Genomic DNA, 82202 nt, shown 5'->3' with positions numbered 1-82202 from the left:
GGCTCTGATTTGGGTTTTTCTTTCTTAGTAAACAGTCTACCAAATTAACCCACGACTTTACGATTAAGGAGCCAGTTTTGTTCATAGTAGCTATTCACCCTTTTCAGCCACATTTTTCATTGTTATTGGGTAAATAACGGAACCAGGAACCGTTTCAACCTTACATGAAGGTTTTTTCCTTTATTTAACGGAACCACGATTCACCTCACTGGTTTGTGTGATCCTCATTCCGCTCACACCATAAATCACATCCACTACACTCTTGTGAATTAGCCTTGATATAGCAATAAAAATACACACGGGATTTCACAAGCGAAATCTCGTGTGTATTTTTATTGTGTTTTTACCTTTGAAGTCAATCCGCAGTTTTTTTGTAGTACCTCTCAACTAAGTTATAAACGGAAACGAGTTCATACAAGATGATTAACTCGGGAGGAAAAGTAGTAGGGTGGTTATCATTGTTTTTAGTTATATCCTCATTGTCATCCCAAAAAATCTCGGTTAATTGCTTAAGTTGCTGCTGATGTTTTGCAGATGTATAGTTGGTTTTATTTTGCAATGAATAAGCTAACTCTGACACAGCTTTTAATATGATTGTTCGCTCTTCCTTTGACCAAGAGATAGTTTTTAGCGGTGTATTAATAAGATTATCGATATGGTAATGAATAAGTTTTAATTTGAATAAATGATCTTGTGCAGATTGGAATTGATCCTTTTCCGTTCCGACCAGTGGATGGTATTTTGTTTCATCTTTTTGAAAGCGAATTAGTGTTTCTGTTTGATGAATTGTTTTTTCCAGTTGATCGACCAGATTCTGCTCTGTAGTTTCTAATTCTTTATCATTTTCCTGCAATATGTCCTGAAATACTTTTTCTATAACAATTCCTGTTCTTTTTCTAATCCCTTGTATCTTCTGGATAATGTCCTTGGTATAGTCTGGTGGCAGAACAAACATGTTAACGGCAGTCGAGACGATTAATCCAGTAGTTGTAGTACCCAATCGAATAAAAAATGATATTAAATAATTGCTGTGAATTACTTCAACCATTGCAACAGCGGTAAGCGTTGCAACTAGCAAACCTGCATGCAATTTAAATTTGAAGCATGTTGCAATCGTAAAAACTGCGGCAAGTGAGTAGGTAAGTGGTGAATTACCAAAAATAGATATAAAAAGGACTGCATATGCCGATCCAATTGCTGATGCCGGAAAACGAATAAGTCCTTTTCTTATTGAATCCGAAACAGTTGGCTCAATCGTAACTATTGCTGTAATAACGGCAAACACAGGTGGCCATTCTAATAATACACATATCCAGGCAGTTATGAAAATCGCTACACCTGTTTTGACAACTCGGCTTCCAGGAAAATTAAAATGCTTCATATTCTGATTCACTCCAAATAATGACTCATATCATATTCTTCCATAGATTATCCAATTTGCAAATCTTTTTTTAAAAAAGGGTTGCATTTTATAAGAAAAACACATAGACTGTATTATAACAATTAAATAGTTATTAATACTGTTATATAAAAGAGGGGAGGGAAGTACATTGAATAATGCAATCTGCCCGGAATGTGGAAAGCAAATTGACGATCGCAGCTATACATTAGAATGTGATTATTGTCTATCGAAAAGGGAAGAGTAAATTTTTTTAGGTATATTGTTATATAACAATATATAATTTTAGTTATTGTGTTATAACAAGAAAGGTGTGAATTTGATGCTGATGAAAAGTGAAAAAGTACAAATAAATAATCATTGGGGTGATAAATTTGATGAAGTCTTAACAGATGATGCTCTGAACTTTATTGCAAAACTTCATATTCATTTTGAGGAACGTAGAAAAAGGCTGTTGGAACTTCGGAATGAGTTACAGAAAGGTGAACATGATCTTGATTTTTTATCTGATACACGTGAAATTCGTGAAAGCAATTGGACAATTGAGCCAATGCCAACAGATTTACAGGATCGTCGGGTTGAAGTCACCGGACCGGTTGATCGAAAAATGGTCATTAATGCACTAAATTCAGGTGCAAAGACTTTCATGGCAGACTTTGAAGACGCAACATCTCCATCATGGGAAAATGTCATAAATGGTCAAATAAATTTAAAGGATGCCATTCGAAAAGAAATCGATTTTCAGGGAGATAATGGCAAAGAATACAAATTAAATGATAGTACAGCAGTTTTAATTGTTCGTCCACGTGGTTGGCACCTTGAAGAGCAGAATCTAACAATCAATGGAAAACCTATTTCTGCTAGTTTAGTAGACTTTGGACTCTATTTTTTTCACAATGCAAAAGAATTGCTAAGGCGTGGATCTGGTCCCTATTTTTATTTGCCGAAACTTGAAAATCACCTGGAGGCACGGCTGTGGAATGATGTATTTATCTTCGCGCAAAATGAGTTGGTTATACCACAAGGTTCGATAAGGGCAACTGTACTAATAGAAACGATTACTGCGGCGTTTGAGATGGATGAAATCTTATATGAGTTACGTGAGCACTCAGCAGGGCTCAATTGCGGCAGGTGGGATTACATTTTCAGCTTTATTAAGAAATTCCAAAGGCATCCTGAGGTTCTCTTTCCAGATCGTTCTACTGTAACAATGGATGTTCCATTTATGCGTGCCTATTCATTACTTGCGATTAAGACTTGTCACAGGCGGAACGCACCGGCAATAGGTGGAATGGCAGCACAGATTCCAGTGAAAAATGATCCACAAGCAAATGAAGCATCATTTCAGAAAGTTCGTGCTGATAAAGAACGTGAAGTAACGGATGGACATGATGGAACATGGGTTGCACATCCGGGAATGGTTCAGTTTGTAAAAGATATATTTGATAAAGGAATGCCGGAGCCCAATCAAATTTCAAGGAAACGTGCTGATGTAGATGTTTCACGCGAAGACTTGCTGGAAGTATCACAAGGAAAAATAACGGAACAAGGAGTACGAACAAACATAACCGTAGGTATTCAATATATAGCAGCTTGGCTTCAAGGACGTGGTGCAGTTCCAATCAATAATTTAATGGAGGATGCTGCCACAGCAGAAATTTCACGTGCACAATTATGGCAATGGATTCGTCATCCGAAGGGAGTCCTTGAAGATCAGCGGAAAGTTACATTGAAAATGATAGACGAAATATTACAAGGGGAATTTGAAGACGAGAATTATAAAGAAGCCTCCAGTTTATTCAGGGATCTTATTGCGCAAGATGATTTCGTGGATTTTTTAACTATACCAGCATATAGACGATTAACGAAAGGAGAAATTTAATAATGGAAAGTAACCGGGTGGAGCAAATTAAAAATGAGTGGGACCAGAATATACGGTGGGTGAATGTAGAACGACCATATGAGGCAGAGGATGTTATTCGGCTACGTGGATCTATAGACATTGAACATACACTAGCAAAAAAAGGTTCAGAGAAATTATGGAATTTGGTTAATAGTGATAATGGCTATGTGAATGCATTAGGTGCACTAACAGGTAATCAAGCGGTGCAGCAAGTTAAAGCAGGATTGAATGCTATATACTTGAGCGGCTGGCAGGTAGCAGCAGATGCCAATATGTCCGGCCAGATGTATCCAGATCAAAGTTTATACCCAGTCAATAGTGTTCCGAATGTTGTGCAGCGAATTAACCAGGCATTACAACGTGCAGATCAAATCCACCATGCTGAAGGTAATGATTCAATTGATTGGTTTGCACCAATTGTCGCTGATGCGGAAGCGGGTTTTGGCGGGCAGTTAAATGTTTTTGAATTGATGAAGTCCATGATTGAAGCAGGTGCGTCAGCTGTGCATTTTGAGGACCAACTATCATCGGAAAAGAAATGTGGTCATTTGGGTGGGAAAGTGTTATTACCAACTCAGACAGCAGTGCGGAATCTAATTTCAGCTAGGTTAGCAGCTGATGTAATGGGAACACCAACATTAATTATTGCCCGGACAGATGCAAATGCGGCAGACTTAATCACAAGTGATGTCGACCCATATGATGCTTCCTTCTTAACTGGTGAACGGACATCGGAAGGATTTTTCAAAACAACAGCAGGAATCGATCAGGCGATTGCCCGTGGGATTGCTTATGCACCATATGCAGATTTAATATGGTGTGAAACATCGGAACCTAACCTGCAGGAGGCACAAAAATTTGCCGATGCTATTCATGAAAAATATCCTGGGAAACTATTAGCCTATAATTGTTCACCATCCTTTAACTGGAAGCGCAAACTTTCGGATCAGGAAATGGCCAGTTTCCAAGATGAACTTGCTCAGATGGGCTATAAATTTCAATTTGTTACGTTGGCTGGGTTTCATGCGCTAAACCATAGCATGTTCGAGCTTGCCAGAAAGTATAAAGATAATGGAATGGCAGCATATTCTGAACTGCAGCAAGCGGAATTTTCCAGTGAAGAATTTGGATATAGTGCAACACGTCATCAGAGGGAAGTAGGAACGGGATATTTTGATGAAGTGGCTCAGGTAATATCTGGTGGAAAGTCGTCTACTGCAGCGTTAAAGGGGTCAACGGAAGAAGAACAATTTACAAAATAATACAGGAAGGGACACTTTCTTAGGAGAGTGTCCTTTTTAATTGTGCAGGAAATTATAACAGGGCGAAAGAAGGATAAACGAATTAAAGAAAATGTACCGAGGAAATTTTCTTATATATGTCAGAATTAGATGGAAAGTATGGGTATTTTGCAGTATGGCTTGTCATGACTGGTTTCGTATCTGTAATGTTTTTTAGGTTTAAGTAAAGTAATGGTCTGACTGAATATCACCGGTTTATCTACCTTTATAAAGGATACTCTCATAAATTGAAATACAATTGTAATCTTTCTATTACATTCATGTCATTTTTAGATGATATAATACGAATTACCTAAAAAGATAGATACATAATTTTGAGTATTTTTTCATATTACTGCAAATTACTCACAAAATCGAGAAAGAATTTACATAAAGATAAGGGGAAGCGGGGGAATAGAAAGATGAAAAAAACGATAAGTATAATAGCCACAACAAGTGTGGTTATTTTGGGAAGTGCGTTTTTAACTGATTCTGTTCATGCAGAGACACCAAGTAACTCACAATCAGAACGTTCAACAATAAATGCCAATCTATCAGAAGCAGAGAAGAAGATAGCTGATGTAATGATAGATTTGGAAGACTTAAACGAAAAAATAGACAGTGTCAACGATGCCCTGCAACAAAATAAGGATAAAATGAATGAAACCACTAGTGAAATTAAAGATACAAAAAAAGAAATAAATACAATTGAAAATGATGTTAATGATCTGGAAGAAGATATTGAGGTACGTAATGAGATTTTGAAAAATCGTATTGTTTCCTACCAGAAAAGCGGTGGAAATGTTAACTATCTAGAGGTGATTTTCGGATCAAAAAGTTTTAGCGACTTAATCGGTCGAGTTTCTGCAGTTACTAAAATAGCTGAATCAGACAATAAGCTTATGGAACAACAAAAGGAAGATATTGCTAAATTAGAAGATAAAAAGGCTTCTGTCCAAGAAAAACTTGATGGTTTAAATGATATGAAAGTGGAACTGGAAGGCATGAAGGAAACCATCTTGGTCCAAAAGGAACAAAATGAGGCTGACAAGAAAGAATTAAAAGAAAAAGAGCAGAAACTTAGAGCATTAAAGTCTAGTTTGCAGGATAAGAAAAGAAGTCTTGTGACAATCAATCGAGAAGTTGAGCAGCGTTCAGGAAATGTACATAGCAATTCAGGCTCATCATCAAGTTCTGATGGGGGTAATCTCACAACTCTAAGTAAAAAAGAAGAGAAAGCTCCTAGCGGGAGTCTTAGTGAAGTGATGAATGCCGGAATGCCATATCTTGGAACTCCTTATGTTTGGGGTGGAGGCTCACCAAGCGGTTTTGATTGCTCTGGATTTATATCATGGGCATTCTCGCAGGCTGGAATTTCAGTACCTTCCAGTACTGCTCAATTGCAATATACTGGCAGTAAAGTTTCCTATAGTAACATTCAGCCAGGCGACCTCGTATTCTTTAATACTTATAAAACTAATGGCCATATCGGTATATATTTAGGAAATGGTAAATTTATTGGTTCACAAAATAGTACTGGGCTGGCAATCGCAAGCATGAACAACAGCTATTGGAAAAGTCATTTTGCCGGACATGTACGCCGTATAAAATAATTTAAAATTAAAAGATCTATCCTTCGAGGGTAGATTTTTTTTAAGTATAAATTTAAGTGCTATGGATAACTGGATTTCCAAATTAACCACGTCCAGTTCTTATTGTATAAGAATGCGAGCATATTAGTTACAAAAAGTAAGTATGGATTGTATAATGGTTTTCGGAACTATTACATTAACAACAGATATAGAACAGAGGAGGCACACATACCAATGTATGAATTAAAAGAGTTTCGGAAAGCATCCCACGATATAGACCCCATTTTCATCAAGAGGTGGTCACCAAGGTCATTTTTAAATAAGGAAGTGCCAAAAGAAGTATTGCAAACAGTCTTTGAAGCAGCACGATGGGCACCATCAGCAGCAAATGTTCAACCATGGCGGTTTGTAGTAGCAAATACAGAAGCAGATCGGGAAAGATTTCATTCGTTTATCTATGATGGCAATGTAGCATGGTGTGAAAATGTACCGGTATTGATAGCTATCGTTTCCAAAACCGATGCAGAATTTATGGGAGGGGAAAATCCTTCACATGCTTTTGACACTGGTGCTGCATGGGGATATCTAGCCTTAGAAGCAGCTCGAAATGGCTTGGCAACACATGCTATGGGTGGATTTGATAAATCAAAAGCGAAAGAAGTATTAAATATACCAGAAAATTATAAGGTTCATGCTATTGTTGCAGTTGGTTATCAGGGTGAAAAAGAAGACTTGCAGCAACAATTCCAGGAACGAGAAAAACCTTCCGACCGTAATGAGGTTGATGCATTCATTTCGGAGGGAATTTTTGCAGAAAAGTTATAACACACAAAGATGGTCTCCAATATGCGGAGGCCATTTTTACGTATGAACAGTTATGAAATGGGAAGTTTTCTAAACTTCCATTACGCTTGTAAAAAATGTTATTATCTTAAAAAGGAGTTGCTGTATTTAAAATAAGGTGTTTAGAGTTATCCTTTTCAGGTTAAATTACAATTGATATCCTCTCTTATTTATTATCAACCCAATGTTAACAAAATACTTCGTGAGAAAGGAACAATTATGGAAAAACATACATATAAAAATCCTGTATTTTTCGTTTCAGCAATTATCGTAACACTATTAGTGATTTTGGGTGCTACAATGCCAGTTAAGTTTGGAGAAGTAGCAGGTAAACTTTTTAACTTTACGACCATCAATTTTGGATGGTTTTATTCATTGGCTGTATTTATCTTTGTAATATTTTTAGTTGGACTTTCACTCAGTAAATATGGGAGAGTTCGCCTTGGTACTCAGGATTCTCGTCCTGAATATCCATTTTTCACCTGGATTGGGATGCTGTTTTCAGCAGGATTCGGTGCAGGTCTTGTATTTTGGGGCGTAGCTGAGCCAATGAGCCACTTTTTTTCCACCCCTTTTCCAGAGCTTCAAGCTCAATCGGAGGAAGCTGCTAGAGTTGCAATGGGTTACGCCTTTTTCCACTGGGGAGTTAGTCAATGGTCCGTTTTCGCTATAGTAGGTTTGGTAATTGCATTTTTGCAGTTTAAGAAGGAAAAGAAAGGTCTGATTTCTACTGCAATTCAACCGGTTGTTGGTAAGAATAAAGGGCTAAGCGGTACCATCGATTCGTTAGCAGTTATTGCAACGGTTATGGGTGTAGCGACATCTCTTGGGCTCGGTATAATGCAGATGAATGGTGGTTTGAAGAGTGTATTTGATGTCCCAAATTCAATATGGGTTCAAATGGCTATTGCTGGAGTCATGCTTGTAACATACTTAATTTCGTCCAGTACTGGGTTAAATAAGGGGATAAAATGGCTGAGTAATTTAAATTTGGCTTTATGTTTAGTATTATTAGCATTTGTATTTGCTGTTGGACCGACAGTTTTCATCTTAAATACATTTGTATTAGGTTTAGGTGATTACATTACAAGTTTTGTCCAATATAGTTTACGATTAACACCATATTCAGGTGAAACCTGGATACGTGATTGGACGATTTTTTATTGGGCATGGTCAACGGCATGGTCACCATTTGTCGGTGCATTCGTTGCACGAGTCTCGAAAGGCAGAACAATTCGTGAATTTGTATTCGGAGTATTAGTAGTTCCGCCGTTAATTGCTTGTCTATGGATAGCAGCTCTTGGAGGTACCGCAATCCACAGTGATTTATTTAATGGCACCAAAATAGCTGAAGCTGTAGATGCTGATTTAGCTGTGGCATTATTTGAATCTTTTGGTGATTTACCATTTGCGACCGTATTATCATTGCTATCAATATTTCTAATCTTTACGTTCCTAGTTACATCAGCAGACTCAGCAACTTATATTCTTGGTAGTATGACATCGAAAGGCAGCTTGAACCCTGCATTAACAGTAAAAGTGATCTGGGGAGTACTAATAACTGCCATAGCGGTTGTGCTTTTACTTGCAGGTGGAGGTGGATTGGATGCTTTACAGACTGCATCGCTGGTATCCGCACTGCCATTCACAATTATATTGCTGATAATTGTTGTATCCTTTATAAAAATGATTAAGAAGGAACCGTTACCTAAAGAAAACGATAAATAGAAACAAGTAGCTAAAAGATTTCTTTTAGCTACTAATCTTTATTCAGCATAATACTTTGTAATCGTAAATGTTGTTAATCCAATCATGATTACCATTAAACTTGAAAAAATAATAGTTGTTTCCTGAATGATTGTCCAGCCAAACAGTATAACGATGGAATCAATAATAAAGATAATGATCCCTACGTTAAGTGTGGTAGATTTAGCAATCATTAATGCTAAAAGGTCAACACCTCCAGTACTGGTTTTGGTTAATAACATTATTCCGATACCAGTACCAATCATAAATCCACCAGTAATTGCACTAATTAGTATTGGTGCTGTATCCCATGATGATAATGGATGAAAATAATCGATAAGAAGCGAGGTTACCAATAAACCATGTAATCCATTATAGAAATAGGATCGGAAATGAAACCATGCATAAATATATAATGGCAGACTTAAAACAATGATTGTAAGTCCTGGTTTAAACCCAAAGGTATATTTAGCAATAAGCCCTAACCCAATAATCCCACCGTCTACTAAATGATGGGGAATAGCAAAATAATTAATACCGATTGCTATGAAAACACTTCCAACTAAAATAGATATTATTTTTTTAAACATATTCAAAATTTCACCACATATCTTGTCCATAATTTATCCTTATGAAAAGATATGTAGTAATAGAGTAATTTATCCTAAATCGTGAGGGGATTCTCAATGACAATTGTAAATTTATTATTAGTAGCTATTTTAATAATGATGACTGCGTTTTTCGTAGCAACAGAATTTGCTATTGTAAAAGTTCGGACAACACGTATTGATCACCTTATTGAAGAAGGAAATAAGAATGCAGTACATGCAAGGAAACTGATTAATAATCTGGATGCCTATTTATCAGCATGTCAATTAGGGATAACTGTTACAGCGTTAGGTATAGGTTGGCTTGGTGAACCTGCTGTAGCTAGTCTGTTGCAGCCGATTTTAGACGAATTTGAAATAAATGCGGCGGTTTCACATGGTGTATCAATTGCAATTGCCTTTTTTATCATCACTTTTTTACATGTAGTTGTTGGAGAATTGGCACCTAAGACTATCGCTATACAAAAAGCCGAGGCTGTGACATTATCCTTAGCAAGGCCACTTATTTTCTTTTATAAAATTATGTATCCATTTATTTGGCTATTAAATGGCGCAGCAAGGTATCTTACAAAAATGATTGGCTTTAAATCAATGAATGAACAAGAGGTTGCTCATTCTGAGGAAGAGTTACGATTAATTTTGTCCGAAAGCTATAAGAGTGGTGAAATTAATCAATCAGAAATGAGGTATGTGAATAATATTTTTGAATTTGATGAACGTGTTGCTAAAGAAATTATGATCCCCCGTACCGAAATGATTTGTTTCTTTAAAGAGGATAGTTTTGATGAAAATATTAAGGTAATACAGGAGGGGCAATTCACGAGATATCCAGTTGCGGATGGAGACAAGGATCACATTGTCGGCCTGGTAAACTTGAAGGAGATTTTTACTGGTCATATAAATCAGAGTTATGACTCAATTGAAAAGTTCGTTCGGCCTATAATTCATGTATCTGAAATCACGCCAATTAAACAAGTATTGGTTAAAATGCAAAAAGAACGTATTCATATGGCGATTGTAATTGATGAATATGGAGGGACAGCTGGACTTGTAACAGTTGAGGATATACTTGAAGAAATCGTCGGTGAAATTCGTGATGAGTTTGATGTGAACGAAAAACCAATGATTGAAAGAATAAGTGATGATACAGCAATTGTTGCAGGAAAAGTTCTGTTGGATGAAATTAATACGTATTTTGGAACAGAACTGGAGGACGATGAGGTTGACACAATTGGTGGCTGGATTATAACTCATAACGTAGATGCTGAAAAAGGAACAGTTGTTGAAGATGAAGGGTATCAATTTATTGTTGAGGAAATTGATGGTTATCAGATTAAAAAAGTTAAAATAATAAAGTATTAGCTTACGTATTTATTTATCATTAGGTAATAACTTGTTATAATACTTACTAATAAAAGTTTTCTAGGGTTCCGCAACAATTGGACTGGTCCGAGAGAAAACGCACGAACGTGTACACGGAGGGATAAAAGCCCGGGAGGATATCTTATCGATGGATATTTTCCTGGGCTTTTTTAATTGGAGGCGTTGAGTAAAATGAAACGAAGCTGGAATATTGTATTATTGGCTGGACTCTTTGAGATAGGATGGGTGATTGGCTTAAAGCATGCGTCGAGTGTGGGAACATGGCTGCTGACTGCATTTGCCATTTATTTGAGTATGCATTTATTAATTATTGCTTCGAGAAAGCTTTCGGTAGGTACTTCATATGCAGTTTTCACTGGAATGGGTACTGCAGGGACAGTTATTTTAGAAATTGTGTTGTTTGGTGAGTCATTTAATTTAGTTAAAATCATATTGATTCTGCTGTTACTAACTGGTGTTATCGGACTTAAAACAATTACCACTGAGCAAGAAGGAGAGCGTTCATAATGAGTTGGATTTTTTTAATAATTGCTGGATTCGGTGAAGTGGCAGGAGTTATGGGTATTAATAAGGTGAATAAAAAGAAGAGTGCTTCTTCATTTGGGTGGTTGTTTGGTGGATTTGTGACAAGCTTTATCTTTTTGACAATTGCAATGGATTCTATTCCAATGAGTACTGCATATGCAATTTGGACCGGAATCGGGACGGTTGGAAGTGCTTTAATCGGAATGATTGTATATGGCGAATCTAGAGATTGGCGCCGGCTTTTATTTATAAGCATGGTTCTTTCGGCGGCAGTTGGATTGAAGCTGACTTCATAGTATGTTTAACTTTGGCAGATATCGGAAACACGTTAATTAAGGAATTGAAAGGAGTGCCGATATCTAATGAATCTAAATGAGCAAATTAAACAACTGGAGAATGTTAGAAAAGACGGTGCGAACAAAGTGTTTTCCATGTACCTTAATACTGACCCTTCAGACCCGGAGCAACAGGCAGGAGAGTGGAAGATACATCTGAAAAATGGGCTGCGGAATTTTGAAAGCTATTTGGAAGAAGATGATAACAAGGAAGAACTTAAGAATTTTCAACTGATAAAACAAAAGGTTGAAAAGTACGTGCATGCTAATGAACAGCATTTTCGAAAGGGCATTGTACTATTTGCAACTGCTGATGAAGATGTCTGGTATGCAGCTCGAGTTCAAATGCGATTAAAAACAGAATTTTTCTGGGAAGAAACAGCGAAAGTTGATCAACTTAAAGCACTAAAGGATAACTTTCCGAAATCCGGAATTATCCTTGTACAGCAAGATCAAATAAAAGTAATGGAAACGCACCTTAATGAAATAGAGGATACAATCTACTACGAACTTGATATTAATACAGATGATTGGCGTCAATTTTCAGGTCCACATAAAGCAGATGCGTCCATGGGATCTGGTGGTAAAAGTCTGCAGCAAGATAATTTCAAGGATCGATATGAAGCAAATAAACAACGTTGGTATAAAAGTATTGCACCAAAATTAGACAAGAAAGCCAAAGACCGTAAATGGGAGAAAATTTATGTAGTAGGTGAATCTGACGCATCACACGAACTGGAAGACCAGATGAACAAATCAGCCGATCAAGTTATTCATAAAAATATGCTTGACCATGATGAAGAAAAGGTTCTGGAAGAAGTATTTGGCTGAGTATGATAGTAGAGCAAAATTACAGAGTGAGTTTGGCTGGGTGGTAACATCGACAGAAGAGCGTGAATATCAACAGAAGAGCGCGAATATCGACAGAAGAATGGGTAACATCGGCAGAAGAGCGCGAACATCAACAGAAGAATGTAAACATCGACAGAACAGCGTGAACATCAACAGAAGAATGGAAACATCGACAGAACAGCGCGAATATCAACAGAAGAGCGCGGAACAACGGCAGAAGAGCGCGAACATCAACAGTTAATCCGAAATCAATCGTAACTACCTAATTTCCTGATTATTCAGGGCTAAAATCGCGTTCATATATAAAAAAGCTGTACCACATATTTAGCGTGGTACAGCTTTTTTAATAGTTTCCTAAATATGTGTTAGATTAACAAATAAACAAACAATACCGATACTGTAAGTGAGCTAAGTACATACGCTATTGCCAGCCAATATCTTTTCTCTAATATGAGCTTTATTGTTTCATTTCCAAACGTAGAGAATGTGGTGTACGCCCCGCAAAAGCCAACTCCTAAAAACACCCATAGCCATTCTGAAATGCTATTATCCAAGTAATATCGAAAAAGTAATGCCAGAAGAATGGAACCAGTTATGTTAGCAGTCCAAGTTCCAATCAGGCGTTTATTTGCTTTTAATGAAATATAATAACGGGCTATGCTTCCAAGAAAACCGCCGAGTGCAACAAGGATAATATTCATGCTGTCACCCGCTTTTTAAATGCCATCTTGAACCCAAGATAACAAAATAGAAGCCCGCCAATAACACTAAGTACGATATAGCTACCAGCTAAAAGGATGCTACTATCAAACAGCTCAACTGTTTCGACTGCGAAAGTTGAAAAGGTAGTAAACGAACCAATCATTCCGGTCCCAAGTGCTGCAAACACTTCTGGACTCAACTTTCGTTTAATGGAATCATGATGAAGTAAGAAACTGAGCAGAAAACATCCAAGCAAATTAGCAATTAAAGTAGCGTAGGGGAAACTTGTATTTGTCCAAAATAAAATAGATATCCCATATCTCCCTGAGGCGCCGACCATACCACCGATACCGACAGCTAAATAGATCTTCATCAATTAGGCGTCCTGACACACCGGACATAAACCATAAATCTCAAACTTATGTCCCTCGATTGCATAGTTTCCAAGTGAATTCTGTACCTCATTCATTGGACATACATCGATTTCTTTTGTTTTGCCGCAATCTTTACATATAAAGTGGTGGTGGTGATGATGGGTACATGTAATTCTGAAATGTTTTTCCCCATTCAGTTCAGTAGTTTCCAGAATGCCGACCTCGTCAAATAAATGCAAGTTACGGTAAAGGGTGTCAAAGCTTATTCCTTTATATGTGGGTTCCATATGCTGAAGCAAATCTTTTGCAGTACGATAACCATCAGCTTCATCAAAATAAGCTAAGATGTCATTACGTTTTGCAGTAGTTTTATAGCCTTGGCTTTTTAGTTTTTCAAGTGCTTCCTGTAACTTCATTTGACTTCCCTCTCTTTTTTAGGAGTATAGTTAAAGCGTTTCAATCCAATTGAAAGCAGTAAAATAACAATCGACACAAGGACAATTGTACCCCCTGGCGGAATACTGAAATAATAGCCGGATATTAAACCTATGATAACAGCTAGTTCACCGAAGACAATGGAAAATATAATCATTTGTTTAAAACCACGAGCAATTCGCATGCTTGCTGCAACAGGCAATGTCATTAATGCTGATACGAGTAAAACCCCAACAATACGTATCGATGCAGCGATTACTAATGCAGTTAATACAATAAAAAGTAAATGAATTCGTTTGGAGTGAATACCTGAAACGATTGCATGTTCTTCATCAAATGATAGGGTGACAAGTTCTTTATAAAATAACCGAATCACTAGAATGATAACAATCGAAATTGCCAGGATAGAATAAAAATCATTTTGACTTACTGCAGATACAGACCCAAATAAATAATTGAAAAGCTCTGTATTAAAACCATCTGCAAGTGAAATAAATATAACACTTAGTCCGACACCACCAGATAGAATAATTGGAATTGCCAGTTCTTGATATGCTTGATACACGCCTCGTAGCTTTTCAATAAAAATTGAACCAAGTACGGAAAATGCCATCCCACTGTATAGAGGGGTGATGAGACCAGCTGCGAACTTTTTTTCTATCAATAGTCCAAATGCAATCCCGGCTAGAGTTACATGTGATAACGCATCAGCGATAAGGGAAAGACGACGGACTACAATGAAAGTCCCAAGCAGTGGTGCGATGATCCCAATAAGCAGTCCGGTTAAAAATGTGTTACGTAAAAAATCATATTGTATAAAATCTGCTAGCATAATCTATTCTCCCAACGCTAATGGTCATGTGTAACGATATTTACAGGGTGACCGTAAAATTGTGATAAATCTTTTTCTGATAACGATAAATATTCCTTAGGATTTCCATGAAAATGCAGTGTTTTATTCAAGCAAACAATATCTGTCGCATGCTCAGTCATTGTTCCAGTGTCATGCGTGACAAGGAGTAATGTAATGTTCTGTTCGTTATTTAACTGATGCAATAGCTCGTAAAAACGCTGCACATTTTCATAATCGACACCAACAGTAGGTTCGTCAAGAATGAGTAACTCCGGGTCACTAACTAATGATCGGGCAATAAAGATGCGCTGTTGCTGACCACCTGAGAGATTACCTATATTCTCATAAGCGTATTCCCCCATACCCACTTGGTCAATGGTATGCAAGATTTTCTTTTTATGTTTTGAAGTGAAAAACTTCAAATAACCGACTTTTGCAGTCAGTCCCATTGAGACAACTTCAAAAACAGTTGCTGGAAACCCCTTGTTGAATGAATTGGATTTTTGAGATACAAAGCCAATTTTATCCCATGCTTTAAACTTATCAACCGGCTGGCCGAAAAGGTCAATGGAGCCACTATCCGGTTTTAGTAGTCCAAGAATGAGCTTAATTAACGTAGTTTTTCCCCCGCCATTTGGTCCTACTAACCCCATAAAAGAGCCTTGCGGAATTTCAAAGTTTATATTACTCAGGACACTTTTATTTTCATATGCATATTCAATATTTTTCATAGAAATGATTGGTTCATTCATAGGGGAATCCTCCTAATTTGTAGCTTTATCAAGTACTTCAAGGTTTTTGTTCATTAAGGATAGATAATCTGCTCCATTTTCAATATCCTCTTCGTTTAATACAGAAAGGTTATGGATGTACAATGCTTCTGCACCTATTTGATCCTGAATAATTTTGGAAACTTTATCAGAGCCACTTTGTTCAAAAATAACATAATTTAACTTTTTCTCTTCTGCCAGGTCAATAATTTCGGTTAATTCTTTTTGTGATGGTTCGTCGCTAGATGACAACCCACTTATAGCAATTTGCTCGATGTCATAACGCTCTTCCCAATATCCGTATGCTGCGTGTGATACGAGGATTTCCTTTTTGGCTTTTGGTTGTAGTGTTTCTTCAAAACGTTTATCTAATGCTAATAGATCTTTTTTTAGATCGTTAAAGTTTTTTGTATATGCCTGTTTATTTTCAGGATCCATTTCGATAAGCTTGCCTTTAATATAACTGGACATTTTAAGCATACGCTTTGGATCTAACCAAATGTGAGGATTACGATCGCTGTGGTCATGTTCAGTGTTATTATTTACATCTTGATGAAATAATTCTTCTTGTGATCCTATTTCAATCAATTTAATATCCTGGGAATCGAGTGCAGCTGCAGCAGTTTCAGCAAATCCTTCCATCCCTGCACCGAGGTAAATGAATGCATCTCCGTCTGCTATAGTCGTCATTTCTTTGGAGGTAGGTTCATATGTGTGCGCATCAACACCTGGAGGGTAAACCGATTTTATATTTACCGATTCACTGCCAATTCTTTCGGCGGCATACTGTATTGGATAAATTGATGTGTATAGTGTTAAATCATTGTTATTTTTAGAATCAGAGGAGGATGAGCATCCTGATGCAATGATTCCTATAATAGTAATTAAGATGAATGCGTAATGTGTTCTTCTCATGAGTTTAATCCTCTCAATTTTAGTTTGTTATATTATATTATCGTAATGATTACGATTTGTAAATAGGAATGATTTCGATTAGTCATGAGAGCATTAATTAATTGTAAGAAAAGAAAATACAAGTTATTATATCTATATAGGACAATAATCCTATGCTAAATTTTCATTTATGGATACTATTTTAATTTGCTCAATAATTAGGAGGTTATTTATATGCAGACTACGTTTGATGTAAAAGGAATGACGTGTGGACACTGTGAAAGCTCAGTAAAAAGTGCTTTAAAAGAATTAGATGGTATTACTGGTGTGGACGTTAACCTTGGATCTGGGAAAGTCGACGTAACTTACGATGATGCAAAAATGAACGTAGCAGTTATGCGAGAAGCAATAGAAGAACAAGGCTATGATGTGGTAGCATGAGCTATGGGCTGTTTTCCTTTAAATGGAATTCAGCTTTTCTTATATAATTGCTTATAATATAGCGGAAACTGGATTTACTATCCATAAAAGCGAGAAGAAAAGACATAAATCGATTAATTTCGCCAAAAAAGGCTGAAATCACTCATAAAACGTAAAAAATGATACTCTTTTCAAGAAATACATGATATGATATTAATTGTGCACAGAATATGTAATATAGAAAATTTTTTTAGTTGGGGGTAATCAGCGTGGAACAACTTATGCGTAACTTCTTCTTATTTTTATCAAAAAATAAAACGCTTACAAAATTGGCGAAAAAGTACGGGTTCAAATTTGGTGCATCCCGTTTTGTTGCAGGTGTTGATATAGAACATGCAGCAAGAAAAATCAAGGAAATAAATAATGATGGATTTGTCGTTACGATTGATCATCTCGGAGAGTTTGTCGATAATGAGCAAGAGGCTAAAGAATCTGCTGATGAGTGTATTAATGCAATTAAGAAGATAGCAGATAAAGGTTTGGATTCTGAGTTGTCTCTAAAACTGACATCACTGGGACTTGATATATCGGAAGAATTAGTAATGGATAGTTTGCGAAAAATTCTTGATGCAGGTAAGCAGCATAATGTAACTGTGACGATTGATATGGAAGACTACGAACGCTGTGGCAAAACATTGGATATCTTCAAAGAATTGCGAAGTGAGTATGAAAATGTTGGTACTGTTTTACAGGCGTACTTATATCGCACAGAAGAGGATTTACAGGATCTTAACGATTATGATCCGTATCTTCGTATTGTGAAAGGGGCATACAAAGAGTCACCTGAAGTCGCTTTCCCTGATAAGAAAGACGTTGATGAGAATTATAAAAAACTAATTAAAATGAATTTATTAAATGGTAATTATACTGCTGTTGGAACACATGATGATGCAATTATAGATTATGTAAAAGAACTGGAAAAAGAACATAATATTCCTCGTGATCAATTTGAATTTCAAATGTTATTTGGTATTCGGATTGAATTACAGAACAGGCTGAGAAAAGAAGGATATAAAATGCGTGTTTATGTACCGTATGGTAATGACTGGTACGGTTACAACATGCGTCGTCTGGCAGAACGTCCGGCTAACGTTATGTTTGTCCTAAAGGGAATCTTTAAAAAATAATAGTTCAGTTAAATCCCTCGTATCAAATTGGATACGGGGGATTTGCTTTGCCATTACTAAAACTTCTGCCCATAATATTTATCCAGCGAGAATCCTCGTCCCAGTACCTCTGACGCATCAAGGAATATGACAAAGGATGTTGGCTCTTCTTTTTGCAATGTTTTCTTCAGTTGAACTGCTTCCTGTTGTTCAGTTACACAAAGAATCATTGTTTTATTTTCATTTGAATAGCCACCTATAGTTCGGACTTTAGTTAACCCGCGATCTATCCGCTTTCCAATAAGATCTTGAATTTTGTCTTCATCTTCAGTGATAATCAGAATTAATTTGGATGCTGATGTACGTAATTGAACGATATCAATTGTTTTACTTGTTACATAAATACACATTAAAGCAAATAATGTAAGTTCAAGATTAAATACGATAATAGAAGAAACAACTACAAAACCGTCTACAATTAACTGAGAGTAACCACTTGATAGTCCAGTAAATTTCTTTACAACTTGAGCAATTGCGGCGGTACCGCCAGTTGATCCATTTCCTTTATAAACGGTGCCAAGTCCAGCGCCTAAGACAATACCACCATAGATTGCACCTAAAAGCGGATTGGTTACTGTGTAGGGGAAATCTGCACTTAGAAAAATAACTAGTGGGACCCAAAATGTTCCTAATAATGTCTTCCAGCTAAAATCTTTACCCAATGCAAGCCAGCCGATTATAAAAATGGGAAGATTAATTAAAAATTGCGTGAATGCAGGACTTAATTCGTATAGTTCAAAAAGAATTGTGCTTATCCCGGAAATACCACCAGCTGCAAGTTTTGAAGGTAATAGGAATATATTATATGAAAGCGCGACAAGTGATGCACCAATAATAATTTGTAAGTATTCGGTTACAAGTTTTTTGTTCATAACTGTCAAGTCCTTTCTGTATATGAAGCCTATAATAGTTTAACGCAGTTTCCCTGGTCATTAAAGCCCAAATAGAAAAAATTATACTCTTTTTTTATTGCGAAATATCAGAATATAATTTATACTAATAAACAGATGGATAGGTGACTATCTTTTATTTTTACAGTTAAAAATGAATGAGTATTCATTCAAATGAAGATAGGGGGACAAAACATGAAGCAAACAATCAAGCGTGCTGCAGTGTTAGGCTCAGGTGTTATGGGGTCTGGAATTGCTGCCCACTTGGCCAACGTAGGAATACCGACAATTATGCTCGATATTGCACCAAAAGAGTTAACAAAAGATGAAGAAAAGAAGGGCTTAACACTAGAGGATCGCGCTGTACGAAATCGTATTGCTGCACAAAGCAAAAAAGCCTTGCGTAAGCAAAATCCATCACCAATTACCTCAACAAAAAGTCTTGACTTAATTGAAGTTGGTAATATGGATGATGATATGGAAAAACTAGGAGAAGTTGATTGGGTTATTGAGGTTGTTGTAGAGAACCTGGATATTAAAAAGAAAGTATTCGCAAATGTTGATAAATATCGTAAAGAGGGAAGCATTATTACTTCCAATACTTCAGGGATTTCGGTAGAGGATATGGCTGCGGATTGCTCAGAGGACTTTCAAAAGCATTTTCTCGGGACACACTTTTTCAATCCGCCACGCTATTTGAAATTGCTTGAAGTTATTCCAACAAAATATACAGATCCAGAAGTACTGAAATTTATGAAAACGTTTGGCGAAAATGTGCTGGGCAAAGGTGTAGTTGAAGCAAAAGACACACCAAACTTCATTGCCAATCGTATCGGTACATATGGATTGCTTGTGACGGTACAGGAAATGTTAAAAGGCGGGTACAGTGTTGGTGAAGTAGATTCTGTTACCGGGCCAATGATTGGACGTCCAAAAAGTGCTACATTCCGTACCTTGGATGTTGTCGGTTTAGATACATTTATTCACGTTGCTAAAAATGTTTACGATCAGGTTGAAGGTGCAGAAAAAGAAGTATTCGATGTTCCTGATTTTATTTTGAAAATGCAGGATAACGGCTGGCTTGGTGCCAAGAGTGGTCAAGGGTTTTTCCTTAAGAAAAAAGGGAAAGACGGAAGTACAATCTATGAATTGAATCCGGAAACACTAGAATATGAGGATCGTAAAAAACTAAAAACTGCTGCTACGGAAATGGCTAAGCAGGAAAAAGGATCCCGTCGTAAATTGAAAGCGCTTGTATCAGCTAAAGGCGACAGAGCAAGTGACTTGGTATGGTCAATAATGAAGCCAGTTTTAATTTATTCTGCACAGCTTACAGGTGAAATTGCTGATGATATCGTATCCATTGACCAGGCAATGAAATGGGGATTCGGCTGGGAAATTGGTCCTTTTGAAACATGGGATGCAATTGGTTTGCGTAAATCTGTTGAACGGATGCAGGAAGAAGGTGAAACAGTACCTGAATGGGTGCTTGAGCTACTGGAAAATGGAAACGAGACCTTTTATAAAACCGAAAATGGCAATGTATATTACTATGATAAAGGTGAATACAAGCAACAGAGCTTTAATGAAAAAGAAATTAATTTAAAGCGTTTAAAAGATGTTAATGGGGTCATCAAAAAGAATACGGGAGCAAGTTTAATAGATTTAGGTGATGGTGTTGCAGGACTGGAGTTCCATTCACAAAGTAATGCAATCGGTCTTGATATCATCCAAATGGTAAACTTTGCAATTGAAGAAGTAGGAAGAAATTATAAAGGACTAGTAATCGGAAATCAAGGTAAGAACTTCTGTGTTGGTGCGAACCTTGGTATGATGCTAATGGAAGCACAAGATGATAATTTCTTTGAATTGGATATGGTTGTCAGTCAATTCCAAAAGATGGCGATGAATATTAAGTATTCAGAGAAGCCAGTTGTAACTGCACCATTCAATATGGCACTTGGCGGAGGTGCTGAAGTTTCATTGCCAGCAGCTTCTATCCAGGCATCTCCTGAAACCTATATGGGTCTTGTTGAGTTTGGTGTCGGATTAATCCCAGGTGGCGGCGGAACGAAAGAACTTTATCTAAAAGAACTTCGTAATTTGCCACAGGGCGTAGATTTAGACCTGACAAAAGTAGCAAACGATGTTTTTGAAAAAGTAGCGATGGCAAAAGTATCAACCTCAGCCGCTGAAGCTCGTGAAAATGGATTTTTGAATAGTAACGATGCTATTAGTGTAAATCCGGATCACTTGTTACATGATGCAAAGGAAAAAGTATTGGCGCTAGCTAGTGCTGGCTATCAAGCACCGAAACGCGAAAAGATCCCTGTAGTAGGCGAAGCTGGATATGCGGCAATGCTGTTAGGTGCGAAGACACTTCGGTTTGGCGGATATGCATCAGATCATGATGTGAAAATTGCTGAAAAACTTGCCTACGTTTTATCAGGTGGACGTATTAAAGAAGGAACATTAATTGACGAACAGGTAATGCTCGATTTAGAGCGTGAAGCTTTCTTAAGTTTAATTGCTGAACCAAAAACGCAACAGCGTATGCAACACATGTTATTAAAAGGAAAACCACTACGTAACTAGAAAAGCGGAGGCGTACGGTTAGCGGCGTATGGTCTGGACTGAGTCGTAGGAGATAAAGGAAACCTGCCCCTGCAACAGGGGTATGCCGACGTTGGCCGCAAAGGCCGTAATTAGTCGGCCATCCTTTACCCAGCGAGCCGATGTTGACTTATCGTACGTAGGTAAAGGAAGTCCACTAGCCGTTGGACGCCGGAGTTAGACAATAAGAAGAGGGGGAAGAAATGTGAAGGAAGCAGTAATTGTTGCAGGTGCAAGAACCCCTGTAGGAAGAGCAAATAAAGGATCACTAGCAAATTCAAGGCCAGATGATTTAGCAGCATTAACAATAAAAGAAACATTGAAGCGTGCAGGAAATTACGACGGAAATATTGATGATGTGATTATTGGATGTGCAATGCCAGAAGCAGAACAGGGTATGAACATGGCACGTAACATCGCCGGTTTGGCAGGACTAAGAAATGATGTGCCAGGAATTACAATCAACCGCTATTGTTCATCAGGTTTACAAAGTATTGCATATGCAGCAGAACGTATTATGGTTGGTGCAAGTGACTCTATCATTGCTGGTGGTGCAGAATCAATGAGCCTGATTCCAATGGGTGGTCATGTTATTAAGCCAAATACAAAGCTTGTCCAGGATGCACCAGGATATTATATGGGAATGGGTCACACAGCAGAAGAAGTAGCAAATCGCTTTGGTATTTCCCGTGAAGACCAGGATGCCTTTGCTGTACAAAGTCATGAACGAGCTGGTAAGGCAATACAAGAAGGTAAATTTAAGGATGAAATTGTCCCGGTAGAAGTGACAAATCGAGTTGTTGGCGAGAAAAATAAAATAGAAGAAAAGAAATTTATGTTTGAAATGGATGAGGGCGTACGTCCAGGAACAACGAAGGAAGTATTGGGAAAACTTCGCCCAGCGTTTAACGTAACAGGTTCTGTTACAGCGGGTAACTCTTCGCAAATGAGTGATGGGGCTGGTTCCGTACTTTTAATGGACCGTGATAAAGCAGATTCAGAAGGGCTTAAGCCGCTAGCTAAGTTCCGTTCATTCGCGGTAGCCGGAGTAGAACCGGAAATTATGGGTGTTGGTCCTGTTGAAGCAGTACCAAAAGCATTGAAAATAGCTGGACTAGAACTATCTGATATCGGATTATTCGAGTTAAACGAAGCATTCGCATCACAATCTGTTCGAGTAATCCAGGCACTTGATCTAGACCCGAACATTGTTAATGTAAACGGTGGTGCGATTGCACTTGGTCACCCACTTGGTATGACAGGTACAAAATTAACGTTAAGCCTTATTCATGAAATGAAACGCCGTAACGTACAATATGGAGTCGTGACAATGTGTATCGGTGGCGGCATGGGTGCTGCTGGAGTGTTTGAACTCTTATAAAGTTGAGTGCCAAATGCCGTAGTTTACTGCAGATTCGCCGAAGTACACAACTAACTTGCTCGAAGTTCACAACTCACAAGTGCTGAAGTTCACAAGTTCATCAACTGGAAGAAAGAAATAAGGGCGCCAAAATTATGGCGCCCATCCAATAATGGAAAGGAACGATTTAAATGAGCGAAACAAAAGAGAAAATTTTTAAAGGTGGAGCATTTTTAACAGAAGATTTAACAGGTGAAGATGTCATCACACCAGAAGATTTTACTGAAGAACATAAAATGATTGCAAAGACAACAGAAGACTTTGTATTAGGTGAAGTCGTACCAAAAATTGATAATCTGGAAAACCATGAATTTGAACATTCAGTAGACTTATTGAAAAAGGCTGGGGAACTAGGATTGCTTGGTTCTGATGTTCCAGAGGAATATGGAGGTCTTGCACTCGATAAAATCAGTTCATCACTAATTACGGAGAAGTTTTCACGTGCTGGTGGATTCTCGGTAACACACGGAGCTCATGTTGGTATCGGTTCATTACCAATTGTATTCTTCGGTAATGATGAGCAAAAAGAAAAATACTTGCCAAAACTTGCCACAGGTGAATTATTGGCTGCATATGCATTAACCGAACCAAGCTCAGGGTCAGATGCAATGGGAGCAAAAACAACCGCAAAATTAAACGACGCAGGTACACACTTTATTTTAAATGGTGAGAAACAGTGGATCACTAACTCAGCATTTGCGGATGTTTTTATTGTTTATGCAAAAATTGACGGCGAACATTTCTCAGCGTTTATTGTTGAGCGTGAATTCCCTGGTGTCTCAACAGGACCGGAAGAAAAGAAAATGGGTATTAAGAGCTCGTCAACTCGTACATTAATTCTGGAAGATGCAGAAGTACCAGTTGAAAATCTATTAGGTGAAAAAGGCCGTGGTCATGTTATTGCATTTAACATCCTTAACGTTGGCCGTTATAAGCTGGCAATTGGCGGTGTAGGTGGATCAAAACGTGCACTTGAAGTGGCAACAAAATATGTGAATGAACGTAAGCAATTTAATACGCCAATTTCAAGTTTCAGCCTAACACAGGAAAAATTAGCAACAATGGCAACAAGAACCTATGCGAACGAAAGTGCTGTATATCGTACAGTAGGATTGTTTGAACAACGTATGGGTGCTTTGTCCGATGAGGAATTAAAAGATGGCCGTGAAGTTGCTAAGGCAATTGCAGAATATCAAATCGAGTGCTCCATGAATAAATACACTGCAACCGAATGTCTTGATTATGTAACAGATGAAGCTGTTCAGCTGCACGGTGGGTATGGCTTTATGGAAGAATATGAAGTTGCGCGTGCATATCGTGACTCACGAATTAACCGTATTTTTGAAGGAACAAATGAAATTAACCGATTAATCGTTCCTGGAACATTGCTGAAAAAAGCAATGAAAGGTGAACTGCCATTACTTCAACAAGCACAGAGTCTTCAGGAAGAACTAATGATGATGATGCCTGAGGAAGTGGGCGATGAAACATTAGAACAGGAAAAATATCTATTGAAAAATGCGAAGAAAATGGTATTGCTTGGTGCTGGTCTAGCAGCACAGAAATATGGGAAAAAGCTTGAAAATGAACAGGAGATCCTTGTAAATCTTGCTGATATGACAGCTGAAGTCTATAACATGGAATCTGCAATTCTTCGTACAGAAAAAGCAGTTACTAAGTCTGGAGAAGAAAAGAATAAACAAAAACTTCTTTATACACAAGTATATGTGCAAGAAGCATTTAATCGCATTGAGGCAGATGCAAAAGAAACTCTAATTGCAGTTGAATCAGGCGATACTCTCCGTATGATGCTTTCATCATTACGTAAGCTGACTCGTCACACGCCAACAGATGTGATTGGGAAAAAACGCGAAATTGCTGCTAAGATAATTGAGGAAGAAAAATATCTAGTCTAAGAACTAAAGCGCAAGCGCCTGTTCAGCGCCGTATGGACTGGACTGACCCGTGTGAGATAAAGGATACACGAAGAGCGTAAGCGATTCGATGTTGACTTATCGTAGACACGGGGAGGGAAGTCCACTAGGCGCTAGGCGCTGGAGCTGGACGTGGCAGATTCGGAAGTCCAGTTATCCACAGCATTTAAATTTTATAGTACGCTAGACAATAAAATAACCACCCTCCACTTTAGAGTGGGGGGTGGTTTTCCATTTGGCAGTTTTCAAGAGATTGTTGCTGTTGATATACAATGAGTGGTTAGGCAGCGCTCCGCACCTTAGAGCATCTGGCAATTCTCCTCGAGCTGCGTACTTGATATGCATATCGTTTGCTTCGATTTTCTCACTTCATCCTAAAAACTAACAAATGCAATTATAACTTTTTCTTTTTAATAAAAAACATTCCAATTTTCATTATTGCGAACCCTATAATAACGCCGGTTGTGTTTAATATAACATCATCAACGTCAAAACTTCTTGAAAGGACATTGAGTGAAGAAAGAACAAGTTGCGTTAATTCAATAACAAATGATGTTCCAATACCTATTAGAAACATCTTTTTAAAACTGATCTTGCTATTTATTAATACAAGTAATATTCCCATTGGAACAAATACAGCAGTATTTCCTAATAGATTAACAGAAGCGACGGATATCCCACCTTGGGAGAATAAAAATAAGTAATTTTCGATTGTGTTAAATGGTATTAGATTTATGCCTACCCAATCGCTTCGAGTGGCATCTGTGGAAGGAAATACTGTCAGATAAAGTAAACTTTCCATATAAATAATCCACAAACTGTAGATGAATTCCTGTAATAAGATAATTTTTTGGCCAGTTTTCTTTAAAACTATGAACCTTATAGATATGAAAATGACAAGGGACAGGAGGATAAAGTATACCGGTAAAGCGTTTATATAATGCATCAATCATTCCCACCTATTAACTAATCTGCCTGTATTATAGCACAAGAGGTGAACATATAAATCTTTTGCAGGAAGTCTTTGAAAGTTCACAATTCCATCGACCGATCTTCATTATTTTTGCTATAATAAAAACAACATCTGAAATTGTTAGGAGGGGTGAAATGGGATTATCGTTTTACTGGTATCCAAATTGCGGCACTTGTAAAAAGGCGAAGAAATGGTTAGACGATCATCAAATCGACTATACTAGCATACATATTGTGAACGCTCCACCATCGAGTGATCAGCTTAAGAGCCTAATTGCAAAAAGTGGATTACCACCTAAAAAGTTTTTTAATACGAGCGGCAAGAAATACCGTGAATTAAATATTAAGGATAAAATTAAAGATGCGACTACTGAAGAAATGGCTGATATTTTGGCATCTGATGGTATGCTAATTAAGCGGCCACTTACAACAGACGGAAAAAAAGCAACTGTTGGATTCAAGGAAGAAACCTTCAATGAAAATTGGCTATAATAGAAGTAAAAATGCTAGAAAAAAGTCCATATACCTAGTATAGTAATATTGCAATTAATTAACGGAGGGATTTAGATGAGCTTACCTAAAGATTTATTATATTCAGAAGAACACGAATGGGTAAAAGAAGAAGATGGAAATGTACGTATTGGTATTACAGAATTTGCACAATCCGAATTAGGGGATATTGTATTTGTTGAACTTCCCGAAGTAGGTGAAGAGGTTGAAGTAGATGAACCATTCGGCAGCGTTGAATCTGTTAAAACGGTTTCCGAATTGTACGCCCCAATCAGCGGAAAAGTTGTAGAAATCAATGAAGAATTAGAGGATAGTCCTGAATTTGTTAATGAATCACCATATGAAAAAGCATGGATGGTAGTTTTGGAACCATCTGACGATTCAGAACTAAATAATTTACTATCTGCTGAGCAATATCAGGAAATAATCGAGGAAGATTAATCCTATTAATAAGGCTGACTGCACACTGTAATCTTGTGAAGTCGGTCTTTTTTATTGCTATAATGTAATTCACAACGAAATTTTAGTGTATGTGATTTTATAGTGATTATAGGTGTGAACTCAGCGGAGTGTGGAACACAAAAACAGTTAAGTGAATCGTGGTTCCGCTAAATGGGTGAAAAAGCCGTCTTAGAAGGTTGAAACGGTTCCTGGTTCCGTTATTTACCTAATAACAATGAAAAATGTGGCTGAAAAGGGTGAATAGCGGAATGAGGATTACATAACATGATCAAAATAGGCGTTTTTAAGGAAATAACGGAATGAGGATCCGCCAAATCCGTGGACACCAGCCTGTCTAGTGAAAACTATGAGATTATTGCTGAGATTTAACTTGAGATTTACTGTTTAGCACCTCACAAGTGAACCCGTTACTTTTTTGGCTGTTTTCAGAAATAGTTGTTTTTCCATATGTGCTAGATATGTTCACAATACCCTGGAAAGATGGATAAACGTCTGCACTAGTACTTCCTTTGCATCGTAGGCTCTTGGTTTTTGTGTCGCACTTTATATCTTTAAAAAATTCATATTCATACTTAATAATTCAGTTTAAGCATAAACTATCTAATATAATTTGTAATGCAATAATATTATTTATTGGATGTGGATTCAAAAAAGTAGTAAAATATATGATTAATGCATTCAGTAATTTAATGTAAGGAGTGCATGTAATGATGACAAATGAAGCAGAAAAAGTTATCATTGTTGAGGGACTAACTGATAAAAAGCAGGTCAAGCGAGTAATAGCCGATGATGTTGAAGTAATATGCACGAATGGGACACTCGGTGTTGAACGATTTGATGAGCTTTTGGAAACGTATGATTTGGATAATAGGGATGTTTTTATTTTAGTTGATGAAGATAGTTCAGGGATAAAACTGCGTAAACAGTTAACTCGTGAGCTTCCACATGCTGAACACATTTATGTGAGCAGTGAGTTTCGTGAAGTAGCAACGACCCCTGATAATATTCTTGCAACGGCATTAGTAGCCAAGCGAATCGAGGTTAATCCCATATTCTTGATTTAGGGTGGTAGTATTGCAACAGATTAGTGAGGAACAATTAGAAAAAGAACATTATTTACTATATATTTATACACCATTTTGTGGTACATGCGCGTTGGCAAAATCAATGCTCGATAAGATTGAATCGGTTCATAAACAGGATATTTTTTATGACATGAATGCCTCATTGTATCCAGAGTTTATGCAGAATAATCAAATTGAAAGTGTACCATGTCTATTAATTAAGGATGGTAACGAAATCAAGGAAAAAATATATGCATTCAAATCGATTGCTAATATTTACAGCTATTTAATGGAATATGAGCCATCGTTATTTTCTGATAACTAATCTTTATTGACACATTAATTTAGGCGTGCTAATATCTAGATTATCGATTTTAAATTAAATACTTTTTTAATCTCTTATCTTGAGCGGTGGAGGGGCTGGCCCTATGAAACCGCGGCAACCTCAAATGTTTTTTTAATTTGAAAGGTGCCAACTCCTGCAAAGTAGCTGCTTTGACAGATAAGGGAACGTAAAGACTACATATATTACGTCTTTCTGTTCTCTTACAGAAAGACGTTTTTTTATGTTTTAGGACACAATAATGAATGTTAAGGAGGAAAACTTGTGATTTCAATAGAGGGTTTAAATAAAATCTTTAAATCGAATAAAAGCAGCATTACAGCAGTGGATGAATTGACCCTTGATATAAATGAAGGTGAAATCTTTGGTGTCATTGGATACAGTGGTGCGGGTAAAAGTACATTTGTACGATTGCTCAATCGGCTGGAGGAACCTACTGGCGGGAAAATTGTTATTGACCAGCAGGAAATCACTGCATTAAATTCAAAACAACTTCGAGTGGCACGTCAGGAAATAGGCATGATTTTTCAACATTTTAATTTATTATGGTCGCGGACTGTAAAAGATAACATTGCATTCCCATTGGAAATTGCAGGCATATCAAAAATTGAACGTGAAGAGCGTGTTCAAGAGTTAATCGAATTAGTTGGACTTGCAGGTAGAGAAAGTGCTTATCCCTCTCAGTTAAGTGGTGGGCAGAAGCAGCGTGTTGGGATAGCGAGAGCACTTGCAAATAATCCAAAAGTATTGCTATGTGATGAAGCAACTTCAGCACTTGATCCGGAAACGACCAACGCGATATTAGATTTGTTAGTTGATATTAATAAAAAGCTTGGTTTAACGGTTATTCTAATTACTCATGAAATGCATGTAATTCGCAAAATATGTAATCAAGTCGCAGTAATGGAAGAAGGAAGAATCGTTGAGCAAGGCGATGTTCTGGATGTTTTTTTACGCCCGAAAAAGACTGTTACAAAAAAATTCGTTGAGCAGGTGATGGGAACCAACGATGAAGATGACGGAGTAGCTCATTTAATTGATACTTATGACAGCGGTAAGCTTATCCGCCTCCATTTCATTGGTGAGACAACAAACCAGGCATTGATTAGTCAAGTTGCTAAAAAATTTGCAATTGATATTAACATTCTGCAGGGCAAGATCACACAAACGCAGCGTGGTGCCTATGGAACACTTTTTGTGCAGGCTGATGGCGAGTTGAGTGAAATCAATAAAGCTATAGACTTTATAACAAATGAGACCTCAGTGGAAGTGGAGGTGGTTCGCGATGCTAACTAATCTTTTCCCGAATTTGAATATGGAGGATTTATGGGTTGCCACTTACGAAACCTTTTACATGACTATCCTTTCATTATTTGGAACATTTATTTTTGGAATACTATTAGGGTTGCTACTTTACCTGACAATGAAAGGGGGTATTTGGCAGAATAAATTTCTGAACCTAATCGTGGCATCTATCGTAAACGTTTTTCGAGCGATTCCATTTATAATCTTAATATTACTTTTGTTCCCGTTTACTGACTTTCTGATTGGAACTATACGCGGACCAAATGCAGCATTACCAGCTTTAATCATTGGTGCGGCTCCTTTCTACGGAAGACTTGTAGAGATTGGACTGAAGGAAGTTGATAAGGGTGTGATCGAAGCAGCGAAATCTATGGGGGCAAAGACTCGCACAATAATATTTCGTGTATTGCTTCCAGAGTCAATGCCCGCACTTGTATCAGGGCTTACTGTATCTGCAATTGCTTTGATTGGCTATACTGCAATGGCAGGTGTTATAGGGGCTGGTGGTCTAGGAAATTATGCATACTTTTTCGGATTCCAGCGACGTATGTTTGATGTCGTATTTGTTTGTACCGTATTAATCGTAATCATTGTATTTATTTTTCAATTCATTGGAGATTTTATTACTAACCAATTAGATAAAAGATAAGGGAGAGAGATAAAATGAAAAAGATTTTGGCATTCGTATCTATATTTTTTGTGCTAGTATTAGCAGCTTGTGGCGGGAGTAATTCCGGTACAGGTGATAATGTAATTAAGGTTGGTGCATCCAGTACTCCACACGCACAAATTTTAGAGAAAGCTAAACCAATTCTTGAGGAAAAAGGAATCACTTTAAAAATTGAAGAGTACACTGACTATGTTTTACCAAATGAAGACCTTTCAAGTGGTGAACTTGACGCAAATTATTTTCAGCATATTCCTTATTTAAACAAGCAAATTGCAGATATTGGCTATGATTTCACACACATTGGTGGAATTCACATTGAGCCAATTGGGATATATTCGAAAACAATTAATAGTGTTGACGAAATTACTAAAGGAACCGAAGTGCTTATGAGCCGTTCTGTCGCTGACCACGGACGAGTACTATCCTTGTTAGAAAAAGAAGGGCTTATTAAACTTTCTGAAAAAGTGGACAAGGTAGATGCTACTACAGAAGATATTGTTGAGAATCCGAAAAACTTAAAGTTCTCCTATGATTATGACGCAGCATTCTTACCAGAGCTATATGAGTCAGAAGAAAACACTTTAGTGGCGATCAATACCAATTATGCAATTGGCGCAGATTTGAATCCATTGGAAGACGCCTTGATTCTAGAAGGTGAAGAATCTCCATATGTAAATGTTGTTGCAGTTAAAACAGAAAATAAAGGTAATGATTCGTTAAACACATTAGTTGATGTACTGCACTCTGAGGAGGTCCAAAACTTTATTTTAGAAGAATTTGATGGTGCAGTAGTTCCAGTAAATGGAGAAGCGAAGTAATTTTATAGCGAATTTTGAGTAATTCATAGTAAATAGCAGTAATTAGCTCTATGTGTAAAGTAAAAGTTGCTATCCATTTTCAATACTTCCATATATTATTAATTACGATTTTAAACGTTTAAATGCACATTGTGTAGGGTATCGTCCTTGTGATATTCTTAATATTGTAATCAAATCGAAAGGATGATTCACTATTTATAGTGGGATTAAGATGAATTACACTCCAGAGATGGAGAAGGGAATGCAGCAAACGCATAAGATGTGTTATGCGGAGTATGAAAGAAAGTTAGAAAATCGCATTGCTGTTGAAAAAAGACGACAAAAAGAGTATGAACAATGTAAACATATGGTAGCTGAAATTGATAGTCACATTCATAATTAATAAATATTAATTGTGCTGGTATCCTAGATGGGGTACCAGCATTTTTTCTTGGCAGTTAAGAAAGTATAAATACTTTCTTACTGCATAAGTGCAACTAAGGCTTATCTATATTAAGGCTTGCACTCCAGAGTATAAGGGGTTCTAAGAAAGCAAAATACGCTTTCATAAGAACCCCTTTAACGAATGCCAAGTTTTCTAAAAAAAATAATTATAGTAAAATCAGAAAGTACATTCTCAGTTATTGCATACAATATAGTAAAGAAATTCATAACTTTTCTCAAAACAAAACATAATTAATCAGCTAGATATCCACGTTTTTATTAGTATGAATGAGTTGATAATAAATTCGAAATGCTTTAAGATTATAATGAGAATAAATTGAGAATGGATGTAATAGCCATTTGAAAAGAAATAAGCACAAAATAGTAATTGGAGGTATCGACATGGCAGGATCAACACTAGAAATTAAAAATCTTCATGTTTCAATTGAAGGTAACCAAATATTAAAAGGTGTAAACCTTACGATAAAGGGTGGCGAGTTCCATGCAGTTATGGGACCAAATGGTACTGGGAAATCAACACTTGCATCAGCTATCATGGGTCATCCAAAATTCGAAATCACTGAAGGAAGTGTATACTTAGACGGTGAGGACGTATTGGAAATGGAAGTAGATGAGCGCGCACGTGCAGGTCTTTTCCTTGGAATGCAATATCCTAGTGAAATTAGTGGTGTAACAACATCTGATTTCCTTCGTTCATCTATAAATGCTCGCCGTGAAGAAGGCGATGAAATTTCATTAATGAAGTTTATTAAAGAAATGGATGCTGCATTAGATCATCTTGAAATTGACAAAAACATGGCACAGCGCTATTTAAATGAAGGATTCTCAGGCGGTGAGAAAAAGCGTAATGAAATTCTTCAATTAATGCTTATTAAGCCGGAAATTGCAATTTTAGATGAAATTGATTCAGGTTTGGATATTGATGCATTAAAAGTAGTGTCCAAAGGAATTAATAAACTACGAGATGATAATTTTGGTTGCTTAATCATTACACACTATCAGCGTTTACTTAATTACATCACGCCAGACAAAGTTCATGTTATGATGCAGGGTCGTGTTGTTAAATCAGGTGGACCTGAACTGGCAAAACGTCTTGAAGCTGAAGGTTATGACTGGATCAAAGAAGAACTAGGCATCGAAGACGAATCTCTTGAGCAAAAAGCGTAAAAGTTAGGAGGGGTAATATGACTGTTGAGACAAAGCTACCATACGATAAAGATTATATCAGCCAGTTTTCACAAGATAATAATGAACCGGAATGGATGAAATCATTACGCCTTCAAGCTTTAGAACAAGCTGATACACTAGAAATGCCTAAGCCTGATAAAACGAAAATAGGCAGATGGAATTTCAGTAAATTCAAACATGATGCAGCTAAAGGTGAAGAGATTTCGTCATTAGATGATTTACCAGCAGATATACAGGATTTCCTTGATAAAGAAAATAAGCAGGAAAACCTTGTAATACAGCGCAATCATACAGTTGCATATGCTTCATTGAATGAGGAGCTGAAAAGTAAAGGCGTTATTTTCACTGATATCTTTACAGCACTTCGTGAGCATGAAGATTTGGTTAAACGTTACTATATGAAGGATGCTGTTTCTGTTGATGAACATCGTTTGACTGCACTTCATACAGCATTGATGAACGGTGGCGTATTCGTGTATGTTCCTAAAAATGTACAACTGGAAGAACCATTGCAAGTGATTTTTTGGCAGGAAGACCCTGAAGCGGCAATGTTTAATCATGTATTGGTTGTTGCTGATGATAATAGTTCATTAACATATGTTGAGAATTATGTATCACAAAATAAAGAAGAAGAAACTGTAGCAAACATCGTTACAGAAGTTATCGCGCATAACAATGCGCAGGTTTCATTTGGAGCGGTTGATAATTTTGCTGCTGGAACAACTTCTTATATTAACCGTCGTGGTGTCACGTATCGTGATGCAAAAATTGACTGGGCTTTAGGTCAAATGAATGATGGAAATACTGTTTCGGAAAACGTTACACATCTAGTTGGTGACAATTCTGAATCAAATGCGAAAACTGTTTCAGTTGGTCGCGGAAAACAAATACAGAACTTCACAGCAAAAATCGTTCACTTTGGTAAAGAAACCGAGGGACATATTTTACAACATGGTGTAATGAAAGACAGTGCAACATCTATATTTAACGGTATTGGAAAAATTGAACATGGTGCTTCAAAGTCAAATGCTGAGCAGGAATCACGCGTCTTGATGCTAAGTGAAAAAGCACGTGGTGATGCTAACCCAATTCTTCTAATCGATGAAGACGATGTTACAGCTGGTCACGCAGCGTCTGTTGGCCGTGTTGACCCGCTTCAATTGTACTATTTAATGAGCCGTGGAATTACACAGAAAGAAGCAGAACGTTTAATCATTCACGGTTTCCTAGCGCCAGTTGTTAATCAACTGCCAATTTCTTCAGTTAAGGAACAGTTGACTCAAGTAATTGAAAGGAAGGTATACTAATGGATGTGAAAGCCATAAGGCAGCAATTTCCTATTTTAGATCAGGAAGTTAATGGACATCCTTTAGTGTATTTGGATTCATCCGCAACATCACAAAAACCGTTGCAAGTAATTGAAGCTGTTGATGCATATTATCGGCAAGATAACTCAAATGTGCATCGCGGTGTTCATACATTAGGCACACGGGCTACTGACAAATATGAAGGTGCTCGTGAAAAGGTACGACGCTTTATAAATGCGAAAAGTACCGCAGAAGTTATATTCACACGTGGTACCACAACATCGATCAACACTGTTGCCTATAGCTATGCACGTGCCAATTTGAAAGCTGGAGATGAAATTGTAATCACTCCAATGGAACATCACAGTAATATTATACCGTGGCAGCAAGCCGCAAAAGCTACTGGCGCAACGCTAAAATATATACCATTACAGGATAATGGAACGTTTACATTGGACGATGTACGTGAGACAATAACAGGTAATACAAAAATAGTTGCTGTTACACATGTATCCAATGTACTTGGAACAGTTAACCCAATTAAGGAAGTTGCACAAATTGCTCATCAAAATGGTGCAGTTATTGTAATTGATGGTGCCCAGGGTGCACCACATATGAAGATTGACGTAAAAGAAATGGATTGTGACTTTTACGCATTTTCAGGTCATAAAATGTGTGGACCAACTGGTATTGGGGTATTGTATGGTAAGAAAGAACTTCTTGAAGATATGGAGCCAGTGGAATTCGGTGGAGAGATGATAGATTTTGTTAATCTCTACGATTCAACATGGAAAGAGCTGCCTTGGAAGTTTGAAGGTGGGACACCTATTATTGCTGGTGCAATCGGGTTAGGTGCAGCAATCGACTTTTTGAATGATGTTGGGTTAGAGAATATTACAGCACATGAACAAAGGTTAGCTGATTATGCACTCGAAAACTTACGAAAAATTGATGGAATTTCGATATATGGCCCTGAAAAACGTGCAGCATTAGTTACATTCAACTTAGATGATGTGCATCCACATGATACGGCCACAGTACTTGATGCAGAAGGTGTAGCTGTTCGTGCGGGACATCATTGTGCACAGCCACTAATGAAATGGCTTGATGTAGTAGCCACAGCACGTGCAAGTTTTTATTTATATAATACAGAAGAAGATATTGATCGCTTAGTCGATGGACTTTTGAAAACGAAGGAGTATTTTGGTGATGTCTTTTAACAACCTTGATACATTATATAGACAGGTAATCATGGATCACTATAAGAATCCAAGAAACAGGGGTGCAGTTGAAGGCGACGCGCTGACCGTTGATATGAATAACCCAACATGTGGTGATCGGATTCAGCTACAATTGCAAGTAGAAGATGGAGTTGTTCAGGATGCCAAGTTTGATGGTGAAGGTTGTTCAATCAGTATGTCATCTGCATCAATGATGACCCAGGCGGTTAAAGGGAAAAAACTTGATGACGCATTGAAAATGTCGAAAGCTTTTTCACAAATGATGCTTGGTGAAGAGATGGACGATTTAGGTGATACCGATTTTGGTGATATTGAAGCATTGCAAGGTGTTTCCAAATTTCCAGCACGAATTAAATGTGCAACCCTTGCTTGGAAAGCAATGGAAAAAGGTGTTCAAGAATAGTAGGTAGCTAATGGATGATGGAGATAATGCCGGTTATTACGCAAATGTCGTATCAGTATCGGTACTAGTACGTCCCAAAACACCTGAAGGAGGTTTTTTACATGGCAAAGCAAATGCCAGAAATGGAAGAGTATAAATATGGCTTTCATGATAAAGACGTTTCGATTTTCCGCTCTGGAAAAGGACTTACACAAGAGGTAGTTGAAGAAATCTCAAGAATGAAAGATGAACCTCAATGGATGCTGGATTATCGTTTGAAAGCATTAAATCAATTCTATAAGATGCCAATGCCGCAATGGGGTGGAGATCTTTCCGAATTGAATTTTGATGAGATTATTTACTATGTTAAGCCATCTGAAAGAACAGAAAAATCATGGGATGAGGTACCTGATGAAATTAAACAAACATTTGATAAATTGGGTATCCCAGAAGCTGAACAAAAATATCTAGCTGGTGTATCTGCACAGTATGAATCTGAGGTAGTATATCACAGCTTAAAGCAAGATTTATCAGATATGGGTATTGTATTTAAGGATACGGATACTGCACTTAAAGAAAACGAAGATCTGTTTAAACAATATTTCGGAAAAGTTATTCCGGCTTCAGACAATAAATTTGCTGCCTTAAACTCAGCTGTATGGTCTGGCGGATCGTTCATCTATGTTCCAAAGGGTGTGCAAACGACAACACCTCTACAAGCATATTTCCGTATAAACTCGGAAAATATGGGACAGTTTGAACGTACACTTATCATCGCTGATGAAGGTTCATCTGTACACTATGTTGAAGGTTGTACAGCACCAGTTTATACAACGAATTCACTGCACAGTGCAGTCGTTGAAATCTTTGTTCATAAAGATGCATATTGCCGTTATACAACAATTCAGAACTGGGCAAATAACGTTTATAACTTGGTTACTAAACGTGCCACTGCTGATGCAAATGCAACAATGGAATGGATTGATGGTAACATCGGTTCTAAGTTGACGATGAAATATCCATCTATCATATTAAAAGGTGAAGGTGCACGCGGTAATACACTGTCAATTGCAATTGCCGGCCGTGGCCAGCACCAGGATGCTGGTGCTAAAATGCATCACCTTGCACCGAATACTTCTTCCACTATTGTTTCGAAGTCAATTTCAAAACAAGGTGGTAAAGTATCGTATCGCGGTATTGTTAATTTTGGACGAAAAGCATCCGGTGCACGTTCTAACATTGAGTGTGATACGTTAATTATGGATAATGAATCAACATCCGATACAATTCCATATAACGAAATTAATAATGATAATATTTCCTTGGAACACGAAGCAAAAGTTTCCAAAGTTTCTGAAGAGCAGTTGTTTTACCTTATGAGTAGAGGACTTGGTGAAGAAGAAGCTACCGAAATGATTGTAATGGGCTTTATCGAGCCATTCACAAAAGAGCTTCCAATGGAATATGCCGTAGAAATGAACCGCCTAATCAAATTTGAAATGGAAGGTTCAATCGGCTAAACTGTAGAAAGCCTTGATATGACTTTGTCATATCAAGGTTTTTTAGCAGATAAGAAAGTATAAATCCTTTCTTACTGCATAAGTGCAACTAAGGCAATTCGCCCAAAGGCTTGGCGAATGCCAAGTTTTCTAATATGGCGCTGAACAGGCGCTTGGGCTTTTGTTCAGATAAGGAAAGCTATTAAACCAACTGCATAACTAAAGTTTTCTAATTAATTGATCAACAAGTGTTACACACATGGAACAGTTCCAATAGACGTATCCCATCAATAGGGGGCGGCATAATTGAAGGAGTAATCCCTTAACGTGTCCTGCTAAAGAACGTGAGGGATTATTTTTTACAGTTTAAGAAAGTTTCTAATTGGACTTTACCTAAATCTAAAAATTCCTCCGTAAATACTCTAGATACTCTTCTACAACTACAATCGTATGTCGAAGCTAAAAAGTGGCATCAAAATAAACTTTTCATATGACACCTTTTTCATTTCAGGTTAGATAATAGTAGTAGAAGGAAGCCATCAATGACAAGTAGAAATTCCAACAGAAATCAACAGCATAATTATGTATTTCATCCCTAATCAGTGCTACTATTGTGGTAGAAGCGAACAAGATTGAGGGGATAGTATTTGGTTTATATTATTTGTGTTCTAATTGCTGTTGTTTCAGCATTTATTGGAAGTCTAATTGGACTGGGCGGCGGAATTATATTAATTCCCAGCCTGTTAATTATGTACCAGAATTTTGATTCATTTGCGTGGGCAACTCCACAGATGATTGTCGGTATATCCTTAATTGCCATGGTATTTACTGCGTTTTCATCTACAATCTCCTATTATAAAGAAGGAAGGGTTGATTATCGATTAGGATTGCTGCTTTTGACTGGGAGTATTCCTGGTGGTATTTTTGGGTCATGGCTAAATCAGTTTGTAGATTCGGAAAAATTCACCCTCTATTTCGGATTATTGATGATCACTTTATCACTATCATTTTTAATAAAAAGAAAACAGCCTGAATCTAAATCAGGTGATACATACCAATACAATGTGTCTATTTGGCCAGCGTTTATTATTTCATTAATGGTTGGTATATTATCAGGCATGTTTGGTATAGGTGGTGGCTCAATAATGGTCCCGGCGATGATTCTTTTATTTGGATTACCCGTGCATATAGCTACAGCGACATCAATGTTTATGATATTATTCATTAGTATTATTAGTGCAAGCACGCACATAGCTTTAGGCCATGTTGCTTGGGAGTATGTATTCTTTTTTATTCCCGGTGCATGGATAGGCGGTACAATTGGTGCTAAAATAAATCAGAAAGTTAAAGGTAATATACTTGAATGGTTTTTAAGGATTATCTTAATTGTAATAGGAATTCGGCTTATTATTGATGGAATAATGTAAGGAGTATATAACATGCAGGAGAAACTTTATTTTTATTATACAAACGATTTACATAGTTACTTTGAAAATTGGTCCCGTGTTGCCGGATATTTGAAAGAAGAAAAGGAACGGAAAACAGGTGAAGGAAATTCATGCTGGTTAATCGATATAGGAGATCATGTCGATCGTGTAAATCCGATTGCAGAAGCCTTTATGGGGAAGGCAAATGTGAGCTTAATGAACGATGTAGGTTATGACCTGGCTACAATTGGCAATAACGAAGGGATAACTTTGGCCCATGATGATTTGCACCATTTATATGATGATGCTAATTTTCAGTTAGTTTGTGCAAACATGCAAAGTCTTACTGGCACTGAACCATATTGGCTGCAGCCAACTGTAGAAATTATGTCAGTTAATGGTGTTCGGATTGGTGTTATTGGATTGACTGCTCCATTTAATGCATTTTATGAGCTGCTTGATTGGCATATATCTATACCACTTCAAGCATTGGAAGAGCATATAACAAAATTAAAAGAATCTACTGATGTCATCATTTTGTTATCTCATCTTGGCATTACGGAAGATCGGGAAATTGCACGCAGGTTCGATGATATTGATATTATTATTGGCGGTCATACACATCATTTACTGCGTACTGGAGAAATGATCAACAATACAATCATAACTGCTGCTGGTAAACACTGTGCATTTGTTGGTGAAGTTATCTTAACATGGGATCATTCACTTCAAAAACTGGTGAAAAAGGAAGCATATACAAAAGATATAACCCATATGGCGAAGGATCTTCACACTGAACAGACCTTAATTGAACTGACGGAGGAAGCTGATAAAATCCTTGGAGAAACAGTGGTTCATCTTGACAACTCGGTTGAAATAAAGTGGTTCAGACATACTGATGTTATGCAAAAACTTACAGATACATTACGCGAATGGACTAATGCAGATGTTGCGATGCTAAATGCAGGTGTGCTGCTAGACCAATTACCAGCTGGTAAAATTACCTACAAGGATATTCACCGGATATGCCCGCATCCGATAAATCCGTGTGTTGTAGAATTAAAGGGAGATGAATTGCTTGAGGTAGTTCGGGCTTCCTTTACAAAAGAATTAACGGAGCTTAAATTGAAAGGATTCGGTTTCCGGGGTGAGGTAATTGGAAGAATGATCTATTCTGGTTTGAAAGTAGATACATTTTATCGGGAAGATGGACATGAATACGTAGAACAGGTTACCTGGAATGGTGAAGCCCTAGATCAAAATAAATCCTATACAGTTGCAACAGCAGATACGTTTACGTTTGGACGTTTGCTGCCGGAAGTAGCCAAATCGGAAACAAAGAAATATTTTTTACCTGAATTTCTTCGTGATTTATTAGCACAGACGCTGCGTAATGATTTTGTGTGACAAAGAACCTCCCCAGTGCATAAGATATTGTGTACATTATGAGGGAGGAATAAACGTTAAATGATTACTGTAAATCCTTTGGAAGTGAACGGTATGTTTTTTACAGCGATTAAGGTAGAACTACCTAAAACAAACTTATTAATGATCTCTAATGAGGTAGGTTACATTATGTGCGGTGCATTGGATGTGGATTTATTGAACAATGTGCTGGCGGACAGAAAAATAATAGCGGGGCGTGCAGTAGGTGTCAAAACCATTGACGAATTATTGAATGCGCCACTGGAAAAGATTACCGATGCCTCAAAAGTATACGGATGGGAATCAGGAATGATAGGGAAAGAAGCGCTAGACAAAATATCATAACGCCATGTCTTCCAAAGCGGAAGGCATTTTATTTTCAGCAGTTTTAGTAAGAATACTTCATTTCTTACTGCATAAGTGCAACTAAGACATTTGCCAAAGGGCATGGGAAATGCCAAGTTTTCTAACCTTTTTATAGCATTTTTAGACACTTTTTGGTATTATTTTAATGGACGTTTGTCGAATCTTAACGAAAAATGTTGGACAAGATGAGTAGGGAGATCATTATGAGACTTGTAAGCACGAAATCTATTCAACCTGGCACCACTCTTGCACAAACTATATATAATGATAGTGGTCAGGTGTTGATACAAAAAGATCTAGACTTAACAGAGAGAGTTATCAGGCGACTTCTTAAATTAGGTATAACATATGTTTACATAAAAGATGAATTAACAGATGATATTCATATTGAATCTCCAATTTCAGAAAAATTGCGGATGGAGGCATCCAATACTATAAAAGAAACTTTTTCTGAAATGAGACAGGATGGATATATGAATAACTCACATATATTGAATAAACAAGGAAAAAAACTGACAGATATTATTGAGCAGATTATGGAAGAGATACAAAACAATTCAGATACCGTATCACTGCTTGCTGATATCTTTGTGACAGATGATTATATTTTTCAGCATTCTATTAATGTAACTATTTACTCGATTGCAATAGGGATCGAATTAGGTCTTTCTAAAAAAGAGTTATCCGAAATTGGTACTGGCGCAATGCTGCATGATGTTGGTAAAGTGTTTATCGATCAGGATATATTGCAAAAACCTGACAAGCTCGATAGTGATGAATTTGAAATTATAAAAAGTCATACACAGCTCGGGTACAACTTTTTAAGAAAGCAGCTTGATCTACCATTATTAGTAGCCCATTGCGCATACCAACATCATGAACGTTTGGATGGGTCAGGCTATCCGCGAGGTATTAAGGGAGACCAATTGCATAAGTATGCGAAACTTATCGGTGTCGCTGACGTTTTCGATGCTGTTACAAGTAATCGGGTATATCGGGATGCAAAACTGCCACATGAGGGCTTAGAAGTTTTATATGCTGGTGCAATAAAGCTATTTGATAAAGAGATGGTTGAGGCATTTAAGAAGAGCGTTGCTGTATATCCGAATGGACTAACTGTTAAGCTAAGTGATGGCAGAAATGGTATTGTTTCGCAGCAGAATAATTATCTATGTGATCGCCCAATCATTCGAGTCTTTAAGGAAAATGGCATGGAAGTTGAACCATATGAAATTGATTTAGCGACAATACTTAATGTAACAATTACGTCGTGCAACGTGGAATTATAATAAAAAATATTGAATTCTAACCTCCTTTAAACAAGCATAAGTTGTTTTATAAGGGGGTTTTTATGTTGAGGCAGCCTATCATCAGGAGAAAAAAGAATCCACGGACACCACCTCCCGTGAAAAATATTTTTGTAATTACTTTGATATTATTTGTCTTTATGACATCAATTAGTATATGGATAATAGATAAAGGGATTAAACCAACTTTGATGGATATAGCCGAGGTAAAAACAACCGAATTCGCTACCCGTGCAATAAATACTGCTGTACGGTTTGCAGAAAACTATAATTTTGAAGAACTTATTTCAATGACTGAGGATAATGAAGGGAATATAACTACATATGGCTGGAATTCAGCGGTAGTAAGTGAAATTAATAGGGTGTCAACAGATCGTGTTGAAGAATTCTTTATTAGTATGAATGAAGGAAGGCAGCCAAGATACGAGGAATCATTGAATGACCCTATCGAGTATGACGGTGGTGCAGAAAACCTTCCAAAAAAAGATCCGACCGTAGTTGAAATACCCCTTGGCCAGGCAACTGGTAATTCTGTACTTGCTAATTTGGGCCCGAAAATACCTGTTAACCTGGAACTTGTTGGTAATGTACAAACGGATGTTGTCCGTGATATAAAGGATCTTGGAATTAATGGTGCATTAGTAACAATTTATATTATTGTAGAGGCTGATGTACAAATAGTTATCCCATTCACAACAGATCTTACAAGAGTTTCAACAAAAATTTATATTGATTCAAGAGTTGTTATGGGTGATGTGCCAGAATTTTTCAGTGGTAGTGGTGATGGAGATCCATCAATTTCCATTGATAAGGACTCATTGCTGGAAGATGAATAATTTGCTATAATATATTAAGAAATTTTAATATGGCTAACCTTATCAGATCGGTGAGGTAGAGGTGCAAAAAACATAAGTAGTCAGTTAGAGATTGACATCAATGACAATTGATGAAAGGGTTTTTTGCCGAAGCGTAATGATAGTCAAGTCATTATTGCTGGTATGTTTTTGAATAAAAAATATACTGCCATGCTAATACTTAGTGCATGGAGAACTACTGATCGAAATGGAGGATAACGTATACTGTAAATGCAATGGTAGGTTATTTTCTATCATTGCTTTTTTGCGTCTTTTTTTCTTTAGGCTGTTTTCTAAAAGATTGTTGTTTTATCAAAGCAAATGAAATCATTACGTAGCTGATATAAAATGCGAAGTAGACTGAAGGTAACCAATTCGTATTTTTAGTGTAGTTCTCTAACCACGCAGTTGGAATATACTCGCTTTCCGTGGGCTCACCACGAGCCTCCTCGCTCGCAAAGAACGCTCCCTGTGGGGTCTCTTAGGATCGCTGTCCCACAGGAGTCTCGCATATTCCAACTGCTAGTTAAGTGGTATAAAATCTTGTTTTTTTAAGTTCTAGTGAGCAATACCCAGCGTAGGAAATACACGGAGACTCCTGTGGGAGCTGAGGCCTAGATGAGACTACGCAGTGACGTAGGAGCAAGGAGGCTCATCAGCCGCCCACGGAAAGCGAAGTGTATTTCCGGAGCGGCATCATAGCACTCAAACTTTTCAAAAAGTACTTCGCAGTATATATCGATTGCGAAGATAACAAAGCAACAAATCTTATGAAAATAGCCTTGCTTTAAGAAGATATAACAGTATAACGAGGGCTTTCACTAGTAATTTCTGGTGATAAGCTAATATACTCACATCGAATCTTTGTCATCATGCACTTCATCAAAGAAATGGAGGAAGTAACATGGAAGGAACAATTTTTTCAATAATCCCAGCAATTATTATGTTAGTACTTGTTTTACTAACGAGGAAAGTATTGCTGTCTTTAGGGGCGGGGATAATTGTTGGAGCCTTATTTATTCATGATTTTGCAGTAGTTGAATCAATTCAGGAAATAGGTATAATTTTTTATAATATTTTTATTTCGGATGGTTCAATTAACATTGGTAATATTTATTTGTTAAGCTTTTTATTACTTCTTGGGATGCTGACAGCATTTTTGACAGCGTCAGGAGGAAGCAGAGCCTTTGGAGACTGGATGATTAATAGGGTTAGGACACGTAAAGGTGCTCAAGTAATGACAGCAATTATGGGGCTAATTATTTTTATAGATGATTACTTCAATAGTCTGGCTGTCGGGCAAATTGCAAGACCATTAACAGACAGGCATAAAATCTCACGGGCAAAGCTTGCATACTTTATTGATTCGACCTCTGCACCCGTGACTGTTATTTCACCTATATCAAGCTGGGGTGCTTATATTATTGGTATTATCGGCGGGCTTTTTGCAACTAATGAAATAACTAATATTCAACCACTTGAAGCGTTTATTACCATGATCCCACTTAACTTTTATGCACTTTCAGCTGTACTTCTGGTATTTTTGGTTGCATTTCTTAAGATCGATATTGGGGCAATGCGTATACATGAAGACCGGGCTAAGACGGAAGGGAAGTTGCTTAAACCGGGTGAAAATAATGTTCCGGGAGATCTTGGTGATGCTTTTGAACCACATGAACTGGGAAGAATTTACCACTTATTAGTTCCTATTGGTGTTTTAATCGTTGCTACTGTTACGGCAATGGTTTTAACAGGTATGAATGCAAGTGAAGCTGAGGTTACGATTTTATCAACCTTTGCAAATACGAATGTTAACCTTTCATTATTTGTTGGAGGAGTTGCGTCAGTATTAACTGCATTAGTATTCCATCTCCAGCAAAGACAACCAAGAGCTAATTGGGGGAAAATCCTGTTCGAGGGTATCAAAACAATGCTTCCTGCAATTTATATCTTGCTGCTTGCCTGGATGATTGGTTCTGTAATTGGGACACTTGAAACAGGTCAATATCTAGCACAGATTGTTAGTGATGCTTCAATAAGTTCAGCCTTTTTACCACTGTTGTTCTTTATTATTGCAGGCCTGATGGCATTAGCAACAGGTACATCGTGGGGCACATTTGGGATTATGCTGCCAATTGCAGCGGAAGTGGCAGTTATAACAGACGTTTCCATGTTGCTCCCAGCATTATCGGCTGTATTGGCAGGGGCAGTCTTTGGTGATCACTGTACGCCAATATCAGATACGACCATATTATCTTCCACTGGTGCGGGTAGTAATCATATTGATCACGTTTTAACACAGCTTCCATATGCGCTTATCGCAGCATTTGCATCAGGGGTAGGTTACTTGATAATTGGTGTAACCAACCAGATAATTCTTGCTCTGTTAGCAGCAATAATTGTAGTGGTATTGATTGGATTAGTAATCCAGTATATCAACAATAGAAAATAGAAGATCAAGGTAAAAAAGGTCATCATGATTTGTATAAATATACTTCATGATGACCTCATTCTGTATATTAATGGATAAATTCTTTTAACGAAAATAAAGTGAATACAGAAAATTTGATTATTACTTTGACATAGTCAAAAAGTACCGTTATAATACAAACATCAATATCAGAATAAAATAAAGATTGTAAACATTCCTTGTTACTTCAATACATATACTTAGGATGTAATAAGGAAAGAAAAAGGGGAGGTCTTGAAATGGAAAATCGTTCTCAATGGGGGACAAGAGCAGGGTTTATCTTTGCTGCTGTTGGGTCCGCAATTGGTCTGGGTAATATATGGCGATTCCCAGCAACAGCGTATGAAAGTGGTGGTGGTGCGTTTTTTATTCCATACCTAATTGCATTATTAACAGCAGGTATTCCAATTTTAATTATGGAATTTACCATGGGTCACAAATACCGTGGGTCTGCACCTTTAACCTATAGGAAAATGAGTAAGGGATCAGAATTTATTGGTTGGTGGGCAGTATTAGTTGCCTTCGTCATATCGACCTATTACTCTGTTATCATTGCCTGGGCAATATCCTATTCAATATTCTCATTTAACTTGAATTGGGGTGCAGACACAGAGACGTTCTTATTTGCCGATTATTTGAACCTAACTGTTGACGCTGGTCAGACAGGCAGTTTCGTTCCAGGAGTACTAATTCCTTTAATCATTGTTTGGGCAGTCGTACTAGGTATCCTGTTCAAAGGTGTTAAAAAGGGTATTGAAATTGCAAACCGGATTTTCATACCAGCATTGGTAATTATTTTTCTTATTATTGTAATTCGTGCAATTACTTTACCTGGAGCAATTGATGGTCTTGAGGCATTCTTTGCACCTGACTTTAGTAAAATTGGAGATCCTGATGTTTGGGTAGCTGCTTATGGGCAAATATTCTTCAGTTTATCTATTGCATTCGCGATTATGATTACGTATTCAAGTTATTTACCGAAGAAAACTGACTTAACAAATAATGCTTTCATTGTTGGTTTCGGAAACTCCAGTTTTGAGTTGCTTGCTGGTATTGGAGTATTTGGAGTCTTAGGCTTTATGGCGAATCAACAAGGAGTAGCAGTAGATGAAGTTGTTTCTGGTGGGGTTGGATTAGCATTTGTCGTTTTCCCGGCAATCATTAATGAATTCCCTGCACTAAATGAATTATTTGGATTCTTGTTTTTCGCTTCGCTGGTGCTAGCCGGCTTATCGTCACTTATGTCAATTACTGAGACATATGTTGCTGGTTTAGTGGATAAATTTAATATATCACGTTCAAAAGCAGTATTATTCGGTGGTGGAACTGCCGCGGTAATCTCACTATTATTTGCAACACAAGGCGGTTTAAGCTTCCTGGATGCTGCGGATTACTTCATTAACCAGTTTGGTGTAGCATTCGTTGGTCTTGTCGAGGTAGTAGTAATAGCGTGGTTCTTGCGTAAACTTGGAGATTTCAAGGAACATGCAAATGAAATTTCAGATATTAAGCTTGGCTGGTGGTGGACACTAAGTTTAAGTGTTATTACACCATTAGTGCTAGGGTATACAATGTACGGCTTATTTAAGCAGAACTTGCTGAAGCTATTTGAAACGGATTCTGGTAACTATGGAAACTATTCAGATACGTTTATCCTATTTGGAGGATGGTTTGTTGCTGCTGGTGCATTAGTAATTGGTGTGCTGTTAGCTTTAACAAAATGGAAATCATCAGAAGTTGCAGAAGAAGAAGAAAAGAAAACTGGGGAGGGGTAACTAAATGAGTGGTGGAGCAATATTCGTTATGATCCTTGGTATGGTAATTATTTGGGGAGGATTAGCAGCTAGTATTACAAACGCTGTGAAGAAATCCAAACAATAAGTATATAAATTTATTAAGAGCCTTTACCGTATTTGGTAGAGGCTCTTATTTGTTTCTGTTAGCTCTTATCTTTCGCCATTTTTTCCCATTTACGCAAATAAGGAAATGGATCAAATGAAAATTCGCTATGTCCGTTGTCTTTATACATTCCATAATGTAAATGTGGTGGGAATTTACCTGAAGTTCCGGGTGGACCATATCCAGTAGATCCAACACTACCAAGTACATCTCCAGGTTGCACTACCTGTCCCACTTTAATATCATCTTCATACCCGCTTAAATGGCCATAGTAGTGATAAATATTATAAATATCACGAATCCCGATTCTCCATCCACCATATAGATTCCATCCTTTTAATTCGACAACTCCGTATGTTGTGGATTTAACAGGGGTTCCGTACCCGGCAAAAATATCAGTGCCTTCGTGGATTCTTAAACCACCAAAACCTCGTCTGTTTCCCCATGTACTTCGGTAACTGTAGTTATGGTTTAATGAAACAGGAAAATCACGATCTGTCAGGTTAATACTCTTGAATTTTCGAAACACTTTAGCTGTATTCATGATGGTTTTAACAGTAAGGTCTCGTTTATAGTAATTCCAAAGAGCAATTTTCACCTCATCTTTAGCTGGTCCGTATTCCAAAATTATATTAGCCATTGTAAACAGAACGTCTTCAGACTGTTTTGGATCAGCTTTATTATCACCATTTCCGTCTTTTCCATCTCCGTGAAAAAATTGTATAATATCTTCATCCTTAATCAAGGAACTATTTCCAAGACCATACCAGAGTTCATCCGGAATTGAGATTGATATTACCTTCTCATTTGAATCATCTTTTTTACTGTTTCGTTCATACTGATCAATTGCAGCTATATAATACCAGGGGATTTGCGTCAATGCCTCGGTTTTTTTGTATAATGCCATACGCTCGTCATATAACTGTTCTTCTGCTAATACCTCTTGCCCTCCACAGTATAATAATCCAATAAATAGTATTGGCACTAAAAACGTATAAATCTTTATTGACATAGACGTTTCACCTCCTTAATAGCTATATTTTCTTCTTTATTCTTCCATTCCTTGTGATGACTTGTTCATCTCTTTAATAATCTGGTTGATCGTATTGTCATAATTATTATTTTGAATACTTGAATTATGGAGACTTTGAATATCCTGCATCAGCAACTCATTATCAGATACATAAACCTTGAAGTACCCAGGCATTGCAGAAACAGCTGACTTCTTAGCCATATCTGCAGCTTTGGTTGAATCCATTTCCTCATTTTTAGAATACGCGATAAGAACTTCTTCATCAGTGACTAGAGTAGCGACTTCTTCAAATCCATCATTACGCAATATGATCCGGGTAATCATATTGGCCATCTTTGTTCGATCGATGGTGACGGAATTATTTTTTTCAGGATCATTGTTCAATTGATCTTTCGTGTATCGTACATAACCTAATTTGTTATCGCCGGCAGGGTTGTCTGGTTGGTTTTCCTGAGAAGGATCAAGTTCATCCACTATTTGCTGTTGTTCATTATCTGTTGCATTGTCTGTATTTGCACAACCTGCAAATGTGACAGTTACAATTAATAAAGATAGAAAAAGTTTCTTGTTCATAATTTTCCTCCTAAAGTAATTTCACATGACCTTAGTTTGTTGTATTATGATGAAATCATTCACTAATTTATTGTGAAAATTGGTGGTTGTTACTTGCTTTGATGTGATAAACTATAGTCAGCACAAGTGGGGTGACTTAATTGATTGAAATTCAAGGGAAAAAATACGAAATTATAGAAAATATAAAAGATGCTTTCCAAGAAGAAAAATTTAATGAACGATTCTCGGACATATTGTCAAAGTACGACTTTATTGTAGGGGATTGGGGATATGAGCAGCTTCGGCTTAAGGGCTTTTATGATGATCAAAACTCAAAAGCAGCATTTGATACAAAAATAAGTACATTAGATGACTATTTGTACGAGTATTGTAATTTTGGCTGCGCCTATTTTATTATAAAAAAAATTGATTAAGAAAAGCAGTAGTTCAAAAGAGAACTACTGCTTTTCTTCTTCTGGGTGAACATCGCCAGGTTCATCATGAATAGGATGCGCACCTGACGCTTGTCTCGGCAAATCTTCATGGCGATCTTTATCAGGGTAAACAAACGCACTCTGACGTCGTTGACCATCTTCCCAGGGTGTCGACTTGCTAAAAACTGGTTCTTCATCATTAATAGCAGATCCAAAAGGTCCTTCTGGAAACTCCTCGGGTATTAAATTGTTCTGATTATTTACATTTGAAAAATTACTGAATTTCTTTTTATCCTTTTTACCCATACAGCATCATCCCTTCTCTTTTAACATCTGCAAAATAAAAGAGAATTAACATAACAATATTATCCAATATATAGATTCCAGATCATGAAAATGACTTTTGGTGAGACTTACGATCAAAGAATGCCTTCCAAAAACTCCCGAATCTCATCTGCTTCCATTTGAGTCTCATGAAAAATATGCTCGATTTCACCCTTTTTGTAAAGGTCATCTTTTCCCAGTACTGCAAACCGGTTTTTCTGTAAATATATGACGATACGTTTCTTTGGGTTCTCTTCATGTTGCATGAAGGCAAAGTCATAGCGTTGTAATTTGCCCATAAAGCTTATATAACGAACCTCTTTTGTTACTGTTTCATCTTTCAGGTAATCAAACTTATCTCCCATGTTATTTCACCTCGGACAATTTTTGTGTTTTTTCGCAGTTAAGAAAGTGTTAAATACTTTCTTACTGCATTAGTACAACAAAGGCACTCACCATTAAGGTTGCTTGGCGGGTCCCAAGTTTACTAATACTATATCATGTTTTGGTTATTCAATCATTTTAAATATGGTATAGTTGTACTTAGCAGTATTTTGGGAGGGTGAAATCATGTATTTTGTTGAACGGAAAAAAATTGAAGAAACACTTATATATATGGAAAAATTACTTAAAGAAGTTTCCCGCCATAAGTATGAAACGTTTATGGAAAAGTTATACTTGGAACGTACTGTACATATGGTAATTGAATCGATACTTGATGTTGGAAATATGATGATTGATGGGTTTATTATGCGTGATCCGGGAAGTTATGAAGACATCATCGATATTTTGGTTGATGAAAAGGTAATTCCAGAAAGTGAACAGTCATGTTATAAGGAGCTTATTTTACTGCGGAAAACGTTGGTGAAAGATTATATTAAAGTAGATCATGCGTTATTGGATCGAACAATTCAGGAAAACAAGGACAAGTTAAATCAGTTCAGTTCTCACATTAGAAGTTACTTGGATAATGAGTTAGGCGTCGCAAATGCATTTGCAAAAGAATAGTAAAGAGGGATTTAGATAAATGAAGAAATACAAAGGGTATTTAATCGATTTGGATGGTACGATGTATCGGGGAAATGAACGGATTGACGAAGCAGCTGAATTTGTTTCCAAGCTTGATCAATTTGGTATTCCGTATTTATTTTTGACGAATAATTCCTCCAGGACGCAAGAGCAAATATCCGATAAATTACAAAGTATGGATATCCCTTCAACTCCTGAACACGTTTTTACATCGAGTATGGCTACAGCGAAATTTATTAAGGAAAAAAAGCATAATGCGCGCTGTTTCGTAATTGGTGAAGAAGGACTTTATGATGCTTTACAGCAAGAAGGTCATATTGTTACAGATAAGGATTGTGATTTTGTCGTTATCGGGATTGATCATGAAATTAACTATGACAAGCTGTCTAAAGCATGTATTGCAGTTCGTGGAGGTGCTACGTTTATTTCGACAAATAGTGATGTAGCAATTCCTACTGAAAGAGGACTTGAACCAGGAAATGGGGCTCTAACATCAGTTGTGACTGTTAGTACTGGTAAAGAACCAATCTTTGTTGGAAAACCTGAAGAGATTATCATGGAACAGGCATTAAGGACACTTGGCTTTTCTAAAGACGAAACACTTATGGTTGGTGATAACTATCATACCGATATTCTCGCTGGTATTAATGCTGGTATGGACACATTAATGGTATTTACAGGTGTAACACCATATAAAGATTATCCACTGCTAGTGAAAAAGCCAACCTATTATGTACATAATTTAGCCGAATGGATTCACCACTTATAACAGATAGAAGCCCAGCAAACGCTGGGCTTTCCTTCGTTAATCATCAATAAGCTGGTCATCACCAGTGGCATGAGCTAGGCGACTTGATGCTGCTGCAGCAATTGCCCCTACGATATCATCTAAAAATGTATGACATTCTCCTGTCGATTTATCATTCAATCGTTTTAAAATGCCTGGTTTTTGCTTATCAATGTATCCATAATTCGTAAAGCCAATGGAACCATATACGTTAACAATGGAAAATGCCACAATCTCATCGATTCCATATAAGCTTTCATCGGTTTCAATTGTTGTTTGAAGTGGCTGTGCAAGCATATTCTGTTCAGCAAGCTTATCCAGTTGTATTCCTGTTAAAACAGCATTCTGCACTTCTCTTTTTGTTAATACACGATCCACATTATGCAAACAATCATCCATGCTCAATTCATCATGATATTTTGATTGCAGGTAATACACTAGCTCGGCAATATCTTCTAATGTAACACCACGTTCTGTTAGCCATTCTCTTGCTTTTTGTTCCAATTCACTCTGATTCGTATTTTCATCCATTTAATATCACCTTTTCTTCTGGAAAATTGTTAAGATATTTCTTTTTTAAACATACACTAATAATAGTCATGAAAGGGGAGACCAAACATGAGGGATTTACTCGCAACATATTACGGGATACAAGCAAATGAAAGAACCGTTTGGAATGGGGTAGAAGGACTAAAACACAATAACATAGTTTATTTTACCATTTCTGCTGATCAGAGGGAAATTATACATATGGAGCAGGCAGCACTTGCTTATTATCTATATGAGAATAATTATACCCAAACTGCTATTCCAGTGCCAAATAGAAAGGGTGACTGGTACACCGAATACAACAATAAAAATCACATGGTATTTCAATTGGAAGATAAACCTTTTGACAGCAGTGAAGTACATGGAGCATCTCTAGCTCATTTTCACCAAACTGGTTCACGGTATCAATACGAGCCACAGGCAATTTCAAGCTATGGACAATGGAAACAATTATGGATTGATAAGTTAACCGCTTTTGAAAAGCAGATTGAGGTGGATTCTGCTGAATATCCCAATGCATATTATAGACTATTAATAGATGTTTTACCTTATATAATTGGAATAAGTGAAAATGCAATTCAGTATATGCAGGAAAGCGAGTATGAATCACGGTTTCATGAGGTCGATCAAGGTACTATTGCCTTCAGAAGGTACCAAGGAGAGCTCGGGAAATCAACAATATGGACGACAGACCTTGTATATGATCACCCTATTCGAGATTTAGCAGAATATATTAGGTTTAAATTATTGAAGCATGAAGATCCAATGAACGAAATTAAAGTCTTCCTGGATGAATATAAACAGGTACGGACACTCTCTATTTTTAGCTGGCGCCTATTGTACGCACGATTACTATATCCGATCCATTTGTTTGATATTATCGAACGAGGTTTTATCGAACAGCAGTATGAGCAACGCTATGATGAGTTGAATGAAATGCTTGAACATCAGTCTATATATGAGGACCGGTTAGGAAAACTTTTTGCCCATTTAGGTATTGATAGTAAAGAATTACAAATTCCTATGTTACACTGGCTATAAGCTTGTTATAGGAGCGGATAGTTATGAAGAAGCCAATTATTTATTTAACACGGAAAATTCCGAATGAGATTTTAGTGCCTTACCAGGATTCCTTTGACTTTCGTATGTGGGAGGAAGAGGAAACCCCAGTACCAAGAGATGTGCTCTTAGAAGTGGTAAAGGAAGCTGATGGTGTATTATGCTTGCTTACCGAAAATATTGATCGTGAATTATTAGAAAATGCACCACACTTAAAAGTTGTTGCAAATATGGCTGTGGGTTATGACAACATTGATATAGAAGCGGCTCAGGAAAAGGATATTATTGTTACAAATACACCTGATGTGTTAACCGAAACGACTGCCGATTTAGCATTTTCATTATTAACTGCTGCAGCACGCAGGATTGTAGAAGCAAATGATTATATTCGTGCAGGCAAGTGGGATCATTGGTCGCCATATTTACTGGCAGGCTCTGATATCCATGGGAAAAAAGTTGGGATTGTTGGAATGGGAAGAATTGGTGAATCGATTGCCAGACGTGCAAAAGGATTTGGCATGCCGATTATGTACCACAATCGTTCACGAAAGCCTGGTGCTGAGAAAGATCTAGGTGCTTCCTATATGGGCTTTGATGAATTGCTTCGTGAGGCGGATTTTGTTGTTTCGGTTATTCCTTTAACAACAGAGACAAAAAAGCTGTTCAACAAGGACGCTTTCCAGAAAATGAAAACATCTGCTATCTTTATCAATGTGTCACGTGGAGGAGTAGTAGATGAAAAGGCGCTTTATCATGCTCTAAATGAGAATACGATTCATGCTGCCGGCCTGGATGTCTTTGAGGAAGAACCGATTGATGCAAATCATCCACTTGTGAAACTGGACAATGTTGTTTGTTTACCACACATCGGATCAGCAAGTGTAGAAACGCGAACTAAAATGCTAAAGCTTTGCATGGATAATCTTCTTGCTGTTTTTAGTGGAGAAAGCCCAATAACACCAGTAAAAAATCCATAAAAAAGCAGACTATCCTCAGTCTGCTTTTAATAAGTTATATTTAAAATACTTGTTCGATTTCTGTAACACCTGGGACCTCTGCCATTAAAGCACGCTCAATTCCAGCTTTCAACGTGATTGTAGAACTTGGGCAGTTACCACAAGCACCCATAAGACGAAGAAGTACAATGCCATCGTTATCAACATCAATTAGCTCCACATCTCCACCATCACGTAGTAAAAATGGGCGTAATTTGTTTAAAACTTCCTGTACTTGCTCTTGCATTATCTATCGTCTCCTTTCTAATATCATTATAAAACGGATTAGGAAAAAAATCTATCCAAAAATTTATATTTGTGTATAGTAGATATTTTTATTTTATCTTTTATTAAAGATTTTGTAAAATATAAGTAACTAAGATGTGGAGGTTTCGCAATGGGAAAAAGTATCTTGATATCGGTTTACGGAGCAGAACAGATTTGCGCAAGCTGTGTTGGAGCCCCTGGATCTATAGACACGTATGAATGGCTGCAGGCTGCAATAGGGAGAAAGTATATTGATGATGTCATTGAATATGAATATATAGACATAAATCAGCCTCCTAATGTTGAGAAGCATCAGCGATTTGTTGAACGAATTTTTGAAGAAGATTTATTTTATCCAATTGTATTTGTGAATGATGAATTGGTTGCTGAAGGTATTCCAAGACTTAAGACGATATATAGTGAATTAGATAAAAATGGGGCAGTTCTTCAACCATAAATGGAATGAGGTTTGTTTTGACATGGAAATTCCTTTTACGAAAATGCATGGATTAGGAAATAATTATATTTATATTGATTTATTTAAGTTCGATATTGCTGAAGAGCATCTGACAGATTTAGCGCAAGGAGTATCAGATATTTATACAGGAATAGGATCGGATGGCATGATTTTGATCCAGCCAAGTGATGCTGCGGATGTTGGCATGCGGATTTTTAACAAGGATGGCTCAGAAGGACAGAGCTGTGGGAATGGATTGCGCTGTGTAGCGAAGTATGCATATGAGAATGGAATTATCCAGCGTGAAAAATTTCAAATTGAAACACGTGCTAATATAGTTGAAGCCGAAGTGAGTGTGAAAGCTGATCTGGTACAGGAAGTCACGATTAATATGGGTGAGCCAATATTACGACGGCAGGCGATTCCGATGGTGGGTGAAGATACTCCTCAGGTTGTTGCTGAGCCATTTACTGTTGGAGATGAAACATTAGATATAACCGCAGTATCAATGGGGAATCCGCATGCAGTATTTTTCGTAGACTCCATAGATACAGCGCCACTTTATGAACTTGGACCGATAATAGAGAAGGACCAACGTTTTCCAGGGGGAGTAAATGTAGAGTTTATTGAAGTGATTTCTTCGAGAGAGCTTAATTTTCAGGTTTGGGAACGTGGTTCTGGTGTAACACAAGCATGCGGAACGGGTGCGTGCTCCTCAGTAGTAGCTGCCATCTTAAATGGAAGTGTGCAGCGGAACGAGGACATTATTGTTCATCTGGCAGGTGGCGATTTGGTTATTAAATGGGATGATAATGGTTCCGTCTGGATGACTGGCGGAGCAGATGTAATCGCATCTGGAACATATATTTTTAACAGATAATATTTGAATAGTTTCCTTGTAGTTTGTATACTGGTAGGTAACATATTGTATTAATCCGTCTGAATTAATGAGGAGGGAATTAAGATGGTTATTACGGTCACAGAACAAGCAGCAATTCAAGTGAAAGAAATGATGAAGGAAGAAGAAGAGGGTGTCCGTTTACGATTTGGAATTAAAGGTGGCGGATGCAGTGGGCTATCATACTCAATAGGCTTTGATTATGAAGTTAATGAGGAACTGGATATGGTTGACGATATTAATGGCATTCCTGTTGTCATTTATAAGCAGGATATACCTATTATAGAAGGAACTACGATAGATTTTAAGCAAAACATGATGGGCGGCGGATTTAGCATCGATAATCCGAACGCAATGGTATCATGTGGCTGTGGATCTTCATTTAAAGCAAAAGAACGGGAAGGTTCACCAGAGAAGTGCTAGTATAAAAGCCAAAGCGCAGGAAATAAGGCGCTTTGGCTTTTTTTGTTGTATAGGAAATTATAAATTGGACCTCCGAATCTGTCGCGTCCAGCTCCGACGTACAGTGTGTAATAGTGATTATGTGCTGGGATCGGAGTTGAGCTGAAAAAGCACTGAAAACTGAATAAAAATGATAAAGACTGATTAAACCGGAATGAATACTGATAAAAGGTAATTGAAAACTGAATTACTCCTAAAATGATTTGTCAAAGACTGAATAATAAGCATGGAAGACTGAATCAGACGAAAATAATAAGCCTAAACACTTACCAAAAAGTGTTTAGGCCTATTTTTTAAAACATACTTGTTGAGTGCTTTGGCTGAATTCGTGCTTTCGGATCGATATATTGTTTTGCATTGTTTATGGCTGTTGGACCTTCACCGAATCCGGTGGCTATTAGTTTTACTTTACCTGGATAAGTTGTAATATCTCCTGCACCATATATCCCTGGAATATTGGTTTCCATTTTTGAATTGACAACGATACTGTTCTTCTCTATTTCCAATCCCCAATCTTTAATTGGACCAAGTGTTGATACAAATCCATAGTTACATAGAACGGAGTCGACTTCAACATCTACTGTTTTTTCACCTTTTACTTCTTCCAACGTAACTTTGTCAATTTTTTCAGTACCTGTAATAGCAGTTGGAACAAATGGTGTCAAAATATCAACATTTGAATTAATTAATTTTTCTACACTATGTTCGTGTGCTCTGAATTTGTCACGGCGGTGCACCAGACTTACTTTTTTAGCTATTGGTTCAAGCATTAATGCCCAATCGACAGCAGAGTCGCCACCACCCAGGAGCATGACGTTCTGATCTTTATATTGATTCATATCTTTTACATGGTAGTGCAAATTGACGCCTTCAAATTGATCACAATCTCCAACATTTAGACGACGTGGCTGGAATGCACCATTGCCTGCTGTGATAATAATTGTTTTAGTATAATGGACTTCTTTATCAGATATCAGCTTGAATGTATTATCTTCCAGACGCTCAATTTTATCTATTGACTGTTCAAGAACTATCGTTGGATCAAACATATTTGCCTGTTCCTCAAGATTATCTACCAGGTCTTGTGCACGGATCTTCGGAAAACCTGCAACATCATATATATATTTCTCTGGATACAGGGCAGTTAATTGCCCGCCAGTATGTGGTAAGCTTTCAATTATCTTAACACTAGCTTGTCTCATTCCACCATAAAAGGCAGTGAATAAGCCAGTAGGTCCAGCGCCGATAATTGTTACGTCATATACTTTATCTGACATGGAAATCCCCCATTTTTCTTTTTCGTGTATGTGTACCATTCCTATATTATCATAAACAATTATTATATGTGTATTGATGCACAAAAGCACGGATACTTTAACATAGTTTGAAAAATACAACTTTTATAAATAAAAAAATAAAGGTTGAAAATTGTCGAAAGAACGTCTAATATATTCAATAGATATTAATATATTACAATTGTGTAACAAACGTTATATAAATGAAATAAACATTTCAGTACTTGGCCACAAGCCAGGTTTTTCTAATGTCTTTTTGCGTGAAAAATGTCACATACGTATCGAAATAATACAAATGGAAGTGATCAGAGAGATGAACAGACCAAATATCGTAATATTAGGTGCAGGTTATGGGGGAATGATGACTACTGTAAAGTTACAGAAGTCACTAAATATTAATGAAGCTACTATTACGCTTGTAAATAAAAATGACTATCATTACCAATCAACTTGGTTGCATGAAAACGCAGCTGGAACTTTGCATCATGATCGTACACGAATTCCGGTTAAAGATGTTGTTAATATGAATAAAGTTAATTTTATAGAAGATACAGTTGTTTCGATTAAGCCTGATGAAAAAAAAGTAAAATTGGAAAATAATGTGTTAGATTATGATATTCTTGTGCTTGGTCTCGGTTTTGAAGCAGCAACTTTTGGAATTCCAGGACTAGAAGAACATGCATTTACGATTGGAAACATAAACAGTGCTCGACTAATAAAAGAACATATTGAGTATAATTTCGCAATGTATCATAATGAAAAAGAAAAGAATCAAGGTCGTCTCAACATTGTTGTTGGAGGTGGGGGATTTACAGGGATTGAATTTGTTGGAGAATTAGCAAATCGGATTCCAGAGCTTTGTAATGAATACGATATAGACAAAGCACTTGTACGTGTCATTAACCTAGAGGGATCACCATCTGTATTACCAGGGTTTGATCCACAGCTTGTAGAATATGCTATGAACTCCTTGGAGTCACGTGGTATTGAGTTTATAACTGGTGCAATGTTAAAGGAATGTAAGCCAGACAGTATTGTTTACCAGAAGGATGATAAACTGGAAGAAATCCCGACCCAGACTACAGTTTGGGCTGCAGGAGTCCGTGCTAATTCGATTGTTGAAGCTTCAGGATTTCAGACAAATCGAGGAAAAGTAGAAGTTCGTCAGGATATGCGTGCACCAGGCTATGATGATGTATTTGTTATTGGTGATTGTGCACTAATCATGAACGAAGAAACTGGAAGACCATATCCTCCAACAGCACAAATAGCAATTCAGGAATCTGGAGTTGTAGCACATAATGTTAAGGCCTTAGTTCAAGGAAACGATGAACTAGAAACGTTTGAGCCAAAAATTCTTGGGACAGTTGCTTCACTTGGTCATACGGATGCGATTGGGGTTGTGCTAAACCAGCGTAAAATATTCGGCTGGAGTGCTACCGTTATGAAAAAAGTTATTGATAACCGCTATCTCTTAAAATTGGGAGGGCCAGGATTATTATTAAGAAAAGGAAAATTTAATATATTTTACTAGATTATAAGAATATCTGGTAAACTTGGCTTAATCGAAGGCCATAGTTGCATTTATTCAGCAGGAAAGTATTTATACTATTTACTGCTAAGCAAAGGCTATAGTGATGTCTTTGCTTTTAATCATTTTTGTTATAAAATGGTTTTTGTATGCAATGTGTGAAGGGAGATGCAACGGTGATACAGTTTGTAGTTTCTATATTATTGTTCTTTGTGATATTTTTTGGACTGGCCTTTATTTTAAATATGTTATTAAGAAGAACTTGGTTAATGGCATTTATCTATCCGGTTATTGTTTTGATGATAGTTGATGATATGTCATCACTTGAATACTTTAAAGATCCAGGTGGCTCTTTTTCAATAGCATTTTCTAAATTAATGGATATAACAGCTGCTGATATTAGTATTCTGGGAGCTGGTTTTCTGGGGACAATCGTATCAGGAATTGTAATTCGATTTTTGCGTAAGAGTGGCTATCAAATGTTTTAATGTACAGCAGATAAGCGTTAACCTTTTTTCGAGGGTTAACGCTTATTTTTTATCTTGGTCATTAATTCATCCAGCAGATGAATTAATCTCTCTTTTTCTTTAAGAGTTAGATTCTTATCGCCATATCTGATCTTTTGATATAAATCAAGATAAGAAGGATTTATATCAAGACGGGAAAACCATTCCTCGATTGTTTCTGAAGATTGTCTTCCCAATCCATTTGTATAAGCTTTCTGTTCAAGTTTAAGTACTTTTCTCCTTAAAGGATCTACTGTTTTCCAAGGTGAGAAGTACTTCCGTAAGCCATTGTTACTATCCGAAGAGGACCTGAGCGGAGTAACGATTGAGATGCTGCTCTTCTTTCCATCAGGGAAACTTTCCTGAATAACTTTTTTCCTGGAAAGAAAAATTGCGATAACAATAAGTAAGGCTAGAGCAATTAAAATGGTCCACCAATTTATAAAATCTATCCCGCCATCGTAGGAACTGTCAATGTTAGCCATTCCATCCATTTCATCCATATTTTCTTTGAAGCTGCTTGTCGCTTGATTAAAGGTTTTTTCATCTACAAGATTGAGCAAAACTCCAAAGTCAAGACCTAAGAAGTCGGCAATATTAACGATACCAAACACGATGTATTGGAACAGGATACCAACACCTGACAAAATAAAACGGATAACCCCTTTGACCCAAGGATAAATGCCATAAGTAAATATACCTCCTGCTAAAAGGAGTATTCCGAAGGTGCTAAACGTTAAAGTTGTCTTTAGTTTACCATGTGATTCCATATTGTTCATCAGCTTCAGCCAATACCCGCAAAGAATAATAATGAATTGTAAAATACCAAACCATATAAGGTTGGGATGATTAATAAACATGATTTCAAGAAAAAACATAACAATAGTTAAAGTTAGGATTGTGAACTGATTTTCGGATGGACCATTCCTTTCAGTATGAGCATATCGCCAAGTAATAAATCCAAGCCAAAGTGCTATTGCAAGAATTGGATAATTAAAAATATAATACATGAACGAAAAAGCTATTGCTATAACAGGTACATATACTGCATAGTTTTTTATTATTCGCAGGCAAATATCAAATAGGATTAACGTTAGCCCTGTAATAAGCAGGTAACTCCACAATGGATAGGGGTTTTGGGTAAAAATGAAAATAGGAATGAGAATAAAGTAAAACATAATTGATTCCGAAAATAATTGTATGAACTTAACTATACGATTGCTATTATCCATACATATCATTTCCTTTTGTGACTGGAATAATATGAGAATCATTAATTTGGAATAGGTGATTACCTTGGCTGATCAGCTTATTTATATAGTGGTTATTCGATTCATCACTTTCTCCAATAACTATTATCATCCGCGATTTAGTTTGGGACTGGTACAGCCGATACAAAATATTCTCTACCGGAATTATCAAACTTCCCTCATCAACTCGAGTCAACTGTTCCAATATTTTCTTTAAGTGTGTGATATCGTTATTTTCAGGTAAATGAACAAGACTATCACTATTCAAATAAACCTCTACTTCATGGCCATCTTTTATAATATTACGTGTTATGTACGCTGCTTCAGATAAAATTTTTTCCAGTTTTGGACTTGTGTATAAATTACCCAACGAACTTCTATCGGAAATGTTAACTATAATAGTCCAGGCTATGTAACGGTTTCGTTCGTATATTTTTGTTTGCAGTTTTTGTGTCTTGGCACTTGCTTTCCAATGAATTCGCTGAAAGGGATCAGAAGATACATAATCTCTTGTTCCTATAGGCTGCAGTACGTCTTCATACGGGGAATGAACTGTTACACTCGTACCAGGATTTTGGTTTTGAATTTCTCGCATCTTATCTACTGCTTGTAATTTAGGGAAAACAATCAGTTCGTTAAATTTCTTTTCTATAGGATATAGCATCAATTGTTCAAAGCTTAGCAGGTGAGAAAATGTAAAATTGAAGTCTTTAATACGGCCAACACCGCGTTTCACAGTCTTAAATGGAATTGTTAAAGATAATTCACTTTTTCCTGGGAGTGAAACAGGAATTTGGTAATAATTTAAGCCCCTCCAGGTTGATTGCAAATACTCCTCATTTAAGACATGATCCTTTATTTTAAAGGATATATACCCATTTAAATAAGGAAGCAGTGATTTATTTTTTATCTTGATTGTTAGGATTAACGTTTCATCGGGAAATGCCTTCTTGAATTGCTTGGGAATTTTCAGTATTAGATTTCTCCCTATCCGACGATTATATAAATGCAAACAAAGATGATAAATTCCTATTATACCAACTAATAAAAATACGAGAGATCTATCAAGGTATAAGCTGACGATTGTCAGCAGAACGAGGAATGTTAATGTTAGTTGGTGGTAAATCTCGTTATCTGTTATTTTTTCTATTTTCCATTGCATTACTTTAATGCCCTCACTTCAACAGGTACCTCAACAGACTGAATTAATTCTCGTACGACCTCTGTTTTCTCATTACGTATGGCACCTTCCATGGATAAAATAATACGATGTTCGAAAACATATCTTGCAATAGATTTGATATCCTTGGGGGTGGCAAAATCACGACCGTCTATAAATGCGCGAGCTTGACCTGCCCGCATTAATGCTAATGCAGCTCGTGAACTGACACCAAGTTCAATATCCTTATGCTCCCTGGTTTTATGGACAAGCTTCAATAAGTAATCCAGTACAACATTTGAAATATTGACATGACGTACTTCTTGCTGTAATAAAATTACTTCATCTATTGTCAGAATGGGTGTGACTTCTTCTATTGGGTCACTTAGGCGTTGATTTGATAAAATTTCCTTTTCTTGTTCAAAGGTTGGATAATCCATAGTGACTTTCATAGAAAACCGATCAAGTTGTGCTTCAGGCAATGGGAATGTTCCATGATTGGATTCAATAGGATTTTGAGTAGCAATAACAAAAAAAGGTAAAGGGATTTCTATTGTAGTACCATCGATAGTCGTTTGGTGCTCCTCCATGACTTCAAGCAAGCTTGATTGTGTTCTCGGTGTGGCTCGGTTAATTTCGTCAGCCAATAAAATGTTTGTTTTTACAGGACCGGTTAACAATTCAAACTCCTGTGTTTTTGGATTGAAGAATCTGATCCCCGTTACATCACTAGGTAGTACGTCAGGTGTGAACTGAATACGGTTGAATACGCCGTCAAAGATTTTAGCGAATGCTTTTGCTAATTTGGTTTTACCCGAGCCTGGGACACTTTCGAGTATGACATGTCCATTACTTAAGAGTGCTGTAAACAGTAAATCTATAGCTTCTTCTTGCCCTAAGATTATATGGTTAATCGTATCTTTTGCCAATGTGAGTTTGTGGTAAGCTTCCAAATATGATGCTCCTTTTCATTTAGCTAATAGTCTTACAATTTATTTTATCACACATAATATACTATATGGGAGCTCTACTATAAATGCTTTTCACTTTTTAGAATATTTAATAGAATTCATTACTTTTCAAGGGCTTGTGTGTATAATAATTTGTTTTTTGGTAACACTGTCCAGATAGGTAGCTATTTAAGGATGCAGTTTTCTTAGGGTATCTCGTGCCTAAAACTGTTATATTAAATTAGCATGCTACCAGAAAGGTGTTATCAGTGACTAAAACTAAAATTTTTCGCAGAACTAGTATGTTTCTTTTATTCCTGGGAGCGTTTTTTGTAACATTATCGTCTATTTCAAATATCACAATTACAGACGTACATGCGTGGGTTGCAGATGGAACTGAAGTAACTTATAAAGATAAAAACGGTACAGCCAAAAATAGACAGACTGCATTAAAAGACAAGAACCTAAATGTTGCTAAACAGCAAAAAAGATATATTTCAAGCGAGCAAGTAGAAGGTCCAAAAACCCTGAAAGAATATAGTGAGGAATTCATTGAAAAAAAGTTTCCTAGTAGTACTGTTGTAGCAACTGGTTATACTGCTGGTGTAGAATCGACAGGTAAGACACCTGATCATCCGCAATACGGAGTAACGTATTCTGGAGTAACCGTTAAACGAGACTTATACTCTACTATTGCTGCTGATTTAAGCGTTTATCCGATTGGTACTGTAATGTTTATCCCAGGCTATGGATATGGTGTTGTTGCAGATAAAGGTGGAGCCATTAACGGAAACAAAATTGATCTATATTATGAAACAGTGGAAGATGTATATTCAGAGTGGGGTAAAAAGCAAGTCGAGGTATACATCATTGAACGTGGTGATGGTAAGCTAACGGAAAAAGAGTTGAACAAATTAAATGAAAATGAAGCGTTACAAGTATTTAGGAATCAAATAACTAAAAGTTAAATTAAATTGAGATTTCCTTCTTATAAAGTGGTTCAGTTAAAAGTGTACAAAAATGCATTTTGTATCTTTAATTGAACTGCTTTTTTATTTGGTACTGTTAGACAATAAAAAAAGCATTAAATTGCTAGACAATCCAATGCTCTAATATGGGGTGTTTTAAAATAGGTTTAAGCACTGAATCTTAGGAATTAGTTGATATAAATGGTGACAGTGAGTATGTTTCCGCAACCGAATTTAAAAACACAGCCTTAATATAATTGATAAATTAAAAATGCAATTGCGATTCCTGATAGGCCACCGAAAAACACTTCGATTGGCTGATGTCCCAGCAGCTCTTTTAACTCCTTGCGCTTTTCATAATCTTCCTTTTTACTCCAGTCCTTTGCCCCGTCCATAAAGTATTGAAAGTCCTTGACAAGTTGATTTAAAACAATCGCTTGTTCTCCTGCTTGCCTGCGGACTCCCGAGGCATCGAACATAATAATAATACTGAAGACACATGCTATAGCAAACATAGTGGATGTAACTCCTTCTGAAATCCCAACACCGGTCGTTAATGCTGCTACTGCTGCTGAGTGACTACTCGGCATACCACCATTGCTGAAGGCTAAACCAGGTTTGAATTCTTTTGTCACAAAGAAGCGGATAGGGACTTTTACACCCTGTGCAAAAACAATTGCAGACAATGCTGCCCATAATGGAAAATTTGCAAAGAAACCCATGAATGTGTGAACATCCTCTCTGTTGCTTTAACTTTACTAGATATGAATCGATGAAGGTAAAGTTTTAAAGACTATAATTTGTAATTTTATCACATATATAGAAACATTTCATTTAATTAAAAAAGGATACTCCATAAGGAATATCCTTTCCGAAATTTCAGGTATTATGTTCTTGCAACAAAAGTCCACCTCGATGGAACTCGCTTAGCCAAACTTACCATAAATATGGCGGATAAACAGGCCAGAGCAATATCTTTTACGAGAAACGGAATCATACCAATCCATGCTACTGGATAGGAAATCTGTAGCTCAAGCCATGTATTCATTGCAACATACATATAGCTTACACCTATTCCATAATTAATGATTAATCCAACAAGAGCTGCAACGGTATACACTGGAATGGATGGTTTTCTGCTGAACTCTGCAATGAAACCTACAAAAAATGCGATGAATACAAATGAAATTATGAAACCACCAGTAGGGGAGACAAGTGCCATAGGGCCTGCAGACATCTTTGCAAAGACTGGTACTCCAGCGACACCAACCAAAATATATGTAATCATGGAGATACTGCCTAATTTTTTTCCGAGCATTAGCCCTGCAAGAATTGCAAAGAATGTTTGGAGTGATAATGGTACGGTCGCTCCACCAATTGGAACTGCGAGCATCGGAAACCATACAGCTATGTTTGCCCCCACAGCCATTAGGCATACAAATACAGAACCGAATGTTAAATCAATAGGACGTAAACTTTTCACTTTTATCGCTCCCTTCCATATTGATGATATAAAAATACGCTTTTATTGTCAACTGTTATTTTTATTGGTTAACATATGGAAATAAAAAACAGCCTCTCATAATTGAAAGGCTGTGCTCAGTTATTCTTTTATCGCTGCATCAAGTGCGATTTCCATCATTTCATTAAATGTTGTTTGTCGCTCCTCTGAAGAAGTTTCCTCACCAGTAAGGATGTGGTCAGAAACTGTCAGAACCGAAAGAGCTTGGCGGTTAAACTTGGCAGCAAGTGTATATAATGCTGTTGTTTCCATTTCGATTGCGAGCACTTTATACTTAGCCAATAATTCATTTAACTCTTGTGCGTTGTCACGATAAAATGTATCGCTTGTAAATACATTTCCTACCCGTAAATTCATGCCTTTATTAATACCTACATCATATGCATTCTTTAGTAAATCGAAATCAGCTAATGGTGCATAATCAATACCATTAAAGATCATTCGATTCATTTGCGAATCAGTTGTTGCTCCCTGAGCTAGAATTACGTCCCGGACCTGAACATCTTTTTGAATTGCGCCACACGTACCTACTCGAATTAATTTTTGAACATCATAACTTTGGATTAATTCGTTTACGTAGATAGAGATGGATGGTACACCCATTCCTGTACCTTGAACAGATATACGCTCACCCTTATACGTTCCTGTATATCCATACATTCCTCGCACATTATTATATTGTGTCACGTCTTCTAGAAACGTATCTGCAATAAACTTTGCTCGTAAAGGATCACCAGGTAATAAAATTTTGTCAGCAATATCGCCTTTATTTGCTCCAATATGCACACTCATGTGAATGTTTCCTCCTATATTAGATAATGATACAAAAGTAACGTTATCATAATGGGTATGCAAAAACAAATAAGTTAAATAAATCGGTAATTTATTGCTTTTTTGTTTCAATCGAGATAATAATTGTATATAATGAAGTTAAGTATTTCATATAATAGAGATACATAATTAAGGATATTATTGTTGGAAGGATGAGTCATAATGCAAGAACAATCATTTACAATTACAGCAGATACTGGTGTACATGCACGTCCAGCTACACTGTTGGTAAATAAGGCTGGACAATTTGAATCAGAGGTTGAAATTTCATATAATGAAAAAAGTGTTAACCTTAAATCGATTATGGGTGTTATGTCACTAGGAATTCCTAAAGGAGCAGAAGTGAAAATCTCTGCAACAGGAAGCGATGAAGACGAAGCAATCAAAGGTGTAACAGAAGTACTTAAAGAACATTTAGGTGAATAATTAATCGAGCTAGGGATTTATTCTCTAGCTTTTTATTTTACACTGATGGAATATATGGAATTTTCAAAAATAAGTATAAATGCAATTTTCGCCGCTGAATCTGGCGACATAATTATAACAATTAAGAAGAGGTGACTTAAATGAATATTTCTGTTTCCCAGCTTCCTGGAATTGGTCAGAAAATTTCAATGAAGACTGCTGAAGATGACATGCTAGTGATTATCGTACACCATACAGGTAAAAGAGAACTGTATTTCTTTGATGACGCTGATAGTGATGAAGCAGATTTTGCTATGGATCTTACGCCAGATGAAACGAGAGAAATTGCTGCTCAATTACTTGGTGCAACCTATCAGCCTGTCGGTATCGATAAGATGCGTATGTTTAAACGTCAGATTATAATTGATTATATAACACTAGAAGAGGCATCTTCACTTGCGCATAAGACAATTGAAGAATCAGATGTTCGTAATAAAAGTGGTGCAACTATAATTGGAATTGTTCATGGTGATGATGTTACTGCGATACCTGAAGCAGACACCACATTAAAACCGGGTGATATTCTAATGTCTGTTGGAAAAGAAGATCAAATATCCACCTTATCAAAGCTATGTAAGGGTGAGGAATGATGAGTTTTGTTCACTGATTTCCCAACATTATTAGGTGCCGGGATAGCATTACTCGGTATATTTGTATTAGGTTTTATTGGGTTTAGAACAAGGTTTCCAAACGTAATATTGTATATTTTATTAGGTGTTTCGTTTGCTGGATTTTTGGAAGATAATGAGATATTACATTTTTCGAGCGAAATTGCTATCGTGTTATTGTTCTTTGTACTTGGGTTGGAATTCAGTACAAAACGATTAGGCGGAATAGCTAAGAAAATATGGAGTTCAGGTCTTTTGGATGTATTGCTGAGCTTAGGTGTTTCAACCGTAATTGCATTCGGTTTCGGAATGGACTGGTTTACAGCATTTTTAATTGGTGGTATTACATACGCGACAAGTTCATCGATTACTGCAAAACTGCTTGATGATAAGGGCAGAATGGCAAACTCAGAGACAGAATATATTTTAGGTATATTAATCTTTGAGGACTTAGTAGCGCCAATAGTAGTCGCCATATTAATCGCAATGAGTTCAGGTGATGCGTTTGGTGGTCTGGATTTTGCGATATTGTTAGGGAAAATAGTTGGTATGGCACTTGTAGCCATTATCTTAGGAAAAACATTATTCAAGCATTTTGAAAAGTTTCTGCAGCGTATCGACGATGAAGATTTCAAATTTGCTTTATTAGTGGGGATCGCAGTTTCCTATGGTGGATTGGCATTATACTTGGGTCTCTCCGAAGTGCTGGGTGCATTCCTAGCCGGTGTTATGCTAGCTGAAATTGGTAAAATTGATCGAATTGAAGGTACGGTATCTCCAATTAAAAATCTTGTATTACCAACATTCTTTGTCTATTTTGGAACAACAGTTGACTTAGGTCAAGGCGTTCCAATGCCAGTACTGCTAATTTTGCTGATTATATGGTCAATTGTAGCTAAAATAACAGTCGGGATTGTTGGCGGAAAGTTATATGGTTTGTCAAAGCGTGTAGCATTACGCGCGGGCTTATCCCTGTGTGCAAGAGGTGAATTTTCAGTTGTTATAGCTGGAATTGCTGTTGGGTCAATTAAAATTTTCAGTGGTGTTTATATCGTAATAGCAGCATTCTTAGGGATGGTTCTATTCAATTATGCTCCAAAAATAACACGGAAAATATATGGGCAACCAGAGAAGAAAAAGAAAAACCTGAAAGTCCCTACTGCGTAATAAAAACAGTCTCACAATAGTTGTGAGACTGCCTTCTATTTATAATAGCTTTTAGTATAATATTTTTCTTCCAATCCTTCTATCCATTCCAATGCCTTTTGATTGAACTCTGAATCTTTTAAGGCAAGCTTTTGCTTTTGATTATCAATTGCTTCATGTAATGATTGATTATAATCAGGTACTTCTCCTTCAAATGGATGTACAGCTGATTTAACTACATTCATTTTTTCATAATGCGCTAGAGCCTTTCGCTCATGAAAAAATACGCCATCCACTTGACCTGGATTATGAAGGTCCCCTTGCATTGGATGTTTCTCAACTGCAAGAACCTTAATCAAAAATCGTTTGCCACGATCTTCCATTACTTCTCCTATGTATTTTCCTGAATTATAGTTTGCACGTACAGTATCTCCAACATTAATCGATGTCATTTTACTAGCCTCCCTTTACTCTATTGTGCCAAAATAGTAGTCGCTTAAGCAATTATTAAGGTTTTCTATTTAGCTTGAGTATTTAAAAGTGATATAATATAGTCTAAGGATGTGAGCAGCAATGATGGAATTTTTATATTTTCCAGAAGATAAAACTGAATATATTCCGGCTATTATACAGCTAGTCATTTTTATGATTGGTGCCGCAGTGGTTATGTACTTTTTCTACAGAGTGTCTAAAAAAGAAGAGAAAAAGTTTAATGAACAATACCAGGAAAAGTCTTTTGACGATAAAGAGTAACGAGCTTATAAAAATAGGCTCGTTTAATTTTTGGTTAATTGCAGATACTTTTAGTAAAGCATCTGTAAAGGAGTAGCGTTCATGAGGGTTTTCATCATAGTATTATTACTTATTCTAGCTTCATGTCAATCAAATGAAGAAACGGCAAGGTCCGTTGACATGTACAACGAATCTGGGGATATGATCGGTACAGCAAAGTTATCTGAAAGACCAGAGGGTGTACAAGTAAAACTAAAGCTTGAGGGGTTAGCGCCTGGGTATCATGGAATTCACGTTCATGAGTATCCTAAGTGTGAGGGACCTGAATTTACTAGTGCTGGAAATCACTTCAATCCAGATGGGAAAGAGCATGGATTAATGCATCCAGAAGGATCTCATTTAGGTGATTTACCAAATGTTGAAGCGGATTCTGGTGGGCTTGTTAAAGCTGAATTAATGCTTGCTGGCGCAACAATTATGGAAGGCAAAAAATCTATTCTTAAAGGCGAAGGGACAGCCTTAATTATTCATGAAGGGCAGGATGATGGAGTAAGTCAGCCTGGTGGAAATTCCGGTGCAAGGATAGCATGTGGCAAAATATTAAAAGAGCCCAATGAGACGAAAGAGGCTCCGACAGACCCTACTAAGTTTAATGAAAAGCAAGAGGAATAAAAGTTTATATGAAAAAATTGCTCTCTCAACATTAGTCGAGAGAGCAATTTTTTTATAATTTATTCACAGCATCGATTATCCGTTTAACTCCTTCTTCCAACGTTTCTCGAGGACATGCGATGTTCATGCGCATGAATGTTTTTCCTTCTTCACCATAATCGGTACCTGTATTCAGTCCAACTTTGGCATTTTCAATCATGAATTTCTTTAGTTGTTCGCTGTCCATTTCCATGGCACTGCAATCAATCCAAAGTAAATAAGTACCTTCTGAACGGATGACTTTAAGAACATCGGTATTTTCCTCAAACTTTTTTGTTACATATTCCTGATGTTCCTTTAGTACAGTCCTTAGTTCATCTAGCCATTCTTCACCATGTAAGTATGCAGCCTCCATTGCTGTATTCCCCATTGTATTAAGCATATGATGCCCTTGACTATTCAACTGTTTGTTTAGTGTATCTCTCTTTTCCTTGTCTGTAGTGATAACATACGATGCTTGCAGTCCGGCAAGATTAAACGTCTTTGATGGGGACATGCATGTAATTGTTTGGTCGGCAATGTCGTCAGAAAGTGAGGCAATCGGAATATGCTTCTCGTTCGGATAAACTAGATCGCCATGGATTTCATCTGATAAAATTAATGCATCATATTTCAGGCAAAGCCGTGCCATTTCTTGTAGCTCCTCTTTTGTCCAAACACGACCAACAGGGTTATGTGGGGAGCATAAAACAAATGCCTTAACCCCTTGCTTTAATTTATTTTCAAAGTCATTGAAATCAATATGGTAATAATTATCTTTCTGTTGAAGAGGATTTTTAACAACTTCTCTGTTATGTGTCTCTATTACACTGTAAAATGGCGTGTATACAGGTGATTGGATTAGAACTTTATCATTTGGCTCAGTAAATGCCTGAATGGCCATATGCAAGCTTGTGACGACACCCGGGCTGAATGAAAGCCATTCTGAGTTGATTTTCCAATCATGTCGCTTGGTAACCCAATTTATGATTGAGTCTTTCACATCGTCGTCTATGATGGTGTATCCGTAAATACCGTGATCAGCACGATCTTTTAATGCATCGTTTACAGCTTGTGGAGCTTGGAAATCCATATCAGCTACCCACATTGGCAGGACATCTTCTGTTTGGAAAACAGGTTTTAGCATATCCCATTTTACTGAACGTGTATTTTTACGGTCGTGAACTTTTTCAAATATTCCCATTGTAAAACCTCCTACTTATCAATAACTCAATTATATCGGATTAAACACAAAAAAAAAGCAAAGCGCTTATACGCCTTGCTTACAGGGGGAATACGAGAAAGTCTTACAATTTTAGTATTACCCCCTGTATATAAATTTAAACATAAATTGACAAAAAATCTTTAATTTTTTTCCAATGGATGAAACTTATAACATTATTTGTTTCGTTTCATAATTACAGGGGAGGGAGGAAGGCAAATGGAAGAATCACGAGAAGAGGGAGAGGAATCGCGAGAAGAGAGGGTTGAATCAACAGAAGAGGGAGAGGAATCGCGAGAAGAGGGAGTGGAATCACGAGAAGAGAGGGCTGAATCAACAGAAAAGGGAGCGGAATCAACAGAAGGATGTGCTGAATCACGAGAAGAGAGGGCTGAATCAACAGAAAAGGGAGCGGAATCAATAGAAGGATGTGCTGAATCACGAGAAGAGAGGGTTGAATCAACAGAAGAGGGAGTGGAATCGCCAGAAGGAAGTGCTGAATCACGAGAAGGATGTGCTTAATCACGAGAAGAGAGCTGAATCGCCAGAAGAGGGAGCACATTCCCGTTTATTCAGCAATTACACTTGTGAAGCAAAGAAAGAGCATTAAATTGCTTAGCAATTCAACGCTCTTCAGCTTTAACTAGTTACAATCGTTTCTCTAATTTAGTTTTCTCTTCCTCATATCCTGGTTTGCCGAGCAGTGCGAACATATTTTTCTTATAAGCCTCTACACCAGGTTGATCAAACGGATTAACGCCTAGCAGATAACCACTAATTGCACATGCTTTCTCTAAAAAGTAAACCATGTAACCGAATGTGTATGCATCAAGTTCTGGTAACTCAATAATAAGATTGGGGACATTTCCGTCGGTATGTGCTAGCAGTGTTCCTTGATATGCTTTCTCATTGATGTTGTGAATTGTGTGACCAGCAAGATAATTAAGTCCATCCGAATTTGCTTCATCTGATTCTAACGTAATATCTTTTTTTGATTTATTCACATGTAAAACTGTCTCAAAAAGGTCGCGTCGCCCGTCTTGGATGTATTGTCCCATCGAATGTAGGTCTGTCGTGAAGTTGGCTGACGCTGGAAAAATTCCTTTTTGGTCTTTGCCTTCACTTTCACCAAACAATTGTTTCCACCATTCAGAAACATATTGAAGGTGTGGTTCATAATTGACAAGCATTTCGACTGTTTTACCTTTATTATATAGTACATTTCGGACTGCGGCGTACTGATATGCTGGGTTTTCCGTTAATGATGGCTCTGTTAAGTCGCTCATGGCTGCTTGTGCACCATGCATCACTTCGTCAATGGATACACCACTAGCTGCAATAGGTAACAATCCAACCGCAGTAAGAACGGAATAACGGCCCCCAACATCATCTGGAATAACGAAGGATTCATAGCCTTCTTCATCGGCAACTGTTTTTAATGCGCCTTTTGCTTTATCAGTTGTTGCATAAATTCGTTTTTTGGCTGCATCTTGGCCGTATTTTTCTTCCAAAAATTTCTTAAAAATCCGAAATGCGATAGCAGGTTCAGTAGTTGTTCCGCTTTTAGAAATAATATTTATCGATACATCTTTGCCTTCAAGTAAATCGAATAACTCGGTCATATAAGTTGAACTCATATGATGACCAACAAAAATAATCTGAGGTGCCTTCCGTTTATCCTCAGATAGAAGGTTTTGAAAAGAGTGGTTTAGCATTTCAATCGCTGCGCGTGCACCAAGATAGGAACCACCGATCCCGATAACAAGTAATATATCAGTGTCTTGTTTTATTCGGGCAGCTGCTGACTTAATGCGGGAAAATTCCTCTTTGTCATATGTTTCAGGTAAATCAATCCATCCTAAAAAGTCACTTCCTGGCCCGGTTTTATTATGTAATGCGTTGTGAGCTGACGTTACATATTCCTGTAAATAATTAATTTCATTTTGACTGAAGAAATCTAGTGCTTTACTGTATGAAAAATTAATATGTGTCATGTTTTCCTCCTTCAATAAGCTTTCATTTTTTACTTTACCGAAGTGATATTGTGAAATCAAGAATGAGCTTGTATATATTTTAATAAAAGTGAAAAACTAGTGAAGAGTACATCAGTAAAGGAGGTTTGTTGAAATGAGTGGTATACAACGAGCATGTTTAGCATTAACCGTTATTGGCGCAATAAATTGGGGACTTATCGGATTATTTCAATTTGACTTAGTCGCTGCAGTATTTGGTGGTGGTGAGCAGAGTGGTGCATTTGCACGAGTTATTTATACGTTAGTAGGCATAAGCGGTCTGGTAACATTGTCATTATTATTCAAACCAGATGAAGCTTTTGCTGATCGACCAGAGCCACGTACAGATACTTAAAATAAAAAAGAGGCATTTCCAAGTATTGTTGACTATGTCAAAACATACTTGAGAAAGCCTCTTTTTTCTTTTTTCAATCATTATTTTTTATTATAAGACCCTTCTGACTGTTCAATCCATTCTTCTAGTTTGTCTTTTAATGTATTGAATCCAGCGTTATCGCTTTCTTGTTGCTTTGGTGCTTGATTCTTTTGAGGTTTTGGACGGTTCTTAGGTGGTTCTTCTGTAGCACGAATGGATAACGAAAATTTATTATTTTCTTCATCGACATTCAAAACTTTCACTTTTACTTCGTCCCCGGTTGTTAAATGATCATTAATATCTTTAACATACCCATGTGTTACCTCTGAAATATGAACTAACCCTTGGATTTCTTCGTCTAAAGCAACGAATGCACCATATGGTTGAATTCCTGTAACTTTTCCTTCTAATATCTGACCAGTCTCAAACTTGTCTGACATGCTGAACAACTCCTATACTCTATTCGATTCTTTTCACACAATAAAATATTTTAGCATAAATTTCGATTCCAAGCAAAAAATAATAGAAATTTACTGAAGGAGTGAGCAAATGGTTCCGATAAATTCAGAAGTTGAAAATAAAATATATCCATTGTATGTTTTGGAGGAACGATTAAAGCCTGAGGGGTTTGTGATTGGTTCAAACTGGGACTATGAAAAAGGATATTTCGATATGAAAATTGACGACGATGGTATTTATTATTTTTTAAGGATACCATTCTATGCTGTGGCGGGCTCTCTTGACTATCCTGGAGTAACAGTGCGAGTTGATCAGCCATTTTTACTCGCACATCAGTATCAACGAGGATATGATGAAGAAGGAGCTGGCGGGGCTTTACGTGGTGCGTTTGACCAGTTTCAGTCCCCAGTAAACGCAGATGCCGATGTACCTGATGAATACGTTGAAACAGGAAGAGAAATCATGAAAAAGGTAGAGCGGCTTCTCTTACCAGGAAGTTAATGTCAGAAGAATATCCCCTTCTTTTAAGGTCGTATCTTTTGGAGGGTTAATCACCCAATCGTCATCGCGTATAAAGCCAAACAGAAGCTCTTTTTTGTCCAAGTAAAAAATTATTCCATTTTTAAAAGTGGAATCTTCCAGTTGTTCTGGAAGGGTCAAGTGTGAAAATTGCTGATTGTTCAAGACATTTAGTACTGTTTCAAATGGTCTTGTATTTTTAAGGTGGTAAAGCTCATGATAAAATAAAGTACTCATGAAATCATTTGACCTAATAATAGTGTTCGCTCCTGCACGAATTGCGTTTTCAATCTGTGAAATCGAGAGAACTTCTGCGTTAATTGATACATGTTGATTATTTCCGCGAATTGCTACTATTGCCAAAATACTTGTGATGTCAGCCTGACGTTCTTTTTTAGTGATGTCTGCAGTTATAATAACTGATTTGGCCTTTTCAATGTTAGCTTGTATTAACGTTGAATCTTCACTTGGATCCCCATGGATGAAGTGAATAGGGTAATGCTGATACGGAAGATGATCAAGTGTTCTGTCAATCAGGACAATTTCCTCTTTAGAATCCTTCGTGTCGATCATATTTACTAGCTGCCTTGTCCGTTCATTCCACCCAACTATTACAATGTGATCTTCACCCTTAAATTTTACTTTTCCCTTTGATAAATCCTGTTCATGCTGAATGGTTCCGGCGGATAAAGTCATTATGTAAAATGTAAGCAGTCCACCACCGGAAAGAATGAGTAGTATTGCAATAACTTTTCCAAGAGCGGTTAATGGAACAAAATCACCGTAACCAACCGTCGCTCCCGTAATAAAAGCCCACCATATTCCGTCAAATACAGATGGGAATGCAGATGGTTCAACAACGTGGATAATAATTCCAAAAAAAGTCATGACCACAAATATAGATAGCAGAAGCCTAACAATAACAGGTAGTCTGAAATAGATATGTTTGAAGTATTCAATACTCATTATAAATTGCACCTTAATCCATTAATTATTTTACATACTAGTATGGGCAAAGGTATTAATATTATATACACGATAAAAAAACTCACCGGGATACGAGGTGAGTTTTCCAGGTTAGACTTGTCCTAACTTGTGTTTAAGACTTGTATATACTTCTTGCCAAATATCTTTATTATCGCGGAATGATTTAGTCATAAACAGATACATTTCTTTTGATTTCTTCTCATAATCATCTGCCTCTTTTGGCGGAAGATTATCACGTGCATCATTCAAATATTGCTGGATTGCCTTGGACCTAGGCCCCCATTTTGCAACTTCATTCCCAGCTTCATCAATAAAAATAAAGATTGGAATAGAACGCGCTTTTCCATTTGTTAAATATTGATCCATTAACTCCAGGTTTTCATCACGCAGAAGCATTTTTACTGGAATATTAGCTTGTTCTGCAATGCGAATTAAGATTGGAATATTCAACATGGCATCGCCACACCAGTCCTCTGTCAATACAATTACACGGATGTTCATTTCAGCCAGTTTCTGGAAGAATTGTGTGTCTGCAGGCGGTGTGAAATGATCATATATATGTAATAAATTTTGTTTATTTTTTTCCATTGACTCAATATATGTATCTGGTGTCATACCTTTTTCATACCAATGATTTAAATTCATTGACGTTACACTCCTTTGTCTGTCTCTTACAAGAGTGTACCCAATATTTCCTATAGCGTAAACAAAAGTGCTCTTATGTATGTTTTTTTGTTATGATTGGTGTGAAAGACTTTAAGGAGGTAGTTTAAATGGAACAAGCAAACAAGGATTTTTTGTTGGAGTTATTACATACGCCATCTCCATCCAGTAATGAGATGGCAATACAAAAAAAGTGGATTAATTATGTACAGGATTTTGCGGATGAGATTAGAACTGATAACGCTGGAAATGCTATAGGGGTAATTAATCCGAATGCATCTTTTAAAGTGCTGCTTGCAGGTCATTGCGATGAAATAGCATTAGTCATTAATCGAATTGACGAAGATGGATTTTTGCATTTTGATAAAATGGGCGGGATAAACCCAAAGGCTGCTGTTGGAATGAAGGTTACTGTACTAGGATTCAATGAAGAAGTAACAGGTGTTATAGGTGTTAATGCACAACACCATGGCGGGTTAAAAGATGACTTTGGCTTAGAGGATCTTTTTATTGATTGTGGTTATAAAACGAAAAATGAAGCTGCAAAGTTCGTTCAGATAGGTGATTTGGCCGTCTATAAAACTGAGCCGGAAATATTGATGGACCGTTACGTTGCAGGCCGCGGGTTGGATAACCGTACTGGCTCATTCATTGTAGCTGAAGTATTGAAGCGGCTTTCTGAAAAAGGGTGCAGTGTTGGTGTATATGCAGCAAGCACTGTCAATGAGGAGACAAACATGGGTGGTGCTTATTTCGCTGCTGCCGGTGTTGAACCGACAATGGCAATTGCTTGTGATGTTACATTCTCGACTGATTATCCTGGTGTCAATAAAAATAAGCATGGGGACATAACACTTGATGGTGGTCCTGTTTTTGCGAAAGGTGCGCCAATCAACATTAAAATCAATAAGTTATTGGAAAAAACAGCGAGGAAGTTAAATATGGCTGTGCAATACGAGTTGACACCACGTATGACTGGGACAGATGCAGACAGAATGCGTTTGACAGGTCCTGGTGTGCCAGTCTCATTAGTATCGTTACCACTACGTTACATGCATTCCCCTGTGGAAACCTCTAGCTTAAGGGACATTGATGAAGAAATTGAATTGCTTGTAACGATGATCGCTGATCTTACTGGTGAAGAAAGCCTTAATCCACTAGAAGACTAAAATTGTAATTAATTATTAAAAATCTCAAGCCATATATTATGGTTTGGGATTTTTTTGCATTGAAGATAGTATACATTCTTCTTAATTGCATATATGCACACAATAATAGGCTTGTACTCCAAAGTATATGGGGGTCTAGAAAGCAAAATATGATCCTATGACGAATGCCAAGTATGCTAACTTATAGGCTGAAAGTAACTGTTTGCACTCGCTAAGAAAGTGACTATATATCCAATCGGATTTAATATTAGCAATATTCTGTGAAATAAGTAATGCTTTTATGATGCTCAGGTGAAAATCCTTTTCATTCTCCCTTAAAATCTAGGTTAATTTACGCATTTATTTTTCCTTATTTAGGAAATATTTCCATTAAAGTAATGTCTTGATTTGCGAAAGGATTGTCCAGTGTACTTTTTTGAAAAAAGCATCCATTAAAATATAGTTCTTTTATCTAACAAAAAATCATCGTACATGGTACTTAGTAATCAATTCCTGATAGCATGATATTTACCGACAAAATATGACAGATTTTTCATAATTATTACAGTATAGTTACAATAACAACAAAAGAATTACAAAACAGCTCCACTACAGCTGAGACCTGCACTAAATTTTTAGTAAAGGAGGCTAGGGGAGTTTTTTGTTTGTCTTATTCACGGTATAAAAAATCAGGAGGAGGAATTAAATTGCTAAGCAAAAAGCGTCAAACAAGAGCTTTTAGTATTGTGGCAGCCCTATTAATGGTGTTTTCATTAATAGTTCCCGGAATGTCTTATGCAAAGACGAATGGTAACATACATCATTCGGCAAAAGATACACAAACTGCTGCAAAAGAAAAGGTCAATAATCGTTTGGTAGACCAATTTAAGAATGATGAAAAAGTGACGTTTTTAATTAAGTTCAATGAAAAAGCAGATACGAAAAGAATTGCTGAAGAAGCAAGAAAAAGTGCAGAATCTGCAAATATGACAGCTAAAAAAGCTGAATTCATTCAACGTTCTGCTGTAGTATCTGAATTAAAATCTACCTCTCTTGAATCACAAACAAATGTAAAGCAATATCTTCAGCAGGAAGCAGAAAAGGGAAATGCTGAAAATATTAGGTCGTATTATATCGTTAACGGGATGGCGGTTACAGCTACGAAAGAAGTAGCGGAAAAGGTGACTAGCTTTGCTGAAGTTGATAAAATATTACCGAATGAAACTCGTGAATTACTCACGCCAGTAACAAAAGAAGCAAAAAATGCTCCACAGTCTGAAATTGCTAATATAGAGTGGAATGTTGAGCGTGTTGGAGCTCCTCAGGTTTGGGACATGGGGATTGATGGCTCTGGAACAGTTGTAGCAAGTATTGATACAGGTGTTCAGTGGGATCATCCTGCTCTTAAGGAAAAATACCGTGGCTATGATGCAGCAACGGATGAAGTTGATCATGACTATAACTGGTTCGATGCCACAGCAGGACAATCAGAACCATACGATGACCAAGGGCATGGTACACACACAATTGGAACGATGGTTGGTAGTGAACCAGATGGATCTAACCAAGTTGGAGTTGCACCTGGAGCACAGTTTATTTCTGTTAAAGCATTCACTGCTGCAGGTGGAACGGATGCTGACCTTCTGGCAGCTGCAGAGTGGATTTTAGCACCAACTGATTCAGAAGGAAACGCTCGTGTTGATATGGCGCCAGATGTTGTTAATAATTCATGGGGTGGTGGACCAGGACTTGATGAATGGTACCGCGATGTTGTTATTAACTGGCGTGCAGCGGAAATCTTCCCTGAATTTTCAGCTGGTAACACTACTTTATTTAACCCGGGTGGACCAGGATCAATTGCAACACCAGCAAACTATCCTGAATCATTCGCAACGGGAGCAACAGATATAAATGATAATTTAGCTAGCTTTTCTTTAGAAGGACCTTCACCATACGATGAGATTAAACCAGATATTTCAGCTCCTGGAGTTAACATTCGTTCATCCGTTCCAGGTGGTCAATATGAAGGTGGCTGGAATGGAACATCTATGTCAGGACCTGCAGTATCTGCTGTAGCTGCGCTATTACGTCAAGTAGATAGCAGTATTACAGTTGATGAAATGGAACAAATTCTAATGGATACTGCAATCCCATTAACTGATGAAGTCTATCCTGAATCCCCAAATAATGGATTTGGTCATGGTTTGGTAAATGCGTATGATGCAGTATCAGCATTACAGAATGGAATCGGCACAATCGAAGGTCAAGTGACCAAACCAGGTGAAGATAATGAAGCGCCAACGTTTGAGCACAGTTCACCAGCAGAGACTTATGCTGGCATGGACCTTGATTTGAATGTACAAGTTACAGATAATATTAGTGTTGCATCGGTTGAATTAGATTACCTGGATACAAATGGAGAATGGCAAACTGTCGAAGCCGGACGTGTTTCTGGTGATTTTAAAGAAGGCGAATTTGTAGCTACCATTCCAGGAGAGCATATTGCTGAGGATTCACTGACTTATCAATGGACAATAAACGACTTTGGTGAAAATGAAGTTGTCAGTGAAGAATATAATGTTGAGGTTAAACCAGGAATTTCTGTAGGTTACTCAGAAGACTTTGAAGCTAACCCTATAGGCTGGACATCTTTTGGTGAAATGAACAGCTGGGAATGGGGAACACCAACCTCTGGACCTGGAAACGCAGCATCAGGAGAAAATGTATATGCAACAAACCTTGCTGGTGAATATGAAAACAATATGAATGCAACGCTTGTAATGCCACCAGTTGATTTACCAGAAGGAAATGCATATTTGCAATTTAATCAATGGCACAATTTAGAGATGTATGCTTCAGGAACAGCTTACGATTTTGGTCATATCTTTGTATCTACTGATCAAGAAGAGTGGACACAACTGTTAGAAGTAAAAGGTGAAACAGATGGCTGGGAAAGTGCTGAAGTTGATTTATCTGAATATAGTGGCCAACGAGTCTATCTTGGATTTAATGTAACAACAGATGGGAGTGTAACAAGAGAAGGCTGGTATATTGATGATGTAGCATTATCTGATATGTCACAAAGCAGTAAAGCATCTTTAGGGAAGAAAGGTAACAATAACGGAGTTCCGGGTAAAAACGGCCTAGGAGTAAACAAAGCAGATGAAAAAGCTGGAATGAAAGAAAAGGTAAATCCAGCTAAAATTAAGCCAGATTTACCAAAAGATAATCCTCCTGCCGAAGAGGACATAATTAATCCTAACTTATTACCGATGAGCGCGCAAGTAAGTGTCTTGGAAAGCGGACGCTCGGTAATGACTGATCCAGCAACTGGTGAATATTCCTTGAGCCATGCAGCAGGAACATTTACGTTGAAAGCTGAATCATATGGATTTGAGTCAGAGGAACAATCTGTAACACTTGAAGCGGATGGAACGGCACAAGCTGATTTCACGCTTGAGGAAATTCCTCAAGCTACAGTAAGTGGGACAATTACTGATGAAGCAACAGGTGCCCCAATTGAAGGTGCTACCATATTATTGGTAGAGGATGCTAACGTTACACCTGTTGAGACTGATGAAAATGGTAATTACTCTATCACAGGATATGAAGGAACCTACACGTTAAAAGTAATGGCAAGAGACTATTATAGTCAGGAAGTGGAAGTAAACCTTGACGAGGATGTTCAACAGGACATCGCTCTTGAACCATTCTATACGTACCCTGGTGGAGAAATCGGTTATGACGATGGTACTGCCGAGAATGCTCGTGCATTTTATGATGCGGGTAATGGGTGGGCAGTAAAAATGTCCTTACCTGAAGAAAAAGATTCAGCAGTAGTTACGGATGGTGTTTTTCAATTCCATGGTACCGATTGGCCAACGCCAGGTGGTACGGAATTTGCGGTTGAAGTATGGGATTCATCTGGTCCCGATGGAACACCTGGAGAAAAAATTGCAGGTCCAGTTGATGCTGAAGCAATAAGAGATTTAAATGAATGGACTGTAGTTGATTTACGTGAGCATAATATTATTGTTGAAGATGATTTCTATATGGTATATATTCAGCAAGATCCAAATCCAAACGCACCTGGATTGGCAACAGATGAAAACGGAACGAACGCAGAACGAAGCTATCAGTATGTAGCTGGAGCTTGGTCACCATCTCCTGCTTCTGAAGGTAACTATATGATTCGTTCACGAGTAAGCTATGAAGTAAATGATCCAGTTATTACTTCACCTAGCGAAGATTCGATAACAAGCGAACCAGACATGACAGTTGAGGGGACTGCATCTCCTACAACTACTGTTCAATTGTTGAATAATGGAGAAGAAATTGGAACTGCTGAAGTTGGCGAAGATGGTCAATTTGCTATTCCAACTGAACTTTCAGAAGGCGAAAATGAGTTTAAAGCATTATCCATGATGAATGGTGGTGTAGCAGGTGAATCTGAGACTGTTACAGTAACCCTGGACACAATGAGTCCTGAATTAACCATTGATAGTCCAGAAGATGGGGATAAAACCAATCGTGAAACAGTTACTGTTGAAGGTACAGTAACGGATGCTAACCTTGACTTTGTTGAAGTAAATGGTCGAGAAGCAACAGTTGCCGATGATGGTACGTATTCAAAACGAATTCTGCTTGATAATGGTGAAAATGAAATTGAAGTTATCTCCCAGGATCTTGCAGGAAACGTTCAGACAGAGACTATCACGATTGATGTAGACTTTGTTGCACCAACGGTCGAAAACCTGACGCCAACTGAGGATAAAAATCTGGAAGCAGGAGAAAGTGTGCGAATCGAGTTTGATAGTGAGCCAGGGCAAAGAGCTACATTCTTTATCCATATGCCACTAACAAATGCGGTTGCACAAGTATCTAATGCAACGGAGCTTCCAATGATGGAAATGTCTGATGGGCATTATGTCGGCTATTATACAGCCACTAATAATGTTGTTGCAGAGGGTGCTGTTATCGAAGTGAAAGTCGTTGATGACTTCGGTAATGAAACACGCAAAACAGCAGAAGGAAAATTATTTATCAATGTCGAATGATAATTAGCCTGTAAAGGAGAAAGTTGCCTCTTGGGTCGTAAGTTCTTGCTTACGATCTTTGGGGCAATTTTGTCTTTTAAGAGTGCGTTTTTTGAAACGAATAAGAACAGGATAGGATGTTTAGAACGTTTATTTTTAATGGTTAGGTCTGACAAACTGTCGAAGCGGATCCTCATTCCGCTAAATAGCAGAAAAGATGCTCTTGGAAGGGTGAAACGGATCCTCGTTCCGCTGATATGAACAAAACTGTCAAGTCCCAAGCTGTTTTTCCCTTTTTTGGGTATACTTAATACAAGAAGCCATTTTAACT

At 37.2% G+C, this 82202-nt stretch carries 87 protein-coding genes and 3 riboswitches; of the genes, 58 read left to right on the top strand and 29 right to left on the bottom strand.

Annotated elements, in window-relative coordinates; all coding sequences use genetic code 11:
* Positions 1-355: 355 nt before the first annotated feature.
* Entirely contained in the window at positions 356-1381 is a 1026-nt protein-coding gene (locus tag J2Z82_RS15175) for an FUSC family protein (RefSeq protein ID WP_209481600.1), read from the bottom strand.
* 340 nt (positions 1382-1721) lie between these two features.
* Here J2Z82_RS15175 and aceB point away from each other — a divergent pair, with 340 nt between their 5' ends.
* The 5 genes from aceB to J2Z82_RS15145 all read left to right on the top strand — a co-directional run bounded on the left by aceB (position 1722) and on the right by J2Z82_RS15145 (position 8745).
* Positions 1722-3281: a malate synthase A gene (gene aceB / locus J2Z82_RS15165; RefSeq protein WP_209481599.1), complete on the top strand. Its 1560-nt coding sequence runs from the start codon at positions 1722-1724 to the stop codon at positions 3279-3281.
* Positions 3282-3283: 2 nt separating this feature from the next.
* Positions 3284-4564, top strand: a complete 1281-nt coding sequence (aceA, locus tag J2Z82_RS15160) for an isocitrate lyase (protein WP_209481598.1) — start codon at positions 3284-3286, stop codon at positions 4562-4564.
* 440 nt (positions 4565-5004) lie between these two features.
* Complete coding sequence (locus tag J2Z82_RS15155) at positions 5005-6195, top strand: C40 family peptidase (RefSeq protein WP_209481597.1); 1191 nt, start codon at positions 5005-5007, stop codon at positions 6193-6195.
* 213 nt (positions 6196-6408) lie between these two features.
* Positions 6409-6999 carry a nitroreductase family protein gene (locus tag J2Z82_RS15150; RefSeq protein WP_209481596.1) on the top strand — a complete coding sequence of 197 codons (591 nt, stop codon included), beginning with the start codon at positions 6409-6411 and terminating at the stop codon, positions 6997-6999.
* Positions 7000-7236: 237 nt separating this feature from the next.
* Positions 7237-8745: a BCCT family transporter gene (locus tag J2Z82_RS15145; RefSeq protein WP_209481595.1), complete on the top strand. Its 1509-nt coding sequence runs from the start codon at positions 7237-7239 to the stop codon at positions 8743-8745.
* 38 nt (positions 8746-8783) lie between these two features.
* Here J2Z82_RS15145 and J2Z82_RS15140 read toward each other — a convergent pair whose 3' ends face one another.
* Positions 8784-9353, bottom strand: coding sequence for a YitT family protein (locus J2Z82_RS15140; RefSeq protein WP_209481594.1), 570 nt, complete (start codon positions 9351-9353; stop codon positions 8784-8786).
* Positions 9354-9449: 96 nt separating this feature from the next.
* Here J2Z82_RS15140 and J2Z82_RS15135 point away from each other — a divergent pair, with 96 nt between their 5' ends.
* The 5 genes from J2Z82_RS15135 to J2Z82_RS15115 all read left to right on the top strand — a co-directional run bounded on the left by J2Z82_RS15135 (position 9450) and on the right by J2Z82_RS15115 (position 12707).
* Positions 9450-10733, top strand: a complete 1284-nt coding sequence (locus tag J2Z82_RS15135; RefSeq protein WP_209481593.1) for a hemolysin family protein — start codon at positions 9450-9452, stop codon at positions 10731-10733.
* A gap of 49 nt (positions 10734-10782) precedes the next feature.
* Positions 10783-10871, top strand: a riboswitch (guanidine-I (ykkC/yxkD leader).
* A 54-nt stretch (positions 10872-10925) separates the two neighbouring features.
* Positions 10926-11261 carry a DMT family transporter gene (locus J2Z82_RS15130; protein WP_209481592.1) on the top strand — a complete coding sequence of 112 codons (336 nt, stop codon included), beginning with the start codon at positions 10926-10928 and terminating at the stop codon, positions 11259-11261.
* Entirely contained in the window at positions 11261-11575 is a 315-nt protein-coding gene (locus tag J2Z82_RS15125) for a DMT family transporter (RefSeq protein ID WP_209481591.1), read from the top strand. The genes J2Z82_RS15130 and J2Z82_RS15125 overlap by 1 nt, the downstream gene beginning before the upstream one ends.
* 66 nt (positions 11576-11641) lie before the next feature.
* Positions 11642-12445 (top strand): VLRF1 family aeRF1-type release factor, encoded by an 804-nt coding sequence (locus J2Z82_RS15120; RefSeq protein ID WP_209481590.1) that lies wholly within the window; start codon positions 11642-11644, stop codon positions 12443-12445.
* Complete coding sequence (locus J2Z82_RS15115) at positions 12438-12707, top strand: hypothetical protein (protein ID WP_209481589.1); 270 nt, start codon at positions 12438-12440, stop codon at positions 12705-12707. The genes J2Z82_RS15120 and J2Z82_RS15115 overlap by 8 nt, the downstream gene beginning before the upstream one ends.
* A 124-nt stretch (positions 12708-12831) precedes the next feature.
* Here the strand turns inward: J2Z82_RS15115 and crcB (J2Z82_RS15110) are convergent, their stop codons facing one another.
* The 6 genes from crcB (J2Z82_RS15110) to J2Z82_RS15085 are packed head-to-tail and all read right to left on the bottom strand — an operon-like array spanning position 12832 to position 16515.
* Positions 12832-13167, bottom strand: coding sequence for a fluoride efflux transporter CrcB (gene crcB / locus J2Z82_RS15110; RefSeq protein ID WP_209481588.1), 336 nt, complete (start codon positions 13165-13167; stop codon positions 12832-12834).
* Entirely contained in the window at positions 13164-13541 is a 378-nt protein-coding gene (crcB, locus tag J2Z82_RS15105; RefSeq protein ID WP_209481587.1) for a fluoride efflux transporter CrcB, read from the bottom strand. Before crcB (J2Z82_RS15105) ends, crcB (J2Z82_RS15110) begins: the two co-directional genes overlap by 4 nt.
* 3 nt (positions 13542-13544) lie before the next feature.
* Entirely contained in the window at positions 13545-13958 is a 414-nt protein-coding gene (locus J2Z82_RS15100; protein ID WP_209481586.1) for a Fur family transcriptional regulator, read from the bottom strand.
* Complete coding sequence (locus J2Z82_RS15095; protein WP_209481585.1) at positions 13955-14809, bottom strand: metal ABC transporter permease; 855 nt, start codon at positions 14807-14809, stop codon at positions 13955-13957. The genes J2Z82_RS15100 and J2Z82_RS15095 overlap by 4 nt, the downstream gene beginning before the upstream one ends.
* Before the next feature lie 17 nt (positions 14810-14826).
* Positions 14827-15582, bottom strand: coding sequence for a metal ABC transporter ATP-binding protein (locus J2Z82_RS15090; protein ID WP_209481584.1), 756 nt, complete (start codon positions 15580-15582; stop codon positions 14827-14829).
* Between the two features lie 12 nt (positions 15583-15594).
* Positions 15595-16515 (bottom strand): metal ABC transporter solute-binding protein, Zn/Mn family, encoded by a 921-nt coding sequence (locus J2Z82_RS15085; protein WP_209481583.1) that lies wholly within the window; start codon positions 16513-16515, stop codon positions 15595-15597.
* A gap of 213 nt (positions 16516-16728) precedes the next feature.
* Here J2Z82_RS15085 and copZ point away from each other — a divergent pair, with 213 nt between their 5' ends.
* Together copZ and J2Z82_RS15075 are read left to right on the top strand one after the other, a co-directional pair.
* Positions 16729-16935: a copper chaperone CopZ gene (gene copZ / locus J2Z82_RS15080; protein ID WP_209481582.1), complete on the top strand. Its 207-nt coding sequence runs from the start codon at positions 16729-16731 to the stop codon at positions 16933-16935.
* Between the two features lie 248 nt (positions 16936-17183).
* Positions 17184-18101: a proline dehydrogenase family protein gene (locus J2Z82_RS15075; protein WP_342453653.1), complete on the top strand. Its 918-nt coding sequence runs from the start codon at positions 17184-17186 to the stop codon at positions 18099-18101.
* Positions 18102-18157: 56 nt separating this feature from the next.
* Here J2Z82_RS15075 and J2Z82_RS15070 read toward each other — a convergent pair whose 3' ends face one another.
* Positions 18158-19012 (bottom strand): YitT family protein, encoded by an 855-nt coding sequence (locus J2Z82_RS15070; RefSeq protein ID WP_209481581.1) that lies wholly within the window; start codon positions 19010-19012, stop codon positions 18158-18160.
* Between the two features lie 213 nt (positions 19013-19225).
* On the opposite strand from J2Z82_RS15070, the gene J2Z82_RS15065 reads away from it, so the two are divergent.
* The 3 genes from J2Z82_RS15065 (at position 19226) to J2Z82_RS15055 (ending at position 24979) form a co-directional block, all read left to right on the top strand.
* The gene (locus tag J2Z82_RS15065) at positions 19226-21625 is read left to right on the top strand and encodes a 3-hydroxyacyl-CoA dehydrogenase/enoyl-CoA hydratase family protein (protein ID WP_209481580.1); all 2400 of its coding nucleotides are present in this window, start codon (positions 19226-19228) and stop codon (positions 21623-21625) included.
* 223 nt (positions 21626-21848) lie between these two features.
* Complete coding sequence (locus J2Z82_RS15060) at positions 21849-23024, top strand: acetyl-CoA C-acetyltransferase (protein WP_209481579.1); 1176 nt, start codon at positions 21849-21851, stop codon at positions 23022-23024.
* A gap of 170 nt (positions 23025-23194) precedes the next feature.
* Entirely contained in the window at positions 23195-24979 is a 1785-nt protein-coding gene (locus J2Z82_RS15055; RefSeq protein WP_209481578.1) for an acyl-CoA dehydrogenase family protein, read from the top strand.
* Between the two features lie 412 nt (positions 24980-25391).
* On the opposite strand, the gene J2Z82_RS15050 is transcribed toward J2Z82_RS15055, so the two are convergent.
* Positions 25392-25799, bottom strand: coding sequence for a VanZ family protein (locus tag J2Z82_RS15050; protein WP_209481577.1), 408 nt, complete (start codon positions 25797-25799; stop codon positions 25392-25394).
* A 305-nt stretch (positions 25800-26104) separates the two neighbouring features.
* Between J2Z82_RS15050 and J2Z82_RS15045 the strand changes: the two genes are divergently transcribed.
* The 22 genes from J2Z82_RS15045 to J2Z82_RS14945 all read left to right on the top strand — a co-directional run bounded on the left by J2Z82_RS15045 (position 26105) and on the right by J2Z82_RS14945 (position 46932).
* Positions 26105-26461, top strand: a complete 357-nt coding sequence (locus J2Z82_RS15045) for an arsenate reductase family protein (protein ID WP_209481576.1) — start codon at positions 26105-26107, stop codon at positions 26459-26461.
* Positions 26462-26536: 75 nt separating this feature from the next.
* Complete coding sequence (gene gcvH / locus J2Z82_RS15040) at positions 26537-26920, top strand: glycine cleavage system protein GcvH (protein ID WP_092492088.1); 384 nt, start codon at positions 26537-26539, stop codon at positions 26918-26920.
* A gap of 731 nt (positions 26921-27651) precedes the next feature.
* Positions 27652-28005, top strand: a complete 354-nt coding sequence (locus tag J2Z82_RS15035) for a toprim domain-containing protein (protein ID WP_390313920.1) — start codon at positions 27652-27654, stop codon at positions 28003-28005.
* Positions 28006-28015: 10 nt separating this feature from the next.
* Positions 28016-28330, top strand: coding sequence for a thioredoxin family protein (locus tag J2Z82_RS15030; RefSeq protein ID WP_209481574.1), 315 nt, complete (start codon positions 28016-28018; stop codon positions 28328-28330).
* 71 nt (positions 28331-28401) lie between these two features.
* A riboswitch (SAM riboswitch) is annotated at positions 28402-28514 on the top strand.
* A 98-nt stretch (positions 28515-28612) separates the two neighbouring features.
* On the top strand, positions 28613-29644 hold the full coding sequence (locus J2Z82_RS15025) for a methionine ABC transporter ATP-binding protein (protein WP_209481573.1): 1032 nt from the start codon (positions 28613-28615) through the stop codon (positions 29642-29644).
* On the top strand, positions 29634-30302 hold the full coding sequence (locus J2Z82_RS15020) for a methionine ABC transporter permease (RefSeq protein WP_209481572.1): 669 nt from the start codon (positions 29634-29636) through the stop codon (positions 30300-30302). The genes J2Z82_RS15025 and J2Z82_RS15020 overlap by 11 nt, the downstream gene beginning before the upstream one ends.
* A 14-nt stretch (positions 30303-30316) precedes the next feature.
* A complete protein-coding gene (locus tag J2Z82_RS15015) occupies positions 30317-31141 on the top strand; it encodes a MetQ/NlpA family ABC transporter substrate-binding protein (protein ID WP_209481571.1) in 825 nt (274 codons plus the stop codon).
* A 211-nt stretch (positions 31142-31352) separates the two neighbouring features.
* Positions 31353-31523, top strand: a complete 171-nt coding sequence (locus tag J2Z82_RS15010; RefSeq protein WP_175476722.1) for a YuzK family famiily protein — start codon at positions 31353-31355, stop codon at positions 31521-31523.
* A gap of 443 nt (positions 31524-31966) precedes the next feature.
* A complete protein-coding gene (gene sufC / locus J2Z82_RS15005) occupies positions 31967-32752 on the top strand; it encodes a Fe-S cluster assembly ATPase SufC (protein ID WP_209481570.1) in 786 nt (261 codons plus the stop codon).
* 17 nt (positions 32753-32769) lie between these two features.
* Entirely contained in the window at positions 32770-34080 is a 1311-nt protein-coding gene (gene sufD, locus J2Z82_RS15000; protein ID WP_209481569.1) for a Fe-S cluster assembly protein SufD, read from the top strand.
* On the top strand, positions 34080-35300 hold the full coding sequence (locus tag J2Z82_RS14995) for a cysteine desulfurase (RefSeq protein WP_209481568.1): 1221 nt from the start codon (positions 34080-34082) through the stop codon (positions 35298-35300). Before sufD ends, J2Z82_RS14995 begins: the two co-directional genes overlap by 1 nt.
* Positions 35290-35724 carry a Fe-S cluster assembly sulfur transfer protein SufU gene (gene sufU, locus J2Z82_RS14990; protein ID WP_209481567.1) on the top strand — a complete coding sequence of 145 codons (435 nt, stop codon included), beginning with the start codon at positions 35290-35292 and terminating at the stop codon, positions 35722-35724. The genes J2Z82_RS14995 and sufU overlap by 11 nt, the downstream gene beginning before the upstream one ends.
* A gap of 10 nt (positions 35725-35734) precedes the next feature.
* Entirely contained in the window at positions 35735-35860 is a 126-nt protein-coding gene (locus J2Z82_RS19640) for a hypothetical protein (protein ID WP_280923004.1), read from the top strand.
* Positions 35826-37223 (top strand): Fe-S cluster assembly protein SufB, encoded by a 1398-nt coding sequence (gene sufB, locus J2Z82_RS14985; RefSeq protein ID WP_209481566.1) that lies wholly within the window; start codon positions 35826-35828, stop codon positions 37221-37223. The genes J2Z82_RS19640 and sufB overlap by 35 nt, the downstream gene beginning before the upstream one ends.
* 626 nt (positions 37224-37849) lie before the next feature.
* Entirely contained in the window at positions 37850-38629 is a 780-nt protein-coding gene (locus J2Z82_RS14980; protein ID WP_209481565.1) for a sulfite exporter TauE/SafE family protein, read from the top strand.
* A gap of 12 nt (positions 38630-38641) precedes the next feature.
* The gene (locus tag J2Z82_RS14975) at positions 38642-40036 is read left to right on the top strand and encodes a bifunctional metallophosphatase/5'-nucleotidase (protein WP_209481564.1); all 1395 of its coding nucleotides are present in this window, start codon (positions 38642-38644) and stop codon (positions 40034-40036) included.
* A gap of 60 nt (positions 40037-40096) precedes the next feature.
* Positions 40097-40399, top strand: coding sequence for a YunC family protein (locus J2Z82_RS14970; protein WP_209481563.1), 303 nt, complete (start codon positions 40097-40099; stop codon positions 40397-40399).
* A gap of 224 nt (positions 40400-40623) precedes the next feature.
* A complete protein-coding gene (locus J2Z82_RS14965) occupies positions 40624-41709 on the top strand; it encodes an HD-GYP domain-containing protein (RefSeq protein WP_209481562.1) in 1086 nt (361 codons plus the stop codon).
* 62 nt (positions 41710-41771) lie between these two features.
* Positions 41772-42563 (top strand): sporulation protein YunB, encoded by a 792-nt coding sequence (yunB, locus tag J2Z82_RS14960; protein WP_209481561.1) that lies wholly within the window; start codon positions 41772-41774, stop codon positions 42561-42563.
* Between the two features lie 48 nt (positions 42564-42611).
* Positions 42612-42788: riboswitch (Lysine riboswitch) on the top strand.
* Between the two features lie 697 nt (positions 42789-43485).
* Entirely contained in the window at positions 43486-45033 is a 1548-nt protein-coding gene (locus tag J2Z82_RS14955) for a Na+/H+ antiporter NhaC family protein (protein ID WP_209481560.1), read from the top strand.
* A gap of 257 nt (positions 45034-45290) precedes the next feature.
* A complete protein-coding gene (locus J2Z82_RS14950) occupies positions 45291-46826 on the top strand; it encodes a sodium-dependent transporter (protein ID WP_209481559.1) in 1536 nt (511 codons plus the stop codon).
* A gap of 4 nt (positions 46827-46830) precedes the next feature.
* Positions 46831-46932, top strand: a complete 102-nt coding sequence (locus J2Z82_RS14945; RefSeq protein ID WP_092492106.1) for a methionine/alanine import family NSS transporter small subunit — start codon at positions 46831-46833, stop codon at positions 46930-46932.
* Between the two features lie 58 nt (positions 46933-46990).
* On the opposite strand, the gene J2Z82_RS14940 is transcribed toward J2Z82_RS14945, so the two are convergent.
* Both J2Z82_RS14940 and J2Z82_RS14935 read right to left on the bottom strand, forming a co-directional pair.
* Complete coding sequence (locus J2Z82_RS14940) at positions 46991-47962, bottom strand: M23 family metallopeptidase (RefSeq protein ID WP_209481558.1); 972 nt, start codon at positions 47960-47962, stop codon at positions 46991-46993.
* A gap of 36 nt (positions 47963-47998) precedes the next feature.
* Positions 47999-48556: a YhcN/YlaJ family sporulation lipoprotein gene (locus J2Z82_RS14935; protein WP_209481557.1), complete on the bottom strand. Its 558-nt coding sequence runs from the start codon at positions 48554-48556 to the stop codon at positions 47999-48001.
* Between the two features lie 140 nt (positions 48557-48696).
* Between J2Z82_RS14935 and J2Z82_RS14930 the strand changes: the two genes are divergently transcribed.
* Positions 48697-48969, top strand: a complete 273-nt coding sequence (locus J2Z82_RS14930) for a YutD family protein (protein WP_209481556.1) — start codon at positions 48697-48699, stop codon at positions 48967-48969.
* Positions 48970-48993: 24 nt separating this feature from the next.
* On the opposite strand, the gene J2Z82_RS14925 is transcribed toward J2Z82_RS14930, so the two are convergent.
* A complete protein-coding gene (locus J2Z82_RS14925) occupies positions 48994-49275 on the bottom strand; it encodes a hypothetical protein (protein WP_209481555.1) in 282 nt (93 codons plus the stop codon).
* Between the two features lie 113 nt (positions 49276-49388).
* On the bottom strand, positions 49389-49658 hold the full coding sequence (locus tag J2Z82_RS14920) for an SAV0927 family protein (RefSeq protein ID WP_209481554.1): 270 nt from the start codon (positions 49656-49658) through the stop codon (positions 49389-49391).
* A 205-nt stretch (positions 49659-49863) separates the two neighbouring features.
* On the opposite strand from J2Z82_RS14920, the gene J2Z82_RS14915 reads away from it, so the two are divergent.
* Positions 49864-50301: a DUF86 domain-containing protein gene (locus J2Z82_RS14915; protein WP_209481553.1), complete on the top strand. Its 438-nt coding sequence runs from the start codon at positions 49864-49866 to the stop codon at positions 50299-50301.
* A gap of 19 nt (positions 50302-50320) precedes the next feature.
* Positions 50321-51091, top strand: a complete 771-nt coding sequence (locus tag J2Z82_RS14910) for a TIGR01457 family HAD-type hydrolase (RefSeq protein ID WP_209481552.1) — start codon at positions 50321-50323, stop codon at positions 51089-51091.
* A 36-nt stretch (positions 51092-51127) separates the two neighbouring features.
* On the opposite strand, the gene J2Z82_RS14905 is transcribed toward J2Z82_RS14910, so the two are convergent.
* A complete protein-coding gene (locus tag J2Z82_RS14905; protein ID WP_092492129.1) occupies positions 51128-51640 on the bottom strand; it encodes a phosphatidylglycerophosphatase A family protein in 513 nt (170 codons plus the stop codon).
* A gap of 87 nt (positions 51641-51727) precedes the next feature.
* Here J2Z82_RS14905 and J2Z82_RS14900 point away from each other — a divergent pair, with 87 nt between their 5' ends.
* Both J2Z82_RS14900 and J2Z82_RS14895 read left to right on the top strand, forming a co-directional pair.
* On the top strand, positions 51728-52699 hold the full coding sequence (locus J2Z82_RS14900) for a protein kinase family protein (RefSeq protein ID WP_209481551.1): 972 nt from the start codon (positions 51728-51730) through the stop codon (positions 52697-52699).
* A gap of 23 nt (positions 52700-52722) precedes the next feature.
* Positions 52723-53694 (top strand): 2-hydroxyacid dehydrogenase, encoded by a 972-nt coding sequence (locus tag J2Z82_RS14895; RefSeq protein ID WP_209481550.1) that lies wholly within the window; start codon positions 52723-52725, stop codon positions 53692-53694.
* Between the two features lie 40 nt (positions 53695-53734).
* Here J2Z82_RS14895 and J2Z82_RS14890 read toward each other — a convergent pair whose 3' ends face one another.
* Positions 53735-53959 (bottom strand): NifU family protein, encoded by a 225-nt coding sequence (locus J2Z82_RS14890; RefSeq protein ID WP_209481549.1) that lies wholly within the window; start codon positions 53957-53959, stop codon positions 53735-53737.
* A 150-nt stretch (positions 53960-54109) separates the two neighbouring features.
* Here J2Z82_RS14890 and J2Z82_RS14885 point away from each other — a divergent pair, with 150 nt between their 5' ends.
* From J2Z82_RS14885 to J2Z82_RS14875, 3 genes are all read left to right on the top strand, one after another.
* On the top strand, positions 54110-54436 hold the full coding sequence (locus J2Z82_RS14885; RefSeq protein ID WP_209481548.1) for a YuzD family protein: 327 nt from the start codon (positions 54110-54112) through the stop codon (positions 54434-54436).
* A gap of 22 nt (positions 54437-54458) precedes the next feature.
* Positions 54459-55316, top strand: a complete 858-nt coding sequence (gene dapF, locus J2Z82_RS14880) for a diaminopimelate epimerase (protein WP_209481547.1) — start codon at positions 54459-54461, stop codon at positions 55314-55316.
* A gap of 84 nt (positions 55317-55400) precedes the next feature.
* Positions 55401-55757, top strand: coding sequence for a HesB/IscA family protein (locus J2Z82_RS14875; protein ID WP_209481546.1), 357 nt, complete (start codon positions 55401-55403; stop codon positions 55755-55757).
* Positions 55758-56089: 332 nt separating this feature from the next.
* Here J2Z82_RS14875 and J2Z82_RS14870 read toward each other — a convergent pair whose 3' ends face one another.
* Positions 56090-57073: an NAD(P)/FAD-dependent oxidoreductase gene (locus J2Z82_RS14870; protein WP_209481545.1), complete on the bottom strand. Its 984-nt coding sequence runs from the start codon at positions 57071-57073 to the stop codon at positions 56090-56092.
* 331 nt (positions 57074-57404) lie between these two features.
* Here J2Z82_RS14870 and J2Z82_RS14865 point away from each other — a divergent pair, with 331 nt between their 5' ends.
* Both J2Z82_RS14865 and J2Z82_RS14860 read left to right on the top strand, forming a co-directional pair.
* Positions 57405-58625 carry an NAD(P)/FAD-dependent oxidoreductase gene (locus tag J2Z82_RS14865; RefSeq protein ID WP_209481544.1) on the top strand — a complete coding sequence of 407 codons (1221 nt, stop codon included), beginning with the start codon at positions 57405-57407 and terminating at the stop codon, positions 58623-58625.
* A 173-nt stretch (positions 58626-58798) separates the two neighbouring features.
* On the top strand, positions 58799-59110 hold the full coding sequence (locus tag J2Z82_RS14860) for a YuiB family protein (RefSeq protein ID WP_209481543.1): 312 nt from the start codon (positions 58799-58801) through the stop codon (positions 59108-59110).
* Between the two features lie 35 nt (positions 59111-59145).
* On the opposite strand, the gene J2Z82_RS14855 is transcribed toward J2Z82_RS14860, so the two are convergent.
* Genes J2Z82_RS14855 through J2Z82_RS14845 form a run of 3 tightly spaced genes read right to left on the bottom strand, consistent with a single transcriptional unit; the run spans position 59146 to position 62490 of the window.
* Positions 59146-60360, bottom strand: a complete 1215-nt coding sequence (locus J2Z82_RS14855; RefSeq protein WP_209481542.1) for a hypothetical protein — start codon at positions 60358-60360, stop codon at positions 59146-59148.
* On the bottom strand, positions 60353-61540 hold the full coding sequence (locus J2Z82_RS14850; RefSeq protein WP_209481541.1) for a DUF58 domain-containing protein: 1188 nt from the start codon (positions 61538-61540) through the stop codon (positions 60353-60355). The genes J2Z82_RS14855 and J2Z82_RS14850 overlap by 8 nt, the downstream gene beginning before the upstream one ends.
* Positions 61540-62490 (bottom strand): AAA family ATPase, encoded by a 951-nt coding sequence (locus tag J2Z82_RS14845; protein WP_209481540.1) that lies wholly within the window; start codon positions 62488-62490, stop codon positions 61540-61542. Before J2Z82_RS14845 ends, J2Z82_RS14850 begins: the two co-directional genes overlap by 1 nt.
* Positions 62491-62789: 299 nt before the next feature.
* Between J2Z82_RS14845 and J2Z82_RS14840 the strand changes: the two genes are divergently transcribed.
* Positions 62790-63455: a 3D domain-containing protein gene (locus J2Z82_RS14840; RefSeq protein WP_209481602.1), complete on the top strand. Its 666-nt coding sequence runs from the start codon at positions 62790-62792 to the stop codon at positions 63453-63455.
* A gap of 248 nt (positions 63456-63703) precedes the next feature.
* Here J2Z82_RS14840 and J2Z82_RS14835 read toward each other — a convergent pair whose 3' ends face one another.
* The 3 genes from J2Z82_RS14835 to deoD form a co-directional block, all read right to left on the bottom strand.
* Positions 63704-64177: a divergent PAP2 family protein gene (locus J2Z82_RS14835; RefSeq protein ID WP_209481539.1), complete on the bottom strand. Its 474-nt coding sequence runs from the start codon at positions 64175-64177 to the stop codon at positions 63704-63706.
* A 164-nt stretch (positions 64178-64341) separates the two neighbouring features.
* Complete coding sequence (locus tag J2Z82_RS14830) at positions 64342-64938, bottom strand: biotin transporter BioY (RefSeq protein ID WP_209481538.1); 597 nt, start codon at positions 64936-64938, stop codon at positions 64342-64344.
* A gap of 120 nt (positions 64939-65058) precedes the next feature.
* A complete protein-coding gene (gene deoD, locus J2Z82_RS14825; protein ID WP_092492144.1) occupies positions 65059-65769 on the bottom strand; it encodes a purine-nucleoside phosphorylase in 711 nt (236 codons plus the stop codon).
* 201 nt (positions 65770-65970) lie between these two features.
* Here deoD and J2Z82_RS14820 point away from each other — a divergent pair, with 201 nt between their 5' ends.
* The 3 genes from J2Z82_RS14820 to J2Z82_RS14810 all read left to right on the top strand — a co-directional run bounded on the left by J2Z82_RS14820 (position 65971) and on the right by J2Z82_RS14810 (position 68048).
* On the top strand, positions 65971-66234 hold the full coding sequence (locus J2Z82_RS14820; RefSeq protein ID WP_209481537.1) for a phosphocarrier protein HPr: 264 nt from the start codon (positions 65971-65973) through the stop codon (positions 66232-66234).
* A gap of 140 nt (positions 66235-66374) precedes the next feature.
* Entirely contained in the window at positions 66375-66863 is a 489-nt protein-coding gene (locus J2Z82_RS14815) for a cation:proton antiporter regulatory subunit (RefSeq protein WP_209481536.1), read from the top strand.
* A gap of 6 nt (positions 66864-66869) precedes the next feature.
* A complete protein-coding gene (locus J2Z82_RS14810) occupies positions 66870-68048 on the top strand; it encodes a cation:proton antiporter (RefSeq protein WP_209481535.1) in 1179 nt (392 codons plus the stop codon).
* A gap of 35 nt (positions 68049-68083) precedes the next feature.
* Here the strand turns inward: J2Z82_RS14810 and kapB are convergent, their stop codons facing one another.
* Entirely contained in the window at positions 68084-68479 is a 396-nt protein-coding gene (kapB, locus tag J2Z82_RS14805; RefSeq protein WP_209481534.1) for a kinase-associated lipoprotein KapB, read from the bottom strand.
* A 121-nt stretch (positions 68480-68600) separates the two neighbouring features.
* Here kapB and J2Z82_RS14800 point away from each other — a divergent pair, with 121 nt between their 5' ends.
* Positions 68601-68780 carry an OPA3 family protein gene (locus J2Z82_RS14800; protein ID WP_209481533.1) on the top strand — a complete coding sequence of 60 codons (180 nt, stop codon included), beginning with the start codon at positions 68601-68603 and terminating at the stop codon, positions 68778-68780.
* Positions 68781-68861: 81 nt separating this feature from the next.
* On the top strand, positions 68862-69431 hold the full coding sequence (locus tag J2Z82_RS14795) for a superoxide dismutase family protein (protein WP_209481532.1): 570 nt from the start codon (positions 68862-68864) through the stop codon (positions 69429-69431).
* 52 nt (positions 69432-69483) lie between these two features.
* Here J2Z82_RS14795 and J2Z82_RS14790 read toward each other — a convergent pair whose 3' ends face one another.
* On the bottom strand, positions 69484-70653 hold the full coding sequence (locus J2Z82_RS14790; protein WP_209481531.1) for a MalY/PatB family protein: 1170 nt from the start codon (positions 70651-70653) through the stop codon (positions 69484-69486).
* A 237-nt stretch (positions 70654-70890) separates the two neighbouring features.
* Between J2Z82_RS14790 and J2Z82_RS14785 the strand changes: the two genes are divergently transcribed.
* On the top strand, positions 70891-71193 hold the full coding sequence (locus J2Z82_RS14785) for a hypothetical protein (protein ID WP_209481530.1): 303 nt from the start codon (positions 70891-70893) through the stop codon (positions 71191-71193).
* 125 nt (positions 71194-71318) lie between these two features.
* On the opposite strand, the gene J2Z82_RS14780 is transcribed toward J2Z82_RS14785, so the two are convergent.
* Positions 71319-72665 carry a glucose-6-phosphate isomerase gene (locus tag J2Z82_RS14780; RefSeq protein WP_209481529.1) on the bottom strand — a complete coding sequence of 449 codons (1347 nt, stop codon included), beginning with the start codon at positions 72663-72665 and terminating at the stop codon, positions 71319-71321.
* Positions 72666-72798: 133 nt separating this feature from the next.
* Between J2Z82_RS14780 and J2Z82_RS14775 the strand changes: the two genes are divergently transcribed.
* The gene (locus J2Z82_RS14775; protein WP_209481528.1) at positions 72799-73038 is read left to right on the top strand and encodes a DUF378 domain-containing protein; all 240 of its coding nucleotides are present in this window, start codon (positions 72799-72801) and stop codon (positions 73036-73038) included.
* A gap of 80 nt (positions 73039-73118) precedes the next feature.
* Here J2Z82_RS14775 and yugI read toward each other — a convergent pair whose 3' ends face one another.
* Complete coding sequence (gene yugI, locus J2Z82_RS14770) at positions 73119-73499, bottom strand: S1 domain-containing post-transcriptional regulator GSP13 (RefSeq protein WP_209481527.1); 381 nt, start codon at positions 73497-73499, stop codon at positions 73119-73121.
* A gap of 109 nt (positions 73500-73608) precedes the next feature.
* Between yugI and J2Z82_RS14765 the strand changes: the two genes are divergently transcribed.
* Complete coding sequence (locus J2Z82_RS14765) at positions 73609-74019, top strand: YugN-like family protein (protein ID WP_209481526.1); 411 nt, start codon at positions 73609-73611, stop codon at positions 74017-74019.
* Here the strand turns inward: J2Z82_RS14765 and J2Z82_RS14760 are convergent.
* A complete protein-coding gene (locus J2Z82_RS14760; RefSeq protein WP_209481525.1) occupies positions 74005-75003 on the bottom strand; it encodes a potassium channel family protein in 999 nt (332 codons plus the stop codon). The genes J2Z82_RS14765 and J2Z82_RS14760 overlap by 15 nt on opposite strands.
* 111 nt (positions 75004-75114) lie before the next feature.
* Positions 75115-75669, bottom strand: a complete 555-nt coding sequence (locus J2Z82_RS14755) for a thioredoxin family protein (RefSeq protein WP_209481524.1) — start codon at positions 75667-75669, stop codon at positions 75115-75117.
* Between the two features lie 128 nt (positions 75670-75797).
* Between J2Z82_RS14755 and J2Z82_RS14750 the strand changes: the two genes are divergently transcribed.
* A complete protein-coding gene (locus tag J2Z82_RS14750; protein ID WP_209481523.1) occupies positions 75798-76856 on the top strand; it encodes a M20/M25/M40 family metallo-hydrolase in 1059 nt (352 codons plus the stop codon).
* A gap of 740 nt (positions 76857-77596) precedes the next feature.
* Positions 77597-81892, top strand: coding sequence for a S8 family serine peptidase (locus J2Z82_RS14745; RefSeq protein WP_209481601.1), 4296 nt, complete (start codon positions 77597-77599; stop codon positions 81890-81892).
* Positions 81893-82202 lie beyond the last annotated feature (310 nt).

The sequence above is a fragment of the Virgibacillus litoralis genome (assembly GCF_017873675.1).
Classification (GTDB): domain Bacteria; phylum Bacillota; class Bacilli; order Bacillales; family Amphibacillaceae; genus Lentibacillus; species Lentibacillus litoralis.
This window is presented reverse-complemented; position numbering and strand designations above follow the sequence as displayed.

What these genes read in the sequence shown, in the direction of transcription:
- J2Z82_RS15175 (WP_209481600.1), bottom strand. Translation starts at nt 1,381, where the DNA reads ATGAAGCATTTTAATTTTCCTGGAAGCCGAGTTGTCAAAACAGGTGTA.
- aceB (WP_209481599.1), top strand. Translation starts at nt 1,722, where the DNA reads ATGCTGATGAAAAGTGAAAAAGTACAAATAAATAATCATTGGGGTGAT.
- aceA (WP_209481598.1), top strand. Translation starts at nt 3,284, where the DNA reads ATGGAAAGTAACCGGGTGGAGCAAATTAAAAATGAGTGGGACCAGAAT.
- J2Z82_RS15155 (WP_209481597.1), top strand. Translation starts at nt 5,005, where the DNA reads ATGAAAAAAACGATAAGTATAATAGCCACAACAAGTGTGGTTATTTTG.
- J2Z82_RS15150 (WP_209481596.1), top strand. Translation starts at nt 6,409, where the DNA reads ATGTATGAATTAAAAGAGTTTCGGAAAGCATCCCACGATATAGACCCC.
- J2Z82_RS15145 (WP_209481595.1), top strand. Translation starts at nt 7,237, where the DNA reads ATGGAAAAACATACATATAAAAATCCTGTATTTTTCGTTTCAGCAATT.
- J2Z82_RS15140 (WP_209481594.1), bottom strand. Translation starts at nt 9,353, where the DNA reads ATGTTTAAAAAAATAATATCTATTTTAGTTGGAAGTGTTTTCATAGCA.
- J2Z82_RS15135 (WP_209481593.1), top strand. Translation starts at nt 9,450, where the DNA reads ATGACAATTGTAAATTTATTATTAGTAGCTATTTTAATAATGATGACT.
- J2Z82_RS15130 (WP_209481592.1), top strand. Translation starts at nt 10,926, where the DNA reads ATGAAACGAAGCTGGAATATTGTATTATTGGCTGGACTCTTTGAGATA.
- J2Z82_RS15125 (WP_209481591.1), top strand. Translation starts at nt 11,261, where the DNA reads ATGAGTTGGATTTTTTTAATAATTGCTGGATTCGGTGAAGTGGCAGGA.
- J2Z82_RS15120 (WP_209481590.1), top strand. Translation starts at nt 11,642, where the DNA reads ATGAATCTAAATGAGCAAATTAAACAACTGGAGAATGTTAGAAAAGAC.
- crcB (WP_209481588.1), bottom strand. Translation starts at nt 13,167, where the DNA reads ATGAATATTATCCTTGTTGCACTCGGCGGTTTTCTTGGAAGCATAGCC.
- crcB (WP_209481587.1), bottom strand. Translation starts at nt 13,541, where the DNA reads ATGAAGATCTATTTAGCTGTCGGTATCGGTGGTATGGTCGGCGCCTCA.
- J2Z82_RS15100 (WP_209481586.1), bottom strand. Translation starts at nt 13,958, where the DNA reads ATGAAGTTACAGGAAGCACTTGAAAAACTAAAAAGCCAAGGCTATAAA.
- J2Z82_RS15095 (WP_209481585.1), bottom strand. Translation starts at nt 14,809, where the DNA reads ATGCTAGCAGATTTTATACAATATGATTTTTTACGTAACACATTTTTA.
- J2Z82_RS15090 (WP_209481584.1), bottom strand. Translation starts at nt 15,582, where the DNA reads ATGAATGAACCAATCATTTCTATGAAAAATATTGAATATGCATATGAA.
- J2Z82_RS15085 (WP_209481583.1), bottom strand. Translation starts at nt 16,515, where the DNA reads ATGAGAAGAACACATTACGCATTCATCTTAATTACTATTATAGGAATC.
- copZ (WP_209481582.1), top strand. Translation starts at nt 16,729, where the DNA reads ATGCAGACTACGTTTGATGTAAAAGGAATGACGTGTGGACACTGTGAA.
- J2Z82_RS15070 (WP_209481581.1), bottom strand. Translation starts at nt 19,012, where the DNA reads ATGAACAAAAAACTTGTAACCGAATACTTACAAATTATTATTGGTGCA.
- J2Z82_RS15065 (WP_209481580.1), top strand. Translation starts at nt 19,226, where the DNA reads ATGAAGCAAACAATCAAGCGTGCTGCAGTGTTAGGCTCAGGTGTTATG.
- J2Z82_RS15055 (WP_209481578.1), top strand. Translation starts at nt 23,195, where the DNA reads ATGAGCGAAACAAAAGAGAAAATTTTTAAAGGTGGAGCATTTTTAACA.
- J2Z82_RS15050 (WP_209481577.1), bottom strand. Translation starts at nt 25,799, where the DNA reads ATGGAAAGTTTACTTTATCTGACAGTATTTCCTTCCACAGATGCCACT.
- J2Z82_RS15045 (WP_209481576.1), top strand. Translation starts at nt 26,105, where the DNA reads ATGGGATTATCGTTTTACTGGTATCCAAATTGCGGCACTTGTAAAAAG.
- gcvH (WP_092492088.1), top strand. Translation starts at nt 26,537, where the DNA reads ATGAGCTTACCTAAAGATTTATTATATTCAGAAGAACACGAATGGGTA.
- J2Z82_RS15035 (WP_390313920.1), top strand. Translation starts at nt 27,652, where the DNA reads ATGACAAATGAAGCAGAAAAAGTTATCATTGTTGAGGGACTAACTGAT.
- J2Z82_RS15020 (WP_209481572.1), top strand. Translation starts at nt 29,634, where the DNA reads ATGCTAACTAATCTTTTCCCGAATTTGAATATGGAGGATTTATGGGTT.
- J2Z82_RS15015 (WP_209481571.1), top strand. Translation starts at nt 30,317, where the DNA reads ATGAAAAAGATTTTGGCATTCGTATCTATATTTTTTGTGCTAGTATTA.
- J2Z82_RS15010 (WP_175476722.1), top strand. Translation starts at nt 31,353, where the DNA reads ATGAATTACACTCCAGAGATGGAGAAGGGAATGCAGCAAACGCATAAG.
- sufC (WP_209481570.1), top strand. Translation starts at nt 31,967, where the DNA reads ATGGCAGGATCAACACTAGAAATTAAAAATCTTCATGTTTCAATTGAA.
- sufD (WP_209481569.1), top strand. Translation starts at nt 32,770, where the DNA reads ATGACTGTTGAGACAAAGCTACCATACGATAAAGATTATATCAGCCAG.
- J2Z82_RS14995 (WP_209481568.1), top strand. Translation starts at nt 34,080, where the DNA reads ATGGATGTGAAAGCCATAAGGCAGCAATTTCCTATTTTAGATCAGGAA.
- sufU (WP_209481567.1), top strand. Translation starts at nt 35,290, where the DNA reads ATGTCTTTTAACAACCTTGATACATTATATAGACAGGTAATCATGGAT.
- J2Z82_RS19640 (WP_280923004.1), top strand. Translation starts at nt 35,735, where the DNA reads ATGGATGATGGAGATAATGCCGGTTATTACGCAAATGTCGTATCAGTA.
- sufB (WP_209481566.1), top strand. Translation starts at nt 35,826, where the DNA reads ATGGCAAAGCAAATGCCAGAAATGGAAGAGTATAAATATGGCTTTCAT.
- J2Z82_RS14975 (WP_209481564.1), top strand. Translation starts at nt 38,642, where the DNA reads ATGCAGGAGAAACTTTATTTTTATTATACAAACGATTTACATAGTTAC.
- J2Z82_RS14970 (WP_209481563.1), top strand. Translation starts at nt 40,097, where the DNA reads ATGATTACTGTAAATCCTTTGGAAGTGAACGGTATGTTTTTTACAGCG.
- J2Z82_RS14965 (WP_209481562.1), top strand. Translation starts at nt 40,624, where the DNA reads ATGAGACTTGTAAGCACGAAATCTATTCAACCTGGCACCACTCTTGCA.
- yunB (WP_209481561.1), top strand. Translation starts at nt 41,772, where the DNA reads ATGTTGAGGCAGCCTATCATCAGGAGAAAAAAGAATCCACGGACACCA.
- J2Z82_RS14955 (WP_209481560.1), top strand. Translation starts at nt 43,486, where the DNA reads ATGGAAGGAACAATTTTTTCAATAATCCCAGCAATTATTATGTTAGTA.
- J2Z82_RS14950 (WP_209481559.1), top strand. Translation starts at nt 45,291, where the DNA reads ATGGAAAATCGTTCTCAATGGGGGACAAGAGCAGGGTTTATCTTTGCT.
- J2Z82_RS14945 (WP_092492106.1), top strand. Translation starts at nt 46,831, where the DNA reads ATGAGTGGTGGAGCAATATTCGTTATGATCCTTGGTATGGTAATTATT.
- J2Z82_RS14940 (WP_209481558.1), bottom strand. Translation starts at nt 47,962, where the DNA reads ATGTCAATAAAGATTTATACGTTTTTAGTGCCAATACTATTTATTGGA.
- J2Z82_RS14935 (WP_209481557.1), bottom strand. Translation starts at nt 48,556, where the DNA reads ATGAACAAGAAACTTTTTCTATCTTTATTAATTGTAACTGTCACATTT.
- J2Z82_RS14925 (WP_209481555.1), bottom strand. Translation starts at nt 49,275, where the DNA reads ATGGGTAAAAAGGATAAAAAGAAATTCAGTAATTTTTCAAATGTAAAT.
- J2Z82_RS14920 (WP_209481554.1), bottom strand. Translation starts at nt 49,658, where the DNA reads ATGGGAGATAAGTTTGATTACCTGAAAGATGAAACAGTAACAAAAGAG.
- J2Z82_RS14915 (WP_209481553.1), top strand. Translation starts at nt 49,864, where the DNA reads ATGTATTTTGTTGAACGGAAAAAAATTGAAGAAACACTTATATATATG.
- J2Z82_RS14910 (WP_209481552.1), top strand. Translation starts at nt 50,321, where the DNA reads ATGAAGAAATACAAAGGGTATTTAATCGATTTGGATGGTACGATGTAT.
- J2Z82_RS14905 (WP_092492129.1), bottom strand. Translation starts at nt 51,640, where the DNA reads ATGGATGAAAATACGAATCAGAGTGAATTGGAACAAAAAGCAAGAGAA.
- J2Z82_RS14900 (WP_209481551.1), top strand. Translation starts at nt 51,728, where the DNA reads ATGAGGGATTTACTCGCAACATATTACGGGATACAAGCAAATGAAAGA.
- J2Z82_RS14895 (WP_209481550.1), top strand. Translation starts at nt 52,723, where the DNA reads ATGAAGAAGCCAATTATTTATTTAACACGGAAAATTCCGAATGAGATT.
- J2Z82_RS14890 (WP_209481549.1), bottom strand. Translation starts at nt 53,959, where the DNA reads ATGCAAGAGCAAGTACAGGAAGTTTTAAACAAATTACGCCCATTTTTA.
- J2Z82_RS14885 (WP_209481548.1), top strand. Translation starts at nt 54,110, where the DNA reads ATGGGAAAAAGTATCTTGATATCGGTTTACGGAGCAGAACAGATTTGC.
- dapF (WP_209481547.1), top strand. Translation starts at nt 54,459, where the DNA reads ATGGAAATTCCTTTTACGAAAATGCATGGATTAGGAAATAATTATATT.
- J2Z82_RS14875 (WP_209481546.1), top strand. Translation starts at nt 55,401, where the DNA reads ATGGTTATTACGGTCACAGAACAAGCAGCAATTCAAGTGAAAGAAATG.
- J2Z82_RS14870 (WP_209481545.1), bottom strand. Translation starts at nt 57,073, where the DNA reads ATGTCAGATAAAGTATATGACGTAACAATTATCGGCGCTGGACCTACT.
- J2Z82_RS14865 (WP_209481544.1), top strand. Translation starts at nt 57,405, where the DNA reads ATGAACAGACCAAATATCGTAATATTAGGTGCAGGTTATGGGGGAATG.
- J2Z82_RS14855 (WP_209481542.1), bottom strand. Translation starts at nt 60,360, where the DNA reads ATGGATAATAGCAATCGTATAGTTAAGTTCATACAATTATTTTCGGAA.
- J2Z82_RS14850 (WP_209481541.1), bottom strand. Translation starts at nt 61,540, where the DNA reads ATGCAATGGAAAATAGAAAAAATAACAGATAACGAGATTTACCACCAA.
- J2Z82_RS14840 (WP_209481602.1), top strand. Translation starts at nt 62,790, where the DNA reads ATGTTTCTTTTATTCCTGGGAGCGTTTTTTGTAACATTATCGTCTATT.
- J2Z82_RS14835 (WP_209481539.1), bottom strand. Translation starts at nt 64,177, where the DNA reads ATGGGTTTCTTTGCAAATTTTCCATTATGGGCAGCATTGTCTGCAATT.
- deoD (WP_092492144.1), bottom strand. Translation starts at nt 65,769, where the DNA reads ATGAGTGTGCATATTGGAGCAAATAAAGGCGATATTGCTGACAAAATT.
- J2Z82_RS14820 (WP_209481537.1), top strand. Translation starts at nt 65,971, where the DNA reads ATGCAAGAACAATCATTTACAATTACAGCAGATACTGGTGTACATGCA.
- J2Z82_RS14815 (WP_209481536.1), top strand. Translation starts at nt 66,375, where the DNA reads ATGAATATTTCTGTTTCCCAGCTTCCTGGAATTGGTCAGAAAATTTCA.
- kapB (WP_209481534.1), bottom strand. Translation starts at nt 68,479, where the DNA reads ATGACATCGATTAATGTTGGAGATACTGTACGTGCAAACTATAATTCA.
- J2Z82_RS14800 (WP_209481533.1), top strand. Translation starts at nt 68,601, where the DNA reads ATGATGGAATTTTTATATTTTCCAGAAGATAAAACTGAATATATTCCG.
- J2Z82_RS14795 (WP_209481532.1), top strand. Translation starts at nt 68,862, where the DNA reads ATGAGGGTTTTCATCATAGTATTATTACTTATTCTAGCTTCATGTCAA.
- J2Z82_RS14790 (WP_209481531.1), bottom strand. Translation starts at nt 70,653, where the DNA reads ATGGGAATATTTGAAAAAGTTCACGACCGTAAAAATACACGTTCAGTA.
- J2Z82_RS14785 (WP_209481530.1), top strand. Translation starts at nt 70,891, where the DNA reads ATGGAAGAATCACGAGAAGAGGGAGAGGAATCGCGAGAAGAGAGGGTT.
- J2Z82_RS14780 (WP_209481529.1), bottom strand. Translation starts at nt 72,665, where the DNA reads ATGACACATATTAATTTTTCATACAGTAAAGCACTAGATTTCTTCAGT.
- J2Z82_RS14775 (WP_209481528.1), top strand. Translation starts at nt 72,799, where the DNA reads ATGAGTGGTATACAACGAGCATGTTTAGCATTAACCGTTATTGGCGCA.
- yugI (WP_209481527.1), bottom strand. Translation starts at nt 73,499, where the DNA reads ATGTCAGACAAGTTTGAGACTGGTCAGATATTAGAAGGAAAAGTTACA.
- J2Z82_RS14765 (WP_209481526.1), top strand. Translation starts at nt 73,609, where the DNA reads ATGGTTCCGATAAATTCAGAAGTTGAAAATAAAATATATCCATTGTAT.
- J2Z82_RS14760 (WP_209481525.1), bottom strand. Translation starts at nt 75,003, where the DNA reads ATGAGTATTGAATACTTCAAACATATCTATTTCAGACTACCTGTTATT.
- J2Z82_RS14755 (WP_209481524.1), bottom strand. Translation starts at nt 75,669, where the DNA reads ATGAATTTAAATCATTGGTATGAAAAAGGTATGACACCAGATACATAT.
- J2Z82_RS14750 (WP_209481523.1), top strand. Translation starts at nt 75,798, where the DNA reads ATGGAACAAGCAAACAAGGATTTTTTGTTGGAGTTATTACATACGCCA.
- J2Z82_RS14745 (WP_209481601.1), top strand. Translation starts at nt 77,597, where the DNA reads ATGGTGTTTTCATTAATAGTTCCCGGAATGTCTTATGCAAAGACGAAT.